Origin of the sequence: Arenibacter latericius DSM 15913 (assembly GCF_000424985.1) — a bacterium.
Classification (GTDB): Bacteria; Bacteroidota; Bacteroidia; order Flavobacteriales; family Flavobacteriaceae; genus Arenibacter; species Arenibacter latericius.
The window spans coordinates 1-81,472 of record NZ_KE384286.1 but is presented as its reverse complement, the minus strand read 5'-3'; the positions used below and the strand labels follow the sequence as shown (position 1 = coordinate 81,472).

At 36.1% G+C, this 81,472-nt stretch carries 82 protein-coding genes and 1 riboswitch; of the genes, 45 read left to right on the top strand and 37 right to left on the bottom strand.

Annotation, left to right across the window (positions count from 1 at the left end; genetic code table 11):
* Positions 1–244 precede the first annotated feature (244 nt).
* From H344_RS0117780 to H344_RS0117765, 4 genes are all read left to right on the top strand, one after another.
* Entirely contained in the window at positions 245–2,491 is a 2,247-nt protein-coding gene (locus H344_RS0117780) for a hypothetical protein (RefSeq protein ID WP_026811504.1), read from the top strand.
* A 218-nt stretch (positions 2,492–2,709) separates the two neighbouring features.
* Positions 2,710–3,999 carry a DUF3748 domain-containing protein gene (locus H344_RS0117775; RefSeq protein ID WP_051254388.1) on the top strand — a complete coding sequence of 430 codons (1,290 nt, stop codon included), beginning with the start codon at positions 2,710–2,712 and terminating at the stop codon, positions 3,997–3,999.
* Positions 4,000–4,249: 250 nt separating this feature from the next.
* Positions 4,250–4,588: a CidA/LrgA family protein gene (locus tag H344_RS0117770; protein ID WP_026811502.1), complete on the top strand. Its 339-nt coding sequence runs from the start codon at positions 4,250–4,252 to the stop codon at positions 4,586–4,588.
* Positions 4,581–5,276 carry an LrgB family protein gene (locus H344_RS0117765; RefSeq protein ID WP_026811501.1) on the top strand — a complete coding sequence of 232 codons (696 nt, stop codon included), beginning with the start codon at positions 4,581–4,583 and terminating at the stop codon, positions 5,274–5,276. The genes H344_RS0117770 and H344_RS0117765 overlap by 8 nt, the downstream gene beginning before the upstream one ends.
* Before the next feature lie 215 nt (positions 5,277–5,491).
* Here the strand turns inward: H344_RS0117765 and rplI are convergent, their stop codons facing one another.
* The 3 genes from rplI to rpsF are packed head-to-tail and all read right to left on the bottom strand — an operon-like array spanning position 5,492 to position 6,601.
* A complete protein-coding gene (gene rplI, locus H344_RS0117760) occupies positions 5,492–5,947 on the bottom strand; it encodes a 50S ribosomal protein L9 (RefSeq protein WP_026811500.1) in 456 nt (151 codons plus the stop codon).
* Positions 5,948–5,960: 13 nt separating this feature from the next.
* Positions 5,961–6,260: a 30S ribosomal protein S18 gene (gene rpsR, locus H344_RS0117755; protein WP_176328511.1), complete on the bottom strand. Its 300-nt coding sequence runs from the start codon at positions 6,258–6,260 to the stop codon at positions 5,961–5,963.
* A 2-nt stretch (positions 6,261–6,262) separates the two neighbouring features.
* Positions 6,263–6,601 (bottom strand): 30S ribosomal protein S6, encoded by a 339-nt coding sequence (gene rpsF, locus H344_RS0117750; RefSeq protein ID WP_026811498.1) that lies wholly within the window; start codon positions 6,599–6,601, stop codon positions 6,263–6,265.
* 247 nt (positions 6,602–6,848) lie between these two features.
* Here rpsF and H344_RS0117745 point away from each other — a divergent pair, with 247 nt between their 5' ends.
* Positions 6,849–7,541: a LytR/AlgR family response regulator transcription factor gene (locus tag H344_RS0117745; protein WP_026811497.1), complete on the top strand. Its 693-nt coding sequence runs from the start codon at positions 6,849–6,851 to the stop codon at positions 7,539–7,541.
* A 180-nt stretch (positions 7,542–7,721) separates the two neighbouring features.
* Here the strand turns inward: H344_RS0117745 and priA are convergent, their stop codons facing one another.
* From priA to nadC, 4 genes are read right to left on the bottom strand one after another with little or no spacing between them, the layout of a single operon-like run.
* Entirely contained in the window at positions 7,722–10,178 is a 2,457-nt protein-coding gene (gene priA, locus H344_RS0117740; protein ID WP_026811496.1) for a replication restart helicase PriA, read from the bottom strand.
* A 12-nt stretch (positions 10,179–10,190) separates the two neighbouring features.
* Positions 10,191–10,631, bottom strand: coding sequence for a DUF2147 domain-containing protein (locus H344_RS0117735; RefSeq protein ID WP_026811495.1), 441 nt, complete (start codon positions 10,629–10,631; stop codon positions 10,191–10,193).
* Positions 10,615–11,601, bottom strand: coding sequence for a YihY/virulence factor BrkB family protein (locus H344_RS0117730; RefSeq protein WP_026811494.1), 987 nt, complete (start codon positions 11,599–11,601; stop codon positions 10,615–10,617). The genes H344_RS0117735 and H344_RS0117730 overlap by 17 nt, the downstream gene beginning before the upstream one ends.
* Positions 11,602–12,459 (bottom strand): carboxylating nicotinate-nucleotide diphosphorylase, encoded by an 858-nt coding sequence (gene nadC / locus H344_RS0117725; protein WP_026811493.1) that lies wholly within the window; start codon positions 12,457–12,459, stop codon positions 11,602–11,604.
* Positions 12,460–12,673: 214 nt separating this feature from the next.
* On the opposite strand from nadC, the gene rlmH reads away from it, so the two are divergent.
* The gene (gene rlmH / locus H344_RS0117720; protein ID WP_026811492.1) at positions 12,674–13,147 is read left to right on the top strand and encodes a 23S rRNA (pseudouridine(1915)-N(3))-methyltransferase RlmH; all 474 of its coding nucleotides are present in this window, start codon (positions 12,674–12,676) and stop codon (positions 13,145–13,147) included.
* Positions 13,148–13,317: 170 nt separating this feature from the next.
* Here rlmH and serA read toward each other — a convergent pair whose 3' ends face one another.
* The 4 genes from serA to H344_RS0117700 all read right to left on the bottom strand — a co-directional run bounded on the left by serA (position 13,318) and on the right by H344_RS0117700 (position 17,466).
* On the bottom strand, positions 13,318–15,210 hold the full coding sequence (gene serA / locus H344_RS0117715) for a phosphoglycerate dehydrogenase (protein WP_026811491.1): 1,893 nt from the start codon (positions 15,208–15,210) through the stop codon (positions 13,318–13,320).
* A 322-nt stretch (positions 15,211–15,532) separates the two neighbouring features.
* Positions 15,533–16,228, bottom strand: coding sequence for a DUF3307 domain-containing protein (locus H344_RS0117710; RefSeq protein WP_026811490.1), 696 nt, complete (start codon positions 16,226–16,228; stop codon positions 15,533–15,535).
* Positions 16,225–16,836 (bottom strand): SatD family protein, encoded by a 612-nt coding sequence (locus H344_RS0117705; RefSeq protein WP_026811489.1) that lies wholly within the window; start codon positions 16,834–16,836, stop codon positions 16,225–16,227. The genes H344_RS0117710 and H344_RS0117705 overlap by 4 nt, the downstream gene beginning before the upstream one ends.
* Before the next feature lie 177 nt (positions 16,837–17,013).
* Positions 17,014–17,466, bottom strand: coding sequence for a methyltransferase family protein (locus tag H344_RS0117700; protein WP_026811488.1), 453 nt, complete (start codon positions 17,464–17,466; stop codon positions 17,014–17,016).
* 96 nt (positions 17,467–17,562) lie between these two features.
* Here H344_RS0117700 and H344_RS0117695 point away from each other — a divergent pair, with 96 nt between their 5' ends.
* The 4 genes from H344_RS0117695 to H344_RS0117680 all read left to right on the top strand — a co-directional run bounded on the left by H344_RS0117695 (position 17,563) and on the right by H344_RS0117680 (position 21,620).
* On the top strand, positions 17,563–18,132 hold the full coding sequence (locus H344_RS0117695) for a non-canonical purine NTP diphosphatase (protein ID WP_026811487.1): 570 nt from the start codon (positions 17,563–17,565) through the stop codon (positions 18,130–18,132).
* Between the two features lie 36 nt (positions 18,133–18,168).
* On the top strand, positions 18,169–18,783 hold the full coding sequence (locus H344_RS0117690; protein ID WP_034256968.1) for a DUF4337 family protein: 615 nt from the start codon (positions 18,169–18,171) through the stop codon (positions 18,781–18,783).
* A 169-nt stretch (positions 18,784–18,952) separates the two neighbouring features.
* On the top strand, positions 18,953–20,764 hold the full coding sequence (locus tag H344_RS0117685; protein ID WP_026811485.1) for a DEAD/DEAH box helicase: 1,812 nt from the start codon (positions 18,953–18,955) through the stop codon (positions 20,762–20,764).
* Positions 20,765–20,840: 76 nt separating this feature from the next.
* Complete coding sequence (locus H344_RS0117680) at positions 20,841–21,620, top strand: carboxypeptidase-like regulatory domain-containing protein (protein WP_026811484.1); 780 nt, start codon at positions 20,841–20,843, stop codon at positions 21,618–21,620.
* A gap of 163 nt (positions 21,621–21,783) precedes the next feature.
* On the opposite strand, the gene H344_RS0117675 is transcribed toward H344_RS0117680, so the two are convergent.
* Positions 21,784–22,311, bottom strand: coding sequence for an SRPBCC family protein (locus H344_RS0117675; RefSeq protein ID WP_026811483.1), 528 nt, complete (start codon positions 22,309–22,311; stop codon positions 21,784–21,786).
* A gap of 39 nt (positions 22,312–22,350) precedes the next feature.
* Positions 22,351–23,004 carry a TrmH family RNA methyltransferase gene (locus H344_RS0117670; RefSeq protein WP_026811482.1) on the bottom strand — a complete coding sequence of 218 codons (654 nt, stop codon included), beginning with the start codon at positions 23,002–23,004 and terminating at the stop codon, positions 22,351–22,353.
* Between the two features lie 62 nt (positions 23,005–23,066).
* Here H344_RS0117670 and H344_RS0117665 point away from each other — a divergent pair, with 62 nt between their 5' ends.
* From H344_RS0117665 to purB, 3 genes are all read left to right on the top strand, one after another.
* Complete coding sequence (locus tag H344_RS0117665; protein ID WP_026811481.1) at positions 23,067–23,756, top strand: SIR2 family NAD-dependent protein deacylase; 690 nt, start codon at positions 23,067–23,069, stop codon at positions 23,754–23,756.
* 36 nt (positions 23,757–23,792) lie between these two features.
* Positions 23,793–24,353 (top strand): hypothetical protein, encoded by a 561-nt coding sequence (locus tag H344_RS0117660; protein WP_026811480.1) that lies wholly within the window; start codon positions 23,793–23,795, stop codon positions 24,351–24,353.
* 333 nt (positions 24,354–24,686) lie between these two features.
* The gene (gene purB, locus H344_RS0117655; protein WP_026811479.1) at positions 24,687–26,030 is read left to right on the top strand and encodes an adenylosuccinate lyase; all 1,344 of its coding nucleotides are present in this window, start codon (positions 24,687–24,689) and stop codon (positions 26,028–26,030) included.
* A 145-nt stretch (positions 26,031–26,175) separates the two neighbouring features.
* Here purB and H344_RS0117650 read toward each other — a convergent pair whose 3' ends face one another.
* The 4 genes from H344_RS0117650 to H344_RS0117635 all read right to left on the bottom strand — a co-directional run bounded on the left by H344_RS0117650 (position 26,176) and on the right by H344_RS0117635 (position 28,293).
* A complete protein-coding gene (locus H344_RS0117650; RefSeq protein WP_026811478.1) occupies positions 26,176–26,721 on the bottom strand; it encodes a DUF4252 domain-containing protein in 546 nt (181 codons plus the stop codon).
* Positions 26,722–26,808: 87 nt separating this feature from the next.
* Positions 26,809–27,357 carry a DUF4252 domain-containing protein gene (locus H344_RS0117645; protein ID WP_026811477.1) on the bottom strand — a complete coding sequence of 183 codons (549 nt, stop codon included), beginning with the start codon at positions 27,355–27,357 and terminating at the stop codon, positions 26,809–26,811.
* Between the two features lie 11 nt (positions 27,358–27,368).
* Complete coding sequence (locus H344_RS0117640; protein WP_026811476.1) at positions 27,369–27,797, bottom strand: hypothetical protein; 429 nt, start codon at positions 27,795–27,797, stop codon at positions 27,369–27,371.
* On the bottom strand, positions 27,784–28,293 hold the full coding sequence (locus H344_RS0117635) for an RNA polymerase sigma factor (RefSeq protein ID WP_026811475.1): 510 nt from the start codon (positions 28,291–28,293) through the stop codon (positions 27,784–27,786). Before H344_RS0117635 ends, H344_RS0117640 begins: the two co-directional genes overlap by 14 nt.
* Before the next feature lie 230 nt (positions 28,294–28,523).
* Here H344_RS0117635 and H344_RS0117630 point away from each other — a divergent pair, with 230 nt between their 5' ends.
* Both H344_RS0117630 and H344_RS0117625 read left to right on the top strand, forming a co-directional pair.
* Positions 28,524–30,017, top strand: coding sequence for a S41 family peptidase (locus tag H344_RS0117630; RefSeq protein WP_026811474.1), 1,494 nt, complete (start codon positions 28,524–28,526; stop codon positions 30,015–30,017).
* Positions 30,018–30,101: 84 nt separating this feature from the next.
* Positions 30,102–31,565 (top strand): S41 family peptidase, encoded by a 1,464-nt coding sequence (locus H344_RS0117625; protein ID WP_026811473.1) that lies wholly within the window; start codon positions 30,102–30,104, stop codon positions 31,563–31,565.
* A gap of 240 nt (positions 31,566–31,805) precedes the next feature.
* Here the strand turns inward: H344_RS0117625 and H344_RS0117620 are convergent, their stop codons facing one another.
* A complete protein-coding gene (locus H344_RS0117620; protein ID WP_026811472.1) occupies positions 31,806–33,665 on the bottom strand; it encodes a TonB-dependent receptor plug domain-containing protein in 1,860 nt (619 codons plus the stop codon).
* A 76-nt stretch (positions 33,666–33,741) separates the two neighbouring features.
* Positions 33,742–33,959, bottom strand: a riboswitch (cobalamin riboswitch).
* 182 nt (positions 33,960–34,141) lie between these two features.
* On the opposite strand from H344_RS0117620, the gene H344_RS0117615 reads away from it, so the two are divergent.
* From H344_RS0117615 to H344_RS0117590, 6 genes are all read left to right on the top strand, one after another.
* Positions 34,142–35,287: an ABC transporter substrate-binding protein gene (locus tag H344_RS0117615; protein WP_026811471.1), complete on the top strand. Its 1,146-nt coding sequence runs from the start codon at positions 34,142–34,144 to the stop codon at positions 35,285–35,287.
* Positions 35,288–36,319, top strand: coding sequence for a FecCD family ABC transporter permease (locus tag H344_RS0117610; protein WP_026811470.1), 1,032 nt, complete (start codon positions 35,288–35,290; stop codon positions 36,317–36,319). It begins immediately after the preceding gene.
* Positions 36,320–36,430: 111 nt separating this feature from the next.
* The gene (locus tag H344_RS0117605; protein ID WP_394330150.1) at positions 36,431–37,231 is read left to right on the top strand and encodes an ABC transporter ATP-binding protein; all 801 of its coding nucleotides are present in this window, start codon (positions 36,431–36,433) and stop codon (positions 37,229–37,231) included.
* Between the two features lie 146 nt (positions 37,232–37,377).
* On the top strand, positions 37,378–38,784 hold the full coding sequence (rmuC, locus tag H344_RS0117600) for a DNA recombination protein RmuC (RefSeq protein ID WP_026811468.1): 1,407 nt from the start codon (positions 37,378–37,380) through the stop codon (positions 38,782–38,784).
* Positions 38,785–38,802: 18 nt separating this feature from the next.
* Positions 38,803–39,153, top strand: coding sequence for a hypothetical protein (locus tag H344_RS0117595; protein ID WP_026811467.1), 351 nt, complete (start codon positions 38,803–38,805; stop codon positions 39,151–39,153).
* A 68-nt stretch (positions 39,154–39,221) separates the two neighbouring features.
* Positions 39,222–39,767 carry an acyl-CoA thioesterase gene (locus H344_RS0117590; protein WP_026811466.1) on the top strand — a complete coding sequence of 182 codons (546 nt, stop codon included), beginning with the start codon at positions 39,222–39,224 and terminating at the stop codon, positions 39,765–39,767.
* Between the two features lie 66 nt (positions 39,768–39,833).
* Here H344_RS0117590 and pgl read toward each other — a convergent pair whose 3' ends face one another.
* Both pgl and zwf read right to left on the bottom strand, forming a co-directional pair.
* A complete protein-coding gene (gene pgl / locus H344_RS0117585; RefSeq protein WP_026811465.1) occupies positions 39,834–40,544 on the bottom strand; it encodes a 6-phosphogluconolactonase in 711 nt (236 codons plus the stop codon).
* A gap of 115 nt (positions 40,545–40,659) precedes the next feature.
* Positions 40,660–42,192 carry a glucose-6-phosphate dehydrogenase gene (gene zwf, locus H344_RS0117580; protein WP_026811464.1) on the bottom strand — a complete coding sequence of 511 codons (1,533 nt, stop codon included), beginning with the start codon at positions 42,190–42,192 and terminating at the stop codon, positions 40,660–40,662.
* Between the two features lie 191 nt (positions 42,193–42,383).
* On the opposite strand from zwf, the gene gndA reads away from it, so the two are divergent.
* Together gndA and H344_RS0117570 are read left to right on the top strand one after the other, a co-directional pair.
* Entirely contained in the window at positions 42,384–43,790 is a 1,407-nt protein-coding gene (gene gndA / locus H344_RS0117575; protein WP_026811463.1) for an NADP-dependent phosphogluconate dehydrogenase, read from the top strand.
* 547 nt (positions 43,791–44,337) lie between these two features.
* A complete protein-coding gene (locus tag H344_RS0117570; protein ID WP_026811462.1) occupies positions 44,338–45,522 on the top strand; it encodes an LETM1-related biofilm-associated protein in 1,185 nt (394 codons plus the stop codon).
* 96 nt (positions 45,523–45,618) lie between these two features.
* On the opposite strand, the gene H344_RS0117565 is transcribed toward H344_RS0117570, so the two are convergent.
* The 5 genes from H344_RS0117565 to H344_RS0117545 form a co-directional block, all read right to left on the bottom strand.
* Positions 45,619–46,374: a LytR/AlgR family response regulator transcription factor gene (locus tag H344_RS0117565; RefSeq protein ID WP_026811461.1), complete on the bottom strand. Its 756-nt coding sequence runs from the start codon at positions 46,372–46,374 to the stop codon at positions 45,619–45,621.
* A 49-nt stretch (positions 46,375–46,423) separates the two neighbouring features.
* On the bottom strand, positions 46,424–46,750 hold the full coding sequence (locus H344_RS20765; RefSeq protein WP_034256966.1) for a 2TM domain-containing protein: 327 nt from the start codon (positions 46,748–46,750) through the stop codon (positions 46,424–46,426).
* Positions 46,750–47,079, bottom strand: coding sequence for a 2TM domain-containing protein (locus H344_RS0117555; protein ID WP_026811460.1), 330 nt, complete (start codon positions 47,077–47,079; stop codon positions 46,750–46,752). Before H344_RS0117555 ends, H344_RS20765 begins: the two co-directional genes overlap by 1 nt.
* Before the next feature lie 26 nt (positions 47,080–47,105).
* Entirely contained in the window at positions 47,106–47,408 is a 303-nt protein-coding gene (locus H344_RS0117550) for a 2TM domain-containing protein (protein ID WP_026811459.1), read from the bottom strand.
* Between the two features lie 176 nt (positions 47,409–47,584).
* The gene (locus tag H344_RS0117545; RefSeq protein ID WP_026811458.1) at positions 47,585–48,922 is read right to left on the bottom strand and encodes a histidine kinase; all 1,338 of its coding nucleotides are present in this window, start codon (positions 48,920–48,922) and stop codon (positions 47,585–47,587) included.
* Between the two features lie 1,187 nt (positions 48,923–50,109).
* Here H344_RS0117545 and H344_RS0117540 point away from each other — a divergent pair.
* From H344_RS0117540 to rpiA, 4 genes are all read left to right on the top strand, one after another.
* Positions 50,110–51,393: a DEAD/DEAH box helicase gene (locus H344_RS0117540; protein WP_026811457.1), complete on the top strand. Its 1,284-nt coding sequence runs from the start codon at positions 50,110–50,112 to the stop codon at positions 51,391–51,393.
* Positions 51,394–51,545: 152 nt separating this feature from the next.
* Entirely contained in the window at positions 51,546–52,388 is an 843-nt protein-coding gene (locus H344_RS0117535) for an endonuclease/exonuclease/phosphatase family protein (RefSeq protein WP_026811456.1), read from the top strand.
* Between the two features lie 40 nt (positions 52,389–52,428).
* Positions 52,429–53,046 (top strand): FMN-binding negative transcriptional regulator, encoded by a 618-nt coding sequence (locus H344_RS0117530; RefSeq protein ID WP_026811455.1) that lies wholly within the window; start codon positions 52,429–52,431, stop codon positions 53,044–53,046.
* A 37-nt stretch (positions 53,047–53,083) separates the two neighbouring features.
* Positions 53,084–53,761 carry a ribose-5-phosphate isomerase RpiA gene (rpiA, locus tag H344_RS20760; RefSeq protein ID WP_034256964.1) on the top strand — a complete coding sequence of 226 codons (678 nt, stop codon included), beginning with the start codon at positions 53,084–53,086 and terminating at the stop codon, positions 53,759–53,761.
* Positions 53,762–53,800: 39 nt separating this feature from the next.
* Here rpiA and H344_RS0117520 read toward each other — a convergent pair whose 3' ends face one another.
* Both H344_RS0117520 and H344_RS0117515 read right to left on the bottom strand, forming a co-directional pair.
* A complete protein-coding gene (locus H344_RS0117520; protein ID WP_026811454.1) occupies positions 53,801–54,535 on the bottom strand; it encodes a response regulator in 735 nt (244 codons plus the stop codon).
* 2 nt (positions 54,536–54,537) lie between these two features.
* Entirely contained in the window at positions 54,538–56,493 is a 1,956-nt protein-coding gene (locus H344_RS0117515) for a tetratricopeptide repeat-containing sensor histidine kinase (protein WP_026811453.1), read from the bottom strand.
* Between the two features lie 178 nt (positions 56,494–56,671).
* Here H344_RS0117515 and H344_RS0117510 point away from each other — a divergent pair, with 178 nt between their 5' ends.
* From H344_RS0117510 to H344_RS0117475, 7 genes are all read left to right on the top strand, one after another.
* Positions 56,672–57,211, top strand: coding sequence for an ester cyclase (locus H344_RS0117510; protein WP_084148848.1), 540 nt, complete (start codon positions 56,672–56,674; stop codon positions 57,209–57,211).
* A 59-nt stretch (positions 57,212–57,270) separates the two neighbouring features.
* Positions 57,271–58,038, top strand: coding sequence for a hypothetical protein (locus H344_RS0117505; RefSeq protein ID WP_026811451.1), 768 nt, complete (start codon positions 57,271–57,273; stop codon positions 58,036–58,038).
* Positions 58,039–58,047: 9 nt separating this feature from the next.
* The gene (locus H344_RS0117500; RefSeq protein ID WP_026811450.1) at positions 58,048–58,548 is read left to right on the top strand and encodes a nuclear transport factor 2-like protein; all 501 of its coding nucleotides are present in this window, start codon (positions 58,048–58,050) and stop codon (positions 58,546–58,548) included.
* Positions 58,549–58,755: 207 nt separating this feature from the next.
* Complete coding sequence (locus H344_RS20755; RefSeq protein ID WP_051254386.1) at positions 58,756–59,274, top strand: acyl-CoA thioesterase; 519 nt, start codon at positions 58,756–58,758, stop codon at positions 59,272–59,274.
* Between the two features lie 222 nt (positions 59,275–59,496).
* Entirely contained in the window at positions 59,497–59,919 is a 423-nt protein-coding gene (locus H344_RS0117485) for a DoxX family protein (RefSeq protein ID WP_026811449.1), read from the top strand.
* Positions 59,920–60,337: 418 nt separating this feature from the next.
* Positions 60,338–61,270, top strand: a complete 933-nt coding sequence (locus tag H344_RS0117480) for a metallophosphoesterase (RefSeq protein WP_026811448.1) — start codon at positions 60,338–60,340, stop codon at positions 61,268–61,270.
* 330 nt (positions 61,271–61,600) lie between these two features.
* Positions 61,601–62,539 carry a LysR substrate-binding domain-containing protein gene (locus H344_RS0117475; protein WP_026811447.1) on the top strand — a complete coding sequence of 313 codons (939 nt, stop codon included), beginning with the start codon at positions 61,601–61,603 and terminating at the stop codon, positions 62,537–62,539.
* A gap of 234 nt (positions 62,540–62,773) precedes the next feature.
* Here H344_RS0117475 and H344_RS0117470 read toward each other — a convergent pair whose 3' ends face one another.
* The gene (locus tag H344_RS0117470) at positions 62,774–62,971 is read right to left on the bottom strand and encodes a hypothetical protein (protein WP_026811446.1); all 198 of its coding nucleotides are present in this window, start codon (positions 62,969–62,971) and stop codon (positions 62,774–62,776) included.
* Between the two features lie 164 nt (positions 62,972–63,135).
* Here H344_RS0117470 and H344_RS0117465 point away from each other — a divergent pair, with 164 nt between their 5' ends.
* A complete protein-coding gene (locus H344_RS0117465; RefSeq protein WP_240485021.1) occupies positions 63,136–64,398 on the top strand; it encodes a D-alanyl-D-alanine carboxypeptidase in 1,263 nt (420 codons plus the stop codon).
* On the opposite strand, the gene H344_RS0117460 is transcribed toward H344_RS0117465, so the two are convergent.
* From H344_RS0117460 to H344_RS0117440, 5 genes are all read right to left on the bottom strand, one after another.
* Entirely contained in the window at positions 64,395–64,901 is a 507-nt protein-coding gene (locus tag H344_RS0117460; protein ID WP_026811444.1) for a peptide-methionine (S)-S-oxide reductase, read from the bottom strand. The two genes, H344_RS0117465 and H344_RS0117460, sit on opposite strands and share 4 nt — an antisense overlap.
* Positions 64,902–64,919: 18 nt before the next feature.
* Positions 64,920–65,507 (bottom strand): GDP-mannose pyrophosphatase NudK, encoded by a 588-nt coding sequence (gene nudK / locus H344_RS0117455; RefSeq protein ID WP_026811443.1) that lies wholly within the window; start codon positions 65,505–65,507, stop codon positions 64,920–64,922.
* A 66-nt stretch (positions 65,508–65,573) separates the two neighbouring features.
* Positions 65,574–66,227: a DUF2461 domain-containing protein gene (locus tag H344_RS0117450; protein WP_026811442.1), complete on the bottom strand. Its 654-nt coding sequence runs from the start codon at positions 66,225–66,227 to the stop codon at positions 65,574–65,576.
* Positions 66,228–66,331: 104 nt separating this feature from the next.
* Entirely contained in the window at positions 66,332–67,129 is a 798-nt protein-coding gene (locus H344_RS0117445; protein ID WP_026811441.1) for a TIGR00266 family protein, read from the bottom strand.
* Positions 67,130–67,387: 258 nt separating this feature from the next.
* The gene (locus H344_RS0117440; RefSeq protein WP_026811440.1) at positions 67,388–67,843 is read right to left on the bottom strand and encodes a DUF4442 domain-containing protein; all 456 of its coding nucleotides are present in this window, start codon (positions 67,841–67,843) and stop codon (positions 67,388–67,390) included.
* A 135-nt stretch (positions 67,844–67,978) separates the two neighbouring features.
* Here H344_RS0117440 and H344_RS0117435 point away from each other — a divergent pair, with 135 nt between their 5' ends.
* The 7 genes from H344_RS0117435 to H344_RS0117405 all read left to right on the top strand — a co-directional run bounded on the left by H344_RS0117435 (position 67,979) and on the right by H344_RS0117405 (position 74,330).
* Positions 67,979–68,461, top strand: coding sequence for a DUF4870 domain-containing protein (locus H344_RS0117435; RefSeq protein ID WP_026811439.1), 483 nt, complete (start codon positions 67,979–67,981; stop codon positions 68,459–68,461).
* Between the two features lie 123 nt (positions 68,462–68,584).
* Positions 68,585–68,920: a PadR family transcriptional regulator gene (locus H344_RS0117430; protein WP_026811438.1), complete on the top strand. Its 336-nt coding sequence runs from the start codon at positions 68,585–68,587 to the stop codon at positions 68,918–68,920.
* Between the two features lies 1 nt (position 68,921).
* Entirely contained in the window at positions 68,922–70,679 is a 1,758-nt protein-coding gene (locus H344_RS0117425; RefSeq protein WP_026811437.1) for a PspC domain-containing protein, read from the top strand.
* A 145-nt stretch (positions 70,680–70,824) separates the two neighbouring features.
* Positions 70,825–71,550 (top strand): head GIN domain-containing protein, encoded by a 726-nt coding sequence (locus H344_RS0117420; RefSeq protein WP_026811436.1) that lies wholly within the window; start codon positions 70,825–70,827, stop codon positions 71,548–71,550.
* Positions 71,551–71,690: 140 nt separating this feature from the next.
* Positions 71,691–72,701, top strand: a complete 1,011-nt coding sequence (locus H344_RS0117415) for a dipeptide epimerase (RefSeq protein ID WP_026811435.1) — start codon at positions 71,691–71,693, stop codon at positions 72,699–72,701.
* On the top strand, positions 72,701–73,759 hold the full coding sequence (locus H344_RS0117410) for an aminotransferase class I/II-fold pyridoxal phosphate-dependent enzyme (protein WP_026811434.1): 1,059 nt from the start codon (positions 72,701–72,703) through the stop codon (positions 73,757–73,759). Before H344_RS0117415 ends, H344_RS0117410 begins: the two co-directional genes overlap by 1 nt.
* Before the next feature lie 124 nt (positions 73,760–73,883).
* Positions 73,884–74,330 carry a hypothetical protein gene (locus H344_RS0117405; RefSeq protein WP_026811433.1) on the top strand — a complete coding sequence of 149 codons (447 nt, stop codon included), beginning with the start codon at positions 73,884–73,886 and terminating at the stop codon, positions 74,328–74,330.
* Between the two features lie 151 nt (positions 74,331–74,481).
* Here the strand turns inward: H344_RS0117405 and trxB are convergent, their stop codons facing one another.
* Together trxB and H344_RS0117395 are read right to left on the bottom strand one after the other, a co-directional pair.
* On the bottom strand, positions 74,482–75,453 hold the full coding sequence (gene trxB / locus H344_RS0117400; RefSeq protein ID WP_026811432.1) for a thioredoxin-disulfide reductase: 972 nt from the start codon (positions 75,451–75,453) through the stop codon (positions 74,482–74,484).
* Between the two features lie 211 nt (positions 75,454–75,664).
* Complete coding sequence (locus H344_RS0117395; RefSeq protein ID WP_026811431.1) at positions 75,665–76,513, bottom strand: universal stress protein; 849 nt, start codon at positions 76,511–76,513, stop codon at positions 75,665–75,667.
* 163 nt (positions 76,514–76,676) lie between these two features.
* Between H344_RS0117395 and trxA the strand changes: the two genes are divergently transcribed.
* The 3 genes from trxA to H344_RS0117380 all read left to right on the top strand — a co-directional run bounded on the left by trxA (position 76,677) and on the right by H344_RS0117380 (position 78,272).
* Positions 76,677–76,976 carry a thioredoxin gene (trxA, locus tag H344_RS0117390; protein ID WP_026811430.1) on the top strand — a complete coding sequence of 100 codons (300 nt, stop codon included), beginning with the start codon at positions 76,677–76,679 and terminating at the stop codon, positions 76,974–76,976.
* A gap of 98 nt (positions 76,977–77,074) precedes the next feature.
* Positions 77,075–77,968 carry a DnaJ C-terminal domain-containing protein gene (locus H344_RS0117385; protein WP_026811429.1) on the top strand — a complete coding sequence of 298 codons (894 nt, stop codon included), beginning with the start codon at positions 77,075–77,077 and terminating at the stop codon, positions 77,966–77,968.
* A gap of 13 nt (positions 77,969–77,981) precedes the next feature.
* Positions 77,982–78,272: a chaperone modulator CbpM gene (locus tag H344_RS0117380; RefSeq protein ID WP_026811428.1), complete on the top strand. Its 291-nt coding sequence runs from the start codon at positions 77,982–77,984 to the stop codon at positions 78,270–78,272.
* Here the strand turns inward: H344_RS0117380 and H344_RS0117375 are convergent.
* Positions 78,263–79,225: an ROK family protein gene (locus tag H344_RS0117375; protein ID WP_026811427.1), complete on the bottom strand. Its 963-nt coding sequence runs from the start codon at positions 79,223–79,225 to the stop codon at positions 78,263–78,265. The two genes, H344_RS0117380 and H344_RS0117375, sit on opposite strands and share 10 nt — an antisense overlap.
* A gap of 480 nt (positions 79,226–79,705) precedes the next feature.
* On the bottom strand, positions 79,706–80,842 hold the full coding sequence (gene galK / locus H344_RS0117370) for a galactokinase (RefSeq protein ID WP_034256961.1): 1,137 nt from the start codon (positions 80,840–80,842) through the stop codon (positions 79,706–79,708).
* Positions 80,843–81,472 lie beyond the last annotated feature (630 nt).

Genomic DNA, 81,472 nt, shown 5'->3' with positions numbered 1-81,472 from the left:
ATTAATCAATTGTTACATTAAAACATTAGCTCATTTCCAAATCTCAACTATCCTAACATCCAATCTATCAAAAAATACCCCTATCTATTATTTAGGTCAATATATAATGTAAAACATCTAACATATACGAGGTATCTCATCCTAAAATCAGGTTTATTTGTAAATAAAGCTTCTTCAATTAATCCGCACCTTTTTATCGCATTATAGTTATGAACGCTTTTAACCAACTAAAACCGAGATTTACATGAGAACTTATCTTTTAAATGCAGTATGGCTGTTAATATTACTATCCTTTGCCTGTAAAGAAACTCCTAACCAAATAGCTTCAACTGCGACTCAGCCAGTTTATAAGGATGTGCCCTACCTCCAAGACTACAGTGTAAAATATGAAGTCCAAGATGAAGATCTTCATTTATTTTCGGCGCATATGGATAGAAATCTACTGATTCAGATAGCCACCTCTAAAGGTATTATGCGTACTCATGATGGCCAATTCTTATATCCTGGTATTCTTATGGAGGATAAAACCTATAGACCACTTACAGATAAAAATATTACCGCATTGACCCTTTACCAAGATCAGTTTATTTATTTAGATGACAAAGCGGTTCTTAGTAACGCTTGGGCAGGGACACTATATCTTAAACACAACTTACCCAAAGCTAATATACTTGAATCTGGGGCGGACTTTAGCTTTTTAATCAGTGATGGAAAAAATCTACAATATGTTAGCAAAAATGACAAAGGTTGGAATGGAGCACTCGAGAATGATGTAGTGATTAACATTAAATTCAATAGTAATACTGATATCTTCTATATCCTAGGAGAAAAAACGGTAACCGAATTCGACCCTCAAAAACAACAGCTTACAAAAATTATTGAGGGAGAAAATTTCACCTCTTTAGCTATCTTAAACAATAATCTGGTCATTGGAACATTAGATGGTTATCTTGAAGTGGATTTAAACACAGGGAAAAAAATAGGAGAAATTAATAAAAAACTACCTTGGACCGAAATTACCTATTTAGAAAATATTGATGGTAACCTTTGGTTTGGATCTACCAAAGGTGCCTTTATGTTAAAGGACGACGGTAAGTTTAATTACTATTACGGAAAAAGATGGTTACCGGGAAATATGGTTCATCATATCTCAAAAGCAAACGATGGATCCATTCTTATCCTTACCGATGCCGGCCTAGGACAGATTGTTTTTGAGGAAATGACCCTTTTTGACAAAGCACAATATTATGAAAAGCAAGTAAGGCATAGGCATATTCGTTTGGGGTTTAATTCTACTTTGGTTGATCTGGATAATGGAAACATTGATTCTGGGCGACTCTCAGATTCCGATAATGATGGCCTGTGGACCACCATGTATTTAGCCGGACAAGCATTTCGTTATTCTGTAACCAAATCAGAAACGGCCCTGCAAAACTGTATAGAAGCTATGGATGCTATGGAGCGACTTTTCGATATTAATCCGGTGCCAGGATTCCCCTCTCGTTCCTATGAACGAAGTGGGTATATAGAACGCTTAGGAGACCCAGAAAGATGGCAGCATACAGACGACCCAGAATGGGATTGGAAATCTACAACTAGTAGTGATGAGGCTATCGGACATATTTTCGCCTATGGTGTAATGGCAGAGCTAATGGATAACGAGCTGAAAGACCGCGCCATTGTTCTCATAGATACTCTAATGAGCCATATTGTAAAAAACGATATGTATTTGGTAGATTTTGATGGTAAACCTACCACATGGGGAAGATGGAACCCTGAATACGTGAATGCTAGACCAAAGATGGTGGGTGACCGAAAAATAAACGCATCTAATATTATAGGGATGTTACAAACGGCATACCATTTTACCGGTAAGGAAAAATACAAGAATAAAGCCTTTGATCTTATGGAAAATCACGGCTATCTAGACAACCTTATGTGGCCAATGAAAGATGTAGCCATGGCTCCAGAAGATGCTGACGATTGGAGTAAAATGCTATCCGAATCTTGGAACCATTCCGATGACGAGATGTATTTTATAGGCTATTGGGGATTGTATAGATACGCTTTTAACGATAGCCTTAAAACTAAATACAAAGAAGCAATCATAGATCATTGGGAAATTGAAAGACCCGAAAAAGAAGGGGCTTGGAATATTATGACTGCATTAACAGGCACCCAAGAATTTGATTTGGAAGAGGCTGCTTGGTACCTAAGAGAACATCCCATGGACATGGTTACTTGGGATATTATGAATAGCCATAGAAAAGACATCACCTTTATAGAACCCAATTTTAGAGAACAAACCCTTACCGAAGTATTACCTCCAGATGAAAGACGAATTCAACGTCATAATGGTAATATGTTTCGTTTAGACAAGGTAGGAAGTGATGGGAAAGAAGAATACTCTGCAGGAGATATATGGCTCCTACCCTATTGGATGGGACGATATTTGGGCGTAATCAGTGAGCCGGTTAGTAGTGAGAATTAAGAGGTGAGTTTTGTGTCACTCCCTCGGACAGAAATAAGAATAACTGAACTTTTTAAAGTTTAAAACAAAAACACCAACTAAGACTCGAAGTAATATCGTCCATAATAATGATATATTTTTCAAATTCATTTAGAATAAATATACTATTCCCAACAAGGTCTGTATTACTTTTATTACCCCTTATTATAATAGTAACCGGCTGCAAAAAAAAGCACTATATGGAGGAACAACAACTAACGAATGACCTATCCTATAATCATGATTTAGACAACAATGACAATTTCTCTCCAGACGACCAATGGTTGGTATACGATACTAGAACAGAAAAAGGGGGCATTGGAGCTAATGGAAAGATTGAAAAAATAAATATAGAAACAGGAGAAAAGCAAGTCTTATACCAAATAAAACAAAATACCGCCTACGGACCTGGAGTAGGTGCAGTAAGTTATAGCCATATAGAGAACGAAGTTGTCTTTATCCATGGCCTTAATAACGCTACTAAAGATTACCCCTATGAACAATGGCGAAGAACCGGGGTAATCGTAAGGGATAATACTCCAAACCAACCAATATTTATGGATGCTAGGGATATTTCTTATCCCTTTACACCCGGTGCCTTACGTGGAGGAACCCATCGGCACGAATATAGCAAAGACGGACACTGGATCGGATTTACCTATAACGATGCTATTTTAAAGAAAATGGAAGATGAAACGGGCCTCCCCTATAACTTAAGAACTATCGGTGTTTCTAAAAAGGACACTCCTGTATCCGTTTCAAAAACTAATAATGAAGAAAATTTCTCAGGAGAATGGTTTAGCGTATTGGTAGTAACTGTAGTTCCTAACCCTGCTCCTGGAAGCGACCAGATCAGTAGGGCTGCCGGCGATAGTTGGATAGGACCTTCTGGATACCCAAAAAAGAACGGAGCCCTACAACGAGCTAGGGCTTTTATTGGCACCGTTAAAAACAAAAAAGGAGAAAATGTCGATGAAGTATTTGTAGTAGAAATTCCGAATGATATCAGTATTCCTGGAGATGGGCCCTTGGAAGGCACAGCTACCACAATGCCTTCCCCACCCAAAGGGACTAGACAACGTAGACTTACCTTTACTTCGGAAAGTGATTTTCCTGGTTGCGAAGAGATAGTCCGTTCTTCTTTTGATGGAAGTTTGCTAGCTTTTATAGCTAGGGATAATAAAAATATTAAACAGGTTTTTACCATTTCCCCCACTGGAGGATCACCTATACAGCAAACCTTTCATCCCACCGATATTACTGGAGGTATACGCTGGAACCCAACTAATAAAAGTCTAATATATACTTGGAATAATTCACTAATTTATTTGACTATCGGGCAAAAAGAAGGCCAAATGCTAACCGAACCCACGAATAACCCTATTTCAAATCCGGTATGGTCTCATAATGGTAAAATTTTGGCATATAATAAGACCCTCCCCAATGAAGAAGGAATTACAACGAAACAAATATTCTTGATCCACTTTTAAGGTTATATACGTATTACTACAGTTATAATTTGAAGGAGTGTATTTTAGTATACCCCACTAACAATTGATGATGCTCATTAATTAATTACACTTAAAATTGATTTTAAGGAAACCATATCCTTGGTTTTTTTGTATTTCCATATACTTAACGTAAAATTACATTTTGTTAAATAGTTTTTAATTCATTACAAGTGCTCAGGTTTTTCCATGCACTTTAATTCATTTTGAATTAATCAAACCAGGTAAATAAATGTTTAAAGGAGTTTTATATATATTTCTATTCCTAGTACTCGGGGAAGTTATAGTCTACCTGTTTAATCTTCCAATTGCAGGCAACATCATTGGTATGGTCGCCATATTTATTGCTTTAAAATTAAAGATCATTAAGTTAGAGGAGGTTAAACCGGCCTCAGATCAGTTTATAAAATACATGGTATTGTTTTTTGTGCCTTATGGGGTAGGCCTAATGACTTTTTACGATGTGCTTAAAGTTCATTGGATAGCAATTGTTATCAGCACCGTTCTAAGTACAATTCTCACATTATATATAACAGGTATAATTCTTCAAAAATTTGGAAAAAATGAATGAGATTTATCAGCAGCCTCTCTTCGGTATTTTTCTTACCCTAATTGTTTTTCAAACGGCTAAAATAATACGTGGTAAATGGAAATTTGTTCTTTTTAATCCAGTATTACTCTCTGTTATATTCATAATCTGCTTTTTACTTGTTTTTGATATTGATTTTGAAGCGTATAATGTTGGAGGACAATATTTAGGATTTTTACTAGGTCCAACGGTGGTAGCGCTAGGCGTTCTTTTTTATGAAAAATACGAACAGATTAAAGAAAACATCCTGCCTTTTGTATCTGCCGTTGTAGTTGGAGGAACTATGAGTATCATTTCTGTTTGTGGAATCGCTCTATTTTTAGGTGCTACAGAACCCATTATAAGATCTATAGCCCCAAAATCTGTTACTACCCCCATAGCTTTAGAAATCGCAACCACCATTGGAGGAGTCCCCTATATAGCAGCCGGAATAGTTATAGCCGTAGGCATTTTTGGAAATGCTTTTGGCCCTGCTATTTTAAGACTTTTAGGAATTAAAGATAAAAATGCAATTGGTGCAGCCTTAGGGACTGCCGCTCACGGCATAGGTACAGCAAGAGCTCTAGATGAAGGAAAGCTAGCAGGAGCCTATGGCGGATTAGCAATGTGTGTAAATGGGTTGTTAACCGCTATTATTACTCCTTATATAGTTAAGCTGTTTCTTTTATAATAACCCTGAGAAAACTACTCCATCACCTTCCGAGGTATTATTTTTCTTGGCGATAGACAACTGTATGAATGTTCCTATTTCAATAAAAGCAATATGAACTAGATTAGTAATTAGCAGAGGAAGTACAATATGTCTTTATAGCATTTTATCAGATATTAATCAATAAAAAAAGGCCGCATAAATGCGACCTTTAATCTATCCGTATAAGATATATATTATCCTTTAGCCTCAGCTACAACTTCAAATGGGAAGTCTACGATTACCTCTCTGTGTAATCTAATCTGAGCATTGTAAGGTCCTGTTCTTTTAATAACACCACCTGCAATAGATATATATTTCTTATCAATTGAATGTCCTTCCTTTTCCAAAGCTGCTGCCAGGTCAATATTAGAAATCGATCCAAATAATTTATCTCCAGCTCCAGCTTTTGCAGCGATTTTAATATCTAACTGCTTTAAGCTTTCTGCTACTTTATTGGCCTCATCAACCACTTTCTTTTCCTTATGAGCTCTTTGTTTTAAATTTTCCGCCAACACTTTCTTAGCAGAAGGAGTAGCCATGGTAGCCAATCCACGAGGGATAAGGTAATTTCTACCAAATCCGTTCTTAACCGTTACCACGTCATCTTTAAAACCTAAGTTCTGTATATCTTCCTTTAATATAAGTTCCATCGTCCTATTATTTTTATTTTAGTAAATCGCCTACATACGGCATTAAAGCTAAATGACGAGCTCTTTTAACCGCTACAGCCACTTTACGCTGATATTTCAAGGAAGTACCAGTAAGTCTTCTTGGAAGCAATTTACCTTGCTCGTTTACCAACTTCATTAAGAAATCTGGATCTTTATAATCTACATACTTAATCCCAGACTTTTTAAATCTACAATATTTCTTTTGAGTACTAGTCTCTATATTAAGTGGGGTTAGATATCTAATTTCCCCATCTTTTTTACCTTTTGCTTGTTGTTCTATTGATGCCATAATCCTTACGCTTTAGATTTTAACTTTGTTCTTCTTCTCTCTGCCCATGAAACAGCATGCTTGTCTAGTTTTACAGTTAAGAAACGCATAACACGCTCATCTCTTCTAAACTCTAGCTCAAATGGCAATAAAATATCACCTTCAGCAGTGAATTCGAACAAATGGTAAAAACCACTCTTCTTCTTTTGGATTGGATAAGCTAATTTTTTTAGCCCCCAATTTTCTTTGGCTACCATTTTGGCACCTTTGTTAATTAAGAAATCCTCAAATTTCTTAACTGTTTCCTCTACCTGTGTATCAGACAGAACGGGATTTAAAATGAAAACAGTTTCGTAATTGTTCATATTATTAAATTTTTTTAAGTGCGCAAAAATAGTTATTTTTTGTTCCAATTACAAGAAAATCTATAAATCTTCGTTATAGCTAAACAGCAATCGTATTGAACCCGAATTTAAACCTAAACCTAACCACCTAAAACCTTATAACACCGTCATTTATACAGCAATTATAGCAGTTTTCACAATTTTACTTGCAGTTTAACTATATTATTATGTATTTTGTCGATGTTTCAACCCTACAAATCAACCATCTATGAAACTAAGAAGTATAATTGTAGACGATTCGTCTATGCAGCGAATGGCTGTTGTAAAGTTAATTAACAACCATCCTAGCTTAGCTTTGGTAGCTGAATACAGCAATGCTATAGAAGCAAAGAACGGCATAAAAAACAATGATATCGATTTAATTTTCCTTGATGTCGAAATGCCTATTATTACTGGATTTGACTTATTAGAATCTCTAGACAACAGGCCTCAGGTAATCTTAATAACCGGAAAGCCAGATTATGCACTTAAAGCTTTTGAGTACGATGTAACAGATTATTTACACAAGCCAATTACTTTAGCTCGCTTTGATGCTGCAGTTAAAAGAGCTTTAACCAAATACGAGCAAATTAATAAAGTCGTAGAAGACGAAGAACACATTTTTGTAAAGAGCAACCTAAAAAAACGCAAAGTTATCCTTAACGATATAAAATGGATAGAAGCGTTAGGAGACTATATTAAATTAGTTACAGACGAGGCCAACATTGTTATTCTATCTACTATGAAATCTTTTGAAAAACAACTTCCGGAAGACAAGTTTCTAAGAATTCATAAATCTTATATTGTGAATTTAGAAAGAATAGAGAAGTTTAATAGTAAAAACGTAGAAGTTGATGGAAAACAAATACCTCTAAGCAGAAATAAGAAAACAGAATTGGCTGAGGCGCTAAATAACTTTTAAATAGCTAGAATCAGCCTAAATATATTAGGGATCTGACTTAAAAAGATCCCTTATTTAGTTAACTATCTCTGGGCAAGCCCAAAAGACATTAAAAGAAACGAAACGTATTGCTTTCAAGGCCCGCTTAAAAGATTGGTGCAAGCCAGCCTCGGAGCATTCAAATCTCGAATATCGAGTAAACTATATGTGATCTACATTATAGATTACGCGGACCCCCCTATAATAAGAAATAGCGTTAAAGGACTTCTCTATCCTCCTAATACTATTTTTTGTTTGCACTAGGGATTGATTTTTTCCTATCTTCAATAGAACATTTTTAAGGTATTGATTCCTTATCCTAGCTACAGGAGGGTATTCTGGTCCCAACACCATTTTTCCAAAACCAAGCCTTAAGGACTTTGAAAACCAATCCGCAGCTTCATTCAATTTATTATAGTCCTTATGCTTAAAGGTGATTTTAATAATCCTATTACCTGGAGGATACTTAAACTGTTCTCGTTCATAGAGTTGCTCATTAACCATTTCTTCGTAATCATGAGTAGTTACCTGCTGCAATATTCTATGATCTGGATCATAACTCTGAATAATTACCTTTCCTCGTTTCTGCGTACGCCCTGCTCTACCAGCCACTTGGGTTAACAACTGAAAACTTCTTTCGTGGGCCCTGTAGTCTGGAAAATTCAATAAGGTATCTGCATTCATAATCCCTACCAAACTCACATTCCTAAAATCGAGCCCCTTTGTCAACATCTGCGTTCCAACCAGAATATCAATTTCTTGTTGCTCAAAAGCCGAAATTATCTTTTCATAGCCATACTTCCCTCTTGTGGTGTCTAAATCCATACGTCCTACCTTTGATTTAGGGAAAAGTGATTGCAGCTCTTTTTCTACCTGCTCCGTACCAAAACCCTTTGTATCTAAAGTGCTACTTCCACAAGCCTGGCAATTGGTTTGAATTGCTATATAATGACTACAATAATGACAACGTAGTTGTTTACGCAATTGATGATAGGTTAAACTCACATCGCAATTAGGACATTGCGGTGTATGGCCACAGGTAGTACATTCTAATATAGGTGCGTAGCCCCTTCGATTTTGAAAAAGAATTACCTGCTCCCCATTCTCAAGGGTATTGGTAATTTCTTCTATTAGCCGCTCCGAAAAATGCCCCTTCATTCGTTTTTTACGGGTTTGCTCACGAATATTCACCAACTCCATCTCGGGCATTAGCACATTACCGTAGCGCCTTTTTATCTGAGCATAGCCATATTTTGCTGTCTTTACATTATAGAAGCTCTCTATACTGGGAGTTGCCGAACCTAAGAGCACATTACATCCATGAAGACTCCCCAAAACAATAGCCGCATCTCTTGCATGGTACCTAGGTGCCGGATCATATTGTTTAAAGGAACTCTCGTGTTCCTCATCCACAATAATGAGCCCTAAATCCTGAAAAGGAAGAAAAATAGCAGACCGTGCCCCTATTACAACTTTGGCCTTTGTTTCCTTATTTAATACATTATTCCATACCTCTACCCGTTCTTGAACATTATATTTGGAATGATAGACCGCTACCTTTTCTCCAAAATAAGCTTGTAGTCTCGAAATTAATTGTGTGGTTAATGCAATTTCTGGCAAGAGGTAGAGAGCTTGCTTCCCTTCTTTAATAACCTCCTCAATCAATTTCACATATACTTCGGTTTTCCCCGAAGAGGTAACCCCATGTAGTAGGGTTACTTTCCCCAATGCAAAGGATTTATTTATATCTTCCAATGCATTTTGCTGATATTCATTAAGGGATTTTAATGCTTCATACTCATCTCCACCCTCAAAAACTACCCGATCTGTTCGGATAAAATGCTCTTCAAGAATGCCTTTATCAATAAGCGTTTTAACAATTGCCGTAGAACTATTGGCAGATTTTGTTAAATCATTAACCTTTATCGGTTTTTTAGTTACCGCTTGTAATTGAAATAACGAAAGCACTACATCCCGCTGTTTTGGTGCTCTAGATAAAGTATCTAACAATGCTTCTAAACTCTCCTCAGTGTTATAATCTTTGCCTAATTGCACATACCTCACCAGTTTTGGCTTATATTGCTCATAGACTTCCTCTTTAATAAAAATGATACTCTTCTCTAGCAGCCTGTCTAAAATAGGGATCACATTCTTCTTCTCAAGAATTTCACTAATTTCCCTAACTCTAAGGATTGATTGGTATTGCAAAGCCTCAAAAACCAAAAACTCATCATCCTTTAAGTCAGACTCATCTATTATCGCCTTTTCATTCCTAAGAATCAAAGTTTCGCTTTCTAGCAACAGAGCACTAGGAACCGCAGCACGGAAAACCTCCCCTACTGTACACATATAGTAGTGTGCTAACCAATCCCAAAATTGCATCTGTGTGGGAGTAACTAATGGATCTTCATCTAAAATTTGATCTATTTCCTTAGCCTCATAAACGGTAGGTGCCGTTTGGTGTACATGAACAACAAGAGCGGTATATATCTTAGATTTACCAAACGGAACAGCTACCCTCATTCCGGGTTTTAATAGCCGTGCTTCCTCCTCTGAGATACTATAGGTGAATTCCTTTTCTAGCGGAATAGGTAAAATAACATTAACAAAATAAGGCATTCCTATAAGATTTTATCCCTCTGCGCGTATCCATGTTTGGGTTCGATATATAAATGCTAAATAGCCCCTTACCTTTAATTCGTTAGGATTATCAGGGTTAAGCCATATTTTACATCTAAAAGTCATCGCTTGTTCTGGATCAAATAATGTTTTTCCTTTCCATACTCCACTTCCGCCAGACTCCAATCCTTCAATAATCTTCATCCCTAAGATGGGTTGATTTTTTTTCTCCCCTTCACATTTATCACAAACAGCCTCTTCCTTCCCTGGTTCTAAAATCTTTACCACCTTACCGTGCATCATTCCGTCTTTCTCATAAATATTAATAATAGCTTTCGGATTTCCTGTTCTGTCATCTATAGTCTTCCATTTCCCAAAAACACTCTGTGCTTCCGAGGGAATATATAACAACATACAAATTACCCCTACTATCCACTTATTTCTTATTCCCATGTACTCTATATTTTTTTCGCAATGAATTTAACGAGGCATTCAACTCGAATCCTAGCAGCAATATGATCGAATTTAACCAAATAAAAACCAATAATATCAATAGTCCGCTTAAAGCTCCATATAATTCATTATAACGGGCAAACTTTTCCACATATACTCCAAAAAAATAGGAGGTTAGTATAAAAAGCAATGTAGTCATTAATGCTCCTGCAGAAAAAAATTTGGCCTGCTTACCCTCTTTAGTTCCAAAATAATACAAGGTGGCTGTTATAAAATAAAAGAGAAGCCCTAAAAACACAAACTTCCCCCATCTTACCAAAGCGAAATCTTTCTCATCTACATTTAACGCATTTTCACCATGTATAATTTCATTAAGCCCACCAAGTATATAAGCCTCAAAATACACAAATACTACGGCCCCCACCAAAAGAAGGACAGACAAGAACAACCCAACTGTTAAAGCCGTAACATATTGCCTTACAACACTTCTATTTGGACTTTCGTGATAAGAGGTCTCAAAGCCTCCAAAAATTGCATTTACCCCATTGGCCATCAAAAAAATAGAGGTGATAAATGCTATCGCTGAAGAGAGGACATCCCCTCTTTCTTGAGATTTAATCTGCAAATATATCTCACTAAAATAATCCCCCGTAGCTGTTGGAAGGAATGATTCTAAAAACTCTAAAAATTCTGCATCAAAGTTAGAGTTTTCCAGTGCTATATAGGGAATAATAAAGGGAAGTAACGTTAGCAGAAAGATTAACAGCGGAAATAAAGCTAGGAATAAACTAAAGGCTATTGAGCTGGCCCTAGTAGAGACAGCCCCCTTAATAATCCCTAACACATACATTTCTATAAGATCGTAGGACGACAAGCCTTCAAAACCTGGCAACTTAATTTTCTTCAGCAATCTTATTGCCAAATTAAGAATAGGTATGCTCTCTAGCTTTTCCTCAATCTCTGCAGACATTTATATAGCTTTAAGGCTCAAATCCATATTGTAGACTGAGTGAGTTAATGCTCCAGAAGAAATATAATTCACACCACATGCTGCGTACTTGGCAATAGTATCCTCATTAATCCCTCCTGAAGACTCTGTTAAACAGGTATCTCCAATCAGCTTTACCGCCTTTCTAGTATCTTCTAAGCTAAAATTATCTAATAGAATTCGGTAGACTCCTTTACTCTCCAATATTTCCTCCACCTCAGTTAGATTCCTAGCTTCTACAATTATTTTAAGATCTTTATTATTGTCGGCTAAATATTTATGCGTCTTTTCAATCGCTTTGGTAATTCCTCCCGCAAAATCGATATGATTATCCTTTAGCATAATCATATCATAAAGAGCAAACCTATGGTTCTCCCCACCTCCTATTTTTACTGCCCATTTCTCTAAAGCCCTTATTCCTGGGGTAGTTTTCCTAGTATCTAATATTGTAGTCTCAGTTCCTTTCAGCAGACCCGTGAAATAATTCGCTTTGGTAGCAATAGCACTCATTCTTTGCATAGCATTAAGAACAAGACGTTCTGCCTTAAGGATACTCTGCGAACTCCCAGAAACCTTAAATACCACATCTCCATACTCAATTTGTTCCCCGTCCTTAATAAGCACCTCTACCTCCAAAGTATTGTCTATATATTGAAAAACCAATTGCGCAAATTCTACTCCAGCGATAATCCCTTTATCCTTTACTAATAGTTTTGCTTTTCCCTGTGCAGAAGAGGGTATACAGGCCAAAGAGCTATGATCTCCATCACCCACATCTTCTCGCACAGCATTTTTAATTATTAGATCTAATTCGGCTCTAAATTGTTCTTCTGAAATCATACCACAACTATTTTCACGCTAATTTAGTAAAATGTTTGGGTTGTAAATAGTTTATTCCCTCTAAAGACTCCCCCAATTTATTGTCCTTTTTTATCATCCGAATTAAATTTAACTACTTATTACCTGATTCTCATCACCTCATAACAATCTAAGATCAGTTCTATATTTTTAATTTTTTCTATGGGAAATAAAATTAGCAACTTACTTTTGCCTCATGACCATAAAGCTACTTGTACTAGGAAAAACGGACAGCACCCCTTTAATCCAATTAATTGAGGAATATCAAAAACGATTAAAACACTATGTACGGTTTGAATTGGATATTGTTCCCGATATAAAAAACACCAAAAATCTTTCTGAAAAACAACAAAAAGAAAAGGAAGGGGAAGCAATTATAAACAGGTTAAACCCTACAGACGTCCTGATCCTATTAGACGAAAGAGGAAAACAAAACACCTCCGTAGAATTCTCTCAATATTTACAAAAGAAAATGAATTCTGGAATAAAGCAGTTAGTTTTAGTTATTGGTGGACCATATGGATTTAGTGATGCTGTATATCAAAAATCACAAGGGTCGCTTAGCTTATCAAAAATGACGTTCTCCCATCAAATGGTACGTTTATTTGTGATAGAACAACTTTATAGAGCCTTTACCATTCTAAAAAACGAACCTTATCATCATCAATAAACCTCTCTTTTTAGTCTTAAAAAGGATCAAACAAAAATTACTCCTTAATTGCTAAAACAATTAAAAACCCCAGGGAAGTTTGTTCTAAACCAAAAATTAGGCTGTACAAACTTCCCAGGGGTTTTATAATGTATTCGGTATAGTTTCTTAGCCACACCCTTATAAAACGTCTAGTATAACACTCTAAATTTTATAGTGTTATCTATCTTTTTCAAGGCTTTAATAACGTCTTTGTTATACTTTTTATCTAAATCTGTTATCACATAACCCAACTCACTGTCTGTTGAAAGGTACTGACCAGAAATATTCATATTAAAACGTGCCAAAACCTCATTAATCTTTGCCATTACTCCTGGCACATTTTTATGGATGTGCAGAAAGCGATGACCATTCTTTTGTTTTGGAAGCCTAATATTCGGGAAATTAACAGCATCTACCGTATTTCCAGAATTTATATAGTCCATTATTTTATTAGGAACAAAATCGGCAATATCTCTTTGCGCCTCTTCGGTACTACCTCCAATATGCGGTGTTAAGATAACATTCTGCAACCCTTTAAGTTCAGTTAAGAATTCTCCGTTACTTCTTGGCTCTTCCGGGAAAACATCTATAGCTGCACCAGCTATTTTGCCGCTTTTTAATGCCGCTGCTAATGCTGCGATATCTACAACAAAACCTCTAGACAGGTTTACAAGGTGCGCCCCATCCTTCATTTGGTTGATCTCTCGCTCCCCTATAAAATTATGATTAGCCTTATTATCATCTATATGCAAGGTAACTACATCCGAGATGTTTAAGAGCTCTTCCAAGGAGTTACATTTGGTAGCATTTCCTAAAGCCAATTGATCTGCAACATCATAATAATAAACACGCATACCTAGAGCTTCTGCCAAAACAGACAGTTGCTTCCCAATATTTCCGTATCCTACTATTCCCAAATTCTTGCTTCTTACTTCTTTAGAGTTCGCAGCAGTTTTATTCCACTTCCCAGAATGTATTTCCGTACTACGAGGGAATATACTTCTCATCAACATAATAATCTCTCCAATGGCAAGCTCTACCACCGATCTAGTATTACTATAAGGAGCGTTAAATACAGCCACCCCCCTTTTTTTGCACGCCTCTAAGTCTATCTGAGTAGTCCCAATACAAAAAGCGCCGACTACCATTAATTTTTCAGCAGCTTCCAAAACTTTCTCAGTTACTTGGGTCTTAGAACGAATTCCTAGTACATGAACATCTTTAATTTTTTCAATAAGCTCTTCCTCAGTTAAGCTATGCGTTAATAGTTCTACAGAAAACCCTTCCTCAGAAAGGGTGTCAAAAGCATTGGAATGAACGTTTTCTAATAATAGAATTTTAATTCTATTTTTTGGGTAGGATACTTTTCTTGGCAACTTATTCACAAATAAAAATTCATCTAAATTAGGGGTAATATAATCTGCATTTTTTGCAGCTTTTTCTCTATGCACGTTTTCGGTATAAGCGAAAAATTTATCCGCAATACCTGCTTCCCGCATTACATAATCACTATAACCATCACCTATAACCTGAACCTCTCCTTGAAGTCCTAGGTTTTTTAGGCACTCTATTTTTCCATTGTGTGAAGACAATACATTATCCTCATCAAAACCAATTATATTTCCGTCTTCATCAAATTTAAAAGTGTTTGCATACACCCTATCTGCAGGAATATTGTACGCCGCTACTATAGGGTCTATAAACTCTTTAAATCCGGCAGAAATCACATAGATATCATCAGAATAGGTCTCAAAAAACTCTTTATTGGATTCTATTGATTTGGAAATTTTATGGCGTAATAAATCAACCAATTCCACCAAATCATCTTTATGGGCATTCAGCAACTTAATGCGCTTTTCCAAGGATTCCGTAAACGAGATATCGCCATCTATTCCTAAATTGGTGATTTTCTGAATCTCCTCTATTATCTCATCCTTATCACTTCTACCTTTTAGTGTGATTTCGGCCAAAACATCCAAGCCTTCTACCCTTGTGAGTGTACTGTCAAAATCGAACACATATTTTCTGCTCTCTACAACCATATTAGCGTGAAAAAAAATTAAGCTATAAAAGTATGAATAATTATCGTTAGACACCTTAAACTCCACAGAAAACTAAGTCAACAACTTGTTTTCTAACAGAAAAATAAGAAATCAACTATTATCACCCATCAATTTTGTCAAATCGATAAATATCATCTTGCAATAAAAGCCACAAACATAGCACCCTTCATTATACTCACCATACAATTAATGAAAATTTGTCCTAGAATTTCAGGCTATTTTAAAACCCAATTTAAGACTCATCACAATTAAAGAAAATGCCTTATTCTTAAGTCATAGGTTATTATCATAGAACACAACCCTAACTTACATATAGCAAGCCCGTAATAATGGCTAATCCAAAACTCAACAAAGTTCCAATCAATATATACTCTGTAAGCTTACGTGAATTACTTTCTTTAAGGTCATTAAATCTAAAAACCGACTTAGCGGTTATTAGCAATCCTATTGCCTCCCAACGCCCCAAAATAATAAAGACTAGCACAAACAAACGCTCTATAATCCCTATATATTTTCCGGCATTAGGTAGGGATTTATGATCAATTTCTATTCTATCCGACATGCCTTCTAAAAGCTTAGCCATGATAATTGACGAAGGAAACCCTACAAATACAACGGCGGTTACCAAAGCCCAGTCAATCCCTTTAATCAAACCTAGCGTAAACTCCATTAAATTACCATAGTAAGCACAACTATATAGCACTAAAACGTGTAATAGCTGATCGATAAAAAAAGGAATGGCCTTGTTTTTAAAATAAGGGTCAACATACAACTTAGCAAGATCTATAAAATAATGAGATACAGCTATCACTACAGCTAATCTCCAGAGATTTAAATCCCACAACAATAACATAACAAGTCCAAAATGAACCAAAGTGTGAAGATACAAGTAGATAGAACTAATCTTATTCGCCGCTTTATGAACTACCCATCGGGTAGACTGTATCATAAAATCACCTATAAGATGGGCCAATATTAACTTAGTAAACAAAATCATAGCTGTATTTCTTTGATTATTGATTCATAAAACTGCAACAAATCCTCCACCAAATCCATTCTTGCACGGTTTAAACGCTGACTCACCGCTGATTGTTTAATCCCCAAACGATTGGCCATCTCTTGTTGCGATTCTTCTGGATACTCCAAAGTTAATTGCACTATTTCTGCAGAAACTACAGACCAACTATCCATAAAATCTAACGCCAATCGCAACATTAAGTTTAGAGCCTTGTCTTCTTTAGCACTCCCTGTTACTACTGCAAGGTTCAATTTTTGTTCCTTTAGCGTTTCAAAAATTCTTCCAGAACGTTGGTGCGCCTCACCATTAGACTGACTTACACTATCTGCTAAATATGTCACCTTGCCTAGACCTATTCCCATCCTAACATCTAATGGCTTTATCTGCTTAATAATAGCCTTTATGTGCACAGCCATTCGCAATGCGTTTTCTGGCGATGTTTTTATTTGAAACTCATCTCCCCTATAAATCTCCCAATCGCTAGGAGGCTCACCTATATTTATCAAATACGCCTTTAAAGTCTCCATCCAATCGGATGATTGATCTGCCTGAGAGTTAATTATATCCCCTGTAATAATCGCTATCATATTAATAAGCTAAAACGCTAATATAATAAATAATAAGCTAAAACACTAATAAATCAATGTATAAGCAAAAAGACTTATAACCATTGGGGGATGCAACTATTCCTGAATAGCACTTCCACTAAAACTACAATCTTTGATATCTACTAAAGTGATAAAAACCCCAGGCATTCCATAGCCTTAAAACCAACGTCTCACCTTTACACAGTATTTTTGAAATTCTTTGGGAAATTTTTTAAACAGTGCTTCTTCTTCTGGAATAATCTGAAAAGCATTCATATAATAAACAAAACCCGCAGCCAACAAAGTATTAAAAGCGTTCCCTAAGTACAACCCCCATCCTAATAAAAGAAGCAACAATGCCAAATACATGGGATTTCTAGAATATTCATACAATCCTCCCGTTACAAGCATGGTTGTCTTTGAAGGCGCAGACGGATTTATTGTGGTCTTAGCCTTAAAAAACTGAACTAGAGAAACAATACCGATTAAGCCAGACATTGAGAATAAAAAAAGCATTAAATACTTCCTTCCAAAAAAATCGAAATATCCAACAGGTAAATATTCTGCCAATATGAACATTAATCCAGCAAATAATACCACAACAAGTAATGGCGGAATTTTTAATTTCATACCTTAAAAAAATAAAACTTCAATAAAATTACTACATTTGAATCTACCAAAGTAATTTATAATAGCTTACCCTACAACAATAAAAAAATAATTGGAATGCAATTGGTATTTGCCACAAATAATCGCAACAAATTACAAGAAGTTCAAAAGTTATTTCCACCTGATATAAAACTACTATCCTTGGAGGACATTGGCTGCCACGAAGAAATAGAAGAAACAGAACCTACTTTAGAGGGAAATGCTATCCTAAAAGCAAATTACATAACAAAGCATTATGGGTATTCCTGTTTTGCGGACGACACAGGCCTATTAGTAGATGCGTTAAACGGCGAACCAGGAGTGCATTCTGCTAGATATGCTGGCAATCAGAAAAACACGGAGGACAATATTAATAAGTTATTGACCAATCTAAAGGGTGAGTTGAACCGATCTGCACATTTTAAAACCGTAATTGCTCTAAATCATAATAAAGAACAGTTCCTTTTCCAAGGCATTGTAACAGGTACGCTAACTACGGAAAGAAAAGGCGAAAAAGGTTTTGGCTACGACCCTATATTTATCCCAGATGGGTACGATAAAACCTTTGCAGAAATCCCAATGGATATTAAGAACAAAATAAGTCACAGAGCTAAGGCCACACAACAGTTACTAGCATTTTTTAAATAAATTATCCCTAACCTAATACTCCCCCCCAATCTAACAATGAAAATAAACAGATATTTTAAAAGCAAGGAAACATTAGGGGGCATCTTAATTGCAGCTTTTGCCGCCTTATTAGCCACTACAGAGCTAATCAATAGCTATTTAGAAGAACAAACCATTATTTCACAAAATCAACAGGTAAGTTATTCTAATTGGTATCAGGCTAAAAGCATCAAGCAAAATCTAAAGGAAAGCGAATTAGACTTTCTAAAAACCATTATGGAAATAGGGATTGCACCTCCAGAGAAACACCAAAACCTCAAAAACATAATGGCCCATACCAAATCTATGGTTATGAAATATGAGGCAGAAAAAACAGAACTACTTGTAGGGTCCTCAAATATCCCACGCCAATATTGGGCACAAGATTTAGATGGGGAGATGGGAAAAATTGTAGGTGTTAAGGAATGGATAACTAGAGCCCAAAAATATGAAGGAGCCTCACAAAAAATGGACCTAGCCAAACTACTCTTCCAGATTTGCATAGTACTTTGTGCCGTCTGTATTGTAATCCGAGATAACAAAAAAATACAGTCTAATTTTATTTTTTTATCCATATTCTTTGGGGCGCTCGGCTTAGCATCTGCGGTATATGGATGCCTTATCTCTTTATAAAAAATTAGCAACCATTCTGAAACAAATTATTATAATTTAAAAATAAACACTACCTTTGCCGCTTCAATTAACGCCGCTGGTATAGCATGTGTTGTAGTGAGTCTTAATAGGTTATAGAAAATAATCGCTCCCATCAACATACATATTTGCGATTATTTAATAACATATTATGACAAAATTTGAAGCATTAGGGCTAGATCAGTCCCTATTAAATGCTATTTCAGATCTTGGATTTGAAAGTCCATCTGAAGTACAAGAAAAAGCAATCCCAATTTTATTAGAAAGCGAAACGGATTTAGTAGCCCTTGCCCAAACAGGTACAGGAAAGACTGCTGCATTCGGTTTTCCTTTAATTCAAAAAATAGACCGCGCAAGCAGGACCACTCAAGGTTTAATCCTTTCTCCTACTCGTGAACTTTGTTTACAGATTACCAATGAAATGGTACATTATTCCAAATATGAAAAAGGATTAAATGTAGTAGCCATTTATGGAGGGGCAAGCATAACAGATCAGGCCAGACAAATAAAAAGAGGAGCTCAAATAATAGTAGCTACTCCTGGTAGAATGAAAGATATGATAAACCGAGGTTTGGTAGATATTTCCAAAATCGATTATTGTATCTTGGATGAAGCTGATGAGATGTTGAACATGGGATTTTTTGAGGATATTAAAGATATTCTTTCTAATACCCCTAAAGAAAAATCTACTTGGTTATTTTCAGCTACCATGCCAAAAGAGGTATCTATTATAGCTAAGAAGTTTATGAACAACCCTCAGGAAATTACTGTGGGAGCAAAAAATTCTGGTACCAATAACGTACAGCACGAATATTACGTGGTGGGCGGTAGAGATAGATATCCTGCCTTAAAAAGGTTAGCCGATACCAATCCTGATATCTTCTCAGTTATCTTCTGTAGAACTAAAAGAGATACTCAAAAAGTAGCTGAAAAACTAATCGAAGACGGATACAATGCAGGTGCATTACACGGAGATTTAAGTCAAAACCAAAGGGATTTGGTAATGAACTCCTTCCGTAAAAGACAGATACAAATGTTAGTAGCAACTGATGTTGCTGCTAGAGGAATAGATGTTGATGACATTACACACGTTATTAACTACCAATTACCTGATGAAATTGAAACCTACACCCACAGAAGTGGCCGTACAGGAAGAGCAGGTAAGACCGGAGTTTCTATGGTTATTATTACAAGAAGTGAACTTCGTAAAATTAAAGCCATTGAAAACAAGATAAAGCAATCATTTATTGCTAAAACTATTCCAACCGGAATGGAAATCTGTGAGATTCAGCTTTATCATTTAGCGAACAAAATAAAAGATACTGAAATTAATAAGGAAGTAGACAACTACTTACCTGCTATTAATGAGGTTTTAGAGGGAATAGATCGCGAAGAGCTAATCAAAAAAATTGTCTCTGTAGAATTTACACGCTTCTTTAATTATTACAACAAAGCCAAAGACTTAAACATATCTTCTCCAAGAGATAAGGACGTTATAGGATCTAACAATACACTTAACAATGGCAATGTAAGATACTTTATAAATGTTGGAGAAAAAGACGGCTATGATTGGATGTCCTTAAAAGATTTTATTAGAGATACCGTGAATCTTGGACAGGATGATATCTTTAAAGTAGATGTTAAGGAAAGTTTCTCTTTCTTTAACACTGATGCTGCAGCTACAGAAGAAATATTAAAAACCTTTACCGATTTCAAGGTAGACGGAAGGTTCGTTAATGTTGAAGTTTCCAAAAACCCAGGTGGAGATGGTGGCGGAAGACGTGGTCGCGGCGGAAGGCGCGATAGTAAAAAAAGTGGATTCGGAGGAAGAAACGGTAGTGGAAGAGATTTCCGAAATAATGATAGAAGCAGAAGTAGAAGAAGTGACCGAGGCCCTGCCAAAGGAAACTCTTCTAGTAGCTCCGGTAAAAGAAGGACTCAGAGAAAAAGTGACTCCTATTAGTTAATTGTATACTAAAAAAATACGCTTCGGCGTATTTTTTTAGTTAGTTTACCAATCATAACCTTGGATCAATTGAATGAAAACCTTTTTATTAACCTTCATAATTGTCTTTGTTACTTTTGGATACTCCCAAGAGACTGAAAAAAAAGACGAACTTAAAGAACTTAAAGCTATTGTATTAAATGCCCAAACGGACCAGCCTATGGAAAGTGTCCACGTGGTAAACCTTAATCAGGTGATTGGTACTATTACCAACAAACAGGGAGAATTCTCTATACCTGCCCAAGTTAACGACACTTTGTATTTCACCTTCTTAGGTTTTAAATCACAAAAAGTGAGGGTAACTAACGATATGTTTAGGTTTAAGAATACCAAAATATCACTTACCGAATTGGCATACGCTTTAGAGGAAGTTATTGTAAGACCCTATTCCCTTACCGGTTATTTGGAAATAGATGTAAAAAACTTACCCATCAACAATGCTTTTCAGTATAGTATCTCTGGGCTATCTGTAGGATACGAAGCAGGAAGCAAGAACCCAAGCGCAGTCACTAAAGTATTAGGAGCCATTCTTAACCCAGCAGACCTCTTACGAAACCTATTTGGAAAGAAACCTAACCAGATGCGTAAACTTCGGCAAATGAAAGAGGATGATAGAATTAGAGATCTACTAGCTTCTAAATTTGATAGAGAAACCCTAACCGAACTACTTCAAATTGAAAAGGTGGATATTGAAGATATATTGAGTAATTGCAACTACTCCAAATCTTTTATTGCCACTGCCAACGATTTGCAAATCTTAGACGCTATTAGTAGTTGTTACGAAGAATTTAAAGTCCTAAACCGGAAACAATAATTAGAATCGAGGATTTTTCTAATCCACTGATAAAAATATCATATTTCTAGTCCCCTACTTTAGAATACTACAAACTAGGAGCACTTCTGTATGAAATATATCCCTAGACAATACATTACAACTATTTAAAAGAGGTGTACTGCCTACCTTTAAGGTTAGGCATCTATTTCTCCATTATCATTTTTAAATTTCTTAAACCCTCCTCAAAATCCTTCCCCACCATTTTATCCATATTCATAAAGAGCATCATCACTGACATGGGAAATTTATTCTTTCCTTTAAAACCCCAAACTACTTCTGTTTGGTTAGCCCCTTTCTCGGATAGAATAAGATAACTATCAGAAGTAGACTTAAAAGGTTTTAAAAATCGGAGTTCTCCTTCTACCCTTTCGTCTTCAACTACCTTGGTGATTTCCTGCTCACCTTCTCCAACATCTTTATTTCCCTTCCAATAACTTACAAAGCCTACCTCACCATCAATCCCAGTGAACTTATTTTCCATATTGGGATCTTTATTTGCCCATGGGGACCACTCTTGCTGATTTTTAAGGTATTTAATATTATCGAAAACCTTATTCTTAGGACTATTAATTACAATTGATCTTGAAACATTATATGTTTTAGGGGCCAGGACGGCCAAAAGAAAAATTAGCACTATAATTCCTAGCAAAATATATAGTACAGTTGTCATAGCGCTTATGTGTTGATTCCCTTAAAGATAGGAATAATATTATTTGGTACTGTGGTATCTTGCTAAAACATCCTCAACACTACGAACCGATTTTTTAGTCCAGTCTAGCCTTCTCTCTAGTTTTTCCTCCTCAGTTAGGCGCCATTCTACATCCGATCTTTTTAAAAGACTGGTAAGACGATGTAATATTATAGCAGCAGAAACAGAGATATTAAGACTTTCTGTAAACCCAACCATAGGAATAGTTAAGTATGAATCTGCATTGTTCATTACTTCCTGACTCAACCCATCCCTTTCCGTACCAAAAAACAGTGCGGTTTTACCATCAAGTTTAAAGTCGGGCAACAAAACACCATTCTCATGTGGTGTTGTGGCTACAATACGGTACCCTTCCCTTCTTAACGCATCAATACAGGATGTGGTATTATTATATCTTTTGGTATCTACCCATTGCTGGGCACCCATAGAAATGCTTTTATCTAATCGTTTACCGTATCTGTTTTCAATTAAATGCGCCTCTTGTATTCCAAAAACATCACAACTCCTTATTACGGCACTCATATTATGCATCTGATATACATCCTCTACAGCTACAGTAATATACTTAGTACGATCTTCCAATATATCTAAGAAACGTTGTTTCCTTTTTAAAGTAATAAAACCTTCTAAATACGCTAGCAGTTCATGGTCGATCATTTCCGTATAAATTGATGTTCAATAAAAATGTTAGATTTACAAATATATACTCTTTTTAAATGAAAAAATTAGTTGTTTTAACTGGAGCTGGAATCAGTGCTGAAAGTGGTATTAAAACTTTTAGGGATGCCGATGGTTTATGGGAAGGTCACGATGTAATGGAGGTTGCTACTCCCCAGGGTTTCGAGAGAAACCCTGCCTTAGTCCTAGATTTCTACAATCAGCGAAGAAGACAATTGCTAGAGGTGCACCCTAATCAGGCTCATCTTTCCCTAGCGAAATTAGAAGACCAATACACGGTACATATTATCACTCAAAATGTAGACGACCTACATGAAAGAGCTGGCAGTTCTAACGTTATCCATTTACACGGAGAATTGCTAAAAGCTAGAGGCGCCAGTGACCCCAACAGTATAGTGGACTGGAAAAAAGACATTAATTTAGGGGATCTCTGTACGGCAGGAACGCAGTTAAGACCCCATATTGTCTGGTTTGGAGAGGATGTTCCAATGCTAGCCAAAGCAGCTGACATAACTGCTAATGCAGATATTTTAATAATAATTGGCACTTCTATGCAAGTATACCCAGCGGCAAGTCTGGTACATTACGCACCTAATAACATCCCCATATATTTTATAGACCCTAAACCCAATATCAGAGAAACTGACTTTAACAACCTTACAGTCATAAAAAATAGTGCTACTAAGGGAATGGAACTATTAGCGCAAAAATTACTTAAAAACACCTAATAGCGTAAAGAAGTAAATTGAAAAAAAGAACATCTCGTGAACAATTCGGAATGGTATAAAACACTAAAGCATGTTAATGCTTCTAAGAAAAAAAGAACAGAAACAGCTTCCATTGTTCTAAAGCATCCAGAAAATTTAGGCAACCTCCTGGAGGTTGCGTTTAGAGTAGATGACCCAATTTCTTGCAAGGCATGGTGGGTTTTGGAGTTTATTGCAAAGCAACGCTTAAACCTCCTACTTCCACATATAGATACCATTCTTGAAAATAGCGGAAAAATATATCTAGATTCAGCGGTAAGACCCTCTGCTAAAATCTACGAATACTTATGTTATTCCTATTTTACTGATAAAGCGCCTGCTACCCGTAAGGCGCTAAAAGAAAAGCACCTCTCCCTAATAGCTACCCTTTGTTTTGATTGGTTGATAGGTGAACACAAAGTAGCCGCTAAGGCCTATTCTATGACCTGCCTCTTATTATTAGGCCAAAGGTTTAAATGGATTTGGCCCGAGCTAATGCAGGTATTACAACAAAATTACAATAACGGAAGTCCGGCTTACCAAGCTAGAGCAAGAATGATACTTGCAAAATTAAAGTAGTTACTCCCACAGTTAATTCCATAAGCTATACTTAAAAACATTAGTTACACTCACTAATAACATCGCATCGGAAATATAGGAATCGCCTAATTCAGACAGCATCAGCAAACTACATCGGAGCAGGTTCACCTGAAAGATTCGGACAGGCCCGCCTGAAAGATTCGGGCAGGCCCGCTTGTATCCTACGGGTAGCCAAGCTTCGGAGCATTCAAATCTCGATTATCGAGTAAATCCCTTTATTCCAATCCATAAACATAATTTTGGGATCGCTTTTATACTGTTTAACTTATAACTATCTTTGCGCCTTTCTAAAAACATCCAATTTCTTATAAAATGTCATTAAACAAATTAAACGCCATTTCGCCTATAGACGGTAGATATCGCAGTAAGACTGCATCTTTGGCACCCTATTTCTCAGAAGAAGCACTTATTAAGTATAGGGTTTTAGTGGAAATTGAATATTTTATTGCGCTTTGCGAAATTCCATTACCACAACTGTCGGACTTTGACACTACCAAGTTTCCGGCTTTAAGGGAAATCTATAGCAATTTCACTTCTGAAGATGCTAATGCAATTAAAGAAATTGAAAAGGTTACCAACCACGATGTTAAGGCTGTTGAGTATTTCATTAAAAAGAAGTTTGACCAACTAGGCTTACAGGCATATAAAGAATTTATTCATTTTGGGCTTACTTCCCAGGATATTAATAATACAGCTATTCCTCTTTCCATTAAGGAGGCTATGGACCAGGTGTATGTTCCTCACTACCTAGAAGTATTAAATAAAATAGAAGAACTAGCTAAAGAATGGGAAGCCGTTCCTATGCTTGCTAGAACTCACGGACAACCTGCGTCCCCTACTCGATTAGGCAAAGAGGTAGATGTTTTTGCTGTTAGGCTAAAGGAACAATTCCGTATGCTGGAGGAGATTCCTAACGCAGCCAAATTTGGAGGCGCCACAGGAAACTTTAATGCACATAAAGTAGCCTATCCTAACATTGACTGGAAAGCCTTTGGAAAGAAATTTGTTGAGGAAAAACTAGGTTTGCACCACTCTTTCCCTACTACGCAAATTGAGCATTACGATCATATGGCAGCATTGTTCGATTGCTTAAAACGCATCAACAACATTATCCTGGATTTAGATAGGGATTTCTGGACCTATGTATCCATGGATTATTTTAAACAAAAAATTAAGGCTGGAGAAGTTGGTTCGTCAGCAATGCCCCATAAGGTAAACCCGATAGACTTTGAAAATTCCGAAGGAAATTTAGGAATTGCCAATGCAATTTTTGAACATTTATCGGCAAAATTACCAGTGTCTAGGTTGCAAAGAGACCTTACCGACAGTACTGTACTAAGAAATGTGGGAGTACCTTTTGGTCATACTCTAATTGCTTTTCAATCTACCTTAAAAGGCCTTAACAAATTACTCCTTAACGAAGAGAAATTTAATGAAGACCTAGAAAACAATTGGGCAGTTGCTGCAGAAGCTATCCAAACTATTCTAAGACGCGAAGCATATCCTAATCCTTACGAAGCTTTAAAGGGACTTACGAGGACAAATGAAAAAATTACGCAAGATTCTATTGCTAATTTTATAGACACCTTAGAAGTTAGCGAAGAGATAAAGAAGGAGTTAAAACAAATTACTCCTCAAAATTACACCGGAATTTAAGAGCTAGTGTACACTATTTTATCTTTTACTCGGTATTTCGACTCCGATTAGTCGACAAAACCGGGCCAATTATAAGGAATATTAAGATGAAAAAACCCTGCCTAGAAAATTCTAAGCAGGGTTTATTGACATTGAGGGTGTGTTATTATTCTCCTTTTACAAATGCGCCTATTTGCTGTAGGCCTTGCCCCTTATAATCCGATTTTTCTAATGCTTGGATAAACTGAACCAGTTTAGCAGGATTCATATCCTTCCCTAGCACTCTTACGACCATAAAACCTTTATCATCACTATCTCCATAAATAACCACCTCATCTATAGCGTCTTCATCACCTAAATATTTAACGGTAGCTTTTCCATAAGTGGTATTCATTTTCATTAACTCTGTGAACTTCTCATTTTTTAAAATGGACTTTATATTCATTCGTTCTTTCTGAAATTCGACCTCATTTTTGTCTGTCTTTTTAAAAGCAAGTATATTCAGTTTTCTCAGCGACTCCATCGCCTCTTCCTGATCCTTAGTTAAATTTGCTTCTGCTAAGTTTAAAAGACTAACGGGGAGATCAACTGAGATAAAATTAGGATTCTCGGCATTATCCACATAATATTCTTGCAAGCTCTGATTAGAGGAGCAACTTAGGAATATAAATAACAACAGTAAAGTACTTCCCTTAGTTAGTAACTCTTTCATTTTATAGTTTTTTAAATTGATTTTTTGTATTCCTCGTACCCTAAAAAATAGGTCTTCTCTATTGAACTACCCTATACATTGGGTTGCCTACTTTTTGTTTTTTCCAGCCTTATTTAATTCACTTGGAAGGTTCATCTTCTTGGTAAGCGACCCTATCTTGTTTAAATCTATGTCTCCAGTAAGCGACAGCAGTACCGTTTCAATTTTTCTATCATTAATCTTAGCCCCTGCATTCTCTATATTAGTAACAAACATGAGTAACTCGCTCACATGGTCTTCGTCCTTCCCACTTCTAATATAAAACTTCACATTAGCGTCTTTATCTTTTACCCGCATCAATTCTTCTAATGAGGCCGATTTTAGATACTTTGCCATTGTAGACTCCATATCAGCAGAAACCGCCTTATCCTCTGTAATAAACACCTTTAAATTCTTTAAGTTCTGAGCAATATCCATAAAATCTTGTGCTTCTTGGTCATCTACCTCCACATCTATCTTACTAAGTAACCTAAACATACTTTCGTTTACCACCACGGCACTTACCTTATCCAAATCTTCAAATTTATCGAACACAGATTGCGAGAACCCTGAAAATGGTAGTACGGCCAATATTGCAATTATGATAATTTTTCTCATCTCTTTATTATTTAATTTTTATTGTAAATTTTTTCTTTTGTCGCTTCAAATTCTTTTAAATAAGCCACTTTTTCTGTGCCTCTTTCAAAATTGGCTGCTAGCAAGCTAAGTGCCCTTTTTGTTTCTTTATAAGCGTATTCTGCTTTTTCCTGCTCCTTTTGATCGCGGTAAGCATTACCAAAATATATGCCAAACACTAAAACTGCTACGGCAGCAATTGATATCCACTGCATGTACCTTTTCTTACGCTTTAGCTCTAGTTGTTTGGTAAACCGCTCCTCTTTTGCTTTGGAAAAATATTGAAACATTGGCGCGTAGGCTCTTAAATGTACCGGTATATCTTCATTTGAGAAATAGTCCCGTAATATTTCTTCTTCGGGAACTGTGGTAGTAGCCTCCAAGTATTTCTCCAATAGCTTTTCTATTCTATCCAATTCCATAATTATGTTTTTGAACCAATTTTTCTCTAACCGTTTTTCTTGCTCTCGACAATGCAACCCTTATAGCTGTAGGCTTCATATCTAATAAATCTGCAATCTCCTCAAACTCATATTGCTCTACATCTCTTAATTGAAGCACCATTTTTTGCTGTTCGGGCAATTCTGCTATAATCTTCTCTACCCAACTAAGACTGTCGTTAACTTCTATTTCTGACTGTAAGGAAACGTTTTCGTCTTGATAATTGCTGTGTACCAATTTTAAATTACTCGCTTGTTTGGACTTCAATCGGTCTAAACAAAAATTCTTTGTCATGGTCATCGCATAAGCCTCTACATTCTTATAGTTGCCCATTACCTTATTTTTAGACCATAGCTTCATTAAAATTTCCTGTGTAGCGTCTTCTGCCTCTTCCCTAGAGGTCAACAATCGTTTAGCAAGCCTAAACATCTTGTCCTTAAAAGGAAGTACCACATCTAAAAACTCTGTCTGTTGCATTAGGTTCGGTTGTTTTGTAATCCCTTTTAACAGGCTTACAATTGGAAGACGAAATAAAACCTCTTTTGTTACGTTTTATTTTTATTTCTTTTCAATGTTCGTAATTTACACCCAAAGAAACCAAATACGCATTTGTTCCGTATATATAAAAATTATTCTCGCTTCCTTATATTATTTTTTGTTGGAATGATTTTTGTTTGCATGAATATAATAGAAACTTACTCTTTACAATGAAAAAATATTTAAGTATAGTACTGGGAATTAGCTTACTCTTTATCCAATGTTCTAAAAATGACGAAGTCTTACCGGACCCGGTGTCACCAGAAATAGAACCTGAAGTAGAAGCAATAGACGTAACGGTACAGGATTTTATGTGGCAAACCATGAACCTTTATTATTTTTGGCAGAGCGATGTAACTGATTTAGATGATGACAGATTTACCACAAAATCAGGATACAGACAGTTTTTGGAATCTGAACAAGATCCTGGTAAATTCTTTGAGGAAAAACTTCTTTTTTCTGAAGACCGATTCAGTTTCTATTCCGAAGATTATAAAGAATTAACCAAAGCCTTTTCTGGAGTTTCTAAAAGCAACGGATTGGAATTTGGACTTAGCCTTTTTGCCGATAGCGACGACGTTTTTGGTTATGTTAGATATGTAGTCCCCAATTCTAACGCGGCTAGCAAAGAGATTAAAAGAGGAGACTTTTTCACTGGCGTGAATGGAACACCTCTTAACTTAAATAATTACGAAGAACTTTTGTTTGGGAAAGAAGACACCTACTCCCTAGATATGGCCATTATTTCTGATAATGTAATAAGAAATACTGGAGAGAAAGTTACCCTTACTAAAGAAGCGGATTTAACAGAAAATCCTGTTCATATAGCTGAAGTATTAGAAGTGAATGGTAAAAAGATTGGCTATCTGATGTATAACAGCTTCACCAATGAATTTGATGAAGATCTTAACGAAGCTTTTGGCACATTTAAATCTGCAGGAGTAACAGATTTAGTAGTAGATCTAAGGTACAATCCAGGAGGATCAGTGAATTCTGCCGTACTATTGTCTAGTATGATCTATGGCACCAATTCTGACAAAGTTTTCTTAAAGGCAAGGTACAATGAAAAATTGCAAAAAGGCTATGAGAACAACAACATTGACCTAAACACCTACTTTTCTAACAAAACAAATAAGAGCACCCCTATTAATTCCTTAGGGTTAAATAAAGTATATGTACTTGCCACTGGCAGTAGCGCCTCTGCAAGTGAATTGGTCATTAACGGCTTGGATCCTTATATAGATGTTGTACATATTGGTACCACAACTACTGGGAAGAACGAGTTCTCCGTTACTTTTGTGGATGATTTTGACAACGGAAACGTATATGATTCAGATAGAGAAGATGAAATAAATCCAGACAACCACTGGGCCATACAACCCCTCATTGGCAGAAATGAAAATTCAATTGGATTTTCAGACTATACTGATGGACTTCAGCCAGACATCGAATTAAGAGAAGACTTGTCTAATCTTGGTGTTTTAGGAGACATAAATGAACCTTTATTGAAAAAGGCTATTTCAGAAATTACAGGCATGTCCGCAAAAATGGATTTTACCGTTCAGCATCCAGTAAATTTGGTTACTAGCTCTAAAATGTTCACCATAACCAAGAACAACATGTATATGGACATCAAAAATCCATTACCTATTAAACAGCAATAATAAAGTTTTGCAGAGAAAGACTAATACATTTCTAACATCCTTTTAGCTATTTATGTTGTAATAAAACCTATCGCTTTTTATTTTATGAGAAAATTTATAGCACTACTATTGCTCTCTGCAGTTTTTTCCTGTACGGACCAAGATGATGAGGCTTTTATTTACCCAAATGATTCCGAGGTCCAACATTTTATGTGGCAGGGATTAAACCAATGGTACTTTTGGCAGGCAGATGCCCCAAACCTTGGAGATAATAGGTTTGCAACTAATGAAGAGTACATAGACTACCTAGAAAAATATACAGACCCCGAAGAGTTTTTTTATCAAACCTGCTACAAGCACAGTAGGATTATAGGTGAGGCAAATGCTATTGATCGTTTTAGCTTTTTAAATAAAGACTATAGGGTGCTAGTTAACTCCTTAAACGGAATTTCTAAAAGCAATGGAATGGAATTTGGTTTAGTCCGTTTTCAAGGTAGTTCTGATATTTTTGGTTATGTGCGGTATATTGTCCCTAATTCCGACGCCGCCACCAAAGACATTTCTAGGGGAGAAATTTTTAATCGGGTAAACGGTGTAAAACTCAACAATAGTAATTATGCCAACCTACTATTTGGGGGTGACGACACCTATACTCTGGGCATGGCCGATATTAACGGAAACGTGGTTACCAATAATAACAAAGAGGTAACCCTTACCAAACAAGAAGGATTGGTAGAAAACCCAATCCTAGTCGCAAAAACTGTAGAAGTAGACGGTATTAAGATTGCCTATCTTATGTATAACGGATTTACTTCTAGCTTTAACGAGGAATTAAATACGGCCTTTGCACAGTTTAAATCTGAAGGTGTAACCGAACTAGTGTTAGACTTAAGATACAACCCTGGGGGATCCGTAAATAGCGCTAGGCTTTTGGCTAGCATGGTTTACGGCACTAATACCAATGAAGTTTTTATTAGACAACGTTGGAATGACAAAAAACAAGCTACATACAGTTCGGAAGACTATTTTGCTTCCAAGACCGATAAGGGAACAGCCATTAATTCTCTAAACCTTAACAAGGTCTATGTCTTGGCAACTAGAAGCTCTGCAAGTGCTAGTGAACTAGTGATGAATGGACTTGCACCTTATGTAAACGTTATTCATATAGGAGAACAGACAAGAGGAAAAAATGAATTTTCGGTTACCATGGTAGATGATGTAGCTAACGACTATATCTATAGTCCCGCTAGGGAAAACAAAATCAACCCAAACCACAAATGGGCCATGCAACCTCTTATGGGGCGCAATGAAAACGCAGAAGGGTTCTCGGACTATACAGATGGTCTAGTGCCCAACATAGAAATCAAGGAAGACCTATCTAATTTAGGGGAATTGGGAGATCCCAATGAGGCCTTTTTTTCAAGGGCAATCCAAGAAATTACAGGAAAAACTGCCAAAAGAGATTATACCAACCCAATGCCAGTTGAAGAAATATCTAATTCCAAACTCTTCACTCCGACGAAAGACAATATGTATTTAGATAAAATAGAAAGCTTACCGCTGCAATAAAGACACGAAAGGCAATTCCCTGAGAGTAATCCTAAAAAGCATCAGAAGGGAACCATCTTCACTATTTCTATGCCCCCTAAATGGAACAGGAAAGCAAGCTTCGTATTAATCACATCTTACCAAAAGAATTAAAAAAGGGCCCGTTATATCGATTTAACAATATAACGAGCCCAAATTTTCATCAACTATTCTAATAGAACCTGATGAGAATAAAATTAATTATCTCCACCCCACATCGAACTACAAACTAAGGTTAAGCCCTAGTCTTATGTTTCTTCCTTTGGTAGTATATCCTATAATTTCTGTATATTCTTCATTTAGAAGGTTACTCGCATTCAAGTAAAAGGTCAACTTACTAGGAATCACTTGGTGCGCAATGTAGAAATCTAAGATAGCGTAGGAGTCTAGGTCAACATTCACGGACGGGAAAGTTCCAAAATCGGTATCCATACGTTTACCAATCATAGCATAACTTAAGTTCGCTGTAGTACGATTAGAAAAGTCAAACCCTAAAAAGGCATTCACCTTGTGTTTCGGTAAACGAATTGCATTATCCCCCTCTCTTTCCGTAAACGTATAATTAGCACCAAGATTAAAATTAGTTATTGGATTCCAATTTAATTCAACTTCTACCCCACTAGCATCAATTGTATTTTCAGCATTCTCGTAACCGGTGTTAGCATAGTAAACAAAGTTCTTTTCCTTTCTATTAAAATAAAGTGCGCTTATTCTAAAGTCGGTATTTAAAGTGTATTCTATTCCTCCTTCCAAGGTGCGGTTCTCCTCTGGCTTCAAATCTGCATTGGCACCAAAATTACCGAACAGCTGATTTAAACTAGGCGTTATATATGAAGTGGCATAAGATCCCATCACCTTAACATAGCCCTTGGAATTTTTAATGGTAAATGATGGATTTACATTATAAACAAAATGGCTTCCATATTCAGAATGATTATTAGCACGCATGCCTGTATTTAAATTAAAACCATAATCGGACACATATACCAAGTTAACATAAGGGTCTATAATATTAAAATCTTGCACCTCTGAATACTCCGTTTCGTCATAGATATAATTTAAGCCTAAAATGGTATGCAGTTTATCATTAAAACTATATTTATTATAGAGGTCTAACACCCTATTTTTTCCTTTATAGATAGTAGGAAACCCATCTTTAATATCCGATTCATACTCACTAAAGGCCGAATTAAGAACTAAAGCCCCTTTGTTGTACTTAAATTCTGCAGACAATCCCGCTCTGTTTTGCTCACTAAGAAACACATAAGGAGCATCAATCATTCCAAAGGCCTCATCAAACTCTGCCCTAGTTTTAGTTTGATTCCCGTATAGGTTAATCTTAAAATTGTTAGAAAAGGCATACCCTAATTTTACATCAGTACTAAAGCTAGAGAAATCATCCTCCTCATTTTCAGGAGTAACTAATGCCGACATTCCTTCTGAATATCGATTAGAGAATCCAATAATATAGCTAAACTTGTCCAAGGTGCCGTTTATGGAAACGTTATTAGAAAAATCAGCAATATTATAATTTTGATCTTCGGACGTATGATTGGTACCCATACTCGATTGAAAATTCCCAGATATTTTATTTTCTGATGCTTTCTTTGTCGTGATATTAATAACCGCAGTGGCAGCGTTGGTACCATACAAGGTACTTGCAGCACCCTTAATAATTTCTATAGATTCTATATTGGCAGTGGAAAGCAACCTTAAATCATATTCCTGATTTACTGATGAGGGGTCCGAAATACGTACTCCATCCACTAACACTAACACCTGTCTGCCTCTACCCCCACGGGCATAAACACCTAAAACAGTACCTTCCTTCCCATTACTCCCAGCAATAGAAAATCCGCTTTTAGAGTTAATGATTTCAGCAATGGTTTTCCCCTGACTCCTCTTTATTTCTTCGGCAGTTATCTTAATCACCGTTTTACCCGAGTTTTCTCTTTTAAGTTCAAAACGAGAATCACTAACAACAACTTCATCTAAATGTTGGATAGTAGCCTCCTCCTCTTGAGCTATAACACTTGAGCATGCCATTAACGCAGCATACAAACCAATAAAATTTTTGTTCATTTTTTGTTTAATTCAATAAACGGGAAAGTAGTATGTCTGTACCCATACGCAAACCTTTGTCCCGAAAGTTTAACATTCTATTTATTCAATTTTGGCAGGTCTCCTGACTTGCGTACCATCATTTACCTTCCCACCCATTTATTAGGGCAGTGGTTTTTAAAGTAATGACAGCCGTCCAACAAATTCCGGACAAAGCTTACAGTTGCGGGAACAGTTTCGGATTTTCACCGAATTCCCATTTAATTCTAGCTCCCTATTACCAGAGCAATTGAAACCAAATTTTGGCGCGAAGCTAATACATTTTTTAAAAGAAGGCAGGTAAATTATTGATTTTCATATTTTAGCAGAGGTACAAAAAGTATTAAAGAATCCATTAAACATAAAACACTGTTCCTAGAGACAGGGATTCATGACAAATTGCTTAGGTAAAAAAATTTAACACTACTTTTGAACCTACAAAATTTAAAATAGTCCTTTTGAAAAAAATAATTTATATACTCATAGTTCTAATTATGTGGTCTTGTAAACAAGACAAAAAGGAGCGACTTTCTAGCGAGGTAACAGCAACACCTACACCTATGGAATACGCCAAGGGTTTTACCATGGAGAAACTTGCAAATGGATTAACCATTATTAAAATAACCTCCCCATGGCCCAATGCCGAAGCTACCTTTACCTATGCGCTAGTTCCAAAAGATCTACTACCCGTCATCAGTTTGGACCGGGATGCATACCAAGCTATTATTCCTGTACCGGTAGAAAATATAGTTGTAACTTCTACTACCCATGTTCCTGCCCTAGAAGCTTTAGGACAAGAAGATAAATTAATTGGATTTCCAGACACCAAGTATATTTCCTCAGAAATTACTCGGGAACGAATTGATGCAGAAAAGGTTAAAGATTTGGGAAAGAATGAAGCATTAAATACAGAAATGGTAATCGACCTAAATCCCGATTTAGTGGTAGGTTTTGGGATTAACAACGAAAACAAAGCGTATGAAACCATTCAAAGAGCAGGTATACCAGTAGTATATAATGGAGAATGGACAGAAGAGACCCCATTAGGAAAGGCCGAATGGATTAAGTTTTTCGCTCCATTTTTTCTAAAGGAAGCAAAAGCAGATTCTATTTTCTCTGACATTGCAAAGAGCTACAATCAAACCAAGCAATTAGCAGAACAAGCTAAATCACGCCCCACAGTGTTGAGCGGCGCACTATATAAAGATGTTTGGTACCTTCCCGGTGGTAAGAGTTGGGGAGCACAATTCCTGGAAGACGCTAATACCAATTACCTATGGAAAGACTCCAAAGAAACCGGTAGCCTCTCTCTTAGTCTGGAAAGCGTTTTAGAAAAAGGACAGGAGGCTGATTTTTGGATATCACCCTCTCAATTTACAAGTTACAAAGGGATGATAGAAAGCAATAGACATTACTCCCAATTTTCTCCTTTTAAAAATAAGAAAATATACACCTACGCCAACACCAAAGGCGCTACAGAAGGGATGCTATATTTTGAACTAGCACCTAATAGGCCAGACTTAGTCCTAAAAGACTTAATACAAATCTTTCACCCAGAACTATTAATGGAACACAACCCCGTTTTCTTTAAACCCTTGGATTAAGTGCCTCAATCAAAACCATATAGCCTATACTTTATACTGCTAATAGTAGTATTACTAACCTGTTTCTTGGTAAATATCAGCTTTGGATCAGTATCCATACCCTTTACAGAGGTGGTACATGCCATTTTAGGTAAGGCTACAGAAAAAGCATCATGGGCATATATAATTTGGGATTATAGGATTCCTAAATCTCTAACTGCCATACTTGTAGGTAGCGGCCTAGCATTAAGTGGATTATTAATGCAAACACTATTCCGAAACCCTCTAGCCGGACCATTTGTACTTGGGATAAGCTCTGGCGCCAGTCTAGGAGCTGCAATATTAATTATGGGGGCTTCCCTATTTAATGGAATATTTACTTTTGGGATAGTAAACGATATTTCTCTTGCTCTAGCCTCTAGTATAGGAAGTTTTATAGTGCTTTTAGCCGTAATGGTGGTTGCTTCTAAAATTAAAGATACCATGGCATTGCTAATTATAGGACTAATGTTTGGAAGCCTAACCGCAGCAGTGGTAAGTGTGCTCTCCTATTTTTCCACTGCGGAAAAACTACAGCAATATATTTATTGGTCTTTTGGAAGCTTAGGAAATCTTTCTTGGCAACAACTACTACTATTGTTTATAATTACAGTAATAGGACTTACAATCAGTATTTTAAGTATAAAACCACTTAACTCCCTCTTGTTGGGCGAAAATTATGCAAGAAGCATGGGAGTAAACATAAAACGTTCTCGTTATTCCATTATAATAGCCACCGGTTTGCTTGCGGGTGGTGCTACGGCTTTTGCTGGACCCATAGCGTTTATTGGTTTGGCGGTTCCTCATTTAACGCGACAAATTTTCAATACCACTGATCATAGAATATTGCTCCCAGCAGTAATGGTTTACGGGGCCATTCTTATGTTGATATGTGATACTATTGCTCAATGGCCTGCCTCGGCAAATGTATTACCTATAAATGCCATCACCTCCATTATAGGAGCCCCTATAGTAATCTGGCTTTTGGTAAGGAAACGGAAAATGGTATTTTAATTATAACGTGAAGCTTACAACTTTCTTAATATGTCACAGCATAACAAAGAGACTAATCTCCATAGTTTAAAGTATTTTTAAAATCAATTAGATAACTTAGTTTTAAAATTAATAGTCATTAGCACCACCCAAGAACATATCGCATTATTAATTAAAGACCTAAGGATAGGGTATACCGCTAGGAAGCAGCAAAATATAATAGCGGAAAATATTAATTTCTCCTTATTAAAAGGGGAGTTGGCAGCTATAATAGGTGTAAACGGAATAGGAAAATCTACCTTATTAAGGACTTTGGGAAAAGTACAGCCAAAACTCTATGGTAAGATTCTTTTAAATAAAACCCCATTAGAGAAGCTGTCCCACTTAAAACTTGCCACAGAAATTAGTGTAGTACTCACGGAGCCTATTGCCTCTAAAAATTTAACCGTTTGGGAATTAGTAAGCTTGGGTAGACAGCCATATACTAATTGGATAGGCACCTTGAGCGAAGTGGATAAAGAAAAGGTCAATGCTGCCATAAAAATGGTAGATCTCACCTCTTTAAAATTAAAGAAATGCTACGAGCTTAGTGATGGGCAACTACAAAAGGTAATGATCGCTAGAGCTTTAGCACAGGACACCTCTATTATATTAATGGACGAGCCTACCTCGCATTTAGATCTCTATCACAAAGTACAAATTCTAAAATTGCTTCAAGATATTGCTCATAAGACTAGAAAGACCATCCTTTTTACTACTCATGAAATTGAAATCGCCATTCAGCTTTGTGATAAGATGTTGATTTTAGAAAAAGGTAAAAGCGCTTTTGGAGAGCCCTGCGAATTAATTGAAAATAAAAATTTTGATAATCTCTTCCCTTCGGACACCATAACCTTTGATGGTAATACTGGTGCATTTAGGGTAAATAGATAATTGAAATTTTATTTATAATTTGTATTTTCCCTTAACAAGTAAGGATTCTATTATATATCTAAGCAAATACACTACGGTATCTTTAAATTGAATCCACTTCAACTTTAATCCCAATCTACTATCTTTACCTTAAAGTATTAAATTAAATGAACGAATTGCTTGCACCTATTGTAATCGCCCTTATTTGTTTGGGCATTGGTTACTTTTTAGGAAATTACATTAGAGGGCTAAAGACCAAATCTGAACAGAGTGTCTTTTTAGAACGAGAGAATCAATTACGGTATACTATTAACTCCTTGGAAGAACAGTTGAAAAAGATGGAAGCCGAAAAAAATGAGCTCCGTATTACCGCTGAGGCCGAAAAACAACAACTTCGTTTAGAGAAAGAACGATTAGGAAACCAGCTTACGAGGTATCAGGCAGATATGGAGAACCTCCAATTAAAAAATAGAGAACAAAAAGAAGAGGTAGAAAAACTACAGGCCACCTTCGCCAAGGAATTTGAAAATTTAGCCAATAAGATTCTAGATAAAAATAGCAGTAAGTTTACCGAGCAGAACCGCGAAAACATTAAAAACATTTTAATCCCCTTGCAGGAAAGAATTGTTCTGTTCGAAAAAAAGGTAGAAGACAGTCAGAAAGAAAGTGTAGGCATGCATTCTGCCCTTAAAGAACAATTGGTTAACCTACAAACCCAAAACTTAAAAATTACACAAGAGGCCGAAAATCTTACCAAAGCACTTAAAGGAGATAGCAAGATGCAGGGGAATTGGGGGGAATTGGTATTAGAGCGTGTATTGGAAAAATCTGGGCTAGAAAAAGACCGTGAATATAGTGTACAACAGAGTTTTAAAAGGGAAGATGGCACAAGGGTATTACCAGACGTAATTATCCACCTGCCAGATGGCAAAAAATTAATTGTAGACTCTAAAGTATCTCTAACCGATTACGAGCGCTATGTAAATTCTGAAGACGACTTAAGGGAAAAATTTCTAAAAGACCATATTAATTCGCTTCGTAGACACGTAGACCAACTTTCTGCCAAAAAGTACGAAGATCTTTATGAGATGGATAGTCCGGATTTTGTTCTGATGTTTGTCCCTATTGAGCCTGCTTTCGCTATCGCTATAAATCACGACAATTCCCTTTACAACAAAGCATTTGAACAGAATATTATTATAGTAACCCCTTCTACCCTATTGGCTACACTGCGCACTATAGACACTATGTGGAACAATGAAAAACAACAGCGCAACGCAATTGAAATCGCAAGACAGGCAGGTGCCCTTTATGATAAGTTTGAAGGTTTTATTGGAGATTTAACCAAGGTAGGTAAGAAAATGGAGGAAGCAAAAACCGAATACAAGGGTGCTATGAATAAATTGGTAGAGGGTAGAGGAAATATCATCACTAGAATAGAGAAATTAAAAAAAATGGGGGCCAAGGCTAAAAAGTCCATTCCAGATCCCATATTAAATAAAGCTATTGACCATAACGAAGAAGAAGAAGAAGAAGAAGAAGACAACAAAGACAGACTATTACCCTATAGCTAAACCTATAAATATAGACGTATGAAAAAAATATTTGGCCTAGTACTTTTGGCCGTTACCTTACTAATTACAGCTTATTTTCTATTTGTTTATTATGTCCCCTACAGTACGGGAACACGCTCCGGAGAACTCATAAAAATAAGTCATAAAGGGGTATTTATTAAAACTTGGGAAGGCGAAATAAGTCAAGGAATATCAGGAGCACAGATATTCACCTTTTCGGTTATTGATAAGGATGCTATTGAGAAGCTTAGAGAATACCAAGGCTCTTATGTGCGAGTAGAATATATAGAGCGTTACAGAACCTTCTTTTGGCTAGGTGACACCAAGTATTTTATCACGAAAGTGCAGGAGGAGAATTCACCCCATTAAATCATTTTTAAAATCATTAATCTCCTAAGACAAATAACTTGGGAATATTATATATTAAAAGTAAACCCATGCAAAAGTTTAAATCAGCTAAAGATTCACAACTGTCCCTTACCCAATTAATGCTTCCTTCCCATTCTAATTTTGGAGGGAAAGTTCACGGAGGACATGTCCTTAACCTTATGGACCAAATTGCCTTTGCTTGCGCCTCAAAACACTCTAATAGCTACTGTGTTACCGCATCGGTTAACAAGGTAGACTTTCTAAACCCAATAGAGGTGGGCGAATTAGTCACTTTAAAAGCGTCTATAAATTACACGGGGCGAACCTCTATGGTAGTAGGTGTACGTGTAGAATCTGAAAACATACGAACCGGAAAAACATTACATTGCAACTCTTCCTATTTTACCATGGTCGCTAAAGATGCCGAAGGCAACAATTTACCCATTCCGGGATTGATTATAGAGGACGAGCAGGGAGTTAGACGCTTTACTAGAAGCTTGGAGAGAAAAAAACAAGCTATGTCTAGATCGACTAAATTTGATGAATCTCAATTTAAGTTTCAAGACTATTTAAAGAAGCTAGACGAAGAAAATGTGAAGTTGATGTTGAAATAATCAAAATGCCGCATAATCAACAGTAGAAGATTATGCGGCATTTTAGATTAAAATTATTTATAGATATTACTCAATTCCAGCTGCAGCATCTTTATCCATGAACCAAATTAGGTCTTTGGACGTAGGAGCTACTAAGGAAGCGGGATATTTCTCATATCCACTCTCTTTCCCTATAATGGTTTTCACTTTTTCTGCCTTGCCTTCTCCTGTTACCAAGAACGCTACAGTCTTAGCATTGTTAATTATCTTTCCAGTAATAGTAATCCTGCGTTGACCAGAATCTGGATGAATGGCCACTTCACAGTTCTCTTTAGAGTCCCATAGTTCAATCTCATGAGGGAATATAGAAGCTGTATGTCCATCGTCTCCCATTCCTAGAATAACAAGATCAAATTGGGGAATATTATTTACTTTAGGCAATTGTGCATCAAGCACTTCACTATATCTAACCGCCTCATCCTGTGGATTAGCTTCTCCTAACACGCGATGAATATTCTCTTCTGGAATATCTATTTTAGACAAAAGATGATCTACCGTCATTTTATAATTACTCTCCGCATCTGTTGGGGCTACACAACGCTCATCTCCCCAATATAAATGTACTTTGGACCAATCTATTCCCTTAGAATTTTCGGACATATAATCAAACACCCCTTTTGGCGTACTACCCCCAGAAAGGGCAATATGCATAACGGTGTTATTCTTAATCTGCTCTTCCAAATACTCGGAAAATCTTTTGGCAACCTCCGCTTTAGACGGATCTACATAAGTTTTCATCTCTATTTTGCTTTTATAAATTTTCTACAGATCCATTTTTAGAATGGAATACCTGTAGATTTAATACTATTTCAAGGATAAGTATTGCATACCACATCCCCAAATATTCTTCATACTATTTAATTACACAGAAGCCTGGGTCATCGGCCAAGTTCTCTCCTGGATTACGCCATCTAAGGTTGCCTTCCAATAAATCGTCTGAATTAGTAGGACCCCATACTCCGGCAGAATAACCATAAATATTTACATCCGGATTATTTTCCCAATAATCCAATATAGGATCTACAAATTCCCAAGCCGCCTCTACCTCATCTGCACGGGCATATAGGGTTGCATCTCCTTGCATAGCATCTAATAACAGTCGCTCATAAGCTTCCATTACATTATTTTCTGCTAGATTAGAATAGTAAAAATCTAAATTAGCTCGGTCTACCTTAAATCCTTGCCCAGGAACTTTCACGCCAAATTTAATAAGAATCCCTTCATCGGGCTGTATTCTAATAATCAACTGATTATCCTTGTTCTTTAAATTTGAATTTTTAAACACCTGGTGGTGTGGTGATTTAAAATGAATCACTACTTCGGTTACCTTTGTAGGCATTCTTTTAGCAGTACGTACATAAAAAGGCACATCTTTCCATCTCCAGTTGTCCACATAAAATTTTATAGCTGCATAGGTCTCCGTTTTAGAATTAGGGTCTACTCCTTCTTCTTCCCTATACCCCTTTACCTTTTCACCGTCTATTACCGAAGCAAGATACTGACCTCTTACTGTATTTTTAAATAGGGTTTCTTCGTCTCGCATTATACGTAACGATTTAAGGGCTTTTACCTTTTCGTTTCTTATTTCTAATGCACTGGCATCTATTGGGGGCTCCATAACAATTAGGGAAACAATCTGCAGCAAATGGTTTTGGAACATATCGCGCAAAGCTCCTGATTTATCATAATAGCCTCCTCTTTTTTCCACTCCGCCTCTTTCGGCATTGGTAATCTCTACATGATGAATATAATTCCTATTCCAAAGTGGCTCAAAAATACTATTGGAAAAACGGGTAACCAATAGGTTCTGTACGGTTTCTTTTCCTAAGTAATGATCTATTCTATAGATCTGTGTTTCGTTAAAATGCTTCTGAAGTCCAGCATTTAAATTTTTAGCGGTTTTTAAACTGTATCCAAAAGGTTTTTCAACAATTATTCGCTTCCAACCGACTTTTTCGTTGTTTAAGTGCTGCTCGGAAAGATTTTTGGCAATAACCTCATATAAGCTTGGCGGGGTAGATAGGTAAAAAATATAATTTTCCTCCAAATTATATTTAGCATTTAAATCAGATATTCTGGTTGCCAACTTACTATATTCCTTACTGTAGTCATCCCCAAGATCTTCATAAAAGAACTTGTCTGCAAAAGCGTTTATTACCTCTTCTGCATCTCCTTTAGTTTTGTCCTCTAAATATGAACTTTCTAGAACTACTTTCTTTCTAAATTCGCCATCGGTTAAATTGCTCCTACTAACTCCCAAGACCACAAAGTTTTCTGGAAGGTGATTTGCTTTATACAAATTATATAATGAAGGAACCAATTTTCTTGCAGTAAGATCACCGGAAGCTCCAAAGATAACAAGCATTTGATTTGCTGTTTTGCCCATATTATAATTATTGGAATAATCGTTTTATTTTGTTGGATTTTGATACAAAAGATTCAAAAACCTATAAAATGACTACTTTTGATTTTTAATTTAGGCTGCGAAGATAAAACTAATTTAGCTTATACATTTTACAAACACGGACTCTTAACAAAAAACACTTTAATTTGTTAGGAATTTTTTAAAGCACATTTATGAAAAATACATATGATTTTGGATTGATTGGACTAGGCGTTATGGGACGGAATTTTATTCTGAACGTTGCTGAAAACAATTTTTCCGCGATGGGATACGACTTAAATGAAGATCAGGTAAATGCATTAATAGCTGAAGGCGAGGACACTAAAAGAGTAAATGCAACTTCAGACATAGAAACATTTGTAAGTTCGCTATCTCAACCTAGAAAAATTATGCTTCTAGTACCTGCTGGAAAGATAGTAGATTCTGTAATAGAAAGTCTATTACCTCATCTAGATAAAAACGATCTTATAATTGATGGAGGAAATTCTTTTTTCACTGACACGGATCGTAGGGAAGCTTATTTAAAGGAGAAAGGCATTCACTTTTTTGGATCGGGAGTTTCTGGTGGAGCAAAAGGCGCGAGACGCGGACCTAGTATCATGCCAGGAGGAAACAAAGAAGCCTATAAAGAGGTACAACCTATTTTTGAAGCCGTATCGGCGAAATTCCAGGGAGAGCCATGTGTTGCCTATCTTGGGCCAAAATCGGCAGGAAACTACGTTAAAATGGTCCACAATGGCATAGAATATGGTCTGATGCAGCTTACCTCTGAGATTTACGACATTCTAAAAAAAGCAGGAAACTATAGTTATGAGGAGCTGCATACATTATTTGACAGTTGGAACAAAGGTCGACTACAGTCTTTCTTAGTAGAAATATCTGCTGAAATCTTTAAAAGAGATGACGACAAAGGACCAGGGAAATTGGTAGAAAAAATACTAGATAAAGCCAAGCAAAAAGGAACGGGAAAATGGACCTCCCAAAATGCGATGGACTTAGGGATTCCTGTTCCAAGTATAGACATAGCGGTAAGTATGAGAGAGATATCTGCTCTTAAGGCAGAACGCGTACAGGCTGATGAATTGTATGGTCGTCCAGAGCCAGCTGCAATAGACAAAGAAGAGTTAGCAAAATGGGCCGAAGAAGCGCTTTACTTTGCCTTTATTACCACCTATGCTCAAGGGCTACACCAACTATCGGATGCCTCAACCGAGTATGGATATGAGCTAGACCTTTCGGTAATTGCTAAAATTTGGAGAGCTGGATGTATTATCCGCGCTGAATTGCTAGAAGATATTTCAAAAGCATATACCGAAGATAAAGAGTTGCGCAACCTTTTACTATCACCAAATTTTGTCCCTAAAGTACAATCCACAGTTTCATCGGCAAGAAATTTGGTTGCCTACGCGGCCAAAAATGGAATTCCTTTACCAGGGCTTTCTAATTCTCTAACCTATTTTGATACGTATACCTCTGGAAGATTACCGCTAAACCTAATTCAGGCACAGCGAGATCATTTTGGATCTCATACCTATGAGCGTACCGACATGGAAGGAATATTCCATACGGAATGGGAATAGTTTAAGCTTTTTCGGCAAGCTTTTAAAAAACCCCTCATTTTAAGTTAAACTTAATATCATTAAAATTAACTTAAAATGAGCGGAGCCGGACACCTAGCGGATATGAACAATAGATTGAACCACAATCGCGTTAGGTTCAAAGAAAGCAACAGAGGCACTATCCATTCAGATACTGCTCCTAATGCTACTTAACCATCCTTTAAGGAGGTATCCGCTACAGAGCTAAAGAAAATAAATCACAATATTAGAATTAGGGCCAAAAAAGACCCCAATAGGAATTTAATTATTTTTATTGGTATTATTTTGGCCCTTTTACTTTTCATTAGTCATATCCTTTAAGGACTACGATAATTGGATTGGTTTACTATATATTGTAGTATAAATGCAATCCCAATCTCCTATCTCTATTGCTGAAAGTGCGACACACTTGTTTAAAACACCAACGTTAAACACTATTTATAATTAGAGCTAATTTCTCTAAAGTATCCCCCTATATAATCATTGTCTTAATTTTAATGTAATTTTACCCTCTAATATAGTTGACGCTATGAACCCATCGGCCTCTGGTTGGATAGATAAATTTGGATATCTGGTTAAGAATGACAATAAGTACTGTTCCTCATTTAACACCATGTACACAAAACTGAAGAAAACTGGTTTTGTTTATGGCATCAATCTAAATGTGCCCGACTTTATAGCGATTGAACATCCTTTATCTGAGGATGAAATGGCAAAGATTAATCTACTCGCAGGCTTATATTACACTCATAAATTCACTACTGGCAATTCAGATTTTGAGGTTTTTGTAAAATGTCTACTTAAGTTTTACCAAGGATTAGATATTGCAAAAATCTCCTTTATCAATAAATTGTTAATGGGCAGAAAGACCTCCGCTAAATTAGAGTCGCTCATCAACTCTAGGATCTATTTAGAGGATAATTTAATTAGCAAGACCTTTAATAGCACTATTACCAACTCGCTTCTATTTATAGACGTACTTACCTTTAAGCGACATTTAGAAGGTGTAAAGAACAAAAGGAAAATTGCACAACGATTAGAGCATATCACAATCAATATTACCTACCATACCTTAAATTCAAAAACAAAAAGTAGAAATGACGAAAAGTTAGCACAGCTATTTGCCTCTTCATTAACTTTTATCGACAGTGAAGAAAGTCATATCGACAGTACGTATAGGAATGATTTATTAGACCTATTCACCACTTGTGAAAAGCAGTACTTTTTAGATGTTGCTTGCTTAACAGTTTGGGAAGATCAATCGCTAGCGTATACCGAATCGAAGTTTATTTTCGAGCTCGGAGAGGACATGGGGTTTAGCAAAACCCATATCGGAAAATCACTATTTGATGTAACTGAATTCTTTGAAATAAACGCTAAAAAAATCCCTCATTTAAAGGATCAAAATATGGCCGTTCAATTCTATGAAAGTATGGCTAGAATTGTAGATAAATTAATCTTAAGAAATAGTAAAAGGCTACAAAAAGAAATCTCTGAAAGTAAGGAGTTGGTCACCCTCTTATCCAAGTCTACAGTAAAAGATTTAACTGAAGAAGAAAAGAAAAAAGTACAAGACCAATTACTGGATATTTTTAAAAGTATTCCTTCCTTGGCTATTTTTATTCTTCCTGGAGGAGCTGTATTATTACCTATATTTATAAAATTAATTCCTAAATTGCTACCCTCAGCATTTGATGAGAATAGGGTGGACTAAAATTCGCATAATTGGCTAAAAACCTGCACTATAAGATAAATCTATAACGACTTTTTACTTAAATCAATTAATTGCTATTCAGCATACTAACATACATTACTCCAACCAAAGCTTAAAATCTTTCACCCGCTCTCTACTTACTATTATTTCTTGATCATTATACCTATTTAGCTTAATCTGCAACCTAGAATTTGTATAAGATATAATATCTTTTATATGATTTATGTTGACATAGAATTTTCTACTTACTCTATAGAATGTTTCAGGATCGAGATCCTTTTCTAAATTTTCTAATGAGACATCTAACAGGTAATTTCTACCATCATTAGTAGCTGCATAAGTACCTTTATTTTCACTGTAAAAACATTCTATTAGATCCGCATTTATAATTTTTAGATGCTGCCCCACCCTCACTGTAAATCGTTTTTTATACTCTCGTTCCAAGGGGTTTAATAGTAACTTTTTTACATCCTCAAAATCCATAGAAACCTCTTGCTTTTTAGGACCAAAAGATTGGTATTTTTTAACTGCTATTTCTAACTCTTCTTCATCTATAGGTTTCAATAAATAATCAATACTATTTAACTTAAATGCCTGCAAGGCATACTCGTCAAAAGCAGTAGTAAAAATCACAGAGCTTTCTATTTTAACCACCTCAAAGATTTCAAAAGAGAGTCCATCTGAAAGTTGAATATCCAAAAAGATAAGATCGGGATGTTCGTTGTTTTGAAACCATATTATAGCCTCTTCTACAGAATGGAGCATGGTAGCTACAGAAACTTCTAATTGGTTTAATAAGCGTCCCAACCGTCTAGCAGCTGGTTTTTCGTCCTCTATTATAATTACATTCATTAGTTGGTGAAATAGATTGTTTATTGTTTTTAGAATAGGACTTGCCTCGCTACTCTTCCATGTACTTTTTAATTTGCCGTACTTCCCATTTCTTTAAAAATCTTGGTTTCCTTCCAAAAACGCTAAGACCATGAAAGAATAGCCCTATCCCCCAAAATAAAGGTGTGAATAAAATATTCCAATCTATCCAATTCCTAAACCCTACTTCCAAGGTTTCATAGTATCCCGTATTTATAAACCTATAGCCGGCATACAAAAAGAATATGCCTAAATTAACAAACAAGTATACAAAAAGGTGATTATAAAATCCCTTAACCGCAGCCACATGTTTTCTGGCCCTTTCCAATTTTAGACCATTCTTTCTATTCTCTTGCATCACCTATATTTTTCTGATTCTTTTCTATCCTCCTCCATAAATTTCTTTATTTGTTTCTCTTCCCATTCTTTGGAAAAAAAAGGATTATAATTAAAGGTTTTAGAGGCATGAAAAATTAGCCCTACTCCCCAAAATATCCAAACCGCAAAAGTCCCGAAGTCCCAAAAAGCATCCCAGAAGGTTTCTCCGTCTTGTATATTCCTTAGTATCTTATTAATGGAAATAGATAGGTTAATCACAACAAATATGACCAGATGAACATAAAAACCTTTTAACTCCTCTATTCTCCTTTTAGCTCTTTTCTTCTTATTAACGTCATAATTCTCCATTTCTTAATCCTTTACATATACAAGATTTATTTCCACCGTTCATTTTGCTCCTCTTGCTCTAAAAACTCTTTAATCTTTCGTTGTTCCCAATTTTTACCAAACAATGAATTATACCCAAAAACCTTAAAGCCCTTAAAAACCAAGCTAATACCTAAGCCAAGGACAACCCATAAAAACCACGGGTAACGCCATTCATTAACGTAGTAGTTTATACCAGCTACTAGAGCAATAGTAAAGAGGGAAGAAAACAAACTATTATAAAATTTCTTAATTTCGGCAACTCTTGCCTTAGCCCTAAAGTACTTACTCTCTTTTCCTGAATTTTCCATGAGTATTATTTTTGATGTCTCAAATTTCGTTAGAAGAGCGTAAATGTCTAAATCTATTAGACTCAACTGTAGAAAAGTTATGTTGAACTGTAAGCACAAAATTTAATTTAGAAGGAACATAAATTTATAATTACCCCACCTCCAACATCTGCTTAGTTTAACCTTAGAACATACTTTTAAAAGTCGTCATCCTCCATTAATTTACGCATGGTACGTTCTTCCCATCCCTTACCTAAAATAGGGGCGCGACCATAAGCATCTAACCCGTGCATAACCACACCAAATCCCCAACCCAAGGCAGGAAAGATTGCCCAAGGAAAAGATGTAGTATTATAATTTAATACCGCCAGAATTGGTATTACCACTATATAGGCTCCTAAATTGCCGTAAAAACTTTTTAGGGCCTCTACCCGTTCCTTAGCTTTTTTATATCGCTTATCCTCTATAATGAGCTCTTGCGTCTCAAAATTGTTTAATATTTCAGTCAGTAATGGCAGTCTCACGGTAAATTCTGAATCCGATTTTACAATTTCAACTTCTCTTTTAGACAGTATTTGATACCGCTGTTGGATATTCTTAAGTCCTACCCCACTACTTTTTTTAACCATCCGCTTTTCCTGATAATTATTACTTACACATAGCATTCCCCCTTCTTCATACACCCTAATCTTTAATGGCCGGGAAGCGGTAACCACATTGTGTTTTACCGCATTTTCTAGTAATAGTTGCAAGGATAAGGGCACTATTTTAGCCTCAGGATTACTGCTTTCTGCTGGGATATCCAAGACAATACTATTCTCGAACCTCATTCTCAGCAACTTAATATAGGTCTTAGCAAAACTCAGCTCCTCATCTACAGTTACAAGATCTTTATTTTTCTGTTCTAAAACATACCGATAAACCTTAGAAAGTGAAGTGGTAAATTTTTGAGCTTGTACTGGATCCTCCTCTATTAAACTGGTAAGCACATTTAAACTATTAAACAAGAAATGCGGATCCAATTGATTCTTTAGTGCATCAAATTTGGCAGATGCTGTTCCGGCAATGATCTTTTGCTCTTTTACTTTATTTTCTTGTTTGTACTTAAAGTGCCAAGCCACATAAAAAATAATAGATATTATAATCGCTATGAGCATAGAAACCTTATAATACTCTAGTCTTTCCCCTCGTAGAAAATCGGACAATGCCATGTTGTCTAATCCTACCTTAAGAATAAATCTGGAGATAAATATCCCTATAAGAGATAGTATAATATTTCCTGTTATCCCAACCAACATTGGTCTTTTAGCTAGGATATGTTTTTTATGCTTAACAATAAGATATTGCATCCAATAAGCATTTACCATATAGAGGATAAGGGAGTATATCATATTTCTATAATACTCTTGTAAAGCACGATCATAACTAAATCCCTCATCAAACCTGCCCATAAAAAAGAAGATGGCTAGGAAAACAAAATAAATTAAGGTCCCAATAAATATGGCGTTGCCTAAATGCTTTAAAAAACGATTCATATTCACTTATTGATTTGTTCAAAAACTGGTTTCGTTTGATTTCATTGTTTTCCTGAAACAAGAAGAAGGTTCACGATTAAAGTTAGTGAAAAGTTCCAAGGAGGGAGTGAAATTAGATGACCCTATAATTGACATAATGTTATTTCTGGAGATATTAGGCTGATTTTGAAATCTCATTGTTCTGATTATCTTCTATTTATAGATTCTAGCACAAAGATTATCCAAATCCACAAGAGATAAAATTAAGTTACACTCAATTGTAAGTTATGAAGGATGAACTGTAGAAGGCCAAATAATCATACTGAAAATCAGTCATAATATTATCAAAGGATAATAGAAACAGGAAAACTAAAGATTTGCAGTAATTAAAGGCATGTGTGTAAAATAAAAAAGAGGACGCACCCCTACGTCCTCTTTAAAAGTCAAAAAACAAATTCAATTCAAACTTATTTTTTCTTACTTATGAAGTGTAAAATTACGTGTTAAAATTTAATTTTAGCGCTTTATCCCCAAAAAAAATAACGCAATCGAATATTTTTTATAAAAACCTTGCTAGCACGAATTAAAGAATAGAATCAATTTTATGTAGTGTATTACAGGGAGGATAAAATTTAGTTTTTAAAGGGTGTGGAACATCTAAACAACCTACTACTGTCGTCATTTACCCAAAGGGAGATAGTCCACCCCTTTTGGTTAAAGTACAACAGAAATTGAGATAGGAAATCCATATAAAACTTAGCATACCTTTCAATATCAAAACTTCCTCTACTCTACTAGATTCTTTATAACCACACTGAGTAGGGTTTCAAACGAAATAAAGAATATTTAGGAAATAAGTGTAGGAATAGGATATTAACGCAACTCACACTGTAAGAGTTAAAGCTATATCTCCGTCTTTTAAACCTAAAAAAAGTAAGTCAGCCTCACATACAAAGCATCACAAATACTATAGAAATCGCCAATACCAAAATAATTCAAGTATAAATGTAGGGTCACCACAAATAGTGAGTAAAAACTAACGTATCTTATAATTTATGACCAAATTTTATAAGGAGAGGAGGCTAATTATTTAGGTCGAATTACATCTGCAGCAATGGATGGGTAACGTTTTGCTAAGACCACTATTTAAATAATAAACCCTTAATCCAAACTAATCCCGTACCTTTACCACTTATTTTACATATTATATGACATTTAAAGATTTAGGTATTATAGAACCTATACTTAAAGCCCTAGCGGCGGAAGGCTATACAAACCCCACCCCAATACAAGAACAATCAATTCCAATTTTATTAAAAGGCAAAGATCTACTAGGCTGTGCACAAACAGGCACTGGTAAAACTGCCGCCTTTTCCATACCAATTATTCAACAATTGGTTACAAATCGCGATACAAATTCGCATCAGCGCAAAATTAGAACATTAGTAGTTACCCCAACCCGGGAATTAGCAATACAAATTGGTGAGAATTTCACCTCTTACGCTAGATTTACCGATATTAGAAGCACCGTTATTTTTGGTGGTATTAAGCAAGGTCGACAAACAGATGCCTTAAAGAAAGGTGTAGATGTACTTATCGCTACTCCAGGAAGACTATTAGACCTAATGAACCAGGGTTTTATTTCCCTACGAGATATACAATACGCAGTATTGGATGAAGCCGACCAGATGCTGGATATGGGCTTTATACACGATATAAAAAAGATAATTGCCAAGCTACCCGATAATCGCCAGTCGCTTTTCTTTTCGGCCACAATGCCGAAAGCGATCGTAGAATTGTCCCGTAAATTATTGGGCGATTTTGAACAAGTTACTATTAAACCTCAGCAAGCTACAGCAGAAAAGGTAGAACAAGCCTTATACTTTGTTTCTAAAAAAAACAAACCAAGTTTGTTAGTTCATTTGTTGGAAAAAGATCCCAATGATTCTGCATTGGTTTTTTCGAGAACCAAGCACGGGGCCAATAAAATTGTAAAGCAATTGGCAAAAGCCGATATTAAGGCAGATGCAATTCATGGAAACAAATCCCAAAATGCACGACAGAAAGCCTTGGGTGATTTTAAGAATGGAGATCTAAAAGTACTTGTCGCTACAGATATTGCAGCAAGAGGTATAGACGTAGAGGAACTCTCACTAGTAATTAACTACGACCTTCCTAATGTTCCTGAGACTTACGTTCACCGTATTGGTAGGACCGGAAGAGCAAGTGCTAGTGGGATTGCCCTTTCTTTTTGTGATACAGAAGAAAGGCCTTACTTAAAGGATATTCAGAAATTGATTAACCAACAAGTACCGGTTATTACCGACCATCCCTTTGTAGATGATGGTATTGAAGATGTGCCTTTACAGCCAGCTAAAAAGCATCATAACAATAGACAGCGACAAAGGACTGGGCATTCCAATCCACGAGGAGGAAGAAATGGCAATAGAAGCAGAAGTAGCAATAATAGTAACAGACCAAAAAGGGATTAATATTTCCTATTATACATAAAGTAAAAAAGCCGGGTAAGAAATTATTCCGGCTTTTTTAATGAATAATGTGTAATTTTTAGTTGGTCATTGAAAAAATCAAGACCTTTATTGAGCATTTAAATCGTTTTAATTTATACTTAAATATCTAAGTGATGAAAAATACATTTTCAACTGTACTTTTAGTTTTTGTACTAATGGCACTTCCAATCGAACTAGCCTCGCAAACTACCAACTTAATCAGTTATAATATTAAGTACGACAATACCGGTGACACAATTAATAATTGGAATGATCGTAAAGAGACCATGGTGCATTTGCTACAACACTATAATGCAGACATTATAGGGATCCAAGAAGGCTTACATCGCCAAGTGACTTATTTAAATGAAGCCCTTCCTAGTTTTTCTTACGTTGGTGTTGGTAGAGACGATGGTAAGCAAAAGGGAGAATACACTGCTATCTTATATAATTCAGATAAATTCAAGGTTTTAAAAACCAATACCTTTTGGCTTTCCGAAACTCCAGAAAAAGTTTCAGTGGGATGGGACGCTGCTCTAGAGCGTATATGTACTTATGCTCTTTTCGAGAATCGGAAGACCAAAAAGCAATTTTGGGTCTTTAACACCCACTTTGACCATCGGGGAGTGCAGGCAAGGACAAAATCTGCTCAACTGATCTACAAAAAAATAAATGAGATTAACACCAATAAAGTACCAGTTGTCCTTATGGGAGACCTTAATTTAACCCCAGAAACGGAAGCCATACGTTTTCTACAGCAGTATTTACAGGATGGTATGGACATCTCTAAGAAACCATTTTATGGTCCTTTAGGCACCTTCAACGGTTTTAACCAAGAGCACATCTTAATGGACCGAATAGATTACATTTTTGCGCAGGATTTAGAAGTGCTGTCCTATACTCATATAGACGATAGAATGGCGAACAACAAACATATTTCCGACCATTTACCTGTATTGGTTACGATAGCCGAATAAAGTTGGCGCAATAACATATTCCCTACCAAAACCAGTTATTATGTACATTCCATCACATTATAAGAATACAGATCTTGGAGAGGTAAAGGAGTTCCTAAAACAAAACAGTTTTGGAATTCTAGTAAACCAAACCGAAGGGCGCCCCTGGGCTACTCATATCCCCTTAGAATTGGAGATAGATGTAGATGGAAACGATCTGTTGGTAGGACATATTTCCAAAGCTAATCCTCAATGGAAATACTTTAAGGGGAAAGAGGAGGTATTAGCTATATTTAACGGGCCACATAGTTACATTTCCTCCTCTTGGTATAAGGAAGAGGAAGTCCCCACTTGGAATTATATTGCAGTTCATGTTTACGGAACGATTGAATTAATAGATGAGAAAGCCGTCCTAGAATCCTTGCACAAGCTTGTTAATAAGTATGAGAAGGTAGCTACCAATCCCGTTTCCCTAGATAATTTATCCCAGGAAACCATGAGTCAGATTAGTGGCATAGTAGGGTTTAAAATCCGTATTAAGGAGATCCAGGCCGCTTACAAGTTATCTCAGACGCGTACAGAAGACCATCCACAAATAATAGCGGAGTTAAACAAATCTAAGAACTGTGGTTCTAAAGAAATTGCCAATATGATAAGAAGCAATAAATGTCCCCATTAGAGAACTTATATCAATTAATTTAAACATCTAGGTAGTAATGACAGCTATAGATCACGAAAAGAAATTGGCTGCCTTGGAAGCAGTTAAGTATGTAAAACAAGGGATGACGGTCGGATTAGGGACTGGTAGTACCGCCAACTTTATGATTAAAGAACTCGGCATACAGGTAGCTAACGGACTAAACATCAAAGGTGTACCTAGCTCAGAAAACACCCGTAAACTTGCTTTAGATCTGAATATCCCTCTAATATCGTTAGAAAAAGCAGACAGCATTGACCTCACCATAGACGGTACGGATGAGTTTGACCCGTATCTGCAATTAATTAAAGGCGGAGGCGGAGCCTTATTACACGAAAAGATTTTAGCCCATAATTCGGACCTTGTTATTATTATCGCCGATTCCCATAAGCAGGTAGATCGACTAGGAAGCTTTAAACTCCCTATAGAGACAATCCCACTAGCCACCCGTAAAATAATGCAGTTACTTGATAACATGCAATTGCAGCCGATAATGCGGAAAAAAGAAGAACAGCTTTTTATTACCGATGAAGGAAATCATATTATAGACCTCAACATTAAACACATAAATAACCTCCCTTTACTTAATTATACCCTTAAGCAAATTCCAGGAATTGTAGAAACAGGGCTTTTTCTAGACATGGCAGATATTATAATTGTTGGCAAAGGAGCATCTACCCTTACTTTTAAAAAATAGAATTGCGCTTTAACCTACTATAGATTATAAAAGTAATGATTAAATGGTATGCAAGCGTTTTAGTAGATGTTGTTTAAACGATTTACTTAAGGGTATAACCTTTCGTTTTATTTCTAAATGATGTTCTCCCACCACATCTAACTTGGATATGTTTACCATATAAGAACGGTGTACCCTTATAAACTTATGGTTTATAAGCTCGGCCTCTAGAACCTTTAAAGTAGTGCTGATAAGAAAGCTACCTGTTGGAGTTACAAGATTACTATAATTTCTATCCGCTTCTATATAGGAGATATCATCTAACAACAATTTTATCATATTCCCATTGTGACGAACAAAAATACGGTCGTTCAATACTTGTATGTTTTGTGGTCCATCGACTACACCTTCAGAATTTCCTTTTATTTGTTCTACCACTAAGGCTATGGTACGTCTTAAATCTAAATTACTAAACGGTTTTGAAATAAATGCGTAAGGGTGGGTAGATTTGGCTCTAGTAAAGGTAGCTTCATCAGAATTTGCAGTTAGGTAAATAATAGGGATATTTTGGGTTTCCTGTATTTTTAAAGCAGCAGATATTCCGTCCAAATCTCCCTTTAAATTGATATCGAGTAAAATAATATCAGGTTTATTGGATATTGCATGGATAACAGCCTCCTCTCCCCTAGTTACCAATCCAGTAACCTCATACCCCAGATTGGTGAGTTGTAATGATATATTAGCTGCGATAATCATGTCATCCTCTACAATTAAAATCCTTGTTTTTCGTTCCATAATTATGCTGCTTTATGATGATAAAATTCAAATGAAACAGAGGTCCCTTCATTATTTTTTAACACCATTTTACCATCTAATTGTTGTGTTAACAACCTCACTAATTGGGTGCCGAATCCAGTACCTCTTGTTTTATCTTTATCCGTATAACCAATCCCGTTATCCATAACCTTTAGTTCCAATAGCGATCTATTTTCTACCAACTCAATGGTTATTATTCCCTCAGAATCTTCTGGAAAGGCATACTTTAAGGAATTGGTGAGCAGCTCATTTACAATTAATCCTATTGGGGTGGCAATATCTACATTCAGTTCTATATCCTTCATTTTGTACACCATCGATATTCTATTACTGGCGCCATAGGAGTCTAAAATGAAGTTTGCCAAATTCATAAAATATGGCCTCATCCCTATGGAAGTAAGATGTTTACCATGATATAAGTTTTGATGAATCATACTCATACTCTGAATCCTATTCTGAATTTGACACATGGTATCCTTAATTTTAGCATCGCTAATCTGAGCGGTTTGGAGAGATAAAAGGCTAGAGACTACTTCTAAATTATTCTTTACCCTATGGTGAATTTCTTTAATTAAAAATTCCTTTTCTTCATTTTGAACCTGTAGGAGTACATTTTTTTTTCGATTATTTCTAATAGCTACAAAACCTAAAATCAAAAGAAAAATCAACAATCCCATAATTACTGAGGTTAGAATCTGATTTGTATTTTGCTTTTTTATTGTGGACTGCTGTAAAAGAATAGTATTTTCCTTTTGGGCTACATCAAATTCCGTTTGCAACAAAGCGATACGTTGATCTGCCTCCGCGGTAAAGACTTTCTTTTTTAGTTTATCGTATTCAGAAAATGCCTTATAGGCCTCCATATAATTATGATTCCCTGCAAAAGCCATCCCGAGAGTTTCATAAGCCTCACTTAAATAGTATTTGTCCCCAAAGTTTACGGTAGCGACTTCAATAGATTTTTGAAGACTTAGGATAGCAGTACTATATTTGCCTTGTAAGTTTTGTGATTTCCCTACAGAAAGATAGGCCCTCATCAATAGGAAAGTATTCTCTAATAATTGAGCATACTTTATTGCTTTCTTACCTGCTTTTTCTGCAGCCTCAAAGTTATTTATATGACAATATAATTCTACCAGAGAAATGTAAATATCACTTAAATTATTATAGAACCCATATCGTTCCCCAATAGACTTGGCATGGTCATAATATTTAAGGGCATTATCAAATTCATTCAAATCCATATAATTATTCCCTACTACATAGAGGGTAAAATCATAATCTAAATCGTTAATACCCCGTTCCTCAAAGATCTCAAGAGACTTAAGTCCATATTCTAATCCTTTTTCAAACTTAGACTGCTTCCAGAAAATATTACTAAGATCACTATAAGCTAAGGCAATAGCTTTCTGATCATTATTAAGATTCCCCAACTTTAAAGACTCCATCGCATAATCTGCGGCTCTATCTAATTGTCCCCTACGTTCATAGACATACCCCAATTGCGTATTTAAAAATGCTAAATCTTTATTTAGCACCTTCTTCTTAGCACTTTCTAATACTCTCTGGGCACTATCCAGTTTTTCCATCCGTAATAATATAGCGCCTTGGGTAATTTGAAAACGGCCATTCCAAAGCTCATCTTCTTTAAGGGCTGTAAGGTCTAGGCCCTCTTGAGTAAACTCTAGAGCTTTCGTTAAATTTCTTGTATGCCAATAATAGGCAAAATCATTTAACATGGAGAATTGCAACGTATCGTTATCTACCACTTCTTTATAGGATTTTCCTAGAAGCTCCAAATAAGACTCTCCAAAATTATCAGTATCTACAAATACCCTTTTGTAGGGTTCATTTTTATCAAAATCTTGGGTCTGTCCAAACAAGAAAATGCTGAACAATAGAGATGAAAATATAGTAATAAATGTTGGTCTTCCCATTCTGTACCTTTCTTAGGTCTTAAGAAGTCGGGATTTTAAATATACGTTTTTTTTCGTTAATCCCCTGATAAATAAAATACTATGTTCGGACAACGACAGGGTCATTTCGTCCTAATCTAATTGTATTACATGCGCTTAAACCGTTAATTAGGGAGATAATGAGTTTTAATAATCCAATATGAAATGGCGAATAATTTCAATTACTCTTATGATCCTTCTTTTAATTTCATGTAAAAACGAAACAAAATCATTGGACAATGACCAACATAAGGTTGATGGGATAACTATGGGAGCTAAGGAGCAAGCTGTAATTAAGGAATTTCTCAATCAATATTTAAATACTATAAACGATACGCTTTTAAATGAAAGGATTACAGAAAACTATACCAGGTATATGAATGGCATCCCGATTGCCACTAATAAAACTGAATTAAACGCAAAAATGCACCTTTATGCCATCGGATTTCCAAATTATACTATTGACAAAACATTTACTGAGGTATGTGGAAATCGTGCTTTTATCCAATGGGTCTTTACAGGTACAAATACTGGGGAGTTTGCAGAAGTTATCGCTACCGGCAAAAAGGTACATATAACGGGATTTTCGCAACTCCAATTTAATAAGAAAGGAGAGTTATTTCAAGAAGATATTTTCTTTAATCAATTAGATTTTTTACAACAATTAGGATATTCTCTAACTCCCCCTAATCTAGAATAGCAAAAGTCTTAAGTGTTCCCCTAAATAAACTTAATAGTATAACCTAATATTTAAATATCATGAGAACACTCAGAAACACTATGATTCTTGCCTTTTTAATATTACAGGCACCATTTATTATTCAAGCCCAGGAAGAGAAAAACCAGGCCTATTATATTCATGAAGACCAGGTAAAACCATCAATGATTCAAGAATATGAAATGGTATCCAAAGATTTTATGGAAGCTTGTAAAGAACACAATATTCAAGAATTAAAATGGCAAGTAGCCTCTACATCTACTGGGCGCTATTTTACCATTTCACCTATAGAAAACATGGCCGAACTAGATAAGAATGTAATGGCAACATTATATGAGAAAATGGGAGAGGAAGCGTTTGGGGAAATGTTTACACGTTTTAACAAATGTTATGATAAACATGGAGATTATATAATTTATCTAAACAAAGAACTTACATATATGCCAGAGGGAATTAGCACTACTACTGAAGGTCAGAATTATCGTAAATGGCATTTTATGAACGTCACTCCTAACAACATTCAAAACCTAAAAGGTAAACTAAAAGAACTGAAGGCATTATACACTAAAAAGGGATCTAAGGAATATTATCGCATTTATCACAGTGGGTTTGGTACTATGGGCGACTATTACCTTGCAGTAGTATCTGCAATAGATGCTGAAGACTATGCCAAAAAATCCAAGGAAAACGAAGTTCTACTTGGAGAAGAAGGGGAAAAGCTATTCCAAGAACTATTTGGATACGTTGATGAATATAAAACAGAATCTGGTGGAATGCGTCCAGAATTGGGTTATGCCCCAGAACAGTAAATAAATATTATGAAAAAGTTCATTTTTATAGGTTTAGTACTAATTCTATTCAGCTCGTGCCAAGAACAAGAAAAGCGCTATACCCAACAATCAAAGGAAATTGAAACGGTAAAAACGTTAATTAAGAATTACAACGATAAGACGTACGACATTAGTATTTATTCGGACACCTGCAAAACCCGTTATAACTCTGTATCTATATCTATGTCTCCCTCAACAACAATCGCCTATCACCAAGCTAATGATACCATATTTAAATCTCGTGAATTTTTAAATCAAGATCAGGAATACGAGATGGTTGTCACTGATGATGGAGAAACTTGGGTAAATTGTTGGTTAGATTGGAAAGGCATCGTTAAGGAAAGTAATCAGGAAGTTAGGATTCCCATACATTTGACCTATCAATTTAAAGAAGGAAAAATAGTTAGAGAAATAGGCATATGGGATAATTCTCCTGTAATATTAGCAACCCAAAAGATACAGGCAGAAAATGCTATAGCTACTGAATAAAAAAGTATATCATCTTCAGTAGTTAATAAACTTAAAGCTAGGAATATCATTATAATGAAATTGGCACCTACATAAATATCACAAACCTAACAGGTTAATCTAACTTTTATTTTGGGGGAAATTAAGATAGATTGCTGTTAGGTTTTATTAATAGTTTAATCATGATAAAGCCCCATTTTTTTCATAATGCTGTATTACTGGTTAAAAATGTTTTACCTCTTTGTTTTCTCTAAAGTATTTTGGAGCAAGGTTAGCCTAACCTCCGATCAGACTAGAATACGAAGGGTTAGCGTTTTAGACTGTGACGGCTTTAAGTATATGGCTAATTCCAGATATGCCTATTACATGGACTTTATTCGGTGTGAAAAAATGTTTCGTTCCCAATTATACGACCAAACTATAAGAAAAGGAATGTTCCCTGTATTAGGTGCTCAAAAAATTATTTACCGAAAACCTTTAAAAAGATGGACTCTATTTAAAATCACTTTAGTCCTTGAGGGATGGGACGATAAATGGGTATATCATAGCCAACTATTTGAACAGGATAATCAGCTCTGCGCAATTGGGTATACTAAAGTAGCTTTTTGGAAGGCAAAAAAAGCTCAAGACATTAGGCCTATTCTAATAAAATGTGGGGTTACTGCTAAGGAAATGACTGTTTCTGAAGAGATTAAAAATACTTTTGAAGGAGATTATCAGGCCATCAACAGTAGATCTAAAAAATGAACCAACAGATTATAAGATTTTAATGATATTACACTCTCAATTAATAAACCCTCAAAGATATTGAATACTATGGGGGTTATAGTAAACGGAATAATCACTCCAAAAAATGAGAGAAAAATGAGGTTAACTAATAAAAATCCTCTCAAAAAAAATCAAAAGACTGCACCATATCTCCCTAATTATAAGTATCTTATAGAGTACTAATAATTAATTCTAAACATTATGGCTACAGTAAAATCCTTAAACAAATGGGCCAATGCACACACTTACTACCCCTTGGATTTAGTTCGCATTGCTTTAGGAGTATTTCTTTTTATGAAAGGGGTGGACTTTATGTCTAATCACGCTCAAATGGTGGAGATGATAAAACCTTTCCAAAACATGCCTGGCGGCATGATTATTATGCACTATGTAGCACCAGCACATTTTGTAGGTGGTTTCTTGCTGATAATCGGATTATTGACAAGGTGGGTAGTAATTGCACAATTACCTATTATAATTGGCGCAATTTTGGTAAATTTCCTTGGTGAAATGAATTTAAGCAACCTAATTTTAGCTACCATCGTTTTGGTGCTTTTAGTATTCTTTTTAATCTATGGATCGGGAAAACACTCAGCAGACTATTATTTAAAAATGCAGAAGTAACTCGCTATAGTTTTCTTTAAAAGAGCTTAAGTTTAGTAATGTTAATCACCTTAGGGCAAGCCTAAGAGGTTTAAAAGGAAAAATACCGCTATCAAATTCGCCTCCCGCTCGTGCCTTTCGGACCTGTTCGTCTAAGCAGAACGGGCAGGCTCGTCTAAGCAGACCGGGCAGGGAATTGTCGGTATATTCTAACATAACTTTATAGTAAACTACCTCGGGGCAAGCCCACAAGGCATTAAAAGAAAAAAAACGTATTGATTTCGAGGCAAGCCTCGCAGCATTTAAATCTCGATTATCGAGTAAACTACCTCGGGGCAAGCCCACAAGGCATTAAAAGAAAAAAAACGTATTGATTTCGAGGCAAGCCTCGCAGCATTTAAATCTCGATTATCGAGTAAATAAAATAATTTTTAATTGCATGAAACTGAATCTATTACCTAGTCATATTTTCAATTTAAAAAACAAATCTTATATCACAAAAGTATTATTTATTACTACCACTGCCATCCTTTTAATGGGAGGCTGTGTAAAAGACAGTTCTGAATCTAAAGACCCTATAGACAACAATCCTGTTATCCAAACAGATCCTGTGACATTCACCGTAATTGGCGACGTGCCCTACTCGGAGGAGCAACGAACTGGGTTATTAGCACTTATAGATAAACACAATGCCTTGGACCCGTCTGAGTTTGTAGTTCATGTAGGCGACTTTAAACCAGGAATAGTCCCCTGTGAAGAGCCTGTTTATAAGGATGTAGATAGCATTCTTAGGTTGTTTAAAGCTCCTACGTTTGTAGTACTTGGCGATAACGAATATAATGACTGTACGGATCCAGACCAAGGATTAGAATATTGGAAGAAATATTTTTTAAAATTTAATGAAAACTGGACTTTTGAGCCAACGGTTTCCTATCAGAAAGAACGCAATGAAAATTTTAGTTGGGTAAAAAATAACGTCTTATTTATTGGAATCAATTTGGTGGGCAGCACTGTTCATGACCCCGCAGAATGGCAAACAAGGTTAACGGATAACGGCAATTGGATAAAGAAGCAGATGGAAGAACAAAAGGACAAGGTGTCTTCCGCTGTTATATTCGCTCATGCCAACATAGTAGAATTAGGTGCAGATAAATTTCAAGTGTTTACCAATGCTTTTAGATCGGCCTCCAAAACTTTTAACAAACCAGTTCTTTTTGTACATGGTGATGGCCATTTCTGGCTTCAAAATAATCCTTGGCCAGAAAATAATATTACTCGCCTTCAAATAGAAGGAGGAATCAAGGCCGTTAAGATTACAGTGGATACTGAATCAAGCTCCTCATTTGTATTCGACCAGAAGTTTTTGGATTAAGCCTAAGTAAATAACAACTGAAGGACATCATTAGCAATTTTATGCATAAAATTAACTGTAAATAAAATACCGTACTCTTATTACAACATCTTATATAGCTATTGACAGTTTATCTATAATAACTATACTTATTAACACCCTTCTTAAACGAATAGGGTAATCAGCTCAGGACAAGCAAATAAAGATAAGTTCCTATTACAATTTTAGGCCTGCAGGGATAGAACGGGCAGTTAAGGGTCCTAAGATTCACAACTCACTTAGTGAGTAAAACCGAAACATAGTAGGTTTTACTGATAGTTTTCCTATTTTTATTGCTTTAAAAAATCCTGTATGACTATTACTCAATTACAATATGTACTTGCTGTTGCCGAATACCAAAATTTCACCCTCGCGGCAGAAAAAAGCTTTGTAACCCAACCAACTCTAAGTATGCAAGTTCAAAAACTGGAGGAAGAATTGGATATTTTAATTTTCGACAGAAGTAAAAAGCCTATCGCCATAACAGAGGTGGGGATGAAGATAGTGGCTCAGGCAAAAAATATTGTAAACGAAGCCAACCGCATACACGACATCGTAGACCAAGAAAAAGGATTTATTGGGGGCGAATTTACTTTAGGAATTATCCCTACAGTAATGCCTACCCTTCTCCCTATGTTCTTAAAGACCTTTATAAATAAATATCCTAAGGTTAATCTGATCATTAAGGAAAAAAGCACAGAAAACTTAATTAGAAATATACAGGACGGCCATTTGGATGCTGCTATAGCAGCTACACCATTAGAGATAGAATTTATTAAAGAACGACCGCTATATTATGAGCCTTTTGTTGGTTATGTACCGTCACACCACAGGCTAGGTAATTCTAACGAACTGATCCCAGAAGACTTAGATATTAATGACATATTATTATTACGTGATGGTCATTGCTTTAGAGATAACGTAATAAATTTATGTGATGCTTCTAAAAACTTTAAGGAAGATCATTTTCAATTGCAAAGTGGGAGTTTTGAGACACTAATAAACTTAGCCAATGAAGGCTTAGGAATGACCCTCCTTCCATTTTTAAATACCCTAGAATTAGACGATAGAAAAAAACAAAATTTAAAAAACTTCCAAAGTCCATCCCCAGCTAGAGAAGTAAGCCTAATTTATCATAAAAGCGAACTAAAAATTCAAATAACTAATGCGTTATACGATGTAATTTCTAGTGTTGTACGGGGCGCCATTGCATTCCAAGATGTGAAGATTATTAGTCCTTTGAGCAAATAACCTGCACATTGGGCCAATCTCAAAGAGCATTGTATAGTTCCTATAGAAATTTTTTAGGTGATGTATCGGATCATTAGAGTTCCACTCAGTGAATTAAGGGAAGTTTTAGTGCTTTAAGTTTAAAAAGAGATTTTTTTTAAAATGAGACCCCTTCTACCACCCCTCTAAGGCAATAAAAAAAGTAATACTGTTAGAATGCCAAAATAAAAAAGACCCCTATCATGGGGTCTTTTCTTAAGTCTTCAATAAAATCAGACTTTGCTGTAGTTCTGGTTTATCATTTATATAGCCCTGTAACCAGAGTTTAAGTTCTTCTACTTCGATTGGTAACAATCTCGTCAATGCTTTTTCTAGCTCTCTACAAAATAATCTAGAGTCAAAACTAACCTTTTGGAGTACAATCTTGGTGTACTCTAACATAGATTTTGGCATACTTCAAAATAATTTTTTGGTTGTCATCTAATATAACCAATAAAAGGCATATATTATTATGTTCCTATCGTTAAAAATTTAATAAATACATGTTAACACATTTGAATTCCCGTTTTTTCATACAACTTCCCCTACATATTAAGTGTTTAAGCAATTATTTAAAATTGATTATTGTACTATTATCGATTTCTACCACCACAAGCTGTAAGTCGCTTAAAAGCAAAAAGTTAACTTCTAAGATAGAACAAGAAATAAATTCTAAAACTAGTGCCGATTACTTCCAAGGCGTTTTAATTTATGATTTAAGCACACAGGATACGGTTTTTAGTCATAATAGTAATAGATACTTTACCCCTGCCAGTAACACAAAGATATTTACTCTTTATTCTGCGCTAAAAACCCTTCCCAATAATATCCCCTCTCTTAAGTATATAGTTTATAAAGACACCCTCTTTATGGAGGGCACTGGAGACCCTTCCCTTTTACATCCTTATTTTAAGGACTCAACCGCTTTAAAACTAGTAAAGGCACACGATTATATTTCGCTTCACCTCAATAATTTTAAGGAAGATAGATTCGGACCAGGTTGGGCTTGGGAAGATTATGACAGTTATTACAGTCCAGAAAGAAGTGGATTTCCAATGTTCGGGAATGTTGTAGACATCTATAAAGAAGACAGCCTAATGGTATCCCCTAGCGTTTTTTATGATAAGGTAACACCTATAGACTATATAAAAAATAGGGAAGAGGAGCAAAATGTATTTTATTTTGACCATAAACGGAAAGACACGCTTACCGTCCCCTTTAAAGTAGACTCTGTGCTTACAAAACGTTTATTGGAAATGGAGGTTCAAAAACCGATAAAAATGGTTTCGCAGATGCCATCTATGGAAAAACAAATTTTATATAGTATTCCCTCCGACTCGGTTTATAAAAGAATGATGCTAGAGAGTGATAATTTCTTAGCAGAACAACTATTGATACTATCCTCCTCCACTCTATCTGATATACTAAATAGTGCCACGGCAAGAAACTATATATTGGAAAATTACTTGTCGGATCTAAAACAAAGGCCTCGTTGGGTAGATGGGTCAGGACTCTCCCGTTATAATTTGTTTTCACCAGAATCCATGGTTCAAGTTCTTACTAAAATGATAGAGGAATTTCAACAAGAACGAATTCTAAACCTTTTCCCTATAGGAGGTGTTTCCGGAACACTAGAGAAAAGATTTCCAGGAAATCCACGTCCCTATATTTATGCCAAATCGGGCTCCCTGGGAAATAACTATTGTTTAAGCGGATATTTGATCACCAATTCTGGGAAAACTTTAGTTTTTAGTTTTATGAATAATCATTTCATTAAAAGCGGCACAGAAGTAAGAAAGTCGATGCAATTAATCTTTGAACATCTAAGGGATAATTACTAATCGGTTAACCTGTCAGAATCCATAAATTTGGCAAACTTTTCTCGTAGCAGGCTTAATTTTGGCGAAATATAAAGCTGGCAAAAAGGTTTTTCCTTGTCTTTTAGGTAGTAGTTATGGAACATTGGGTCCGAACTTTTAAACGCTACAAAAGGTAGTACTTTGGTAATAAGCTTACCATCAAAATTGATTTGAAAACTTTGAAGTGCATTGGTAGCTCTTTCGGCGTCTGCCAGATTATAAGTGTAAATGGCAGACCGGTATTTTTTACGCATACTATGGGATGACGTAGCATTATGGGTATGCAGATGGATTAGAATTAAATCTTCCATTGCTATTTCATTGTAATAATACTCTACTACTACGGCTTCGGAAAATGTTTTAGCCTCTCCTTCTGAGGCTACAAATCCTTGCTTTACGTTAGCAACTCCTTTTAATGCTTGGAATATTGCTTCTGTACACCAATGACAACCACCACCAAAAGCAATTTCACATATTTTCGCCATACTATATTGGTCGTATTATCAATAAGGACATAACGAATTAATTTGGGCGTATTGCAGCAATAAAATAGTTTTTGCGTCTTTTATTTCCCCTGAAGCAATCATTTCTAAGGCGGTTTTGAAAGGCAATTCTAAAACCTCAATATTCTCGGTTTCATCTTCTGCTCCTCCCCCTTCACCTACTTTCATATCATCATCATATTCACCTATAAAATAGTGAAGAATTTCTGTAACCGAACCAGGTGACATATAGGATTCAAAGACCTTTTCTACCTTATTTAATTTATAACCTGTTTCTTCTTCAGCTTCTTTTTTAATACAGGTTTCCGGAGAATCCCCATCTAAAACGCCAGCACAGACTTCTATCATCATACCATCATCATTGCCATTTAAATAGGTAGGCATTCTAAACTGTTTAGTTAGGGTTACGGTTCCCTTTTTGGGGTTATACAAAAGTATTGCAGCTCCATTTCCTCTATCGTAAGCCTCTCTAATTTGCTTTTCCCAAGTACCGTCCTGTTTTTTATATTCAAAGGTTAATTTGTTCAGCGTATACCAATTGTCGGAAAGCACTTCCTTTTTTATATTTCTTACGTTCTCGTTTTTCAAAATACATCTTTATTGTGGTCCAACACAAAACTATAAAATATACGGCGATATTTCTGTATACCTTTTCTAGACCGTAATTGCTTTATTTAAGTACCTTCTAAAAGGTAGCATCTCTCGGTAGACTTCCACCAGTTTTTCCTTAAAATGAGGAGCTAAGATATCTTCCCGATTTAGCGGATGCATAACCGCAAAAGTTTTATTTCTAAGTAATTCTATATGAGGATGATCCTTGGAAAACCCTTTGGGCGCTGTTTTAAGTCGGTCATCCTCTACAAGGCCCCTAAATGTTTGCTTAAAACTTCTTTTGTTCAATATTTTTTGTAATTCTTCCCCGTCATAGTCAATAGCTTCCCTAATACTGCGTAATTTATTAGCATCTGGTCTCCATAACCCCCCAGCTAGTATGGATTGACTCAATCCAATTTCTATATAAAAATCGCCAGTATTAGGAGCTTTGTCTAAACCGGCACCAAAATGATCTTTATAAATAGGCTTATTGGGATGAAATAGTAAGTTATTATTAATCCTATTTATTGCCCTCTTCCCAGATGTTAGATAGTATTCTTCATCTACACTTGCTAAAACGTGATCCATTTCTTCTAGCCATTGGATGAATTGATTTCTAACCTCTTTATACCATTTCCTATTTTGATCCATCCACTCCTTAGAGTTGTTTTGGTTGAGTTCTTTAAGAAATTGAAAGAGTGCATTAAAATCCATACTTTAAATATATGATTACTTTATTTTTGAGCCGACTTTAACTGAAGGAGAAATAGGAATATCTATTTCTCATTGAAAAAGCAAGTATGCTTAGACAGCATAATCTAAAACCGATTATCTCCATCTAATAAGTCACCTAAACCACCTAGAATACTACCTTCACCCTTTTGCTTCCCTCCTCTTGGTATGGATGCTAAAACGCGTCCGGCAAGCCTACTAAAAGGTAGGGATTGAATATATACAGTACCAGGCCCTCGTAGGGTAGCATAAAAAAGGCCTTCCCCTCCAAAAACAGTATTTTTTATACCTCCAACAAATTCTATATCATAATCTACGTCCTGTGTAAAACCAATTATACACCCGGTGTCTACTTTTAGAACTTCACCTGCAGCAAGTGTCTTTTTTGCGGTGGTACCACCAGCATGGACAAAAGCCATCCCATCTCCTTCCAATTTTTGCATAATAAACCCTTCTCCACCAAAGAGTCCGCGTCCCAATTTCTTTGAGAATTCTATCCCTACGGAAACGCCTTTGGCAGCACATAAGAAGGCATCTTTTTGACAGATAAATTTTCCTCTAAATTCAGTGAGGTCTATAGGGATTATCTTCCCTGGATAAGGAGATGCAAAACTCACTTGTTTTTTACCTTGTCCAATATTTAAAAACACAGTCATAAACAAACTCTCACCTGTTAGCAAACGTTTCCCGGCAGAAAACAATTTTCCCAAAACTCCCGTATCCTGATTGGAACCGTCACCAAAAATAGTGTCCATTTTAATATCGGTGTCCATCATCATAAAACTTCCTGCTTCGGCTACAACAGCTTCTTGAGGATCTAATTCGATCTCTACATATTGCATTTCTTCTCCGTAAATCTGGTAATCTATTTCGTTTGCATTCATTATGTTGGGTATTAATGGTTCTAAGGTTTTATAATTCTTAAGTACGCGCATAAATTGATGAATACACTAAAAGTATTTCACCAGTTAAGCCTTTCAATTTGGATTTATATTTCTTAAAATAAGTAGTAGAAAAGTACAATTTGTTACAATGTAATTTTAATAAAAATTAGGCCATTACGGTTTTAAGGCAATGAACTGTTGGATGCAAGCTGTAGGGAAAACACCAATTTTAAATTAACTCATTTTAAAATTTTCAAATTAATTTTTCACCTTTACGGTCCACTCAAAGTTAAAAGTAGACACCACTATTCCCTCCTCATTTACTCCTACTGATTTCATCCATGCCGTTTGCCCCTCCCCAGTAGCTAAGGTTTTATTGATAGCTTCTTTAATAAGATGGCCATCCTCACAAGTAAAAGTGATTTTTCCCGTTGCTTTCTTGGAAAAGTTAGCATTGTTATTCGCTACTAACATGGAGATTTTCTTTCCACTTTTTCTAATCTGTCCCATTACCATAGCTCCGGTAGATAATTCCGCTGCCATTCCTTGGACAGCCCAAAACATGGATTTAAATGGGTTTTGGTTAACCCATCTATGTCTTACGGTAACCACCGCCTTTTCATCATCAATATACCTTAAACGGACTCCTGTCCACCATGCAGCAGGCAGTTTAAAAAAACAGAACATATTTATTTTACTTGTCTCAGATGCCATATTGATGGGTTTAATATTAGCTAAAGTAACTAAAAATGACGAATCGGTTAATGTTAAAGTTTTCTTAATATATAGTACTTTGTTTTGCATAGTACCTTCCTTTAGACATATATTTGCATAAGAAACTAGTATGCCATGACAGAGACACTTAGCAAACATCATAAAAATGTATCGGCAATTATCCATGCATCTACCTTTTCCAAATACTTTATACCATTTGGCAATTTTATTTTACCCTTGGTACTTTGGACATTGAAGAGAACGGATCATCCATTTATAGATTCTAATGGTAAGCACGCCTTAAATTTTCAGATAAGCCTGCTGTTATACTCTATCTGTATTGGTATTATCACCATACCTTTTGTACTCATCTTTCTACCAGATGTCTTTCATTTTGGGTTATTAAACTTTTCCTCTTTAAATGAATTTAATGGCATTGACCTAGATTTTGCCCGCCACCCTTTTAAGTTGGGGAGGATATTATGGCCTTTAATATTGGCAGGCTTGGCACAGATAGTACTATTTATAGTCAATATTGTTTATACCATACTAGCCACCATTCGCACTAGCGAAGGGATTAATTTTAAATATCCATTAACCATCAATTTTATAACCTAATAAGAGAAAAAAAATAGTACTCATCACACTATTTCTGGAGTTTATTCATCAATCAAATCAATCTTCCGTCTGACAAAAATCAGCAAAAAAAACGAACAGTTAAATTATTATAATCATGCAACTATGAATGTTGAAAATACAAAAGCGCAAATGCGAAAAGGCGTTTTGGAATATTGCATCCTCTCCATTTTAGATGGGAAGGATAAATATACCTCCGAAATCCTGGATACTTTAAAAGACGCTAAAATGCTAGTAGTAGAGGGCACCATTTACCCTTTACTTACAAGATTAAAAAATGCGGGACTTCTCAATTATCGTTGGGAAGAATCTCCCTCTGGCCCCCCAAGAAAATATTATACGTTAACCGAAAAAGGAAAATTATTCCTGAAGGAATTAGATACTACCTGGGAAGAATTAAGAAATGCGACTAACCTCGTAACCAAATCAAAAAACAACTAAAATGAACAAGACAATAAATATAAATCTGGCCAATTTATTCTTTCATATAGATGAAGAAGCCTATTCTAAATTAAAACATTATTTAGAGGCCATAAAACGCTCCTTCGCCAATACCAACGGTAGTGATGAAATTATTGCAGATATAGAAGCCAGAATCGCTGAATTATTCCATGAGAAAATGGAAAATGAACGCCAGGTAATTACCCAAAAAGAAGTAGACGAGGTAATTAGTATCATGGGACAGCCCGAAGATTATATGGTAGATGAGGATATATTTGAGGACCAACCAAAATCTACCCCTAAATCTAGTAGTGTAAGAAAGTTATATAGGGATATAGAAAACAAATATATTGGTGGGGTATCCTCCGGATTGGGACATTATTTTAGAATAGATGCGTTATGGGTACGATGCTTATGGGTCTTATTAACCATATTCACTTGGGGTGGCTTTATCTTTATATATGTACTATTATGGATATTGACTCCAGAAGCCGTTACTACTGCGCAGAAACTAGATATGAAAGGTGAAACCATCAATATCAGTAATATTGAAAAAAAAGTCAAGGAAGGGTTTGATGACGTAGCTGAAAAGGTGAAAAATGTTGACTATGAGAAAGTAGGTAACCGCGTAAAGAATGGGAGCAAAAGTATTTTCAACTCCATTGCCGATATCATTATGTTCCTTTTTAAAATTATAGGAAAATTTATAGGCATTATTATGATCATCGCAGGAGCAGCGGGAATCGTTTCTCTTATTGTTGGACTCTTCACAGTGGGGATTTTAGACCTAATCCATATCCCAGGTATGGAATATTACTATATGGTAAACGGTACCGATATCCCAGTGTGGTTGATTTCCCTCTTTGTATTCTTCGCAATTGGTATTCCTTTTTTCTTTTTAATGTACCTAGGTTTAAAAATATTAGTGAACAATCTAAAATCTATTGGAAACATTGCCAAGTTTAGTTTATTAGGGCTTTGGTTAATCTCTATTATCCTATTAATTGTATTTGGAATAAGTCAAGCAGCTGCCCATGCATATTCTGGAAATGTTACATTTGAAAAAGTCTTACCCTTGGAAGAACCTAACCAACTTATCACGGTCAGCTTAAGATCTTCTAACTGGCAGGAACAGAATAATAATTTTGGATTTAACGGGGTGATTTTGGATTACACTGAAGATGGTGAGGAAGTTTTAATATTCGATGATATTAGATTTTATATTAAAAGTTCCAAAGATTCCCTTGCACATATAGAGCTACGAAAAGAAGCGAATGGAAGCTCTTTGAGGGACGCTACGGAAACAGCTGGAAAGATAAATTATTCTTATACCCTGCAAGATAACACCCTTATCTTGGATGATTTCTTAACCACTGCAAAAGATAACAAGTATAGGGACCAGCAGATTAGAGCAAACCTTTTATTACCCCTAGGAGCCCAGGTGAAATTTGAAAACTTTCCCAAGCATTGTTGGATGTTAAGAACGGATAATGACCAAGGTCTAAATGGATGTGAAATAACAGAGCATCTTTGGGTTATGGGTAAAAATGGCGTATTGGAATGTCAAGATTGCCCAGAAAATAATAGAACGATAAAGGAATCGGACGGAAAGAACAAAGTAATCATCAATGAGGATGGCTTAGATATCGACATAAAAGATGGGGAAGATTCTTTTAAGGTGAAGATAGGAAAACAAGGGGTACAGATAAAAACAGGGGAAAACAAATCTAATAAGGAAGAGGTAGATACAGTTCAGTAGCAGTAACCTACAATTGGGTAATTAATTGGTATATCATTTTCTATATAATTATAATTTTAAGCAGTAGAACATTAAATAAATTCAGTTAATCAGACTCAGGTCCTTTGCTTTAAATAAGCACTACTGGGTCACAACTACCACCATCATGACAACCTTAGCAAGAATAACGATTACACTGATCCTTACCCTTCTTTTTTCATCCTGCGGATTCGATATCAATATCGGACAAGGAGAAAAAGGAAACGGAAATATACAGAAGGATAAACGAGCAATAGAAGGTGAATTCTCTGCCATATCTGCTTCAGAAGGCTTAGACGTCTATGTTTCCCAAGGCACTAATTATGATATTTTAGTAGAAGGAGATGAAAACATAATAGACTTGATTGCTACCGATTTAAAAAATGGGATCTTACGCATCCATACTGTTGAAAACATTGGAAGAGCAACTAAAAACGTGTACGTAACATTGCCAAACATTACCGTCTTAAAAACTTCTAGCGGTGCAGAACTTATAGCTATTAGCACTATTAAGACAGAAGCTTTAGAATTAAATGCTAGTAGTGGATCTAGTCTGAACATAGATGATCTAAATGCCGACAAAATAAGTGCAAATACTAGTAGTGGTGCAAACATTGCAATTGCAGGTCAATCTAATACCTTTAATAGTAATGCCAGTAGTGGTTCAGAAATTAAAGCCTCCAATCTTACTACGGCAGTTTGTAGGGCCAATGCGAGTAGCGGCGCCAACATTTCTATAAATGTCACCGAATCTATTTACGCGGAGGCAAGTAGCGGAGCGGATATTAAGTATACGGGAAATCCGAAAGTAGAAAGTAAAAAATATAGCTCGGGAAGCGTTAGTCAATTATAGGCCTCCCCTAAATAACATCTCTACCACTTCTATACGCTAAGGTCCATTAAAATTTCAATGGACCTTAGCTTATTATATACCACATCTTTCTTTATATTCGTCTTTAAAATAACCTACTAAATTAAACACCAGAACACCTTATGGAATTAAATATTAAAAAATACGTTCTCCCGTTAAAACACACCTTTAGTATATCTCGGGAATCCCGTGATTTTCAAGACTCCATGATTGTCAGTCTTAAGCTAGATGGAAAAACTGGCTATGGAGAAGCCACAGCTAACCCTTACTACGGGGTAACATTTGAAACCATGCAAGCTGAAATAGAAAATATTAGACAAGATATAGAGCAGTTTAATTTAAAAACACCTGAAGAATTTCATGCTTTCTTATCTTCTAAAAATCTAAGCTATTTTGCCGTTTGCGCTTTAGATCTAGCGGCCAACGATCTTTATGGTAAATTAATAGGTAAGCCGTTATACCAACTGTGGGGAACAGACAATAGTACTTACCCTATCACCAACTACACCATAGGGATAGGAACTATTGAGAATATGGTGGCTAAGATGAAGGAGGTTCCGTGGCCCATCTATAAAATAAAGTTAGGTACCGAAAACGATGTTGAAATAGTACGAGAATTACGTAAACATACCGATGCTGTGTTTAGGGTAGATGCCAATTGTGCTTGGACAGCAGAGCAAACTATTGAATATGCTCCACAATTAAAAGAATTGGGTGTAGAATTTCTTGAACAACCTTTAAAAGCTGAAGATTGGGATGGGATGAAAAAAGTATTACAGCACAGTGTATTACCTACTATTGCTGATGAAAGCTGTATTGTAGAAGAAGATGTAGAAAAATGTGGCGCCCATTTTTCTGGAATCAATATAAAATTAACCAAGTGCGGCGGATTAACGCCAGCTAGACGAATGATTACTAAAGCAAAGTCTATAGGGTTAAAAGTTATGGTAGGATGTATGACAGAGTCTACTGTAGGCATCTCTGCCGTTGCACAGCTTATTCCTCAATTAGATTTTGTGGATATGGATGGCGCCATGCTATTAAGAGAGGATATTGCAGACGGAGTAATCATAAAAGAAAATGGCAAAGTAATTTTCCCAAGCATAGGTGGAAGCGGAATAACGTTACGTTAATGAATTATTATATAGATCATTTTCCCGGTAGGGAAATAGAAATAAATGGAGATAAATACCTGTATTTTGGTGGCACCTCTTATTTGGGACTTCAGACGGATAAGGCTTTTCAACAGCTTTATATTTCTAATATCCTAAAATACGGAACCAATTACGGGGCATCTAGAAAGGCCAATCTTAAACTTTCTGTATACGAGGAAGCAGAGAGCTTATTAACCCAATGGATAGGAACTGAAAGTAGTACTACGGTTTCTTCTGGGTATTTAGCAGGACAACTAGTAAGGCAAACCTTAGATTCTAAAGAACATAAACTGTTTTATGCCCCTAACACCCATTCCGCTTTATATGTAATGCAACAGGGCACGCGTTTAAAACCGTTTATCTCTTTTACTGCTTTAGATATTGCTATTAGAGATCATCTAAGAAAAAACAAAAATGTAACTCCAGTGGTATTACTAGATGCCATTGATTTTTCGGGCTATAATTATCCAGACTTTGTAGGGTTAAAAAAATTACCCCTAGACCAGATTATACTTGTGGTAGATGATTCTCATGGTATCGGTATTATTGGCGATAATGGCAGCGGAGTATATAAAAGCCTACAACAGTTAAACCCTAAAGAGTTAATTATTTGTTGTTCTCTGGGTAAAGGTTTCGGAATTCAGGCAGGAGCTATTTTTGGCTCCCACAAACGCATAAAACAATTAACAGATACCGCTTTCTTTGGTGGAGCAAGTCCAGCCGCCCCAGCCGCTATGGCCTCCTTGTTAGAGGGGGAGGATATTTTTCAACAAAAGAGAGCCGACTTAAAAAATAACATTGCATTATTTAAAGCCAATAACAACCAGTTAGGCAAGTTTAAGTGGATGCAAGGACACCCTTCCTTTAGTTTTAGAGACGCTAGCCTTACCCAATACTTGGAAAAACATAAAATTGTGGTGACTAGTTTTAAATACCCCGATGAAGACTCTCCATTAATGAGTAGGATAGTTCTAAGTGCACATCACACTAAAGAAGATATTTTATACCTCAAGAAGGTAATAAACTCATATTCCTAATTATTCTTCTTAAAATTTATATTACTTCTTTTTTTTAACATTTTAATTGACCATGTCCTTTTTATTTTGTAACTTTTTTGTATTAATTTAATTTAACGTATCACCCCTAAACACCAACACTATTATGAAAAAATTATTAGGATTGGTTTTCTTGATGTTAATTTTGGTAGCAGGTACTAAACTTTCATCACCTGAACCCCAAAACAACAACACGCTTGAAGGAACTTGGGAATTAGTTAGTTTCAATAACTACGATGGTAACGATGTGGTTAGCATATTACCGGCAACAGATGGTTATAGACAGATTAAGATGTATTATAATGGTAAAGTGATGTGGACTAGATATGTTCCCACAGATTCTATCGAATGGTTTGGATATGGTTCCTATACTGCTACGGACAGCACACTCACGGAAAAATTAGAGTATATGTCCGCCTCAATGAGAAAAATTGCGAATGAAAATATGGAATGGCATATGGAACTCGTCTTAGAAGGAAATATGTATAGCCAAATTTTCACGGATGAAGATGGAAACAGAATCAATTCGGAAAATTATAAGCGTATTGATTAAGCTTCTTCCTTTAAAAAATTAAAATTATTTTCTTAACAAACATAAAGCCCGATGGTGAATACACTATCGGGCTTTATTATATTAAATAAATACTACTTAAAATGTTCTCCTAATTAAAATAGGAGGAATATAAGTAATCAAGGATACTAATTTATTGTGTAGAAACCTCTTCTGCAGATTCTATAGTTGCCAAGTATCTTTCTGCATCAAGGGCTGCCATACAACCGGTTCCTGCGGCGGTAACTGCCTGCCTATATTCTTTATCTTGTACGTCTCCACTAGCAAATACACCTGGCTTACTGGTTTTCGTAGATTTCCCTTTTGTTATTAAATAACCAGTTTCATCCATTTCCAATTGCCCTTTAAAGATATCTGTATTTGGTTTATGACCAATTGCAACAAATAGACCTGTTATAGCGATCTCTTCTTTCTCTCCAGTAAGATTATTTACCATACGCAAACCTTCTACCACTTGATCTCCCAACACCTCATCTACTTCGGTATTGTAACGAATCTCTATATTCTTAAGGCTATTTACCCTATGCTGCATTGCTTTGGAGGCACGCATATGATCTTTCCTTACCAACATAGTAACTTTGCTACAAATATTAGCCAAATAAGATGCCTCTTCCGCAGCAGTATCTCCTGCTCCAACGATAGCTACATCCTGACCTTTGTAAAAGAATCCGTCACATACAGCACATGCTGACACACCCCCTCCGCGAAGTTTTTGCTCACTAGGTAATCCTAAGTATTTAGCGGTAGCACCTGTTGAGATAATTACAGTCTCTGCCTCAATAACCTTATCATTATCAATAGTTACCTTATGTATCCCTCCAACCTCATCACTAAACTCAACAGCAGTAGCCATCCCCATGCGAACTTCCGTCCCAAATCTTTCGGCTTGCTTTTGTAAATCTATCATCATAGAAGGTCCATCTACACCTTCTGGATACCCAGGAAAGTTATCAACCTCAGTAGTAGTGGTAAGCTGCCCACCAGGTTCCATTCCAGTATATACAACAGGATTTAAGTCGGCTCTTGCCGCATATATAGCTGCTGTATAACCAGCAGGTCCCGATCCAATAATCAACGTTTTTAATCGTTCAACTTTATCTGCCATAATCTAAATCTTCTATACTTATTTTATAAAGCAAAAGTAGGATTTTAACCAAAACCCTCGTCTCAAAAGTTATAAAAAGTTATTATAAGGCAAGTTACCAAAACTATTGTAAACTTCCTTCTCTTACTATTTCTAGTTTTCCAAGCAAACAAAATAGCCACTACCTCTTACAAAATTAGGGCTTATAACTTGAATATCAAGCAATTACCCTCTACCCTAATAGATGATAGGGTAACACTAAAAAAGGAATGATGGTATGAAATCCTATTTGGTTAATTACTGGCTTAAGGAAAAGATTCTCCAAAAAGGTATGCTTGTTCTTTACCATTACTAAAATGTTAGTATTAAAATCTGTTTGTTTGTTATTAATAGCCTCTATTATACCCTGATCCGGAACCTCGTGAAAGTGATGATTAGTCCCACTGAGCAATTTTTCCAATTTAGTTTTATTGGCCTCTTGTAGTGGACTTAGCTCTTGGCTATTAGAAACATGCATCACATCTATGGTAGCGTTGTGGAGCTTTGCCATAAAAAGTAGCTCTTTTACAAGTGTATCATTATATTCTATCTCGTAATCTGTAGGGAAAAGTATCTTATTAGGAGGTTCAAATTCATATTTAAAAGGGATTGTTAATATTGGACGTTTCGATCGTTTTATGGCGTGCACCGCATTACTTCCCAAAAATATTTCCTTGGCACCTGTTGCCCCTTGGGTGCCCATAATTATCAGGTCTATATTTTTCTCTTCCACTAGCTCGTCTATAGCTTCTATAAGAATACTAAAGGCACTATGAGATATAAATTGATGTTTTGGATTTTGAAATTCAGACACTATCCTCTCCTTAAAATCTTTTAAGCTTTTTTCAGCATCTAATCTATAGATATCACCAAGTCCGACTTGACCCGGACTATGTAATAAAAATTCTGACTGATAGATTGCAGGAGTATAGGTATGCAGTAGGTGAAAGGTGCACTCCTGGTTCTCCAACATTTGAACCGCATAAGTTATGGCTCCATAGGAGTTGTCAGAAAAATCGGTAGGTATTAGAATATTCTTCATAGACGTTAATTTTAGTGATTGCGATAAGATGATTTAAGAATTTACCTTAAATTTAAGGGAATTAACTGGTGAATCTCATGATGTATATCAGCAAAAAAAGATATTTTAATGAGTATTTTTATTTTAATAATTTGATTAACACCATTAAAAGAATAATAGAAAGATGAAAAGTAGTTTCAATGAAATCATAAATTCCGACACCCCTGTGCTAATCGACTTTTTTGCCACTTGGTGTGGGCCTTGTAAGATGCTGTCTCCTATTTTAGAATCGGTAAAAAAAGAATTAGGGGATTCGGTAAAAATAATAAAGATAGATGTGGACACCAATGCTCCTTTAGCCGCCCAATACCAGGTTCGTGGCGTCCCTACCATGATGCTGTTTAAAAATGGGAAACAACTTTGGAGGGAATCCGGTGTTTTGCAGCAGGCAGAAATTGTAGATGTCATTCGCTCCCATTCTTAACATAGAACAGCACACAAGATATGACTATATCTCTATTGCTGTGTTGCTCAACCAAAGAACATCATCAAAATCATTAACCAGGCATAAAAATTATTCAAGTGAAGTTTATTGATTATTATAAAATTTTGGGATTGGATAAAAATGCGGACCAGAGCCAAATTAAAAAGGCATACCGTAAGATGGCACGGAAATATCATCCGGACATTAATCCTAATGATAAGGAGGCCGAGCATAAATTTAAGGAAGTTAATGAGGCCAACGAAGTTTTGGGCGACCCAGAAAAACGGAAGAAATACGATAAATATGGTAAGGATTGGGAACATGCCGAAGAGTTTGAAAAAGCACAACGATCTAGTCGTGCATCCTCGGGACCAGGTAGACAATCCCAATCCCAACATTTTGAGGGGGCTGATTTTTCGGAATTTTTCGAATCTATGTTTGGTGGCAGCGGTGGCTTTCGCAGTGCAAGAGGCACCCGATTTAGAGGTCAGGATTATAACGCCGAATTAAAATTGCACTTACGTGATGTATATACCACCCACAAACAAACCCTTACCGTAAATAACAAAAATATACGAATTACGGTCCCTGCAGGGATTGAAAACGGGCAGACCATTAAAATTAGCGGACATGGAGGACCAGGACAGCAAGGTGGACCTAATGGTGATCTCTATATCACATTTTCCATTGTAAACGATACTCCGTTTAAACGCGATGGAAATCATCTGTACTCCACCGTAGATTTAGATCTATATACCGCCCTACTAGGGGGTGATATTACGGTAGATACATTTGATGGTCAGGTTAAACTAAAGATAAAACCAGAAACCCAAAACGGAACAAAGGTAAAACTTAGAGGCAAGGGCTTTCCCGTATATAAAAAAGAAGGGGCTTATGGAGATCTGTTTATAACCTATAATATTAAGACTCCTACCGGATTAACAGCGAAAGAAAAAGCACTGCTTAAAGAGCTTGCAGATTTAAGAAAGTAAAAAAACAAACCCTATGAATCAGGATAATTATATAGCGATAGAAGACTTTTGTACTTCCCACAATATAGCATCTGAATTTATGCTGGAACTTTATGAAATGGGTCTTGTAGAGGTAGTGTTCCAAGAAGACTTACAATATCTACCCATTCAACAATTACCTAAAGCAGAGAAAATAGTCCGACTCCATCTAGATCTCGATATTAATTTAGAAGGTATTGGGGTGGTTACAGAGCTATTAGACCGCATACAGACCATGCAGGATGAAATAACCGCTTTACACAATAAACTTAGCCGCTATGAATGATCTAAAAGGTAATGGAATGCCAAAGCAGCCGGACCTAGTATAGCATGGGCGCTTGGCGCTGTGGAAATCTTAACCTGAATTTTCCCTTTGTAGGCTATAAATAAATTTTTCTCCATACTGGCAATGGTAGGGTTTAATAAGAGATCCCCTGCTTTCCCTAGTCCGCCTGCAAGTATAAAGGCTTCTGGATCTAAATGTGCGGCAGTATCTGCCATTTTAGTACCTAGCACCTTTCCAGTTAATTCAAATGCCTTTAATGCAATAGGGTCACCACTGTGTGCAGCTTCGGCGATCATCACTCCCGTTAGGTCATTAAAACTAATATTTTTAAGAGACGATTCTTCCCGCATTTCAGAAATAAGCTCAAAAACAGTCCGTTTTAATCCGGTTACAGAAGCGTAATTTTCCAAACATCCTGTTAATCCACAATTACATTTACGTCCGTAGGGATCCACGTTAACGTGACCTAATTCACCGGCCATACCATTCTCCCCAGTCAGAAGCTTTCCGTTAATTACTATTCCACTCCCCAAACCAGTTCCTAAGGTAAGTACCACAAAATTCTTCATTCCCCTAGCCAATCCATAAGTCATTTCCCCAATAGCTGCGGCATTAGCATCATTAGCTATAACAGTTGGTAGGTTGCAAATCACCTCAATAGATTTGGCTAGTGGCACCCTACTTCCCCAATTAAAATTAGGGGGATCTTCCATTTCCCCAGTATGCATGTTAGAATTAGGGGCTCCTACCCCAACCGCAGCAACATCAATTCCTTTACCATGGGTACGCAACAATTCAGCTATCACATCCTTTAATTTACTCAAGAAATCATCAAAGGGCTGTTTAGCACCGGTATCATATACTTTTTCGCCTATTATTTGTCCTTCCTCATTTACCAACCCCACCTTAGTAAAGGTTCCTCCTACATCTATTGCTAAAACCCATTTTTCCATGCTTAAACCATTTTAAAAATTAAAAACAAAATAATACAAATTTTCAACTAATTCCTCATGATACTTGTCATTTGAAGTAGACGCTTGATCAATTAACAATTAGCAATTAGCAATAAACAATTAACAATAAGCAATGTGCAGTTTCTAAAATTAGTCTTGGATAGCCCCTGAAATTTACCTTGACTCTAGCAGGAGGGATATCAATGTATTATAACGGAGTAATAGCCACGTTTAAAATTAGCACATCTTAATATTGGCCTGGGAACCAATCTTCAAATTAGCTCACACTTCAAAGGGATTTAAACAATTAGCGCTTAGCAATTAGCATTGTTAATGTGCAGTTTCTAAAATTAATCTTGGATAGCCCTGTTTTTCCCTTGACTCTAGCAGGAGGGATATCAATGTATAATAACGGAGTAATAGCCACGTTTAAAATTAGCGCATCTTTATATTGGCATGTGAACTAATCTCCAAATTAATTCACACTTCATACGCTATATAGGTTCCTGAGCTGGGACGGACTTCAAAAGCATCTAGATCTATATCAAAACGTATTTTATATGCCTTAGTTGCTTCCGCAAAATAGTGATCAACCTCCTCTTCGTGCACAATATGCAATACACATCCTCCAAATCCACCACCCACTTGCCTTGCTCCAAGAACCAAATCGTATTGTTTAGAAAAATTGACCAAGAAATCGGACTCTGGACAGCTAACCTCATATAACTCACTGATTCCCTGGTGTGCCTCGTACAGAAGTTGTCCAAAGAGCTCAAGGTTATTTTCCTGCAACGCTTTAGCAGTAGCTAGCACCCGCTCATTTTCACTTATGATAAACAAACATCTATTATAAATAGTCTTAGACATTTCTGCTGCAGATTCTTCTAACATAGAAAGGGTAGCGTCTCTTAGCGACATTACCTCTGGATATTTTTTTTGGATTATACGCACCCCATCTTCACATTCCTTTTTTCGGGTATTGTATTCGCTGGATGCCAGATTATGAGAAACCTTGGTATTAAGCATAATCATTTTATAAGGAGCAATAGCAATAGGAATTTGAGTATGCTCCAAAGATTTACAATCCAAAAGAAGCACATGCCCCTCTTGACTCATAACCGATGCAAATTGATCCATTATACCGCATTGGGTTCCCACAAAAGTATGTTCTGCCGTTTGTGACAGTCGGACAATATCCATATTAGAAATACCAAGATCAAATAGCTTATTTAACCCAAATGCCAGTCCACATTCTAGTGCTGCCGAAGAGCTCAGCCCAGAACCAATTGGCAATTTACTTTCTATAATAATATCGAATCCACGTAATTTGTCGGTCCTTTTTAAAAGTTCGTTTAAAACGCCAAGGAGGTAGTTTTCCCATTCCACGTCACTTCTAGAAATATTATTCAGGTCCAGCTTAAATCCAACGTCATAACCAAGACTAAAAATATTACATTGTGTAGAAGAGTTGTTCTTTCTAAATTTAAAGGTGATTGTTTTTTCTATCGCCGTAGGCAATACGTAACCGAGATTATAATCGGTATGCTCCCCTATCAGATTAATTCTCCCTGGGGATTCTACTATAAGCTCTGGCGTAAAATTCTCTGTAAACAGCATATACTCATGGATTGACACCTCAAAAATAACAATTATCCATTAATAAATGTATAAAATACGTTTATAGAGAAAATAGTGTTCAGTGGGCAGTGTTACAGTGAACAATGAACAATAAACAATAAACAGTTAGCAATAAACAGTTAGCAATAAACAGTTAGCAGTGAACAGTACCTCCCCCGCTAATCGCGGGAATACCTGACGATATGACTCTTTGCTACAATATTTGATATTACTTCTCTTCAATTGTTAAAATCAAAAGAATTCGGCCTATTTTAATTTTCGTTAAAAATCAAGTGCTTTTCACAGCGGGTGAAGGAAGGTTTACCTGCCGAAGGCAGGCGTCCGGCAGCGCATGTACACCTAAGTCGTTGGAAAGTTTACCTGCCGGAGGTAGGCGGCCTGGACGGTGCGGCCGTGTAGATTTCACATCCTAATAAGCTAATACATTAAAGTCCAACGCTACAGCTGGCTCCTCTAAACATAAGGTACTCCGGTACCTTAGTTTGTCGGCCCTGGTTCGTTTTTTCATCAATGGAAAAAATGAACAGAATTAGTTTTTAGAACAGAACTAATCATTTTTATAAATAAATCCAATGAAAAGTATAACTAAATCCATCAAAAATACTGGAC

Coding starts and splice junctions, on each gene's coding strand:
- trxA (WP_026811430.1), top strand. CDS start 76,677: ATGAAAAGTAGTTTCAATGAAATCATAAATTCCGACACCCCTGTGCTA.
- rpsF (WP_026811498.1), bottom strand. CDS start 6,601: ATGAACAATTACGAAACTGTTTTCATTTTAAATCCCGTTCTGTCTGAT.
- H344_RS0117620 (WP_026811472.1), bottom strand. CDS start 33,665: ATGAACAAAAATTTTATTGGTTTGTATGCTGCGTTAATGGCATGCTCA.
- H344_RS0117780 (WP_026811504.1), top strand. CDS start 245: ATGAGAACTTATCTTTTAAATGCAGTATGGCTGTTAATATTACTATCC.
- rlmH (WP_026811492.1), top strand. CDS start 12,674: ATGACCATAAAGCTACTTGTACTAGGAAAAACGGACAGCACCCCTTTA.
- H344_RS0117430 (WP_026811438.1), top strand. CDS start 68,585: ATGAATGTTGAAAATACAAAAGCGCAAATGCGAAAAGGCGTTTTGGAA.
- H344_RS0117665 (WP_026811481.1), top strand. CDS start 23,067: ATGAAAAAATTAGTTGTTTTAACTGGAGCTGGAATCAGTGCTGAAAGT.
- H344_RS0117475 (WP_026811447.1), top strand. CDS start 61,601: ATGACTATTACTCAATTACAATATGTACTTGCTGTTGCCGAATACCAA.
- priA (WP_026811496.1), bottom strand. CDS start 10,178: ATGCCTTATTTTGTTAATGTTATTTTACCTATTCCGCTAGAAAAGGAA.
- H344_RS0117375 (WP_026811427.1), bottom strand. CDS start 79,225: ATGGAAAAATGGGTTTTAGCAATAGATGTAGGAGGAACCTTTACTAAG.
- pgl (WP_026811465.1), bottom strand. CDS start 40,544: ATGAAAACTTATGTAGATCCGTCTAAAGCGGAGGTTGCCAAAAGATTT.
- H344_RS20755 (WP_051254386.1), top strand. CDS start 58,756: ATGTTTTACCTCTTTGTTTTCTCTAAAGTATTTTGGAGCAAGGTTAGC.
- H344_RS0117470 (WP_026811446.1), bottom strand. CDS start 62,971: ATGCCAAAATCTATGTTAGAGTACACCAAGATTGTACTCCAAAAGGTT.
- H344_RS0117550 (WP_026811459.1), bottom strand. CDS start 47,408: ATGGAAAATTCAGGAAAAGAGAGTAAGTACTTTAGGGCTAAGGCAAGA.
- galK (WP_034256961.1), bottom strand. CDS start 80,842: ATGCTGTTTACAGAGAATTTTACGCCAGAGCTTATAGTAGAATCCCCA.
- H344_RS0117745 (WP_026811497.1), top strand. CDS start 6,849: ATGAAACTAAGAAGTATAATTGTAGACGATTCGTCTATGCAGCGAATG.
- H344_RS0117445 (WP_026811441.1), bottom strand. CDS start 67,129: ATGAATGCAAACGAAATAGATTACCAGATTTACGGAGAAGAAATGCAA.
- H344_RS0117450 (WP_026811442.1), bottom strand. CDS start 66,227: ATGGATTTTAATGCACTCTTTCAATTTCTTAAAGAACTCAACCAAAAC.
- H344_RS0117435 (WP_026811439.1), top strand. CDS start 67,979: ATGACAGAGACACTTAGCAAACATCATAAAAATGTATCGGCAATTATC.
- H344_RS0117380 (WP_026811428.1), top strand. CDS start 77,982: ATGAATCAGGATAATTATATAGCGATAGAAGACTTTTGTACTTCCCAC.
- H344_RS0117630 (WP_026811474.1), top strand. CDS start 28,524: ATGAAAAAATATTTAAGTATAGTACTGGGAATTAGCTTACTCTTTATC.
- H344_RS0117710 (WP_026811490.1), bottom strand. CDS start 16,228: ATGATTTTGTTTACTAAGTTAATATTGGCCCATCTTATAGGTGATTTT.
- H344_RS0117700 (WP_026811488.1), bottom strand. CDS start 17,466: ATGAAATTAAAAATTCCGCCATTACTTGTTGTGGTATTATTTGCTGGA.
- H344_RS0117500 (WP_026811450.1), top strand. CDS start 58,048: ATGAAAAAGTTCATTTTTATAGGTTTAGTACTAATTCTATTCAGCTCG.
- serA (WP_026811491.1), bottom strand. CDS start 15,210: ATGGTTGTAGAGAGCAGAAAATATGTGTTCGATTTTGACAGTACACTC.
- H344_RS0117520 (WP_026811454.1), bottom strand. CDS start 54,535: ATGGAACGAAAAACAAGGATTTTAATTGTAGAGGATGACATGATTATC.
- H344_RS0117590 (WP_026811466.1), top strand. CDS start 39,222: ATGCAAAAGTTTAAATCAGCTAAAGATTCACAACTGTCCCTTACCCAA.
- H344_RS0117635 (WP_026811475.1), bottom strand. CDS start 28,293: ATGCAACAGACAGAGTTTTTAGATGTGGTACTTCCTTTTAAGGACAAG.
- H344_RS0117395 (WP_026811431.1), bottom strand. CDS start 76,513: ATGAAGAATATTCTAATACCTACCGATTTTTCTGACAACTCCTATGGA.
- H344_RS0117485 (WP_026811449.1), top strand. CDS start 59,497: ATGGCTACAGTAAAATCCTTAAACAAATGGGCCAATGCACACACTTAC.
- H344_RS0117415 (WP_026811435.1), top strand. CDS start 71,691: ATGGAATTAAATATTAAAAAATACGTTCTCCCGTTAAAACACACCTTT.
- H344_RS0117540 (WP_026811457.1), top strand. CDS start 50,110: ATGACATTTAAAGATTTAGGTATTATAGAACCTATACTTAAAGCCCTA.
- H344_RS0117680 (WP_026811484.1), top strand. CDS start 20,841: ATGAAAACCTTTTTATTAACCTTCATAATTGTCTTTGTTACTTTTGGA.
- H344_RS0117640 (WP_026811476.1), bottom strand. CDS start 27,797: ATGGAATTGGATAGAATAGAAAAGCTATTGGAGAAATACTTGGAGGCT.
- H344_RS0117565 (WP_026811461.1), bottom strand. CDS start 46,374: ATGAATGTAATTATAATAGAGGACGAAAAACCAGCTGCTAGACGGTTG.
- H344_RS0117625 (WP_026811473.1), top strand. CDS start 30,102: ATGAGAAAATTTATAGCACTACTATTGCTCTCTGCAGTTTTTTCCTGT.
- H344_RS0117460 (WP_026811444.1), bottom strand. CDS start 64,901: ATGGCGAAAATATGTGAAATTGCTTTTGGTGGTGGTTGTCATTGGTGT.
- H344_RS0117410 (WP_026811434.1), top strand. CDS start 72,701: ATGAATTATTATATAGATCATTTTCCCGGTAGGGAAATAGAAATAAAT.
- H344_RS0117440 (WP_026811440.1), bottom strand. CDS start 67,843: ATGGCATCTGAGACAAGTAAAATAAATATGTTCTGTTTTTTTAAACTG.
- H344_RS0117705 (WP_026811489.1), bottom strand. CDS start 16,836: ATGATAGCGATTATTACAGGGGATATAATTAACTCTCAGGCAGATCAA.
- H344_RS0117650 (WP_026811478.1), bottom strand. CDS start 26,721: ATGAAAGAGTTACTAACTAAGGGAAGTACTTTACTGTTGTTATTTATA.
- rplI (WP_026811500.1), bottom strand. CDS start 5,947: ATGGAACTTATATTAAAGGAAGATATACAGAACTTAGGTTTTAAAGAT.
- H344_RS0117735 (WP_026811495.1), bottom strand. CDS start 10,631: ATGGGAATAAGAAATAAGTGGATAGTAGGGGTAATTTGTATGTTGTTA.
- H344_RS0117425 (WP_026811437.1), top strand. CDS start 68,922: ATGAACAAGACAATAAATATAAATCTGGCCAATTTATTCTTTCATATA.
- nadC (WP_026811493.1), bottom strand. CDS start 12,459: ATGATTTCAGAAGAACAATTTAGAGCCGAATTAGATCTAATAATTAAA.
- H344_RS20765 (WP_034256966.1), bottom strand. CDS start 46,750: ATGCAAGAGAATAGAAAGAATGGTCTAAAATTGGAAAGGGCCAGAAAA.
- H344_RS0117695 (WP_026811487.1), top strand. CDS start 17,563: ATGCAATTGGTATTTGCCACAAATAATCGCAACAAATTACAAGAAGTT.
- H344_RS0117675 (WP_026811483.1), bottom strand. CDS start 22,311: ATGACAACTGTACTATATATTTTGCTAGGAATTATAGTGCTAATTTTT.
- H344_RS0117405 (WP_026811433.1), top strand. CDS start 73,884: ATGAAAAAATTATTAGGATTGGTTTTCTTGATGTTAATTTTGGTAGCA.
- H344_RS0117505 (WP_026811451.1), top strand. CDS start 57,271: ATGAGAACACTCAGAAACACTATGATTCTTGCCTTTTTAATATTACAG.
- H344_RS0117770 (WP_026811502.1), top strand. CDS start 4,250: ATGTTTAAAGGAGTTTTATATATATTTCTATTCCTAGTACTCGGGGAA.
- zwf (WP_026811464.1), bottom strand. CDS start 42,192: ATGGGCAAAACAGCAAATCAAATGCTTGTTATCTTTGGAGCTTCCGGT.
- gndA (WP_026811463.1), top strand. CDS start 42,384: ATGAAAAATACATATGATTTTGGATTGATTGGACTAGGCGTTATGGGA.
- H344_RS0117775 (WP_051254388.1), top strand. CDS start 2,710: ATGGAGGAACAACAACTAACGAATGACCTATCCTATAATCATGATTTA.
- H344_RS0117645 (WP_026811477.1), bottom strand. CDS start 27,357: ATGAGAAAAATTATCATAATTGCAATATTGGCCGTACTACCATTTTCA.
- H344_RS0117595 (WP_026811467.1), top strand. CDS start 38,803: ATGAAAAAAATATTTGGCCTAGTACTTTTGGCCGTTACCTTACTAATT.
- H344_RS0117555 (WP_026811460.1), bottom strand. CDS start 47,079: ATGGAGAATTATGACGTTAATAAGAAGAAAAGAGCTAAAAGGAGAATA.
- H344_RS0117730 (WP_026811494.1), bottom strand. CDS start 11,601: ATGTCTGCAGAGATTGAGGAAAAGCTAGAGAGCATACCTATTCTTAAT.
- H344_RS0117515 (WP_026811453.1), bottom strand. CDS start 56,493: ATGGGAAGACCAACATTTATTACTATATTTTCATCTCTATTGTTCAGC.
- H344_RS0117480 (WP_026811448.1), top strand. CDS start 60,338: ATGAAACTGAATCTATTACCTAGTCATATTTTCAATTTAAAAAACAAA.
- H344_RS0117530 (WP_026811455.1), top strand. CDS start 52,429: ATGTACATTCCATCACATTATAAGAATACAGATCTTGGAGAGGTAAAG.
- H344_RS0117510 (WP_084148848.1), top strand. CDS start 56,672: ATGAAATGGCGAATAATTTCAATTACTCTTATGATCCTTCTTTTAATT.
- rpiA (WP_034256964.1), top strand. CDS start 53,084: ATGACAGCTATAGATCACGAAAAGAAATTGGCTGCCTTGGAAGCAGTT.
- trxB (WP_026811432.1), bottom strand. CDS start 75,453: ATGGCAGATAAAGTTGAACGATTAAAAACGTTGATTATTGGATCGGGA.
- H344_RS0117420 (WP_026811436.1), top strand. CDS start 70,825: ATGACAACCTTAGCAAGAATAACGATTACACTGATCCTTACCCTTCTT.
- H344_RS0117570 (WP_026811462.1), top strand. CDS start 44,338: ATGAACCCATCGGCCTCTGGTTGGATAGATAAATTTGGATATCTGGTT.
- H344_RS0117690 (WP_034256968.1), top strand. CDS start 18,169: ATGAAAATAAACAGATATTTTAAAAGCAAGGAAACATTAGGGGGCATC.
- purB (WP_026811479.1), top strand. CDS start 24,687: ATGTCATTAAACAAATTAAACGCCATTTCGCCTATAGACGGTAGATAT.
- H344_RS0117535 (WP_026811456.1), top strand. CDS start 51,546: ATGAAAAATACATTTTCAACTGTACTTTTAGTTTTTGTACTAATGGCA.
- H344_RS0117685 (WP_026811485.1), top strand. CDS start 18,953: ATGACAAAATTTGAAGCATTAGGGCTAGATCAGTCCCTATTAAATGCT.
- H344_RS0117545 (WP_026811458.1), bottom strand. CDS start 48,922: ATGAATCGTTTTTTAAAGCATTTAGGCAACGCCATATTTATTGGGACC.
- H344_RS0117765 (WP_026811501.1), top strand. CDS start 4,581: ATGAATGAGATTTATCAGCAGCCTCTCTTCGGTATTTTTCTTACCCTA.
- rmuC (WP_026811468.1), top strand. CDS start 37,378: ATGAACGAATTGCTTGCACCTATTGTAATCGCCCTTATTTGTTTGGGC.